Here is a 111,213-nt window from a genome sequence, read left to right on the forward strand (position 1 = left end):
CCAGCTATCCCACCTGGGGAATTACGTGAGCGACGGGGTGGGGAATTACGTGAGCGTCAGACCGCTACAGGTGGGGAATTCCGTGAGCGCCGACACGACCAGCTCCACGGCGAAGATCTTCAGGTGGCCGTCATCGTGCTAGTCGATGAGCTTGATGTCGCGACAGCTGCCCGGGCCATTCGGGCCGGTGCACGCTCGGTGCTCCCGCGGAAGGCCACCGCTACCACACTGTGCCGCACCGTCGAGGCGACGCTCGACGGGCAGACCGTGTTGCCGTCGGCCGCCGCAGTCGCGTTGGCCACAGGCGGGGTGATCGACACGGACGATCCAGCGACGCCATCCGCCCAACAACTCGGCTGGCTGCGGCGCTTGGCCGACGGCACCACCGTGGCGCAGCTATCGGGTGATGCCGGCTATTCAGAGCGGGCGATGTACCGGATGTTGCAGGTGATGTACGAGCAGATGGGCGTCGCCGGGCGGCTACAAGCGATCATGCAGGCTCAGGCTCGTGGCTGGCTCCGCTGATTGCGTCGAGCACCGGTTCAAGACGGCCGGGCTGGTCACCGCACCCGTCAAGGCGGCCGACTAGGATCGAGAACATTCGCTCCGTGCCGAGAGCAGCCGGACGGGTCTGCTTCCTCGCGGCCCGGAAGGCTGCGATCGCCGCTTCCAAAGCAGCATCGCTGGTGAGGGCACGCCAGCAGTGCGCGTAGCCGAGATACTGCAGGGCGCCAACATCCCGAGTGTCGTGGCCTCGGCGCTCTGATTCGGCCTCCAGATCGTCGAAGTAGCGGTGGGCATCGTCGTCGCGGTGGTCCAGCGCGGCGACCAGAGCTCGCAAAGCCGGAACGATCAGCGACCGTCCCTTTACTCGGATTCGAAAGGCCGCCTCAATGGCCGCCTGCGCCTTAGCCAGGTCCTCGCGCCACAGGTGGGCCATGCCGCAAACGGTGTGTAGCTGGCACTGGATGAGCAGACTTCGCTGGCGCCGGGCCCGGGCCAGCGAGTCCTCTGCCAACAGGAGAGCCTCGTCAGGCCGGCCCTGGTCGAGTAGGAGATCGGCTCGGGCATCTGCGCACGCTGTGCGCAGAGTGCTGTCGGGCAAGTCACTTGCCTCACTCTCCGCTTCTTCGATGCGCTCCTCCGCCCTTTGGAGCTCCCCGATCTCGGCGTACCACCGGGCGAGCTTGAGAGCGATGCTGACCGTTTGTTCGGAGCCGGACCGCCGCGCCAGGCCGAGGGCCTCTTCCGCTCGGGCAAGCGCCTCACGATAGTCGCCCCAGCGGCGGTGACAGTCGCCGAGCCCTTCGGCAGCAGCACATTGATCGTCGAGATTGTCTCCTAGCTCCGCCTCACTGGCAGCACGGGTAAACAGTTCCGTCGCTGCCTCGGTCTCGCCCTCATCCCGCAGCAGTCCTGCCATGTTCAGACGAATCCGCAGCCGACTACCAGCATCATCTAAAGTGTCCGCGATCGCCAAGGCCTCGGTGAACACCTCCAGCGCGTCTCTGAATCGGCCACGTGTCTGATACAAGTTCCCGAGGGCATTTAGGTTGGCCATCTTGGGCTTCAGTTCCACGAGATGCTTCCGGATATGCTCGCGACGACCGAGCAGCAGCACTTCGCTGTCCCACCGGCGCAGCAGCTCGTCCACGTCCTGCATCACAGAGTGCGCGGCCTCGTGCCGGCCAGCTCTGCGCAGGACGTCGATCAGAGCGAAGTGCACATAAAGATCGTCGATGCCGTGGACGTCCTCGGATACCTTGCATCGGTATCCCAGCTGTCTCGCGGCGTCCGCCAGCATTCTCTGCCAGCTCTGTTCGTCCACCGGCGGCTCGTCGAGCACTCGGTACGGGTCCGCAGGCGGCAGGCTGTACCGGCCGTCGTGCACGTCGATCACCCGCTGTGCCGCCAGCTTCTTCAGCAACTCCACGACACGGCGTGGGGGCAGATCGTTGACGACCGCGGCGACAGCGTCGGCGTCCACGGGTGTTCCGAACGCGACGAGTGCTGCAAGGAGACGCATTAACCGAGGGTGAAGCTGATCCTTGAAAGTGTCCGCCAGAAAGCGTGGAACCTCGTCCGGCTTACGTTCGGCCAGTTCCTCGACGAGGGTCTCAGCTCCGTACTCGCTGCCGGTCGAATGGACGATGACCTGTGCTAACCAGGCGTACCAAGGGTTCCCTCCGAGTCGGTCGCAGAGAGTGTCGATCTGCTCCGGAGCCAGGGCAGCGAGACCGAGCAGGCGGGGCGGGTCGAGTCGGCTGAGTAAACGGCCGAAGTGAGCCTGATTCAGGCCGCGCGCTTGTACTTTCTGCGCCGACCGCGGCCAGGTGTAGTCGTGCGCCGAGCGCGGTAGATTCCGGGCGACAAGGACCAGCCTGACCCGGTGGCCGGCCTCTGTCGCGATGAACTCAATGGCCTGATCGAGTTCGGCGTCGACGACCGTGCGAGTCCGGTCGTCGAGCAGGGCGTCGGCTTGGTCGATGACGATCACAGCAGGCTCGTTGAGCGCATCGGTCGCTGCGGCGAGCCGGACGTGCACGGACTCTTCAAAGACCGGACCCTGGCCATCCTCATCGCCCTCGAGGATCTTCACAATCTCCATGGCGTCCGGTCGCTGCAGCGTGGTGGCGCGACGTTCAACTACCCGCATCCCAAGGACCCGCAGCTCGGCAGAGACTGCGCGGGCGATCGCGGATTTGCCGACGCCGGCCGGGCCATTGAGGAGCGTCACCGGAGAGCCTCGGTGTGAGATCGCCACTCGCAGCTCAGCTCTTGTCATCTCCTGATTTACGATCGGCCGGGCGGTCAAATCGCCCCCAGCTCCCGAGGCGGCGAACTTCTCCGCAGTCAAGCGCACGGGATCGCTCTCCGGCTGGCGCCCCGGCATTTGCTGCCGCGCCAGCAGACAGGCGAGCCGTAGGCACCACCAGCGTCCCGCCTGGCCTGCCGAGCGGTAGGTGCTGTGCCGGACGGCCTCGGCCATGACGGACACGCGGAACTGTTTGTGCCACGTCCCCAGCCAACTATCGAAGGGAGCGTCTCCGATGTTCCTGAGGATGTCGACGACCGCTGCAAGATCGCTCGGTAGATTCGAAAGACCAGGGTTGGGTTCCACCAGGTACCGCAGTAGCGCGTTCCTCCGGGCCTGGCTGAGAGTCCCCACCTGATGCGCGAGGATGGAGACAAGGAGCGTGGCGGGATCCCGAGTCAGCGGCGCTGTGGGTTCGAAGGCGGACAGATCGATCAACCGGTAGCGGTCAGGGCGGACAACTTCCTCGGTTACCGGCACAAGTATGTTCTCGAAGTGCAGATCGCCGTGCGTGTGCCCGACTAGCCATGGTTCGGGCGAGCTCGCACAAAGCGCAGGGTCGTCCAGGCAGGCCAAGGGGTTCGGCAGAGCACCGTCTTCGTCTGTCATGATCCAAGCGATGTCGGCCGGGATAGCCCAATCATTTGCTCCGCCGCGAAGTTCGATTTCCAGGAGGCTGGGGACCGTCATCTCGCGCAGAATGAACTTGGAACCGGTCCAGTCCTCGAGCAAGCCGCGGCGGACCTCGCGACAAACCGCACCAAATTGGTCAGCATGCAGCTTGGATAGCATGTGCATACCGGTGAAGTCGTCTCCGGCGATGTGCTGACCCATGACTACGCTGCCATCAGGGCAGCCGACCGGATCAAAGGCGATGTCGACGAGATGCTCGTCGACAAATGCCCTCTGCTCGTAGTGCTTTAGCGCCGCAGAGTGTCGCGCGCTCTCCAGAGGACCAGGGCCCGGCGGGCAAATCTTTGCGATGCAGCGCACCGGCTGGGTGTTGTCCGCACTCGCGTACCCCACCACGACCGCGACGAGTTTCGCATCACTGTAACCCGAAGCCTTCCAGCCGCTGTGATCGACGTCGATGGACTTGTTGCGGCGGGCGAACTCCGCACGGACGGCCGCGGCCGTCGCCGAACCCAGCGCTTCGGCGAGCCGGTCCACCTTCGACATGGCAGCGCCTCCTCTGCTTCGCGCAGCAACCTGCGGCAGCTGTCATGCATCTGCCACCATCTGGATACTGGCAGTTGTCATCAAAGGGGGACTGTCGGAAAGCGGACACTCAGGGCGGTCCGAGGCGCTCCTCTAGCACCCGCTTCCGATATTCGAAGGCGCGTTTGTCCCTGTCGTGATAGCGGCGGAAGAACCATGCGGGAGTACGCGACTGCTGCCGGCGCAAGATGAAGAGAACGTCCTGTATCTGCCGTGCCAAAGCCACCCACTCTGGGCCAGGTGTCAGCCGGGGCCCATGTTGGTCGGCTGTCAGGCCGATCACTAACTCCCGTACGCGCGTGCGTTCTCGGGTGTTCGCTAGCTGCGTCCGGTAAGTGTCGAGGCACAGCAGTAGCAAACCTAAGGAGGGCACGAGCCAGGCGCTGATCAGCGCCGGCACGCGCACGCCGGTGGCAAACCCGATGACCAATCCGGCCAGCACCCAGATCCCGGCCACCGAGGCCAAGAGTTGGCCGTATCGCTGGCGCACTCGCGAGCCCCAAGCGAGGTTTTGTTCGAGGCAGAACAGCACGTCGTAGGGCGCTGGCACGACGGCGACGATGTAGTAGTCGCGCACCCATTCCTCGCGGTCCCGGTACCGGCTGCTGAGATCGCTAACCAGTTCCTCCGGGACTGGTGGGCCGACAAGGACCCGATTCCACGGTTGACCGAACAGGGAGGTGTCGAGCATCTCCTGCAGTGTCGCGCTGGTGCGCTGATAGCGAGCCGCCCACGGCGCCAGGGCGATCGCGTATATCGCTGTCCAGAGAGCCCCAACGAGGCTGACGGCGGGGATGGCCTTCGGTTCCAAGCGGGCGAGCAGGCCAAGAGCCGCCACTAAGAGGGAGACCGTCAAGGCGGTGGTGTGAACCCACTGCGCCCGCTTGTGCGTGACCGCGATGGCACGTTGCAGATCGAGGGAGCGGTCAGTGTTTTGCCGCGTTGCGAGCCCTGCCATCGTGTCCTTCACCCTTCATGCAATGACGCCTAGCGGGTACCACGCTATGTCCGCATCGATGGACGGCGAGCCTAGCGAGTGGCCAGGGGCCCGCAGCCATCCCTCGTGGTGCTACTTGAGGCGTTGCGTAACTCGATGACATGGCCACGGATGAGCCGCGGCGGGCTCAGACCGCTGCAATCACCGCGCGTGCTGGTCTTCCGCGAGATCGAAGGGGACAGTAAGCTCGTGGTACCGAACTCAGGGTCGACGAATGCGGTCTCTCCAGCAAGGGACACCCTCATCCCCGGAGGGGACCCCATATACAGGGGGACACCCCAAGATCGGTCAGGTACAGCTGATTCCTTGGTCAGGCTCCACTGAAGATGCCCCCGCCCGGATTCGGGTGGGGGCATCTCGCTGTCGGACGCCGGCGTCCTTACAGGGGCATCGGGTCCATATCGCAGTTCGCCCGCACCCAGTTCTCCGCGTCGACCGTTGCCGGGTGTTGCTCGCGGAGGGTCCGGTGGTAGCGGGTGCGCGTGTCTTGCCACACCGCCTGGGCCTCGTCCTCGCGGTGGAGCGCCTGCAGGTCGATGGCGAGGTTGAGCGCGGCGGCCAGTGTGGAGGGATGGTCCTCGGCCAATACGCGGCGGTAGCGCTCGAGGTTTGCCACGTCGAGGTCGTACGCCTCCTGGTATTCGCCGGAGGCGTACAGGTCGCTGGCCAGGTTGGTGGTGCAGCCCAGCGACAGAATGTGGGAGTCGCCGAGCCGGTCCTGCAGCCGGCGTACGGTCGCGATGTTGAGTGCCCGGGAGTCGTCCAGGTTTCCGCGCAGTCGCAGGATGATGGCGAGGTTGCCGCCCGCCGCGAGCGCGTGCGGATGCTCCTTGCCCAGGGTTTGCCGGAAGCGCCGGAAGTTGTCTTCGGCGATCTGTTCGGCCTCGTCGAGAAGGCCGGCCTGGCGCAGGTCGAGCGACAGGTTGAGGGCCGCCGCGAGGGTGCTCGGATTGTCCACGCCGAGCGCCACCTCGTACCGGTGGAGAGCGTCGCGGGAGAGCGCCAGCGCGCCCTGGTGGTCGCCGGCTTTGCGGCGGGTCACCGACAGGCTGCGGTTGGTCTCGAGCGTCTGCGGGTCGCGATCGCCGAGTTGCTCCACGAACGTGTGCGCGAGCAGTTCGAATTCGTCTCGGGAATCGTGATAGTCGCCCAGCTGCCGCCGGTCGATCAGAACGCCCCGCATGGCGACGAGGCTTTCGACATGGACCGGACTGAAGACCCGCACTTTGCCGTGGTAGATCTTGATGTCGAGGTCGCGCGCCGACTCGAACAAACCCGCCAGACGCAGGCTTACCGCGAGGTTGTGGCCGGCGTTCAAGGTGATCGGGTCGTCTTCGCCGAATGCGGACCGGCATCCGTCGTAGACCTCGCGGGACTTTTCGACCGCCTCCCGGAATCGGCCCTGCACCCGCAGGTCGGCCGCGACCGCCTGGACTGATTCGAAGGTCGCCTCGTGTTCTTCGCCGAACTGCGTCCGATGGATGGCGAGCAATTCGTCGTTGAGCGCGGCGGCTTCCTCGTAGCGGCCCAGTGCGAACAGCACGTATCCGAGCCACCGGCCGATCTCGAGCCGCTGTACCGGCTGTTGTTCGCCGGCCTGCGGTACCCACGCGTCGTACGCCGACCGCGAGATGAACAGGCTTTCCCGGAGGTCGCCCCACCGGGCGTGGTATTTGGCCTCGTTGATGACGAGGCGGCGGACGTATCGGTCGTCGCTGTCGGTGATCGCGCCGGAGGCCCGCAGGTGGGGATGAAGCTCGGCGTACCGGCGCCACGACGCGCGGACCTCGGGCTGGTTGGGGTCGTTCGCGGCGAGAAGGCGGTGGGCCCGGCTCCGCATCGTCTGCCGTTCCGCCTCGGTCATGCGCTGAACGAGTACGGCCTGGACCAGCCGGTGCAGCTGAATGTTGTTGTCGACGTGGTCGATGCGGGCGAGTGCGTAGCGGCTGATCTCGCGAATGGCGCGGCCGAAGATGATCGGGTCGCCCAGCGCCGAATCGGGTTCGTCCTCGATCTGGGCCGCGTTGGGCACCGACAGCAGGTTACGGGCGATCGGTTCCGGGGCTAGGAAGGCACACAACTGCAGAAGTCGCAGCGCCGCGGGCCGGCTACGGGCGAGATGGTCGAGGGAGACGTTCCACGCGGCGGCGACCGGAATCTGATAGAAGGGCTCCGGCGGCGGTCCCGCCATCAGTTCGGCGGTCTTGCTCGCGAACAGCTCGAGATATTCCTTGGCCTGCATGCCCGTCTCGTAGAGCCAGGCCGCGGCCTGTTCGATGGCGAGCGGTAGGTCCCCGAGAACCTCGGCGAGTTTGTCGGCGTCCTCGTCGGTCAGCGCCGGCCGTTCCCCGGTCTGCCGGACGGTGCGCAGTCGCAGCAGCGAGATGCTTTCCTCCCGCCGGAAGATATCGACCTCGATCGGCCGGGCGACCTTCGACCATTGCGGGTTTCGGGAGGTGACCAGGATGCGGCCGGGCCCACCGTTGGGAAAGAACTCGGTCACCTCCTCCGGGCTGTCCGCGTTGTCGAAGATCAAAAGCCATTTCGCGTACGGTTCCCCGCGTCGCAGGGCGTCCCGGACGGAGGGCACCGCCGCCGCTTCCGCCTGTACCGGCAACCCGAGGCGCTGTGCGAGCTCCACCATCCCGGAGACGATCTGCGAGGTCTGTTCGGCCGAGATCCACCAGATCACTTCGTACTCGAACTGGTGTTGATAAACGAACTCGATGACGACCTGGGTCTTGCCGACGCCGCCCATGCCGTGCAGCGCCTCCGGAAGAACGGCCGTAGTTCCGCGCGCGAGCCGTTTCTGGAGCTGTTCGAGCACATCGCGACGGCCGGTGAAGTTCGGGTTGCGCGGAGGCATCCGTCCCAGGATCACCGGCACCCGCGCGGTGGTCGCGGGGCGTATCGGGCCGATGCCGGCAGCGGGCCCGGGAAACGGCGAGAGGGTCTCCTGACTCGGTTGCACGGCGACCTCCGGGACCTGCGACAGGACGGGCGACGTTCCGCGGGGGCGCGCGAGTTGATTCTCGATCTCGACGGCGAGCGAGAAGTAGGGTCCGGTCAGGGCGCGCAGCACGACGGCCTCGATCTCGGCGAGCCGGCGCTGGCCGGAGGGGATCGAGGGGATCTCGGCCAGGGCGGGCGAGCGGATCGCGACGGCCATCAAGCGGATCATCGGGATCCGCTCGCCGAGATACTGGTCGAGAAGCCGGACGACCTGTTTCGTCGTCTGCTGTTCGGACGCGGCGAGCAGCGCGGTGCGGGCGCCACGGACGAACGCGTGAGTGATCAACCCGGCCTCGTCCACTTCGGGATCGGGCGCGACCGGGCGAACGAGGCCGGCCACGACGATCTCGGCCAGATGCTCCGGGCGTGACCGTGGCATCAGCCGGGCCTGCAGCATCCGCATGATCGGGATGTTGAGCGGGGCTGCCGCGAGCCGGCGGGCCAGTTCGACGGCCAGCGGGGAAGCCTCGGCCTGGAACAGGGTCACGAGTTGGCTCGGATCGGCGAATGACGGTCCGGCCGGTGGCATCGGTGTCACCGGCACCTCGTCCTCGGGACCGCCGACGAAGAGGCAGGGGAACTCGACCGGTTCCGGTTGGGGCACCGCGGCGATCAACTGGGCCAGCTCGTAGAGCCAGGGCCCGTCCAGCTCGATCACCGGCACGGTCAGGGAGGAAGCCGGTTCGCCGGGTTCGATCGCGGGTTCGTCGGGCGGCCGTTGCAGGACGGCGTTGGCAAGGACCTCGCCGAGTGGCTCCAACCGGGTTCGCTGTCCCGCGATGCCGGCGCGGCGCCAGATCTGCTGGGGCAACATGTGCACGACGACGACCAGGTGCGTCTGCCCCCACGTGCGCAGGGCCTCGGCGAGGTATCCGCGGCGCCATCCGGGAGCGGCGCCGTCGGTGCAGAGCAGGATCAGCCGCGCTCGGCTCTCGTCGATCAGGCTCTGGGCGGGCCGTTCCGGTTCCGGGTCGATCGGACCGGCGAGCCGGGCCGGCTCGGATGCCCCGACCGGGACGCGCAGACGCCAGCGACGGACCCGGCGGAAGGCTTCCAGCTGGGCGGCTCCGTCGGCGAACGCGTCGATGGTCTCCGTCCAGAGCTGCATGGAGTAGTGGTCGTCGACCACGACCTCCAGGTCGAGCCCGGCCCGGGCCGATTCAGGACCGTCGAGCAGGTTCAGCCCGTCCGCGACGGGGTTTTCCGCGGGATGGCTGACGACTACCGGCCATCGGGCGTCGCCGCCGGGCAGGTGGACCGTGTGATGTTCGATCAGGAGGGCGTCGTCCAGCGACAGGCGGGACACCGGGCGTTCCTGACCGGCGGGTGGTGACGACTCGGCCACTTTTTACTACCTATCGCTCGTGGTCGACCCGAACTCCCCTGGAAGGCGGGACGGATCGTCCCAGAGAAGGACGAGCCCTTGACCGACTCCTCTGTCATCCTCATTCATCGATGTCGTGATTCTCAACTTTGATGCACGATCCGGGAGATCAGCCATCCCACCGCCGACAATCAGGCTTTCGATGAGTTCGTAGAACGGTGATGCCGGCGCTTCGGTGCGATGCCAGATGACGATCGGGACACCGGTGTGGATGGCGATCCGAATTTCCCGGGCGGCTCCGTCGGAACTGCCCGGGGGCGGTTCGCTGAGGATCATCGTCACGATCCTCTCGTCCCGGCTGATCTCCTCCAGCAGCGAGTGCAAAGGACCCCCGCTCGGAAGCCACTGGGCGCTCTCCGGCGACTCGTGCAGGGTGTTCCACCGTTGATGCCACACGCGGCGACGACGGAGGTCACGGATCCGGTCCAGGCTGCGGACGACGACCGGGTAGTCCTTGTAGAGCTGAATGGGGCCGTCGTCCGGATCCATTTCCTTACTCCACTGCTCGACCGGAAGATTGAGCAGGTCGAGAGGAAGCAGGAACTCAATTCGCAGTTTGCCGTACCCGGACGGCCACTGTGCCTCCGCCGACGCGACGATCTCCTGAACCGCCATCTCCAGACCGGCTTTCGGGGCGATGCGGTCGCGGCCGCGTTTGAACTGCTGATCGGATGCCCATTGCGTCCACGAGATCACGGAGAAGAATCCCGGCCGGTCGAAGTCGATGGCGATCAACAGGGTCGGATCCCATCGCCGGCCGACCGTGGTGCGGGTCAATCCGGAACAGGCCCGCTGGAACGCGCCGGCGATGTCCCATTTCTGGACCAGGCGGGCGAGGATGCCTTGCAGCGCAACCGCTTTGCTGCCGGGAAGCAGGTCCGCGACCAGCCAGAGGAAGAGCATGCACGGGGGAACCCGGTCGGTGCCGCCGTTGAGCCCGACGAGATGGGCGAACACCCGCCACGGATCGACGCAGTAGGAGGGCGGCGGGCGGAACTCGTACGGAACGGTCCGCCGATAGAGATCGTGCAGATTGGCCAGGCGCAACGATTCCAATTCGGTACGCAGCAGCCGCCAGTCGGCGTCGCTGAGGATCATCGCCGCGTTCCACTCGTCGCGGAGCTGTTGCAGATCGAGCAGTTGGTGTGGGCGGAGATAGCCCTCGGACACGGCGATGAGAGTTTCCAGGCAGTCCGCGCCCGCGCACTCCTGGACGATGAACATCAGGTGGGTGCGCTCGTGATCGATCGGCTCCACCACCAGATCGCCGGAAGAGCGGGCCGAGACTCCCTCGACCAGGCTGGTCCGGTCCTCGATCGTGCTGAAACTGCCACTTTGGTGGAGCACGGAGGCGATTCCGGCTTGAATGTCCGAGCGGACCACATGTGGCGCCCAGGGCTCGGGCCCGAGCGGAGAGGATGACCCCGTCACCGTCGGGTACTCAGGAATGCCCGCACCGGTCTCTCCCTTCCTGTGCCGAAAGCCGGTCGACGGGACCGTGGGCGGGAACGGCGGATCCGTCAACCGGCGATCGGGAAGCTACCCGGAGACTACTGATAGTACGGTCGCGACCGCGACCTGTACTACCCGAACCAGTAGGCGAGGGACAGCGCCGCCACCGTCTCGCCGAGCGCGGCCAATCGGAGTGCGACGGCGCGGACCAGCTCAGGACGGCTGAGGAGGGTCGTCGGCGTCTCGCCGAGAGCGGCCATCGACAATCCGAGACCTACCCATCCACGCGGGTCTCCCGGATGCGCCGACAGGTGCCGATCGTAAAGATCCAGAGCGGTCTTGTGATCGCCGTCGACGAAGTGCACATCGCCCTCGATGACGCCCGGCACTTGATCGGCGCCCGTCGCCGGTTCCGCTTGTAGAGCGCGGAAGCTCTGCGGCTCTCGCAGGCGGACGCGGGCGAGAACGGCACGGCTGTCGAGCCGGCCGACGCCGCGGTCGACCACCGGCACCGGATCCGGGGTCGCCGAGATCGTGGGCCTGGGCGCGCGGGCCAGCCAGGCGGCTGTCATTGTCTCGACGGTCGCGGAGGCGGCAGGCAGGTGATGGCATCGCCACTGAGAGTAGTGGTCGTCGGCCGCGGCTTCGGCGAGCGACCGGATCTCCGGATCGACGAACTCGTCCATCCACTGCCGAACCGGCTGGGACAGGTTCGCGACGAGCCGGCGCCCGAGCGGAGTCAGCGCGGGGTGGTCGGCGAGGGTGGAGAGAACCCGGTGGAGTTGAAGCCGCCACAGGGCGAACTCGTACCTGGCTACGGGATTTCCGCGGCCGCGGAAGAACGCGACGAGCCCGGTGAACGCATAGGTGCCTTGGATCAATCCGGGTAGGGGTCGTGGGTCGTCCCGCCACGGAGCGTAAAGGCGGGGACCGGGATCCTCGGTTACGAAGTGTGCTAAGTGGAGCAGCGCTCCCAGGCGTACGTGCTGGGTCTCGTGGATGAACGTGGCGGCGAGCTGTTCGGCGTCGTCCGGAAGCGACGCCACCACTGCGGCGAAGGCCTCGTCGCATGAGGCGCTCAGCGGCCGGTAGCGCTTGCCGGCGGGCATCGGCACGAGGACCTTCAGGGCGGCCGCCACCGACTCGGCCCGCTCCTGATCCTGCTTGACGAGGATCTCCCACGCCTCGGCGACGTCGGCACGCCAGCGGGCCACGTCCTCAGTGGACAGCGGCCCGGGTGCGGAGTAGCCGCGGAGGTCGCGGTAGGGATTGAAGTCGTCGAGGACGAATTCCAGGCGCGCGCCGGCCGTCTCGGCCACGCACACCGTCGCGGCTCGCCAGCCCGGGCCGGCCGGTGCGATGGTCACTTGCCGGTCCTCGGCGCTCACGGTCGTCCGGCCGGCGCGAGTCTCCACACGGGCCGTCACCGAGTCGAGCCCGGCGAAATCGGCGTAGCCCGTGCCCGGTAAGACGGCCAGTCCGTGCCGGACCGGAATGTCGATCGCGAAGTCGATGCCGGCCCAGATCGCGGCAGCGGCGGCGATCGCGTGCAGATAGCCGAGATCGAGCCAGAGCGGGGCGGGATCGCTGACCACCCCTCGCAGACGGCGGAACAGATGGGCGGCCCAGATTCCGGTCAGCGGGTACATCAGGGCGCTGTCAGCCGCCTGCGGGTCGGCGCGTTCCACCTCGGCCAGCAGTTGCCGGGCACGGTCGGCCGGGGGAAGCGGGCCGGCATCGACGTCCCGGTCGAGCAGCTCGCGCAACAGTCCGTAGAGGACGACGAAACGTGCGCTGCGCTCCGACACGGCCAGGCGATCGACCGCCGCGGCGGTCCCGCCGCCGCTGGTCAGCTCGGCGAAGTCACTCGCCGACACGTGGTGAAAACGGCTGGTGGTCCGCCCCGGCACGGCGGCGACCTGACGTTCGAGGGTCACTGCGCCGATTCTCGTTGCATCTGCACGTGCACGGCAAGGCAACACGGCTCACCATAGGGTGAAACCGGTTACGGAGATGGTCAATCCAGCCGTTGTGGGTTATATCCGCTGATCGTCTGGCTCGGCTCGTCGATGCGGCGCAGGAACTCGGCCAGTTGGCGCTCGAAGGTGCCGGGATCCTCCTCGACGAGGTGAGCGAAGCTCACCCCGCTCAGGTCGGGTAACCCGCTTTCGACTTCCTGCTGCTGGGGCATCCCGGTGTCCACCTTCGAGATCGGCCGTGTGCGGCCTGGCGATGCCGCGATAGTAGCTGACCCTCGACTAGTACCTGTCCGTGGCTCGCCCAGGGCAAGAACGCTCCAATCGGCACCGAACGTAACGTCCCTGTCGAAACTGAGCGTGACGTTACGGCGATCACCTACCGTCAGGTGGATCGTAACGCCGCCTCCTCGGGGCGGAGACGGTTTCACCTATTCCGGCGGCATCTCCAAACGGCCGATCAGCGAACGGATAGCGGACTCCTCGGCCGGCGACGGGCCCAGATGGGAAACAACAGCCATCAGGGCGGGAAGTCCGCCGGCGCGAATGAGGAGTGCCGTGACAAGGTCGTGCAGGTAGCCGGCGCGGTCGGTCTCCGGCCGCACGTCAAGATCGCCGCCGACACGTTCCCGGATCAGGTCGGTGAAGTGCCGCCGGGCCCCGGGCGTCGAGGTCGCCGGCAGCATCGCCAGTTCCGCTTCCAGCTCGACAGCAGCCCCCATCCCGTTACCAACCATCGGTGCGCCTCCTCGCCGGCCCGGTGGGCATGGCCAGAGAGGAAGATAAGACCTGAACGCACCTGGAGCCGGTTGGCCGTCAAGAGGACAGTGCGCGCGGGCCGCTATCGCGTCAGGAACGCTGTCTCGCCCGGGCGGCGGTCGACGAGTCGCCGGTCGGTGCGGCACAGGTCACGTACCGAGCCGGCGAGGCGGGCGGCCAGGTCGGCGAGTGCGGTGGCGTACGTTTCGGGTTCCGTCTCCACCCGGCGCAGATAGATCGCGCAGGCGCCGTAGACGTCCTCCAGGAACGGGGTGGCGTGGCTTCCGACGGCCAGGTCGGCGAGCACCCGCTCGATGTATTGACGCGTTGCCAGGATCGACTCCGTCGAGCGGCGCAGATCCTCTTGCTGAGCGGTGTTCAGCGGTCCGCGCTGGTCGACGGGTTGATGGGTGAGCGCGCGGCTGCGGGCGAGACGATCGATAACGCTTTGTACGAGCCGATGCTCGGTGCGGCGGGTGGATGCGCGGGTGAGGCCCCACGAGGAGAGGAGGGCGAGGCCGGCGCCGGCGAACGTCCCGACCAGATTGGAGGACACGTCTGACCAGAACGACACAGAGTCAGTCTAGAGTCACGGAGTGACGAACCGCCATGTGGCCGATCAGCGCAGCGTCTTCCTGGTGGCTGGGCGGGACGACGCCACCATCGCCGCCGTGGTTACCTTCATCCGGGCTCTGGGTCTGCGCATCGTCGAGTGGGAGCAGGCCGTGGCCCACACCGGTGAGCCCAATCCGTACATTGGTGATGTGGTGCGGGCCGGCATGGAGATGGCGGCCGCGACACTGGTGCTGTTCACCCCCGATGACCTCGTGCGCCTGCGCGACGACCTGCTGCGCGACCACGACGGGCCCGCCGAGCGGAACGTGGCCGGACAGGCACGGCCCAATGTGCTCTATGAGGCCGGCTTCGCGGACTGCCTCGGACGTGACCGCACCATCCTGGTCGAGGTCGGTCCGGTCAAGGCGTTCACCGACGTCTCGGGCCGACATGTCGTGCGGTTCGACGGCAGTCCCATGCATCGCAAGGCCCTCGTGTCGCGCATGGAGTCGGCCGGTCTGAAGCCCGACATCTCCGGCACCGACTGGCTCCATGTCGGCGATGTCGCGGGCGCGGTCGCCGCGGCCGGGGTGGCGCTCATCCGTTCCCGGCAGCCGGAATGAGTCATCGCTTCGACGGACGCCGTCCGGGTCCGTCGAAGCTAGAGTGACGAAGATGGAGTCGGCCGAGGTGGACGAAGAGGCGGTGGCCGACGCCCTCGAGATCCTTGACGAGATCCAGGTCTGGCGACTTGCCCCGAGACGCTGGGACCAGGTGTCGGAGCTCCTTGACCAGATGGCCTCGACGATCGACCGGCGCGACGCCACCGCCGTGCTGTCGGCGGTCGCCGACCTGCAGCGCAACGGCCCGACTCGAGTTCAGCGCATCGGCGTCGGCGCCATCGCCGGGATTCCCGAGTCGATCACGGATCGCTGCAACGCGCTCACCCGAGCGCTCGTTCGCCTGCTGCGTACCGACGAGCCGGAGGCCGGCCGTGCCCGGAAGCGCCCTTCCTGAGCAGGAGTTCGTCGCCCATATCTTCGCTCCTCTGGCCGGACCGCGGGCCGACGACGCCTATGCCGAGATCGGGCGGCTCTGGGCCCGGTGCCGCGATCAACTCGATCTGAGCGAGCCGATCCTGACCGGGGTTCCGGCCGTACTGCCGCCGGCGCGACCGCGGGACGGGCGCGACGGCCCGGTCGCCGGCCTGCAGGACCGGGCGGTCAGCTACCAGCTGATAGCCCGCTGCGAGGGCGACATGCTCAACGTGTCGCTGGTCTTCGCCAGTCCACCCGCCCCGCCGATCCGCCGCGTCCGCATCGGGTCGGCCAGCCCGCCCGGGTGGGCCGAGTTCGCCCGATGGTGGTCGCAGCTCACCGTCGGGGGCCTCGGCGCGGTCCTCGGCAGCGGGCTCGTCTTTCAGGCGAAACGGCCGCCGTCGAGCACCGATTGGAACGCCTGGGGTGCCGAGGCCTGGGCCGCGATTCCGCCCTCGGAGGACGACGCCGCCGAGTGGTGGCGACGCCCGAGCGAAGTGACCCCGGGCGTGGTGGTCTGGGATGTGACCTCCGGAAGGGACAGCGCCCATCGCCGGCTCGTCATTCTCGCCGAACCGGAGCGTGACGCGGCGATGAGCGCGCTCACCTGGAGTTCGGGCGGGAGCGCGCTGCCGCCGCTGGGCCGCTATCTGATGCATGCCGCGAGGCTGCGCTACGAGTCCCGCGTGCGGGGCGATGGTGGCCAACTACTAGCCCTGCGCCGCCGGGTGGAGCTCACAGCCAACCGGATAGAGCCCGGTGACAGCGCGGCACCGCTGGCCTCCGACGAGGCATTGCTGGTCGGCACGCTCGACGAGCTGACGTCGATGCGGCGCACTGTCGAGGCGGGCGCGCGTTACATGCGGGCCGTGCTTCCCGAGCTCCTGCCCGCCGACGACTCCCTGCAGAAGTGGCTCCGGAAGAAGCTGGCCGACGACGTCGAGGTGCTGGAGGCCGCCCGGGTACGCGCGGCCGGGCTGCGCAAGCTGGCGGGTGGGGGAGCCCCCGGCCAACGGGCCTCCACATTGCTCGATCCGCCCGCGGTCGCGGCCACTCCGATCAGCCCGCTGCTGACCGATCTCGTCGAGACGCGATTGGGATTCGGTGTCGACGTGATCGGCTACAGCAAGCGCCCGGCGCCCCTCAAGAGCGAGGTGCAGCAGCGGGTGGCCGGACTGATCGGACAGGTGCTCGACGATGTGGGGCTCCGTCTCGACGAAACCGACCGGCAGGACGCCGGTGACGGTCTCATGGTCGTCATGCCGGCGAAGGTCGAGCTGCACCGGGCGTTGCCGCGGCTGCTTTTCGGCTGGCGCAACCGTCTTGCCGTTGACAACCAGGCACATCGCGATCGGCTTCGCCTCCGGGTGTCCGCTTCGGTCGGTCCGTTCGCCCGGTCGGCGTTGGGTTTCTCCGGTGACACGATCATCGAGATCGGCCGGATGCTGGACAGCCCACCACTGCGTCGCACGATGGTCGACCGGCCTGAGCTGGACGTGGCGGCCCTGGTTTCCGAACGGCTCTACCAGGACGTGGTCGGTGAGGGCTGGCCGGAACTCGCCCCGGAACAGTTCGAACACCTCGAGGTCGAGGTCAAGGATTTCCGCCGGCGGGCCTGGCTGTGGACGGGCGACGACCGGGACGGGCTGTCGGCCGGGCTCGTCCGTGAACTGCGGGCGGCGGCCACGAAGGTCATCGGCTGGCAACTGGCCGAGCTGCGCTGGCGCCTCGTGGAGCGCACGCTCCAGGTTGCGCTCGACGCGATGGAGGCGTCGGACGAAGACGCCCTCGGGTCGGCGGTCGGCGAGCTCGAGCTGCTGGGCCCGGTGCGGCAGGGCCGGGTCGGCGGCGGCCCCACCCTGCCGTGCCCGGCACCCATTCAGATCCAGGCGCGCCGGCTCGTCGAAACTCTGGACGTCGAGAACCGGTGAGCGGCATGAGGGTGTTCGACCCCGAGATGGTGGTACATGTCTTCGCACCGCTCTCCGGCCCCCGCGCGGACGAGGCCTACGCGGAGGCGCGACGAATCTGGCTGCAATGCCGCCTGCTGCTCGGCATGGAGCATCCCATTCCGCAGTGGCCGCAGCACCTTCCGGCTTCGCTCGCCGATCTGCCCGGCGGCGCCGAGGTCGTGTTGGCGGCGCAAGAGCGCACCGGTGCCGACTTCCAGGCCATCGCGCGACGGTTGGACGACGTGCTCAACCTGTCGGTGATTCTCTCGTCGCGTGACACCTCCCGGCCCGACTGGTCGGAGCTGGTCAGCCAGTGGTCTACGGTCGCGGCGCCCTGGCCTACGGAACTGCTCCGGGGCGCCCACCTCTACCAGGCCAAGATCGAGGGTGGTACCCCGCAGGATCTCGACGCGACGCTTGCCCAGGCGCTTGCCGGCGGTCTTCCGGTCGCTCTGCCGGAGCGCTGGTGGACCGGCGGCGATCCGATCGGCGCCGACGTGGTGGCCTACTCGGCGGTGGAGTCGGGCAACCCGCGGTCGACGGTGGTATTGGCCGCGGCCGAGCGGGCCGCCGAACTCAACGCCTGGACCTGGTCGGACGGCCAGGCCAACCTGCCGCCCGCGGCACGCCGCCTGCTGCATCCGTCGCCCGCGCCGGCGCACCGCCGTCCATCCGTGAACCCTGCTCCGGCTCCCGTCACCGACCTGGCCCGGAGGGTCCTCGTGTGCACTTCGGACACCCAGGTACGCGACCGGATGCACGCCTTCCTGCGGCTGATCGATCTCAAACCGGTCGAACGCAACGAGTGCGTCGAGGCCACCCGCAAGACGATGCCGACGACCCGCGAAGTCATGATCGCCGGGCAGCAGTTGGCGCAGGCCACGATCGTGGTGGCGACACCGGAAGAGGTGTCCGAATCGGGAACGCTCCGGCCGAGTCAGGATCTCGTCTTCGAGGCGGGCATCGCCATCGCGCTGTCCGAACGGCAGGTGATCCTGGTGATAGCGGGGGACCCGATGTTGCCGGTGGGCATGCGCGACGGCGGCATCGTGCTGGACGACGAACCGGTGACGAAGGCTTCCATCGTCTGGCATCTGAAGCTTGCCGGATGCGAACCCGACACGGACGGCACGACCTGGCTGGCGCCCGGTCCGTTTCTCGGGCTCGAGGCGTACACCCGCGGCCGGCCCGGCTCCGGAGCCGGGTGAGGTCAGCCGGCCGGGGTGTCCTCGTCGTCGGAGGAGCGCGAAGGCGCGGGGAACCGTGCTTCGAAGGAGTGGATGACCGCCCGGCCGGTTTCGGTGTCGGCGCCGACCGCCTGCTCGACCGCCGGCGACGCCGCCCACATCCACTACCCGGCCGGCGGCCAGGGCCTCAACACCGGCGTCCAGGACGTGGTCAACCTGGGCTGGAAACTCGAGGACGGCGACGGCCTTCTTGACTCGTACGAGGGTGAGCGCCGCCCGGTCGCCTCCCGCGTCCTCGACAACACCCGGGCCCAGACCGCTCTGACCCGGGTCGATCCGCAGACCGCGGCGCTTCGCGGGGTGTTCGAGTCGTTGATCGCGCTGCCCGATGCCAACCGGTCGCTGGCCGAGATGGTGAGCGCGCTCGACGTCCGCTATCCGCTTGGCGAGGGCGCCGGCCACCGCGCCCCTGATCGCGGCCGCCCGTTGCTCCTGCTGTGTGGACAACCCCGCCACCAAATGTGCTCGTAACAGCCACCGACGGCCCGAGCATGCTGATTCGCCCGGACGGCCACGTCGCCGGCGCGTGCGGAAGCCCTCAATCGCTGGTGCCGCCCCAGCTTTAACGAGTAAGTTTCCAGCGTGACGATCGCCGACCTCGACCGCCCACGTCTCGAGCGGGCCAAGATCGCGGTCGGCATCACGTTCGGCACCAACGGGCTCGCGTTCGCCGGCTGGTTCGCCCGCGCCCCCGCCGTCCGGCACGATCTGCACCTCTCGGCGGCCGGTTTCGGCCTGCTCCTGCTCTGCATCTCGGTGGCCGGCATCGCCGCGATCCCGCTGGCCGGCCCGCTCGTGCAGCGCGTCGGCCCGGCCCGCGCGGTGCTGCTGGCCAGCTTCTCGATGGCGACCGGCCTGGCCCTGCTGGCCACCGGCACGCTGCTCGGCTCGATCCCGGTCGCCGGCGCCGGCCTGGTCCTGGCCGGCATGGGCAACAGCACGTGGGACGTCAGCATGAACGTCGAGGGCGCCGACGTCGAACGCCGCCTCGGCCGCACGCTGATGCCCCGGTTCCACGCCGGCTTCAGCCTCGGCACGGTGCTCGGCGCCGCGGTCAGCGCGGCGGCCGCGGCCGCCGGCATCGCGGTCTCGGTGCAGCTCTATCTCACCGCGGCCCTCACGGTCGCGGTCATCATCTGGGCCGTACGCGGGTTCATCCCGCACCGGCCCCTCCCGTCGGGCGAGTCGCACCCGATGAGCGTCCGGCAGGCGTGGCTCGAGCCGCGCACGATCCTCATCGGGCTGATCCTGCTCGGCTTCGGCTTCGCCGAGGGCACCGCCAACGACTGGCTGGCGATCAGCCTGGTCGACGGCTACCACGCCACCGAAACCGTCGGCGCGATCGGCTACGGCGCCTTCGTCGTCGCGATGACCCTGGCCCGCATGTTCGGCGGCCACGCCATCGAACGCTGGGGCCGCGTGGCGGTCCTCCGCGCCACCGCGGTCTCCGGCGTGATCGGCCTCCTGCTGGTCTTCAGCGGCGCCGCGATCCCGCTCGCCCTGCTGGGCGGCCTCCTCTGGGGCATGGGCTGCTCCCTGGGCTTTCCGATCGGCATGAGCTCGGCCGCCGACGACCCGGTCCGCTCCGCGATCCGCGTCTCGGTCGCCGGCTCGATCGGCTACGCCTCGTTCCTGGCCGGCCCACCCCTGATCGGGGTCCTGGCCCAGCACTTCGGCGTCCTCGAGGCCATCCTGTGCGCGCTCGCCGCCCTCCTCATCGGCACCCTGGCCTCAGGCGCCGCCAGGCCGCTCCCCACACTCGCCGACTGACAGCCGGTCCCGGCCCAGCTCAGCCCGGCCCAGCTCAGCCCGGCCCAGCTCAGCCCGGCCCAGCTCAGCCCGGCCCAGCTCAGCCCAGCTCAGCCCGGCCCAGCCCGGCCCAGCCCGGCCCAGCCCGGCCCAGCCCGGCCCAGCCCGGCCCGCCACCCTGCCCTACGCTCACCCCACCCCAGAACTGGGTGGGGCCGAGTAGACCACCGCCCTACGACATTTCCGACGATCGTCCACAGGCGCCGCCGCATTGACCGGCCGCCCCCACCGGTGGATCGATGCGTGCCATGCTGTCGGCCATGGCCTACGACCGGTCCGCGGTGATCACCGTCCACCTGGCCGCCCCGCCCGAGCAGGTCTATGCCGCCCTGACCGACGCCGAGGCGCTCCAAGCGTGGTATTGGCCGGCCTCCATGGCACCCAGGGCGTTCTCCGACCCGGTGGTCGGTGGCCGGTTCGGCGTCGAGGCCACCGGCGCCGGCTTCGCGGGCCACTACACCGAGCTCGACCCGCCCCGCCTCATCGTCCAGTCGTGGCGCTGGCAGGGCGACCACCGCGACAGCCGGGTCACCCTCGACCTGGCCGAGGCCGACGGCGGCACCGACCTGACCGTCGTCCACGACCTGGTCGACGCCGCGACCGCCGACCTCTACCGGCAGGGCTGGGCGAGCTGCCTCGACCGGCTCATCGCGTACGTCTGAATGCGCAAGCCGGCACCGCCGGCCTCACCTTCCGGAATTGATCAGGAAGTCGCTGATCAGATCGGCCAGCAGTGCCGGCTGCTCGATGACCATGGCGTGCGAGGCGTCGGCCAGCGAGAGGTAGCGCAGGTGCCCGACCGCCGCCGCCTGCTCGACCAGGAACCGCCGGTGAGCCGCGTAGAGCTCGGCGAACGGCTCCTGCTCGGGCAGGTCGCGGGTCGGCAGCACGACGAGTTCGGGGCAGGTCGTCGCGGCGTAGACCGGGCTCAGGTCGAGCTCGTTCATCAGCTCGCGTATCTGCGCCGTGGCCTCGGCCGACGGGCGGGTCGAGGTCTCGCCGTTCTCGTGCACCAGGTTGCGGCGGAAGCCCTCCAGCCACACCTTCTCGTTGGCGCCCATGTCGCGGGCCGCCATCTGCTGCACCTCGACCAGGTCGGCCAGCCGGTCGGCCGGGATCGGCTGCCCCATGCCGGTCTGCATCTGGTCGAAGATCTTCTTGAGCCGGGCCAGTTCGGCCGCCGCCGTCCGCGGTTCCATCCCCGGCAGGTGTTCGACCCGGGTCGGCGGCGGGTTACCGTCGAGGCTCACCACGCCCGGGGTCTCCGGGTGGCGCTGGCCCCAGAGCGCGGCCAGCATGCCGCCGAGCGAATGCCCGACCACGGCCGGGCGGTCCAGCTCCATCTGTACGGTGACCGCGGCCAGGTCGCCGAGCGCGGCGTCCCAGGTCCACGGGCCGTCGCCGGACCGGCCGTGGCCGCGCAGATCGACGGTGATCACCCGGTGTTTCGGCCGGAGCGCACGGGCCAGCGTGGTCATGTGCGCGAGGTTGCCCCCTGCGCCGTGCAGCAACAGCAGCGGCGGCTCGTCGCCACCGAAATCACGGACCGCGAGCGGTAGCTCGCCCGCGTCGATCAGCCGATCGTTGATCACGTCTGCTCCTGAGGGTCCGGGCGGGACCGCAGGCGGTCCCGGATGGCGGACGACGGCACACCGCCGTCCGGATGTCGCGGCAGGCGGCCCCGCCGCACCAGATCGTGTACGCCCTGCCGCGTGATGCCGAGCATCGCCCCGGCCGTCGCGTATGACACCGACTCGGTCCACGGATGCCCGGCCCGGTGCGCGACGACCTGGCCGAGGGGAGTGGCCCACCAGTCGGCCGGCGGGTCGAACCCGCGGTCGCCGGGGTAGAGCGTGGCGATGAGCCGGGCCGCCAGCATGAGCGCGGCGGTGTCGGTGCCCGATCGCATCGTGTCGGCCCAGCGGCGCGCCCGCAGCCGCACCAGTTGACGCACCGCGTCGACCGCGTCGTCGCCCTCGAGCAGCACCTCGAGCGGATCGAGCAGTCGCACGTCGAGCAGCCGGGCGATCTGCTCGACCAGGGCGTCGTTCACGCCGCCATCCTCTCCGCACTTGACACGTGGCGTCAAGTTGGTGGTGACGGTCACGCAGCGTACGCCTTTGGTGCCGGACGTGGACCTTTCGCGCTACCCGCCGCACAAAGTACGGTGTGCCCCGAATATTGTCGGGAGGATCGACCGTGCGTTTCCGTTCCGTTGTGGTGAGCAGGGTCGCCGCGGCCGGCGTCGTTACGCTGCTCGCCCTCACGGGCTGCAACAACAAGCGCGACGCCGACGCCCGGCCGGAAGCCCTGCCCCCGGTCAAGCTGGTCGAGCAGCCGGCCGCCTCGGCCGGTGGCGCCTGCATCCTCTGGGACTACGCGTTCATCCGCGACAAAATCGGCGTCACCTTCAACGTGGCCGCCGCCGACCAGGTCGACGACACCTCGACCTGCGTGGTGCAGACCGTCGACGGCGCCTACCCCGACCTGATGCTCTCGGTGGTCGAGAGCACGACGGCCGACGCCAAACTGTTCCTGTCCGACTTGAAGCCCGACAAGGCGGCCACCCTCAAAGGCCTCGGCAAGGCCGGCTTCCGCCTCAACTCGCCCGCCTCCGGCAGCCACGGCCCGGCGGTCGAGATCAGTTGGCTGAGCGAGGCCAACCAGCTTCAGACCCTGAAGTTCACCTTCGCCAAGTCCGCCCCCACCGCCGACGTAACCGCCATGAACACCAAGCTCCTAAACCTGGCCAAAGCCATGGACACGACCGACTAGGGTTCGTCGGCTCGCGCAGCGGAGCCGGTCCCGTGGCTGCGAAACGTTCACGGCCTGCCGAGCGTCCCGCGCGGCAACCCCCGAGCTGTTCACCTTGGCAGAGGCCGTGGTCACGACGGACTAACGGCGATTGCCGCCGGTCTGATCGCTGGGGCGCCGGTGCCGTGGCAGCGAAGCGTTCACGGGCTGCCCAGCGTCCCGCCGCGGCAACCCCCGAGCTGTTTCACCTTGGCAGAGGCGATGAACACGACGCACTTAACGGCCAGCACACCGGCGATTGCCGCCGGTGCTATCGCAGCTGATTTTCTGACGCCCGCGGGGTTTGCGGGCGGCAGAAAATCATCTCCGATGACACCGGGTCTAAGGCAATCGCCCGCGGAGCGAAGCGAAGCCAGCTAGTTCAGTGGGCCGCCACGAAGACGCGCGACGCGACCTCGCGGGGGAGCCGGATCTTGTCGCCGGAGCGGTCTATGGTCACGCCGTCGCGTTCCTGCGCCACCGTCACCGTCGTGCCCGGGTCGATGCCGGCGGCGTGCAACTGGCGCAGCACGTCGGCGTTGGTCTGCACGCTCTCGCAGATGCGCCGCACCACGACGCTGCCGGTGAGGCCCGGGAACGCCAGGTTGCGTTCGCCGGTCGCCCCGTTGAGGTGGTCGTCGGCCGATTCGTCGAGGACGTCGAGCCCGGGAATCGGGTTGCCGTACGGCGAGCGGGTCGGCTTGTTGAGGAGCTCGTAGACCTTCTTTTCCACCTGGTCGCTCATCACGTGCTCCCAGCGGCAGGCCTCTTCGTGGGCCTCCTCGTAGGGCATGCCGATGACGTTGACCAGCAGAAGTTCGGCCAGCCGGTGTTTGCGCATCACGGCGACCGCGGTGACCCGGCCCTCGCCGGTGAGCACGAGGTGCCGGTCGCCCTCGACGCTGAGCAGCCCGTCGCGTTCCATCCGGGCGACCGTCTGGCTGACTGTGGGACCGCTCTGGTGCAGCCGCTCGGCGATGCGCGCGCGCAGCGGCGGGACGCCTTCCTCTTCGAGCTCGAGGATGGTCCTCAAATACATTTCGGTAGTGTCGACAAGGTCGTTCAAGATGCGGCCCTCCCAGCAGCGATATTACCTCGTTACCGGGGGTTGACATCCGCCCCGACAGGTGGTGTTAAGACCCTACCCGACTCGCGGGTCAGACCCTTACCGGCCGTGATGGGTGAAGGCCGCCCATGCCGCCGGTTCGGCGAGTCGTTCCGGCCGGAGCGGATAGATCGACCGGACGGCCGCGAGCACGGGCCGGTCCGGGGCGATCATCCACGCCTGGGCCGCGCGCAGGGCGTCCCGGTCCGCGAGTCCTCCGGCCGTGCGGAAGTGGTGGAACACCACCATCAGGCAGCCGGTCAGCTCGTCGTTGACCGGCCAGCGGGAACCGGTCACGCTGACCGCGCCGGCCGCGAGGAAGGCGGTCGCGATCGTCAGCGATTCGTCGTAGTCGGAGGTGGTCAGGTCGCTGTCGCACGCGGCGAGCACGACCAGGCCGCCGGGGGTGTCGGCGGCCCGGTGGCGGGCGTCGGCCAGGATCCGGGCGACCGGCAGTTCGGCCGGGCCGGCCAGCCGGAGGTGGGAGCGGTCGGGCGTGTCCCCGGTCGTCGCGTGGCAGGCCAGGTGCAGCACGGCGGGTGAGGCGGCCAGTGCGGCCAGCACCTCGGCCGGGGTGCTCGCGTCCGCGGCGGCGGAGTAGGTCTCGTGCAGGATTCCGACCTCTGCCGGGGCGAAGGTGAGACCCGGCCCGGTGACCAGAAACACCGGGCCGTCGCCGGCTCGGGGCCGGTCGAGCACCATGCGGAGGTGCCGGGCCGAGACGGCGTAGGAAAAGGTGAACTCGGTGATCGCGTACCGCTCGCCGGACCGGGCGGCGTGCCACGGGACGCGGCCGAGGCCGCCGATCGGCACCAACACCACCCGCCCCGGCCCGCCGAGCACCTCCCGGACTGGTTCGATCAGCGCCGACCAGGCCCACTCGCAGACCGCATCCACCCGGTCACCCGGCCGACGAGGACCCGGGCCGATCTCCCGCCCACCGAGAGCATCGCCGCGAGAGCCGGGGCCGCCAAGAAAGCGAGGAGAGCCGGGGCCGCCAAGAAAGCGAGGAGAGCCGGGGCCGCCAAGAAAGCCAGGAGAGCCGGGCCCGCCGAGAGGATCGCCGAGGAAAGCGCCCAGATCAGGAGCGTCCAGCCGCAGCCGCTCGACCTCCCTCACCACCACCTCTCCCTCGGCAGTCACCACGAGCAGGCGTCCGGGCAGCAGATAGACCAGCGCGTCGGCCGCCGCGTCCCGGACGACCGCCGCCACTTCGGAAGGCTCAGGCGCCGCGGAAAGCCGCCGCCCCGCCAGCGCGGCCAGCACCCGTGGCCGCAGGTCGGACGGCGGGGCCACCAACCCCGCCACGATCTGCGCGGGGTCATACACCGGCGGCTCGCCGGGTCCGGCTTCCCATTCCGCGGCCAGATCGGCCTCTCCGATGTCGCGCAGAAGCCCCGGTACGGTCGCGCCGATCATCGCGGCATGGAGGGTGATCCCGCGTCCGAGTTCGATCGCGGCCAGCGCCTCCCGATGTAGTCCCGCCTCGATCGCCCACTCGACGACCGGCCCGAGCAGTTCTCCGGCCCGCCGCGAGGCCTTCAGCGCGTGCCGGGTCCCGCTCTGCAGCAGTACGTCGTCCCCGAGCGCCCGCAGCGCCCCCAGTCCACTGTGGACCGCCTCGGCCGTCCGGCCGCCGGCCCGATAGGCGAGCGCGAGCCGCGAGTGCAGGTGGACGGCGAGCGGATGGCCGGGGCGCAGCGGTTCGTCCCGCAGCCGCTCGTACCGTTCGACCGTGTCCGGCGCCGACCGGGCCTGCGCGGCCGTCGCGGCCAGCAGCCTCAGCGCGAGCCGGTCGCCCGGCGGGGCGTCGGCCGCGATCTCGTCGAGCCGCCGCGGGTCGCCCGGGCGTCCGTCGACCAGGTCGGCGATCTCGGCGGCGGCCCGCAGCACCGGCCGCCCCGACTGTTCGACCAGCAGGTCGGCGTCGGCCCGGCGCAGCCGTTCGGCGCCCCGGCGCAGGTCACCCTGGGCCAGATAGGCGAGCCCGAGCATGGCGTCCAGGCGGGACCGCCACGGGTACCGGTCGTCCAGCGCCCCCAGCGCGTCCTCCAGCTCGAGGACCACCGCGTCCAGCTCGGCGCGATCCGGCCGGCGAATCGCGAGCACGGTCCGCGACATCACCCCGGCCATCCGGATCACGACCCGCTCATCCGCGGAAGCCGCGGAAGCCGCGGAAGTCACGGAAGTCGCGGAAGTTAAGGAAGCCGCGGAAGCCAAGGAAGCCGAGGAAGCCGCGGCCAGGAAAGCGCCCGACGCCTCGGTATCGAGCAACACCCCCTGTCCGAGATGCCGGTCGTGCAGCAGCACCCCGAGCATCGCCATCGCGGTCGGCCTCAACTCGTCATCGTCCGGCAGCGTCGCCAGCGCCGCGCGCAGATCCTCGGCCGCCGCCCGCAGATCGTCCGGATCGTCGGCCAGCCGCCCGCGCAGGACCAGCGTGAGCGCCCGCAGGAACCGGTCGCGCCCGCTGCCACTCTCCGCGACCAACCGGTCGGCCAGCTCGGCGACGCGGGTCACGCTTTCCGCGTTTCCCGTGTACGCCGTAGCAGTCACCAGCAGACCGGCCAACTTGCGTACGGTCTGATCCCGCAACGGATCGTCGTCGCGTACCCGGTCGAGGGTTTCCGCGAGAGCGGCCGGCAGGCCGGCGAGCGTGTCCGGCAGTTCCGCGACGTGCCCGCGCCGCGCGACCACCGCCCCGGCCTCGGCCAGCAGCACCGGCCGGAGCCGGTGTCCGGCCGGCAGTTGGCGCAGCACCGCGTCGAAGGCGGGCAGCAGCCGTTCCGGCCCGGCGTCCGCGAGTTCGGCGGTGAGCAGTTCGATCAGCGCCTGCCGTCCTGGCCCGAGCGCCGCCATCGCCGGGCCGAGCCGGGCGAGGGAGCCCAGCAGGCGCAGCGGATCGGTGTCGCCGGAGAGCAGGTCCAGCGCCACGATCATCGCTTCGGCGAGGGTGCGCACCTCGGCTCCCGGCGGTTCGTGGGCGCTCACCCACTCCAGGTGGGCCCGCACCGGGGCGCTGTCGGCCGGCGTGCCGGACAGGAGGGCGGTCGTGATCGCGGCCGCCTTGCTGCCGTCCGGGTCGGCGCCCGGCGTGATCGGCATGGCGCGGAAGAACAGCAGCATGCCCCGGGCCACGTGGGTGACCGTGGCGTCGTCGTGCGGCACGGTCAGTGCCTCGTCGAGGAGGTCGATCGCCTCGTCCCGCGCCTCGTCGCCGGCCCCGTCCCGGAAGTACCGGGTGGCCAACCGCCGGCCGAGGGCGCTGGCCTGGCGGGCCGCGGCCGGGCCGCCGGCCGGGGCAGTGGCATAGCGGGTCCGCAGCTCCTCGTCGGCAATGTCCATAGTGGGGTCAGTCAACCCGGGGCCGGACCGGACTCCATCGGCCGAACGGGCGGCCCCTTCGGGCGGAACCATCGACCGTGGACCGTCGTGCACGACAGTCCGATGCAGTCCGGCTAACGCGTCGTCACTCTGACCCCATGTCGTCCTCCCACTACAGCCCGTCCGCACGGCACAGCACCCGAGCCGCCGGTTTCGTCCTTGTCGCCCTGGTGGTCGCGCTGATCGCCGGGCTGGTCCTCTATCTGCGCTACGCCGGTAACCGGAACTCCGCCGTCGCGCTGCTCGCCGGGAGCGCCCTGGTCGCGTTCATTCTGGTGATCGCCGCCATCCGGATCTCGGTCACGCACCGGCGCAGCCGTCGCCTGGAACTCGAGAACAACGTCCCGCCGCCCCGCCTGCACCGGCTCATGGAGTTGCGGCAGTGGCTGATCCTGACCCTGGGTGTCGCGTTCTTCGCCCTGGCCACCGGGGCGTTCACCGCGCTGCGGGTGGTCTCCGACGACGCGGCGGTGGCCGCGCCGCCGTCTCCGGTCGTGACGGAACCGCCGGCCGCCACGGAACCGACGGTCGCGCCGGTGGCCGCCCTGCCCAGTGCGGACCCGGCGCCGACCGACGACGCGGCCTCGCCCTCGGACCCGGAGACCTCCACTGATTCGGACGTCACCGATACCCCGTCCGATACGCCGGCGACCAAGTATCTGGACACCGAGGATCCGCTGGACGGCGGATACAACGCCAACGCTGTCACCTTCTCGGCCCAGCGCTACCCGCGCGGCGTCTCCTTCTACTGCTACTCCGACACGCAGAGCCGCCTGCAGTGGGACGTCGCCGGCTACGCGCATTTCACCGCGGTCGCCGGGATCGACGACGAGACCGAGGGCGCGTTCGGCGCGGTCGCCGACCTGACCTTCTACGACCAGGACGGCCACCAGTTGCTGCCGAAGCCGGTCGAGGTGTCGGTCGGGCATCCGAAGAAGGTCTCGCTCGCCCTGAACGGCGTGGTGAGCCTCCGGATGACCTGCTCCGGCCGGATCGCGAAGACCAACGAGGAGCACGACACCCACACCTCGTTCGGCGACCCCGTCGTCACGCAGTAACCGCCCATCGATCAAGGAGCTCAGCCATGGTCCGCAATGCCGCAGTCACCCGTCGGCCCCGCTACGTTCTCGGCACTTTCTGGCTCATTCTCGGGCTGCTCGCGCTGATCGGCTCGATCAGTGGCGGAAATGTCGTCGGCATTCTCGTTTCCCTCGCCCTGCTCGCCTATTCCGTCTACCTCTACCGGGGCGGCCGCTTCGGTTTCGTCATCTGGTGAGAAGCCGGGAGATCCGATGACCATTTCGTACGCTTCACCGCTCGTCGTCCTCAACGACGCCGATCGCCGCGACCCGTGGCTCGCCCCGACGTTCCCGCCCGGCCTGGAGGAACCCCGCCTGGAGGACGGCGAGCGGGTGGTGCACCGGGTCCGTGAGGGCCACGTGACACTGCAGCTGCGCGGCACCGGCGACCACGAGTGGACCGACATGTGGAGCCCGCCCCGGCGCGCCTCCGTGGTGGTGACCGATCGCCGGCTCGTGCTCGGCTGCCGGGAGTTCGACCGGGGCTCGAGCTGGACCGGCTTCGGCGCCGCGGCGTTCGTGGTCGCGGCCGGGGCGACCGCGATCAGCCGGGCCCGGGCCCGCCGGGCGACCGCCGGGCATTGCCTGGCCCTGCAGTGGCGGCATGAGTGGCCGACCGCGGTGGCTTATCTGGCCGGCGAACCGGGCTGGCTGAGCGGGTTGCCGGCCGAGCGGATCGTCGTGATCGCCGAGCAGCCGGGGGCCCGCTGGCGTCTGATCTTCGGGCACCGGGACGACCGGGACACCCGGGGCGGCGCCGAGCGGGTGCTGTCGGCGATCGTCGGCGCCCGGCTCGGCGAGGCCGGTTCGCTCGAGCCGGCGGAACGGGCGGCGCTGCGCCGTCTGGCGAGCGACCCGCGGCTGCGGGGGCCGGCCGGCGAGTCGACGGCGGTGCTCGTCCCGGGCGGGCACGCGATCGGCTGGCGGCCGGCCGGCGGGACGCTCACGCCCGTGGCCCCGCCGCCCGCCGGTAGCCGGGCTGCCTGCGCCGACGAGTCGTGCGAGGCCTACGACCTGCCGACGCCGCTTGCGGTCTGTGACATGTGCGGGCACTCCACGGTGTTCACCACCGCATAGTCAGGCAATAGGTGGTGTTCTCCGGCTCGTTCGAGAAGGTGACCTCCGGGCAGCGCCCGTCCTTGCCCTTCTGCACCTGGGTGACCTGATAGACCGGGTCACCCAGCGAGGGCGAATCGCCGCAGGTGGCCTTCTTCATGTCCGATCCGGACAGCCCGGCGTAGCCGACCGTCACGCAGTCGCCGACCGAGAATTCGGGGCCGGTGAGGCGGTGCAGCGAGTCCGGGTTGCGGATCACGAACGAGATCAGCCAGATCGCCAGCACGCCCACGATCGCCGCGCCGACCCGGAAGGCCATCGGACGGCTCTGCCAGGATGTACTGCTCCGGGCCGGCGCCGTGTGACCGAGGCCCAGCCCGAGCCCGGGCCCGGGCCCGGGCGCCGGCGCCGGCCCCGGCGTGACCGTCCGGGCGGCGACCGCGCCCGGCATCCGGGCGAGCGACGTGCCGCACTGCGGGCAGTCCGCCCGGCCCTCGTCCTGGCGCAGTCCGCTCACCATGCAATTCTCGTCGACGCAGGTCAATTCGCCCGGTCCGGCGACGCGCTCGATCATTTGTCTACCCCATTTCTCGGCCCCGGTGAATGGGGGTAATCCCCGGCTTCACCCTGGCAGTCGAAAATGCGGAAAACAGCGGCCGAACGGGCTTGCGATTCCGGAATGGCCGACCGTTCGGCGGGGCTCCCGGTGACCCATATCGCGCGACGCCGGCCGGGCACGTGGCAGCATGGCGGTCATGGTGCAGCCGACGACCGCGGTGGTCTGGGACCGGGCCCTGCTCGACTACGACATGGGCGACCACCCGATGGATCCCGTGCGCATCGAGCTGACCATGGCGCTCGCCCGCGACCTGGGCCTTCTCGACCGTCCGGGGGTGCGGACGATCGTGCCCGAGATCGCCACGGAGGCCGACCTGCTCCGGGTGCACCGCGCCGACTACCTCGACGCCGTCCGGCTCGCGCCGAGCGACCCGTTCTTCTCCGGCTGGGGCCTCAACACCCCCGACAACCCGGTCTTCGAGGGCATGCACGAGGCGTCGGCGCGGGTGTGCGGCGCCACCATCGCCGCCGCCGACGCCGTCTGGCAGGGGCGGGCCACCCGCGCGGTCAACGTGGCCGGCGGGCTGCACCACGCGATGGCCGCCCGGGCGGCCGGCTTCTGCGTCTACAACGACCCCGCGGTCGCCATCGCGCGGCTGCTCGACCAGGGCGCCCAGCGGGTGGCCTACGTGGACGTCGACGTGCATCACGGCGACGGCGTGCAGGCCGCCTTCTATCACGATCCGCGGGTGCTCACGGTCAGCCTGCACGAGACGCCGCTGGCCCTGTTCCCCAACGTGTCCGGCTTCGCCGACGAGGTCGGCGGTCCGGGGGCGGAGGGCACGGCGGTCAACGTCCCGCTCCCGCCCGGCACGACCGACGCCGGCTGGCTCAAGGCGTTCCACGCGGTCGTCCCGTCGGTGCTGCGGGCGTTCCGCCCCGAGATTCTGATCAGTCAGTGCGGCGCCGACGGTCACCGCCTCGACCCGCTGGCCGACCTGCGGCTCTCGGTCGACGGGCAGCGCGCGGCCTACCTGGCCATGCGCGACCTGGCCGGCGAGCTGTGCGAGGGCCGCTGGGTGGCCACCGGCGGCGGGGGCTACGCGGTGGTCGAGGTCGTGCCCCGGGCCTGGACCCACCTGCTGGCCGCGATCACCGGCGACCCGCTCGACCCGGCCACCGAGACTCCCGCGGCGTGGCGCCGGCTCGCCGCCGACCTGCGTCCGCGGGCCGACGTCCCCACAACGATGACCGACGGTGTCGATCCGGTGGTCAAACAATGGGAGCCGAGCGACGACCCGGTCGACCGCGCGATCCTCGCCACCCGCCGGGCCGTGTTCCCACTGCATGGCCTCGACCCACACGACCCACGGGACTGAAGATGGAGCGAAACGCCGACGTCCTGCTCTCCGACGGCACCGCGGCGCACCTGCGGCAGATCCGCCCGGACGACGCCGCGGCCATCGTGGAGTTCCACTCCCGGATGAGCGACCGCACCCGCTACCTGCGCTACTTCTCGCCCTACCCGCGCATCCCCGAACGCGACCTCGAACGGTTCGTCAACGTCGACCACCGCGACCGGGAGGCGTTCGTCGTGGTCAGCGGCCCGCGCATCATGGCTGTCGGACGCTACGAGCGGCTCGGCCCCGACTCACCCGAGGCCGAGGTCGCCTTCGTGGTCGAGGACGCGCACCAGGGCCGGGGCATCGGCTCGGTCCTGCTCGAATACCTGGCCGAGGCCGCCCGCGACCACGGCATCACCCGGTTCGTCGCCGAGGTCCTCCCGGAGAACGGCGGCATGCTCCGGGTCTTCAGCGACTTCGGCTATCAGATCCAGCGCAGATACGCGGACGGCGTGGTCCACCTGAGCTTCCCGATCGCCCCGACCGAGAGGTCCCGCGAGGTGCAGGAGTCCCGGGAGCAGCGCACCGAGGCGCGGTCGATCGCCCGGCTGCTCGCCCCGCGCGGCGTCGCGGTCTACGGCGCGAGCGCCAGCGGCCAGGGCATCGGCGCGGCGATGCTCGGCCACCTCCGCGACGGCGGCTACGAGGGGGCGATCGTGCCCGTGCACCGCCGCGCGTCGAGGGTCGGCGGCCTCCCGGCGTACACGTCGGCGGCGCTCGGCGGTGTCGCGATCGACCTGGCGATCATCGCCGTGCCGCCGGACGGCGTCGGCGGCGCCGTCCGCGACGCGGCGCAGAGCGGGGCCGGGGGCATCGTGGTGGTCTCGGCCGGTTTCGCCGAGACCGGCGCCGAGGGCGCCGCCGATCAGCGGACGCTGATCGAGGCCGCGCACCGCGCGGGGTTGCGCCTGATCGGCCCCAACAGCATGGGGGTGGCCAATGCCGATTCCGGCGTACGCCTCAACGCCACCCTCGCCCCCCGCCTGCCCGCCGCCGGTCGCGTGGGCTTCTTCAGCCAGAGCGGCGCGCTCGGTGTCGCGCTCCTGGCCGAGGCCGACCGGCGCGGGCTGGGCCTGTCGAGTTTCGTCTCGGCCGGCAACCGGGCCGACGTCTCCGGCAACGATCTTCTGCAGTACTGGCAGGACGACCCGGGCACCGACGTGGTTCTGCTCTACCTGGAAACGTTCGGCAATCCGCGCAAGTTCGCCCGGCTGGCCCGCCGCATGAGCCGGGTCAAGCCGGTGGTCGCGGTCGCCTCGGCGACCCGGCCCCGTGGCCTCGCCGGCGACCTGCCCGGCCCGGACGCCAACGCGGTGACCGCGCTGTTCGCCCGGTCCGGTGTCATCCGGGTCGACACCGTCCGCGAGATGTTCGACGCCGGCCTGCTGCTCGCCCACCAACCGCTTCCGGCCGGCCGGCGGGTCGCCGTGGTCGGCAACTCGTCGGCCTTGTCGCAGTTGGCGGTGGCCGCGAGCCGGGCGGCCGGGCTGACCGTGGCCGAGGGCTACCCGCACGACATCAGCCCGCAGGCGGGCGCCCGCGACTTCGCCGGTGCGCTGGCCGACGCCGCGGTCGACCCGCGGGCCGACGCCCTGGTGGTCGTGTTCGCCCCGCCGCTGCCCGGCCAGCTGCCGGACGAGGACGCCGACTTCGCGGCCGCCCTGGCCGGCGTGGCACTGGCCGGCGAGAAGCCGACGGTCGCCACCTTCCTGCTCGGCAACCTGCCGCCGGGTGTCCCGTCCTATCCGTCGGTCGAGGAGGCGGTCCGGGCGCTCGGCCGGGTGTCGACCTATGCCGAGTGGCTGCGCCGTCCACCCGGGACGCTGCCCGCTCTGCCCGATGTGGACCCGTCGGCGGCCGATCTGGACGGGCCGCCGTCGGAGCTGCTCGCCGCGTACGGCATCGACGTCGTCCCGTCGACCCTGGCCACCACCGTCGAGTCGGCGATCGCGGCCGCCGGGACGCTGGGTTATCCGGTCGCGTTGAAGGCGGCCGGCGGGGCTCTGCGGCACCGCATCGACCTCGGCGCGGTCCGCCTGGCCCTGGCCGACGAGGACGATCTGCGGGCCGCCTACCGCGAGTTGTCGACCGCCTTCGGCCCCGACGTGCTGGTGCAGACGATGGTCCCGCCCGGGGTGGCCTGCACCGTCGAGGTGATGGAGGACCCGGCCTTCGGGCCGATCGTCGGGTTCGGTCTCGGCGGCGTCGCCTCGGAGCTGCTCGGCGATCTGGCGTGGCGGGCCGCCCCGCTGACCGATCGGGCGGCCGAGGCCCTGGTCGACGAGCCCCGCGCGGCCCCGCTGCTGCACGGCTACCGCGGTTCGGCCCCGGTGGATCGCGCCGCCCTGACCGACCTGCTCCTGCGCGTCGGCCGTCTCGCCGACGACCATCCGCGCCTGCGGTCGCTCTCGCTCAACCCGGTTCTGGCGCGCCCCGGCGGCATCTCGGTGCTGCACGCCGCGACCGAGATCGGCGAGACCAGGCCCCGCCCCGACTCCGGCCCTCGCCGCCTAGGCAAAACCGCCATTGCTGAGCAATAGCTGCCCGTTGACCCATCCGCCCTGCGGCGAGCAGAGGAAGCCGACCAGGTCGGCGGTGTCCTGCGGCGTGCCCAGCCGCTGGCGCGGGGTCCGGGCGAGCAGGGACTCCCGCACCGGGTCGCTCATCCAGCCGGTGTCGATCGGCCCGGGATTGATCACGTTGGCGGTGACGCCGAGATCGGCGAGCTCGTGCGCGGCGGCCAGCGTGATCCGGTCGAGCGCGCCCTTGCTCGCCCCGTAAGGCAGGTTGCCCACGGTGTGATCGCTGGTCAGGGCGATGACGCGGCCACTGCCCGGCTCGCCCCGGAACCGCCGCCCGAACTCGCGGATCAGCAGCCAGCTCGCCCGCGCGTTGACCGCGAAGTGCCGGTCGAAGCTCTCCACGGTCGTGTCCATCAGCCCGGAGTCGACCGACTCGCAGTGGCACATCACGAGCGCGGTCACCGGCCCGAGCCGGCCTTCGGCGGCATCGAAAACCGTGGTGGGTCCGGCGACATCGGCCAGGTCGGCCTCGACGGCGGCGACCGAGGCACCGTACGCGGTGAGCTCGCCCGTGATCCCCTCGGCCGCTCCGGCCTCGACGCCCCAGCTCATCCGCGCGTCATAGCCGCTGAAGTAGCTGAACGCGACGTCCCACCCGGACCGCGCCAGCTCCCGGGCGATTCCCGCCCCGATCCCGACCGTCCGGCCGACTCCGGTGACAAGGGCGACGGGCCGGGCCGAGTTCATGCCGCCGATCCTCCGGCCCGCTCCACAGTCGACGCAATCGCATTTTCGAGCGGCGGCCTCAGTCGAGCTCGGCCCGACCGATCACCGCGCCGACCGGCACCGGGCCGTGCTGGGCGGAGTCGTTGCCGCTCCCGCGGTTGTCCTTCATCAGGGAGACCTCCCCGGCCGGCACCTTCACCGGATCGAACGCGGCCGACCGGCCACTTTTCGCGAGGTACGGCTCGCCGGTCCTCTGCCCGTTCCGCGATCGTCGGCTCCATGGCCGCATCGGGTGCCAACGCCGGCTGAAGTTTGCTGTCCCACGGGGAGCGGCCCGGCGTACGGAAAGCGGCGCGAGAAAAGCGACCGCCCCGGCCACCGCAGGGCGGCCGGGGCGGAAGGGAAGCGGGAGCGTCAGCCGGCGTAGGCCTCGAGCCGGGAGCAGCGCTGCGGGTCGCGCAGCTTGGACATCGTCACCTTCTCGATCTGGCGGATGCGCTCGCGGCTGAGACCGAACTCGCGACCCACCTCGTCGAGGGTGCGCTGGCGGCCGTCGTCGAGGCCGAAGCGCAGGCGGATGACCGCCGACTCGCGCTCGGACAGCGTCGACAGCACGATCTCGACCTCGCTGCGCAGTTCGCCGTGGGAGACCCCGCCGCCGGGCTGGTTGGGGTCGACCGCGGCCACGAAGTCGCCGAGCGCGCTCTCGCCGTCTTCACCGACCGCCTGGTCGAGGCTGACCGGCTCGCGGTCGTAGGAGATGAGCTCGATGACCTGGAACTCGGGGACGCCCAGCGCGTGTGCGATCTCGGTGATGCTGGGTTCGCGTCCGAGCGAGGTGGCCAGGTCGCGGCGGCTGCGGACCATGCGGTTGACCTGCTCGACCATGTGCACCGGGATGCGGATGGTGCGGGCCTGGTCGGCCATGGCGCGGGTGATGGCCTGGCGGATCCACCAGGTGGCGTAGGTGGAGAACTTGTAGCCCTTGGTGTAGTCGAATTTTTCGACCGCGCGGATGAGGCCGAGGTTGCCCTCTTGGATGAGGTCGAGGAAGGCCATGCCGCGGCCGGTGTAACGCTTCGCGATGCTCACGACCAGCCGGAGGTTGGCCTCGAGCAGGTGGTTCTTGGCGGCGCGGCCCTCGGCGACGATGATGTGCAGGAGCGGGGCCAGATCGTCACCGGCCTCGCGCAGCTTCTCTTCCGCGTAGAGGCCGGCCTCGATGCGCTTGGAGAGCTGGACCTCCTCGACGGCGGTCAGCAGGCGGGTGCGACCGATGCCGTTGAGGTAGGCCCGGACCAGATCGGCGGAGACGCCGCGCTCGTCCGTCGCATCGAGATCGGTCAGGAGCTCGACACCGTCTGCGATGCTGTCCTCGGTGGGGTTGCTCGCCGTCATGGACTCCGCGGTCATGGATTCCGCCGTCATGGACTCAGTCGCCTTCATCTGCAGGACCACCTTTCAGTCCCCTCCCCGCTGATAAACCGTCTCGTGCGCCCAGCCCTCGTCGTGCCGGTGATCGATAGCTTGGCCCTGAGCGCGTTAAGCCGAAGTGAGGCAAGCGTCCAGGTGGCATGAATCAGGGAGAACCCTGACGTCGCCAAGCCGACATGTGCCCGGTTTGTCGAGAAGTGGGTGCCGTAATGTCTTCCACACGTCGCGGCGGAGGGATCGGTTCGTGGTTTTCCGGAAAATCCTGCGAGCCTTCGGCGTCGGCGGTCCGAGCGTCGAGACCGAGCTGACCGATCCGCACTGCCGGCCGGGTGGCGTGCTCGAGGGAACGGTGCAGGTCACCGGCGGTGACCACCCGGTCGACGTGGAATACCTCGCGATCGGACTGATCACCCGCGTCGAGGTCGAGAGCGGCGACAGTGAATACGAGAGCGGGCAGGAGTTCCACCGCCAGCGTCTGACCGGTTCGTTCCGGTTGGTCCCGGGTCGTCGCCACGAGGTGCCGTTCCGTTTCGAGGTGCCCTGGGAGACCCCGATCACAGAGGTCTACGGGCAGCGCCTCAACGGCATGTCGATGGGGCTCACGACCGAGCTCGAGGTCGCCCGCGCGGTCGACAAGTCCGATCTCGACGCGGTGATGGTGCACCCGCTCCCGGCCCAGGAACGCATCCTCGAGGCGCTGCTGCGGCTGGGCTTCCGGTTCAGCCGGGCCGACGTCGAGCGCGGCCGGGTCTACGGGGTCGAGCAGCGGCTGCCGTTCTATCAGGAGATCGAGTTCTATCCGCCGGCCGCCTACGCGAGCACGCTCAACGAGCTCGAGTTGACCTTCGTGCCGACGCCCGAGCGCCTGCAGGTGGTGCTCGAGGTCGAGCGCCGCAGCCGTCACCGGCCGGAGGGTTTCGGGCGGTTCGACGTCGACTACGCCACGATCGACCAGGTCGACTGGCCGGCCGAGCTCGACGGCTGGCTGCGCCGGGCCCGCTAAAGCTCGAGCAGGATCGTCTGCGGGCCGACGTTCACACTCTCGACGAGCATGTGGGCCCGGAAACGGCCGGTCTCCACGTGCGCGCCGCGGGCGCGCAGGCTTTCGACGTACGCGGTGACCAACGGTTCCGCCACCTCGGCCGGCGCGGCCGCGCTCCAGCTGGGCCGGCGCCCCTTGCGCGCGTCGCCGTAGAGCGTGAACTGGCTGACCACCAGCAGCGGCGCGCCGAGGTCGGAGGCCGATGTCTCCCCGTCGAGGATGCGCAGCTCGAACGTCTTGCGCGCGAGTTCGGCCGCCTTGGCCGGGGTGTCGTCGTGGGTGACCCCGAGCAGCACCAGCAGCCCGTCCGAGATCTTGCCGATCACCTCGTCGTCGACCGTGACGCTCGCCCGGCCGACGGTCTGCACGAGTGCGCGCATCAGCGCTCTCCCCTTACCCTCGCCGCTGCCGCGCCCAGCGCGGCGACCTCGTCGGCCGACATGGTCCATTGGCCGCCGCGGATCTCGACCGCGCGGTCGAGCCGGCTCAGCGGGTCACCCGGCGCGGCGGCCAGGAACAGGTCGAGCAACTCACCCGCTTGCTCGCCCATGTCGTGCACGATGGAGCCGATCGCGACCTGGGCCAGGATCAGCGCGCACAGAGCGGTGTCGAGGTCGGCCGGCCCGTCGCCGGCGTTCCGCCAGTCGATGACGACCGGGCCCCGGGAGGTGAGCAGCACGTTCTCCGGGTGGAAGTCGTAGTGCCCGATCGTCTCGGGGCCCGACTGCCCGGGGATCTCGTGCAGCCGGCGCAGCAGGTCGGCCAGCATGCTCGCGGCCTCGGGGATCGGGAACGTCCCGGCGACCAGCGCCTGCGCCATCGTCGGCCCGTCGAGCCGCTCCATCACGATCTCGGGGCCCTCGGCCGAATGGATCGCGGGCACCGGAAATCCGTGGTCGCGCACGTAGGCCATGACGCCGGCCTCGCGGGTGGCGTCGCTGCCGTCCCGGTAGCGGCGCAGCACGCGCCCGTCGTCGAGCGCGAAGACGTCGGCTTCCCGGCCGGCGGCGAAGGGCATCATCGCGCCGACGGTAGCGGACGGCCGCGGCGACGACGTCACCACGGCCGTTGCTCTGCTATTCCAGTCTGCTACTGCAGGGCCCCGTCCGGCCCGGTGTCCATGGCGCCCGTGGTGGCGTCGCCGGTCGTCGTGTTGGCCACGCCCGGGCCCGTACGCGGGTGGGAGCGGAAGCTGTTCGGCCCGGCGTGCCCACCGGTGGTGGTCAGCGTGCCGTCCTCGCCGTGGGGGCCGCCGTCCAGCAGCTGCTCGGTGTCGGTGCCCGCCTCGAGCGTGCTCGACAGGCCCGGCGCGTCGTCGCCCTTCTCCGGCCGATAGGTCTCGGGCTCGTCGAGGACGCCCGGCCCGTAGTCGCTGCCGAAGATCTCTCGCTCGATGCTCTCCTCGGAGTCGCTCATCTTCTCCTTCTTCCCTCAACCGTCGATACAGAACGTTAGTCCGCACGTGGTGTCGAACACGTGTCACCCGGCTCGAAAGTAGTTAGCATGGCTAATGAAACACTCGGAGGGAGCGCGGTAATGGCCGGCGGCGGACGGATCCCCTACAAGTGGTCGGTGCTCACCAACACCACCATGGGCATGCTGATGGCGACGGTCAACGCCTCCATCCTGATCATCTCTCTACCGGCGATCTTCGACGGGCTCAAGCTCGACCCGCTCGCCCCCGGCAACGTCAGCTACCTGCTCTGGATGCTGATGGGCTACATGCTGGTCACCGCGGTGCTGGTGGTGACCCTGGGCCGGCTCGGCGACATGTTCGGCCGGGTGAAGATCTACAACTCCGGGTTCGCGGTCTTCACGGTGGCGTCGATCGCGCTCGCCCTGGTCCCGTTCGGCGGTTCCGCGGGCGCGATCTGGCTCATCGCGTTCCGGGTGGCGCAGGGCGTCGGCGGCGCGATGATCATGGCGAACTCGACCGCGATCATCACCGACGCGTTCCCGGCCCGGCAGCGCGGCACCGCGCTCGGCGTCAACCAGGTCGCCGGGCTGGCCGGCAGCTTCATCGGGCTGGTGCTCGGCGGGGTGCTGTCGGCCTGGAACTGGCGGGCCATCTTCTGGGTCAGCGTGATCGTCGGCGCGATCGGCACGTTCTGGGCGTACAAGAACCTCCAGGAGACCGCCTCCCGGCGGCCCGGGGTGAAGGTCGACTGGTGGGGCAACCTGACCCTGGCGGTCGGGCTCACCGCCCTTCTCGCGGCCATCACGTACGGGATCCAGCCGTACGGCGGTCACACCGAAGGCTGGACCAACCCGATGGTCCTGACCGGGCTGATCGGCGGGGCCGTCCTGCTCGGGCTGTTCGGGTTCATCGAGACCCGGGTCGAGCAGCCGATGTTCCGCCTCAGCCTGTTCAAGATCCAGGCGGTCTGGGCCGGCAACGTGGCCGCCCTGCTCAACGCGATCGCCCGCGGCGGCCTCCAGTTCATGCTGATCATCTGGCTGCAGGGCATCTGGCTCCCGCTGCACGGCTACTCGTTCGAGTCGACCCCGCTCTGGGCCGGCATCTACCTGCTGCCGCTCACCGTCGGCTTCGTGGTCGCCGGCCCGGTCTCCGGCTTCCTCTCCGACCGGTACGGCGCCAAGCTCTTCGCCACCGGCGGCCTCGTGATCATGGCTTTCTCGTTCGTCGGGCTGCTGCTGATCCCGATCAACTTCGACTATCCGGTCTTCGCCGCGCTGCTGTTCGTCAACGGCGTCGGCTCGGGCCTGTTCTCGGCCCCGAACACGACCGCGGTGATGAACGCGGTGCCGGCCGACCAGCGGGGCGTCGCCTCGGGCATCCGGGCCACGTTCCAGAACGGCGGCATGGTGCTGTCGATCGGCGTCTTCTTCTCACTGCTGGTGGCCGGCCTGTCGTCGTCGCTGCCCGGGGCACTGCACAGCGGGCTGACCGCCCAGGGCGTACCGGATCAAGCGGTCGCGGCAGTCGCCGCGGTGCCCCCGGTCAGCCTGATGTTCGCCGCCTTCCTGGGCAGCAACCCGATCGCTTCGCTGCTCAACGCGGCCGGCGTGCACCTGCCGGCGGCCACCGTCCACACGCTGACCGGCAAAACCTTCCTGCCCCAGCTGCTCACCGATCCGTTCCACAGCGGCCTGACCGTGGTCTTCACGCTGGCCGCCGTCCTCGCCGTGGTCGGCGCCGTGGTCTCGCTGTTCCGCGGCGGCATCTACATCCACGACGAGGCCGCCCAGCAAGAGAAGGAGGACGTCGAATACGAGGCGGCATGATGGTCACGTGCGGACCGCGATCATCTTCGACTTCGACGGCACGATCCTCGACACCGAGACACCGGAGTTCGCCGCCTGGCAGGAGGTGTACGCCTCCTACGGAGCTTCGCTCGACCAGGCGGTCTATTCCCAGGTCATCGGCACCACCGACGCCACCTGGAGCCCGTTGGCGCACCTCGGGTCGGTCCTCGGCCGCCCGCTCGACCCGGAGGCCGTGGCCGCCGCCCAGCGCGACCACTTCGAGCGCCTGATCGCCGCCGAGAGCCCGCGACCAGGCGTGATCGACTGGCTGGACGAGGCCCGCGACCTCAGCCTCCGCATCGGCCTGGCCTCCAGTTCCTCGGCCGCCTGGGTCTCCCGCTTCCTGACCCAGCTCGGCCTGACCGACCGCTTCGCCGCCGTGGCCACCCGCGAGCGGGTTGCCCGCAGCAAACCCGACCCGGCCCTCTACGAGCTCGCCCTGCACGATCTGGGTGTGCCCGCGGCGGACGCGCTGGCGGTCGAGGACTCCCCGAACGGCATCGCCGCGGCCAAGGGGGCCGGCCTCTACTGCGTAGCCGTCCCCAACCCGATGACCGCCGCCTTCCCCCTCGACGCCGACCTCCAGCTGCCCTCCCTGCGCGACCGCCGACTGAGCGACGTGCTCAGCGCCGCCTGAGCGACGTGCTGAGGGCCGGATGGATGACGACGCGGCGTCAGCGCTGACCGGCCCCGCCGACCCGCGCGGCGACCTGGTCGAAGGCGCGGACGACCGTTGTCACGTCCGCCGGTGAGAGGTCGCCGAACAGTTCGTGCGCCAGCGCGTTGGCCTCGGACTCCATTCGCGCGGCCGCGGCCTCACCCTTCTTGGTGAGACGTACCAGTACCGCCCGGCGGTCGGTCGCGTGGCTGGTGCGGGTGACGAACCCGTCCTGCTCCAGCGCATCGACCAGTTTCGTTATGTTGCGTGGCGTGACGTGGAGCAGGTCAGCGATCTGCCGCTGGGTCAGGGGGTCGTGTCGCGCCATCTCCCACAGGGCGTTGGCGCGTGCCCGGGTCAGGCCGCGCGCCTGCAGCCCCTTGGCCATGTCGTCCGCCATGAGGATCGACACCGCCAGGAGGCCGTTGAGCGCGTCCCGTGAAGAAGGTGTACCAGGATCATCGTGTACCATGTTCAGCAAATCCTAGTGTTCCGGTAGCGGAGGGGACAGCCGTGGAGACGGTAGCTTTCGAGAAGAACATCGACCTGCTGCGCCGCGCCGTCCAGACGCTGCAGAGCGGCGATCTCGACGCGTGCGTGGAACTGCTCACCGCGGACTTCATCGCCAACCTTCCCGGGCTGCCCGGCCCCCTCCACGGGAGGGAGATCTGGAAGTCGGGTGCGCAGGCCATGCGTGAGGGCTTCCCCGACCTTCGTATCGACGTCGAAGACATCTTCGGTGCCGGCGACAAGGTGGCCGTGCGCCTCCTCTTCCAGGGCACCCACGACGGACCGTTCCAGGGCGTCCCGCCGACCCATCGCCGGGTCGCCTTCACCAGCATCGAGATCTATCGCCTGGTGGGCGACCGCATCGCCGAGGAATGGGTCTCGCCCGACCTGATGGGGCTCATGGGTCAGATCTCGGGACCGGCTTCGCCGTGACCGCCGCCGGCGCCCAGCGGCCGACCTGGTCTGATGGTGCTGGTCCTGGGTACCTTCCGGGTGCCCGAGGCGGCAGTATGACCGCATGACGTTCTCTCTGCCCATTGACGCCGAGGCCAACGCGCTGCTCGACCGCGACCCGCTGGCGGTGGTGATCGGGCTGACCCTCGACCAGCAAATCACGATGGAGAAGGCGTTCACGTCGCCGTGGGTGCTGGTGCAGCGGCTCGGGCACGCGCCGACCGCGGCCGAGCTGGCCGACTTCGACTCCGAGGCGCTGATCGCGATTTTCGCCCAGCCGCCCGCCCTGCACCGTTTCCCCAAGGCGATGGCCACCCGGGTCCAGGAGGTCTGCCGGGTTCTCGTCGACCGGTACGACGGCGACGCCGCGGCCCTCTGGCGGGACGCGCCGGACGGGGCCGAGCTGTTCACGCGCATCCACGCCCTGCCCGGCTTCGGGAAGCAGAAGGCGCAGATCCTCGTGGCCCTGCTCGGCAAGCAGTACGGTGTGCAGCCGCCCGGCTGGCGGGAGGCGGCCGGGGGCTACGGCGAGGTCGACGCGTACCGGTCGGTGGCCGACATCGTCGACGAGGAATCGCTGGCCAAGGTCCGGGCGTACAAGAAGCAGGCGAAGGCCGAGGCGCGGGCCGCTGGGCAGTAGCTGAACGGCGGTGCAAGGATGGGGGGATCGATCGGAGACCCATCGTGAAGAAGCAGCCGGAGCGGCCCGCCCTCATCACCGACGCCGCCCGCAGCCAAGACGAACAGTTCCGCAGCCGGCAGATCCGCTACGTGACGATGATGGGCATGCGCGCGCTCTGCCTGATCATCGGCGCGGTCCTGATCAGCGTCCGCCCTCCGCTGCTCCCGGTCTGGCTGGTCCTCTGCGCCGCCGGCATGGTCTTCCTGCCCTGGGCGGCCGTCCTGATCGCCAACGACCGGCCGCCCCGTTCCAAGGCCGAACGTGCCGCCAGCGCCCGGCCCGAGCGCCCCCAGCCTGCCCTCGCCGAGCACTCGGCCGAGGAGGTCGAGTATTTGACGATCGACTCCGACGTGGTCGACGAGTCCGAGCGCTGGGAGCCCCCGGGCCACCTTCCGAACGAGAACCGGCCTCCAAACGAGAACGGGCTGCCGAACGAGAACGGGCTGCCGAACGACGATCGGCCTCAGACCGGGAAGCTGCGCGAGCGCCGCCAGGCCTGACCCGGGGGACCGGCGTCACCGGCCCCCCAGAGGGTTGATCAGCCCAGTTGCAGGTTGAGCGTCTTGCCGCCCTGGGCCGGGATGGCCACCTTGGTAGCGGTGTCGATGCTGGTCGCGCCGTTGTACCAACCGTCGCCGTCAGGCCCGAATTCGGCCGAGTAGTAGTGCCAGGCGATCTTCGTCGAGCCGCCGATCAACGGCGCCGAGTAGGAACCGCCGGGACCGGCCGCCGAGCTGTCGAAGCTGCCCATCTGGTCGCCGGTCGCGGCGTTGAACATGTTGAGGCGCCAGTTGGCCGTCGGCGCGCTCGGGATGGTGACCGTGCCCTTGAGGGTCGCACCCTTGATCAGACTGATGTCGTACGTGGTCGTGCCGTTCGCGGTGACCGGCACGCCGGTCGCCTGGAAGCGGTTGGCCACGTTGCCCGACCACTGGCGCGGGTCGGTGCCGGCGCTGAACAGCAGCGGCCATGCGTACGGGCCGAGCTTGCCGAGCGTGTAACCGCCGTTCTGGCCGACGCTGGTGTCCCAGTCCGGGCCCGCGTCGCCCCAGGCGCTGAACGCGACGTCACCGTACGTGACCGGCTGACCGTCGGAGCCGGTGACGACGCCGGTGACCGTGCCGGCCGGGTCGAGCAGCGCCGCCGGGGCGGTGACCGTCTTGCCCGGCTTCACCACGATGCGCGCGGCGGCCTGCTGGTCGCCGGTGCCGCCCTGCTTGCCGACCCACTGGTGGCCGTACTTGCCGGGGGCGACCGCGAACAACTCGTACGTGCCGGGCGCGATCGAGTTGTCGGTGACACCCTTGCCGACGGCATTGGTGCAGTCGCCGTAGCCGTCGCCGAGGCCGCCCTGGCCGATCACCTTGAGCACGGCGCAGGTGCCCTTGACCGGCGCGCCGGTCGCGTGGTCGGCCGACGAGAAGGCGACCTTGCCGCCCTGGACGAGCGGGATCGTGACGGTCGTCGTCTGCCGCGCGATGAGGGTGACCGTGTTCCGCGGCGAGAACAGGTAGTAGGTGCTCGAGTCGGGGGTGACCTGAAGCGGGAAGGTGCCGCCGGGCAGGTTGCCGACGGTGATCTGGCTGCCGGTGGTGCAGCCGCCCGCGTCGTTGCCGGTTTCGAGCCAGACACAATAGTTGCTCACCGGGGCGCCGGTGGTGGAGTCGACCGCGTTGATCACCAGTTGGGCAGCCGTCAGCCAGGTGTCGTTCACCTCGGCCTGGCCGCCCGGGGCGACGGTGATCAGTTTCGCGTCGGCCGCAGTGCTCGCGCCGTACGCCCATTGGGTGCGCTGGAAGCCGGGCGAGACGAAGGAGACCCGGTAGTCGCCGGGGAAGACCGGAGAGACGCTCCACTCGCCGTTGTCGTCCGTGGTGGCGGTCTGGTTGACGTAGTCGTTCTCGTCGTCGAGCGTCACGTCGACCTCGTAGCCCGACTGAGGCTTGCCGTCCGGGTCGACCAGCCGGCCGTGCACGCTGCCGAGGGCAAGCTGGGTGTCGTCGACGGTGGTCTGCGCGCCCGCGGTCACCGCGAACGTGCGGGCCGAGCCCTGGTCGGCCTTTCCGGCCACCCACTGCTTGATGTCGTCGGTGGTGGAGAACGACACGGTGTATCCGTCGCGGGCGATCGCCGCGCCGAACGAGTAGTCGCCGTTGTCGTCGGTCGTGGCCCAGCCCTTCTCGTCCACCCCGTGGTGCAGGGTGACCGAGGCTGAAACCAGCGGCGAGCCGTCGGCGGAGGTGAGGCGACCGCCGACCGTGCCGGTCGGCAGCTGCTGGTCGTCGACCTCGACGGTCTGCCCGGACGCGACCGTGATCGTGTCGGCGGTGTCCTCGTCGGCCGCCTGGTGCGCCCACTGCACGGCCGAGTCCCACGCGAAGGAGACGTGGTAGTCGCCCGGGAGCATCTGGGCCCGGAAGGCGCCCGTGGCGTCGGTGACGACGCTGGTCTGCGACGAGAAGTCGGTTGCGACGATGTAGACCGACGCGGACTGCACCGGCGCGCCGGAACTGGTGGTGAAGGTGCCCTGGATGGTGCCCTTGGCGGCGGCCGCGGCCGGTGCGGCGAGCGCGCCGACGGCCAGCAGACCGGCGACGCCGGCCATTCCAAGACGACCGAGTGGGGAACGGATCATGTGACTTCCTCGGGTCGAAACAAGGGCATGAACGACCGGAGGCATCGACGTGAACGTCCCCCGTGCGTCATGCGGCGAGGCGGATCCTATGCCTGTTTCGAAGGCCCGTGGGGGCAGCCCAGGGAGACGCAGGTCGATGTCGTGGCACCACCGACAAAGGACTCAGGGCCGGGCCCCGGTGCGGCCGACGGCCTCGGCGCCGAGGGTGCAGCCGGCCGCGAGCGCGGCCTCCGGCGAGGCACCGGAAGACCATGCCTCGAGCAGGCCGGCGGCGAAGGCGTCACCGGCGCCGGTCGCATCCGACACGCGTACGCGGCGACCAGCCCACGACCACACCGAGCCGTCCCGTGATGCCCACGTGGCGCCGGCCGCGCCCTGTTTCACGACCGCGTTGCGTACGTGTGTGGTCAGCCGGCCCGCTTGGTCGGCCGCCGAGCCCGGGCCGGCCAGCACGTCGGCCTCATCGGCGTTGCAGAGGAGCACGTCGACGTCGCGTACCCAGGCAAGAAAGCGCTCCCCGCCGACCGACCGCAACGGAGCCGCCGAGGCCGCGTCGACGCTGGTCGTCAGGCCGCGTCGCGCGGCGGCCGTCAAGGCCGCCCGGCCGCCCGGCCGGGAGCCCTCGTGCAGCAGCGGATAGCCGGAGAGATGCAGGTGGGAGGCGTCGGCGGAGGAAACGGCGGCGGTCACGTCGGCCGCGTCGAGCAGCAGCGCCGCGCCCCGGTCGGTGATCATCGTGCGTTCGTCGGGGCCGGCCAGCACCACCACGCTCCCGGTCGCCGCGCCGGCGTGGGCCCGCACCGCGCAGCGCACTCCGGCCGCGGCCAGCTCGGCCACCCGCTCCTGACCCGCGGTGTCGTCGCCGACCGCCGCGACCAGCGTCACCGCCGCGCCGGCGTGGGCCAGCCAGGCCGCCGTGTTGGCCGCCTGGCCGCCCCCGCCGACCGTGATCGCCGCGTCGGTGTCCGAGCCCGGCTGGATCGGGCCGTCGTGCGCCACGAGCACGTCAGTGACCAGGTCGCCGACGACGATAACGCTGGCCCGGCGCAGGCTGGTCCGGCTCAGGCTGGTCCGGCTCGGGCTGGGGCGGCTCACGCGGGAGCGGCGAAGCCCAGCGTCACCGGCGCCGCGGAGCCGGCCGTGGCGATCTGGGCCGCGAGCGCCGCGTTGCGCAGGATGATGCGCACGTTGACCTCGAGGCTCTGCCCGTGGGTGCTCTCGTGGAAGTGGGACAGCAGGAACGGGGTGACCGCCTTGCCGGTGATCCTGTTCTGGGCGAGGAGTTCAAGGCCCTCGGCGAGCGTGCGGTCGTGCAGCGCCGGGTCGAGCTGCTGGTCGGCCGGCAGCGGGTTGGCCAGGATCAGCGCGCCCGCGCCCAGGCCCTGGTCGGACCGGGCCCGGATGACGTCGGCGACCTGGGACGGCGAATCCAGCTGCCAGTCGACGTCGAAGCCGCCGTCGGTGACGAAGAAGCCGGGGAACCGCCTCGTGCGGTAGCCGGCGACCGCCACGCCCAGGGTCTCCAGGCGTTCCAGGGTCGCGCCGACGTCGAGGATCGACTTCACGCCGGCGCAGACCACGACGATCGGCGTGCGGGCCAGCGTGGTCAGGTCGGCCGACTCGTCGAAGGTGACATTGGCCTCGCGGTGCACCCCGCCGAGGCCGCCGGTGGCGAAGACGCCGATCTCGGCCGCCGCGGCGACCGAGCTGGTCGCGGCCACGGTGGTCGCGCCGTCGGCGCGCCGGGCGGCGGCCACGGCCAGATCCCGTACGGACAGCTTGGCCACGTCGCCGGCCAGCGCGAGGTGCCGGATCTGTTCGTCGTCGAGGCCGACGATCAGCTCGCCGCCGATCATGCCGATCGTGGCCGGGACCGCGCCGTTGTCCCGCACGGTCTGCTCGATCTCGCGGGCCACCCGCAGGTTGTCCGGGTGCGGCAGTCCGTGCGAGATGATCGTGCTCTCCAGCGCGACCACGGGCCGGCCGTCGCGGCGGGCCCGGGTCACGTGCTCGCCGAATCGAATAGCGAAGTCAGTCACGCCAGCTACGGTACGGCGCCACAAAGTCGAGTTGTCGTTGGACCGACCAGGCGTGAGGTGTCAGACTCGGTGGTTGGAGATTGAATCTGCGCCGCACGGTTCGGGGGCCGGCGGTTGAAGATGACGCCGTAATTCATATGAAGGGCAGATGGCCGTGAGCACGCAGATCCTCGAGCGTCCGGAGACCAAGGACGCCGACACCGGACCCGAGATGTTCCACTACGTGCGCAAGGACAAGATCGCCGAGAGTGCGGTCATGGGCACGTTCGTGATCGCCCTGTGCGGCGAGAAGTTCCCGGTGACCAAGACCCCCAAGCCGGGCGCGCCGGTGTGCCCGCAGTGCAAAGAGATCTACGACTCGTTCCAGAAGTGATCTTCGGATCTTGAGCTGACTCTGTCCGGACACCCCGCGTGACGAGCGGTTACGGCCTGCTCGCGGCCGACCTCGTTGGCGTCGCCGTTTTCGCGGCCTCGGGAGCGTCCGCCGCTATCGCCAAGCGCCTCGACCTGTTCGGCGTCGCCTTCGTCGGCTTCGTCGCGGCGCTCGGCGGCGGAATCGTCCGTGACCTGGTGATCGGCGCGGTGCCCCCGCTCGCCTTCGCCGACTGGCGGTACCCCGTGACCGCGGTCGTGGCGTCGATCGCCGTCTTCTGGCTGCATCCCCAGCTGAGCCGCCTCCGGCGTACGGTCCTGCTGCTCGACGCGGCCGGGCTCGGCCTGTTCACCGCGACCGGCACCCTCAAGGCACTGGCCGCCGGCGTGCCCCCGGTCGGCGCCTGCCTGATCGGCATGCTGACCGCGATCGGCGGCGGCCTGGCCCGCGACCTGCTGACCGGCGAGATCCCGGTCGTGCTGCAGCGCGACATCTATGCCGTCGTCTCGCTCGGCGGCGCGATACTTATCACGGTCTTCCACTCGCTTGGCCTGTCCGGGCCGTTTCCGCTGGTCATCGCCGCCCTGCTCATGACCGGTGTACGCCTGCTCGCGCTCTACCGCCGCTGGTCCGCCCCGGTCGCTGTGCCGTAGGGCAACCCGGCCGCCTTTCCTGGCTATGCTGGTTCGTCGTCCGTGAGCCGAGGGAAGGATCGACGCGACCTTGAGCCCGCGAAAGCCCGATCTGGAGACGTTTCCGCCCCTGCGGGACTGGCAGCGCAAAGCACTGGTCAACTACCTGCGCCGCCGCAGCGACGACTTCATGGCGGTCGCCACCCCGGGCGCCGGCAAGACCACCTTCGCCCTGCGCATCGCGGCCGAACTGCTGGCCGACGGCACGGTCGAGGCGGTCACCGTGGTCTGCCCGACCGAGCACCTCAAGACCCAGTGGGCGCAGGCCGCCGCGCGGGTCGGCATCGAGCTCGACCACACCTTCCGCAACGCCGACGTGCACTCGTCCCGCGACTTCCACGGCGCCGTCCTGACCTACGCGCAGGTCGGCATGGCCCCGGCCGTCCACCGCCGGCGCACGATGACCCGCTCGACGTTCGTGATCCTCGACGAGATCCACCACGCCGGCGACTCGCGCACCTGGGGCGACGGCGTGAAGTCGGCGTTCGAGCCGGCCACCCGGCGGCTGATGCTCACCGGCACGCCGTTCCGGTCGGACGAAAACCCGATCCCGTTCGTGCTCTACGAGCGCGGCGACGACGGCCTCCAGCGTTCGCGGTCCGACTCGTCGTACGGCTACGCCGACGCCCTGCGCGACGGCGTCGTGCGGCCGGTCCTCTTCATGGCCTACTCGGGCGAGACCCGCTGGCGCACCAACGCGGGCGACGAGCTGGCCGCCCGGCTCGGCGAGCCGATGACCAAGGACCTGGTCGCCCAGGCCTGGCGCACCGCGCTCGACCACCGCGGCGACTGGATGCCCCAGGTGCTGCGGGCCGCCGACGCCCGGCTCTCCCGGCTGCGCGAGCACGGCATGACCGACGCCGGGGGCCTGGTCATCGCCAGCGACCAGCAGACGGCCCGGGCGTACGCCAAGTTGCTGCACGAGATCACCGGCGAGCCGGCCGTGATCGTCCTCTCCGACGACGAGGGCGCCTCCGCTCGCATCGGCCAATTCGCCCTGTCCCAGCAGCGCTGGATGGTCGCGGTGCGGATGGTCTCCGAGGGCGTCGACATTCCCCGCCTCGCCGTGGGGGTCTACGCGACCAGCGCGTCCACCCCGCTCTATTTCGCCCAGGCGATCGGCCGTTTCGTGCGGGCCCGGCGCGAGGGTGAGACCGCGACCGTCTTCCTGCCCAGCGTGCCCCACCTGCTGGGGCTGGCCAGCGAGATGGAGGCCCAGCGTGACCACGTGCTGGGTGCTCCCAAGGAGAAGGACGGGCTCGACGACGACCTGATCGAGCGGGCCCAGCGCGAGGAGAACGCCGAGGGCGAGCTCGAGAAGCAGTTCGAGGCGCTCTCCGCGACCGCCGAGCTCGACCAGGTCATCTTCGACGGCACCTCGTTCGGCACCGGCGCCCTCACCGGCACGCCCGAGGAGGAGGAATACCTCGGGATTCCCGGCCTGCTCACCGCCGACCAGGTGGCGGTGGTGCTCAACAAGCGGCAGGCCGAGCAGATGGCGGCCCAGAAGAAGCGCAAGGCGGCCGAGCCCGACATCCCGGCCCCGCGGGCGGAACCGGTGTCGATGAGCGCGGGGGAGCGCCGCAACAGCCTCCGCCGCCAGCTCAACACCCTGGTCGCGGCCCACCACCACCGCACCAACCTGCCGCACGGCAAGATCCACGCCGAGCTGCGGCGCCTCTGCGGCGGCCCGCCGAGCGCCCAGGCGACGATCGAGCAGCTCGAGGAGCGGATCGCCACCATCCAGACCCTCTGACACGGCCTCAGAGGGCTCAGATCCGGAACTGGCGCACCAGCTCCTGCAGCTCGCCGCTCGTACGGCTCAGCTCCGCCGTGGCGGCCTGGGAGTCCCGGATTCCGGTGCCGGTCGCCCCGGCGGCGTCGGACAGCCCGGCCATGTTCTCGGCGATCGTGGCCGCGCCCTGGGCCGCCTCGGAGATGCTCCGGCTGATCTCGCTGGCCGACGCGGTCTGCTCCTCGACCGCCGCGGCGATGGTCTGCTGATAGTTCGAGATCTCGTGGACCACCTGGAGGATCTGCCCGATCGCCTCGACCGCGGCCTCGGTGTCGATCTGGATGGTCTGCACCCGGCGGGTGATGTCCTCGGTCGCGTGGGCGGTCTCCTGGGCCAGGTCCTTGACCTCGCCGGCGACGACCGCGAAGCCCTTGCCGGCCTCCCCGGCGCGGGCCGCCTCGATGGTCGCGTTGAGGGCGAGCAGGTTGGTCTGCCCGGCGATCGAGCTGATCGCCTTGACCACGTTGCTGATCTCGGCCGAGGAGATGCCCAGGCGGGCGACGGTCTCGTTGGTGGCCTTGGCCGCGTTGACCGCCTCGGAGGCGACGGTGGCCGCCTTGGACGAGCTGGTCGCGATCTCGGCGATCGAGGAACGCATCTCGTCGGTGCTGGCCGCGACCGTCTGCACGTTGGCCGAGACGTCACCCGAGGTGGCCGTGACGAGGTCGGTCTGGGCCGAGCTCTCGCCGGCCCGGGACGCGATGTCGGCGTTGATGGCCGCGGTGCGCCCGGCGACCTCGGCCAGGGTCGTGGTGCTCGTCGCGAAGCTCTGTACGACCGCGCGGGTGCGCTCGTTGGCCCGGTCGAGGGCGGCCGCCATCCGGCCCACCTCGTCGTCGTGGGTGGGGCCGACCGAGCCGGTCAGGTCTCCCTCCGCGACACCTTCCAGCACCGTCGAGACGCGGCGCAGCGGGCCGACGATCAGCCGGGTCACCCACCAGCCGAGCAGCAGCGCGATCACGAGTGCGGGACCGGCCACGATGAGGATCAGGTCGCGGCCGTCGGCGAACGTCTTCTGAGCCGCCGCCGTCTCCTTGGCCGCCCGCGCGGTCTCCTGCACCTGCAGGGCGTCGAGTGCGTCCGCGGCGTCGCCGATGAGCGGCTGCGCGACATCGTTCTGCAGCTTGGCGAAGCCGGCCGCGTCGCCCTTCATCGCCAGCGGGATCATCTGCTGGTCGCGCACCTTCAGGTACGCGTCCCAGCTCTTCACGAACTTCGCGAACTCGGGGCTGCCCGCCTCGGCGCTGGTCGCCTGGTACGCCTTCTGGGCCGCGGCCAGCTCGGCGTCGGTCTCGGCCAGCCCGTCCCGCCGGTCCTGGCGGTCCTTGGGGGTCTGGGCCAGCGCGACCCGGTGCACATCGAGCCGCGACTTGAGTTCGGAGTCGTGCAGGTCGGCCAGATGCGTCATCGGGATCATGGATTTGCCGTAGAGCCGCTCGGCGTTGGTGTGCAGGTGGTACATATCAATCACACCGACGGTCGCCACCAGCGCGATCGCCGCGCCCGCGACCCCGACCGCCGTCATGATCTTGGTGCCGACCGATCGATCGGCCAGCACACCTACCAGACCCTTGCCCATGCCAGGCCCCCTCGCGCCGGAAAGTAGCTTCGTTCGCCTCATCGGCCGGATGACCGGTTCGATGAGGCTGTTGCGCGAGGTTCTCCGGGCACTTCAGACGGCGAAAGGGGCGCCCCACACCGTGGGCGCCCCTGGTCAAGCTCGTTCGGGGGTTGCTAGTTGGAGTTAGACATCATGTCCGCGCCGCGCCACGTGAACTCCGGGTCGGCCACGTACTGCACCGTGATCTTCACCAGATCTTCCGCGTACCGGTTGGCGTGGTGTCCGCAGAACACCAGTTCACTGCCACCAGCCAGGGTCAAACGGAGCTTTCCTGCTGCATTGCAGCGGTCGCACCGTTCATCGGCTGCTGGGCCGGCCACACTACCCGCCGGCGGCGTGAGGGTCGGGGTCATCGCCTTCCTCCTCTGTTCGTCACCGATGAACATGTTCCTCGGCTACCTACCACACATCGTGCAACACCCTGCATCGTTGCAGCCTTCCCACAGTGCCCGGACGGGACCGGGGTCACACGTGTTCCGGCTAGTGTGCCGTGATCCAAGGGTGCCACGTCAACGATCACTTCTGCACAACGGTCTGATCACCACCCGTTGATGTACGGGTGGTGACCATTCCGACACGCAAAGTTGACCGTTCGTCCTAGTCCAGGTAGTCGCGGAGGACCTGGGAGCGGGACGGGTGCCGCAGCTTCGACATCGTCTTGGACTCGATCTGCCGGATCCGCTCCCGGGTGACCCCGTAGACCTGGCCGATCTCGTCCAGCGTGCGCGGCTGGCCGTCGGTGAGGCCGAAGCGCAGTCGCACCACGCCCGCCTCCCGCTCGGACAGGGTCTGCAGTACCTGCTGGAGCTGGTCCTGGAGCAGCGAGAACGAGACCGCGTCGACCGCGACCACGGCCTCCGAGTCCTCGATGAAGTCGCCGAGCTGGCTGTCGCCCTCGTCGCCGATCGTCTGGTCGAGCGAGATCGGCTCCCGGGCGTACTGCTGGATCTCCAGCACCTTTTCCGGGGTGATGTCCATTTCCTTGGCCAGTTCCTCCGGGGTGGGCTCGCGGCCCAGGTCCTGGAGCAGCTCACGCTGTATGCGGCCGAGCTTGTTGATGACCTCCACCATGTGCACCGGGATGCGGATGGTGCGGGCCTGGTCGGCCATGGCGCGGGTGATGGCCTGGCGGATCCACCAGGTGGCGTAGGTGGAGAACTTGTAGCCCTTGGTGTAGTCGAATTTTTCGACCGCGCGGATGAGGCCGAGGTTGCCCTCTTGGATGAGGTCGAGGAAGGCCATGCCGCGGCCGGTGTAGCGCTTGGCCAGCGACACCACCAGACGCAGGTTGGCCTCGAGCAGGTGGTTCTTCGCCCGCTCGCCGTCCCGGCCGATCCAGCGGAGGTCGCGCTCGAAGTTGCGTTCGAGCTTCTCCTCGCCCTCCTCGCAGGCGCGCAGCCGCTCGGCGGCGTAGAGCCCGGCCTCGATGCGCTTGGCGAGCTCGACCTCCTGCTCGGCGTTGAGCAGCGGGACCTTGCCGATCTGCTTGAGGTAGGCCCGGACCGAGTCGGCGGAGGCGGTCAGCTCGGCGTCGCGCCGGGCCTGCTTGAGCGCCTCGGACTCCTCGTCGTCCCACTCGAAGTCGCCCTCGGTGGCCGAGCTGGCGGCGTCGGAGGCCGCGGCGGCGACCATCGCGGCCGGCTCCTCGACCACGACGTCCTCGATCTCGGCCGCGAGGGCCTCGGGATCGATCTCCTCGCCGGTGCCGGGGCCCTCTTCGCCGGGCTTGCCGGGAGCGGCCTTGCCGGCGACGGCCTTCTTCGCCGGGGCGGCCTTGGCGGCGGTGGCCTTGCGGGCGGTCGTCTTCTTGGCCGGGGTCGCACCGCCGTCGGCCGCGGCGGGCACCGCCTTGGCCGGAGCGGCCGGCGGAACCTCGGCCTGCTTCTGCGTCGGGGCGGCCTTCTTGGCCGGTGCCGCCTTCGCGGTGGTGGCCTTGGAGGCGGGAGTGGCGGCGCGGGCCGCGGCGACCTTGCGCCGCGTGCTCACCGAACCGTCGACGACGACAGTGATGCCGGCGTCCACGAGCCCCCGGAGGATCTTCTTGGCCTGGGCCGGGTTCACCTGGGCGGACTCGAGCGTGTGCGCGACCTCGGCGGATGTCAGCTGCCCGCCCGCACCCTGAGCATGGGTGATCAGGGCCTCGGTGAGGGAGCGAACGTCGGCACCGTTGTGGTGGGCTTCTGTCACGAATGACCTTCCGGAGGCGATGAGGTTGTGCACGGCCAATGAGCCCAGCGCAGCGCACGGCGAGGAGGCTGGCCGGTGTGGTGTGGGGACCCGCGGGACACGGACGGGCGGAGTACCTGGTGTCCGTGAAGCGTGGGCAGGGGTGAATTGTAGCGCCGTCCAGCGAGATCCTCCCGCCGCAGCACGCCGCGAGGGGCCTCGGACCTCGTGGAAGACGCCTGGCGGGAGAGTCGAGGACGCCTGCCGGAAGAATGGTAACGGTGGAAAGGGCTGACAAGTGAGTGAGATTCGGACGGCATCGACGCCCGGCGACCTGCTGGCGCTCGCGGTGAGGGTGGCCCGGGAGGCGGCGGCGACGGCTCGCCGCATGCGGGCCGAGGCGATCACGGACGTCGAGACCAAGAGCACCGATACCGATGTGGTAACAGCTGCCGACCGGGCCGTCGAGCGGCAGGTCATCGAGGCGCTCCGGGCCGCCCGCCCGGGTGACGGCGTGCTCGGCGAGGAGTACGGCGATTCGGCCTCACCCGAGCCGGAAGCCGGCCCGGAAGGCGGCCCGGAAGGCAGCGCCGTGCGGTGGGTCCTCGACCCGATCGACGGCACGGTCAACTACCTGTACGGGCTCCCGCAGTACGCGGTCTCGCTGGCGGCCGAGATCGACGGCGAGGCGGTCGCCGGCGTGGTGATCAACGCGGCCACCGGCGACGAGTGGACGGCCACCCGGGGCGGCGGGGCGTGGCGCGGCGACCGGCCGCTGCACCCGTCCACGCGGACCCGGCTCGACCAGTCACTGGTCGGCACCGGCTTCGGCTACGACGCCAAGCGACGGGCCCACCAGGGCGCGGTGGTGGCACAATTGATCACCCGTGTGCGTGACATCCGGCGGTTCGGCGCGGCGGCCCTCGACCTGTGCGCGGTGGCCGAGGGAACCCTCGACGCGTATTACGAGAAGGGTCTCAATCCCTGGGACCACGGGGCCGGCGGTCTGATCGCCACCGAGGCCGGGGCGATCGTCTCCGGTCTGCGGGGTGCGGCGCCCGGCGCGGACATGGTCGTGGCCGCTCCACCGGCGATCTTCGGCCCGCTGCACGACCTGCTGGTCGAGCTCGACGCCGACAACGGCCCGTAGAGCCTAGGAGTCGGCGTCCTTCTTCTTCGTGGCCGGCTTGGCGCAGGCGCCCGGCGGCACGGTCGGCTCGCCCACCGCGGCCAGCGACTGGTTGACCTCGGTGCTGGTGGCCAGCTGGCGGAAGTCTTTGCCGATCACGATGTCGATCGTGGCGCCCTTGCGCTTCGCGTCGTACTCCATCTTCGACTGATCGAGGAAGTATGCCCGCAGGAGCTGGGCCTTGCCGACCGCGTCGGGCCCGTACTTGATGTCGGCGATCCCGGAGTACCGGGTCTTGTTCTCGGCCGGCTTCTGGGTGGTGAACCGCCGGTTCTTGAACTCGGTGGTCACGCTGTCGGCCAGGCCCGGGGTCGTGGTGCCGTTGTAGATCTTGACGGTCACCTGGGCCGGGTCGTCGGGCAGTTCGATGTCGACCCGGGGCGCACCGGCCGGGCAACTGTCCCCCACGGGGTCGCCTTGCGTGTCCTTGGTCAGTGCCACGATGACGAGGACGACCGCGGCCACCACGAGCACGCCGACGACGACGAGTGCTCGGACGCGGGCAAAGCTCATGGGGCTGGCTCCAGGGTGGGATGTGACGAACTAGCCGGGCAACACCGGCGGGGACCTGTCGAGAGGTTAGCGTCTGTGCGCCAGGCACGCGGAAACAGGGAATAGTTCCGGCGCGCCGACGATGATCGAGTGGCTTGTGCCCCTACTTTGATGTCGCCTCGGTCACATCGGGAACAATGGGCGGCCTGATCGCGTACAACCCTGCCACAACAGCGGTAAGGTTCCGCGCTCGCCGGGGGCAGCTTGACTGTCAGAAATCGTCCAGCGGAACCGGGAACCGAAACCTCGTCCCTGGCGTTACTAACGCCAAGTGACACATCGATACAGGAGAGTGAAAACCGATGGCCACCGACTACGACGCCCCGCGTCGCGATGAGGTCGACCTCGGCGAGGACAGCCTCGAGGAGCTCAAGGCCCGCCGAGCCGACTCGCAGTCGGGTGCAGTTGACGTCGACGAGGTCGAGGTGGCGGAGAGCTTCGAGCTGCCCGGCGCCGATCTGGCCGACGAGGAACTGACCGTCAAGGTGCTGCCCATGCAGTCCGACGAGTTCCGCTGCGCCCGGTGTTTCCTGGTGCATCACCGCAGCCAACTGGCCGCGGAACGCAACGGGGAACTGATCTGCCGCGAGTGCGCCTGACCGGCGCCTCGCGGCAACGCGTCACCACCCGGCCGTGCCGATGACGGTCGGGCGTCCAGCCGTCCCCGGTGATTCCCGGTGCCGTTGAGGCCCGGTGTTTGACTGGAGGGCGGAACCGGGCATCTACCTGATGACCGGAGAGCGACGACGGGAGGACGACGATGGGCCACCCGGAACAACCGACCCCGAGCGGCACCGCCATGCCGCCGGAGGATTCATCCGCCGGAGATGAGCTCACCGCCGCCGTCCCAGAGCCGCTCGCCCAGCACGAAGCCGAAACCGACCAGGAAACCGAGCCGCTCACCCGGCAGGAAGCCGACGACGAGCTCGGCCGGACCGTCGCCGCGCTGACCGCCGACGACATCGAACCCGCCGGCCGCCGCAAGCTGCTCGTCCGCCTGGTCACCGACGTCCGCCGCCGCGGTCTCGGCCAGGTGTTCCGCCCCAAGGCCGCCCTGCGCTGGATGGCCGACGTGGTGGGTGACGTCGCCCCGCATGTGCCGGTGCGCGACCGCGAGACCCTGCTACGGCACTTCCCGGGCCTCGACGACGACGATCTCGCCGAGCGCCTGATCCGCAACGCCGCCCGCACCACCGCCGGGATCGGCGCCGCCGGAGGCGGCGTGGCCTCGGTCGAGTGGGTCGCGACGCCCACCCTGCTCTCCGCGCCGATCCTGCTGGCCGCCGAGACGATCGGGGTGGTCGCGGTCGAGATGAAGCTGATCGGCGAGCTGCACGAGGTCTACGGCCGGCCGGTGACCGGCGGCCCCGGCCAGCGCGCGGCCGCCCTGATCCAGGCCTGGTCGGGCCAGCGTGGGGTCAACCCGCTGGTGCCCGGCGTCGGCGTGGCCACCGTGCTGGGCACGGCCGCCCGCAAGGAACTCCAGGGCATGCTGCTGCGCCGTTTCGGGCGCAATCTGACCACGATGGGCCCGCTGCTCACCGGCGCCGCGGTGGCCGGCTATCTGAACCGCAGAGCGACCCGCAACCTGGGCGGCCACATCCAGGACGATCTCAAGAAGACGCGCCGTCGCGCACTCGGGAGCTGACCTCCAGCAGGACGGTCGCGAGCTCGACCGGCTTTCTGGTGCTGATCAGCCAATAGGGCGTGGGGTCGTCCGGGTCGTCGAGGAGCACCTGCACGGCCGGCCCGATCCACGGGCGCTGGATCACGAACGCGAGCGGGTGCGACCCGATGCCCAAGGCCTCCCGCTTGCCGCCCGCGTCGAGAGCGACCACGTCGGCGATCACCGACACGGGCAGGCGCGCGTCGTCGACGAGCAGCTCATCGTCGGTCACCGTGACGCTGATGCGGCTCACCCAGATCAGCCCGGCCACGGTCAGCGGGATCACCACGGCGAACGGCAGCCAGGTCGGGATGCTCGCGAAGCCCAGGGTGAACTCGATCGCGACGATGGCGTCGACCAGCAGCGCGGGCAGCCAGGACCACCAGGACAGCCGCAGCCGCTCGCGATAACGTGGCGGCGCGGTGATGCGGTCGGCGGGCACGGGTGTCACCCTGGAAGGGTACGGCGCGCCTCCGCGACCGAGCGCGGCAGGATGGCAGGGTAAGGCCCGCCCACCGGCCGCCTGCCCTTCGCCGTACGAGTGAGGACCAGCCCGACATGAGCGAACTCAGCATCCCGCTGCGCCGGCTCGACCCCGACCTGCCGCTGCCGTCCTACGCCCATCCGGGTGACGCCGGCGCCGACCTGGTCGCGGCCGAGGACACCGAGCTGCTCCCGGGGGCCCGCGCGGCGGTCCGCACCGGGGTCGCGCTGGCCATTCCGGACGGTTACGTCGGACTGGTCCATCCGCGGTCCGGTCTGGCGGCCCGGCTCGGTGTGACGGTGCTCAACGCGCCCGGTACGGTCGACGCCGGCTACCGCGGAGAGATCCTCGTCATCCTGGTCAACCACGATCGGGTCAACACGGTCAAGATTTCCCGGGGCGACCGCATCGCCCAGCTCGTCGTCCAGCGGGTCGAGCGCGCGGTCTTCCAGGTGGTCGACGAGCTCGACGACACCGTCCGCGGTGCCGGGGGGCACGGGTCGACCGGCGGGCACCACGCGCTGCCCGCGCAAGCGCAGACGCAGTCTTAGAAACGGAAGGTTGGGCAACGATGTTCTCCCGTAAGCGCGGCGGCCCGAAGCACGTGCGTCCGACCGACGCGCCGCCCTCCGAGGCGCTGAGGCACAGCCTCGCGGCCGACGACGAGGCGCCCGCGCCCGAGCACGGCCCCTACGACCAGCGGCACGCCCCCGAGGGTGTGCAGCGGCTCGACCTGGGCAGCCTGCTGATCCCGGCGATCGACGGCGTCGAGGTGCGGGTGCAGGCCAACCCGGAGGGTGTGGTCGAGCAGATCGTGCTGGTCGACGGCGAGAGCGCACTGCAGCTGGGCGTCTTCGCGGCGCCGAAGTCCGAGGGCATCTGGAACGAGGTGCGCGACGAGATCGCCGAGGCGATGGTCGCCGACGGGGTCGCCGCGCAGGAGGTCCAGGGGCCGTACGGGATCGAGCTGACCGCCCGCGTCACCACCCCCGAGGGCCCGGCCGACCTGCGTTTCGTCGGCGTGGACGGGCCGCGCTGGATGGTCCGGGCGCTGTTCCAGGGCCGGGCCGCGGCCGACCGGTCGAGCGAGGGCGCGCTGGGCCAGGTGATGAGCGGTCTGGTGGTCGTGCGGGACGAGGAGGCCCGCCCGGTGCGTGAGGCGCTGCCGCTGCGGCTGCCCAAGGACATGACCGAGCAGGCCCAGGAGGCTCAGGGGCAGCAGCAGCCCGCGCCGCCGGATGAATCGACGGCGTTCAACGGACGGAACCTGAACTAAGCTCGCGTGACAGAGGTCACCTGGGGTCTCTCCGGCGTACCGTGGTTGGACGGCATCCGCGCACACTTGCCGTCCACCGTCGGGGCGTTGATGAGAAGGGTTACGTGAGGTCATGACGACCGAGGAACGCACCGGACTGCGCAAATTCTTCGACCGGCTGACCGCGACCGACTCCGAGCTCGACGCGCAGGACCTGCAGCGCGAGAGCGCCAAGTGCGGCGCCGTGCCGGCCACCGCCTGCTCCCGCGGCCAGGTCGTTTCGGTGTCGGGGCGACTGCGCACCGTGGCGTACACTCCTCGGACGAACCTGCCCACCCTGGAGGCCGACCTCTGGGACGGCAGTGACGTGGTCACGCTGATCTTCCTGGGCCGCCGGTCGATCGCCGGCATCGAACCCGGGCGTCAGCTCACCGCGAAGGGCCGCATCGCGATCCGCGACGACCGCAAGGTGATCTACAACCCGTACTACGAGCTGGAGGCGCCCCGGTGACACCCGGCAGCGAGCCGCGCCACGTCGCGCACGAAACGGTCGAGGAACGGCTTGCCGGGGAGGTCGAGGAGCTCGAGGAGCGCGCGGCCGAGGTGATCGTCGAAGAGATGGATCTCCAGGCCGGGAAGGGGCCGCTCGAACGGGCCCAGCTCGAGAAGAACGCCGAGGACGACGAGGACGAACTGCCCTCGATGAGTGAGCAGATCGCCGAGCAGCTCGGTGGCGTCCGCGGCCTCGTCGAGTCGAGCGTGCCGGTCCTCGCGTTCGTCCTGTTCAACGTCGTGCTCAGCTCGGTGGCCCACCTCGACAAGCGCACCGCGCTGTACTGGGCGATCGCCGGGTCGGTGATCTCGGCGCTCGGCATCGGCGTCTACCGGCTCACCCGCCGTGAGCCGGTCCGGCACGCGGTCAACGGGCTGTTCGGCATCGCGGTCGGGGCGTACTTCGCCTGGCGCACCGGCAAGGCGGAAAACTTCTATCTGCCCGGCATCCTGATCACGTTCGCGCAGGCGGCGCTCTTCCTGATCTCCGCGGTGATCCGCAAGCCTCTGATCGGCTACGCCTGGGGCGTGATGGCGAACAAGGGCCACCAGGACTGGTTCGGTGACCGGCGGCTCTTTCGCACCTTCCAGTGGCTGACCATGGTCTGGGTGGTCTCGCTCTGCGTGCGGGCCGGCGTTCAGCTCTATCTGTGGTCGCAGCACGAGGCGAACGCGCTCGGCATCGTCCGCATCCTGATCAGCTGGCCGATCTATGCCGGCACCTTCGCCTATTCGGCGTGGGCCATCCACCGGGTGACCAGCACCGAGCGGGCCCCGGAGGAGCAAGAGCCCGCTCAGGCGTAGGCGTCAGCGCGGCTCGCGGCCCTCGCGGCCGAGCACGACCGCGCGGATCTGGTCCTCGACCTCGGACGTGCAGACGAAGATCAGCTCGTCGCCGGCCTCCAGCGGGTCGTCCGGCGTCGGCACGACCACGCGCTTGCCCCGCAGGATCGCCACCAGCGCCGCGTCGCGGGGCAACGGCACGGTCCGCACCGGCTTACCCTCGTATGGCGCGTGGCGGGGCAGCGTGATCTCGACCAGGTTGGCCTCGCCCTGGCGGAAGGTCATCAGGCGGACCAGGTCGCCGACCGTGACCGCCTCCTCGACCAGGGCCGCCATCAGGCGAGGCTTGCTGACCGAGACGTCGACGCCCCACTGCTCGGTGAAGAGCCACTCGTTCTCGGCCCGGTTGACCCGGGCGACCACCCGCGGCACCGCGAACTCGGTCTTGGCCAGCAGCGAGACGACCAGGTTGGCCTTGTCGTCGCCGGTGGCCGCCACGACCACGTCGCAGCCCGCCACGTCGGCCTCCTCGAGGCTGGTCAGCTCGCAGGCGTCGGCGAGCACCCATTCGGCCTCGGGCACCCGCTCCGGCCGCAGCTGGCGGGGCTGCCGCTCGATCAGCATGACCTGGTGGCCGTTGCCGATCAGCTCCTGCGCGATCGACCGGCCGACGTTGCCGGCCCCCGCGATGGCGATCCGCATGGTCAGTGCCCTTCTTTCTCGGCGCCCGCCGCGACGTCCAGCACATCGGCCACGGTGTCGTCGGTGACCAGCATGAAGACCTGGTCGCCGTCCTGGAACGCGGTCGACGGGGTGCCGAGCATGCCCATGCCGAAGCGCATCAGATAGGCCACCCGGGCGCCGGTGCTCTCCTCCAGCGACTTGATCGTCTTGCCGACCCAGTCGCTGTGCAGCGGCACCTCGACGATCGAGATCACGCTGGTCGGGTCGCGGAAGACCTCGACCGTGCCCTCGGGCACCAGCTGCCGCATCATGCGGTCGGCCGCCCAGCGGATGGTCGCCACGGTCGGGATGCCGAGCCGCTCGTAGACCAAGGCGCGGCGGGCGTCGTAGATGCGGGCGACGACGCGGGACACGCCGTACGTCTCGCGGGCCAGCCGGGCCGAGATGATGTTGGAGTTGTCGCCACTCGAGACGGCCGCGAAGGCGTCCGCACGCTCGATGCCGGCCGCGCGGAGCACGTCCCGGTCGAAGCCGACGCCGGTCACCGTGGTCCCGCTGAACTCGGCCGGGAGCCGGCGGAAGGCGTCGGCGTTCTGGTCGATCACCGCCACCGAATGGCCGCGTCCGTCGAGCTTCTGCGCCAGCGTCGAACCCAGCCGGCCGCAGCCCATGATCACCACGTGCAAGGTTCGCACCCTCTCGAATCCGTGCTCACATGAGGAGGGTCCCACGCCCCCGCGACGGGCGCCGACCGGGGCGGGATACGAGATGTGGCAACCGGCCGTAGTCTTGGCACTCGTGGTAAGTACGACCTCCCTCGCCAAGCGGCTGCTACTGGGCAGACCGTTCCGCTCCGACAAGCTGCAGCACACGCTGCTGCCCAAGCGGATCGCCCTGCCCGTGTTCGCCAGCGACGCTTTGTCGAGCGTGGCGTACGCACCGGACGAGATCCTGCTGACCCTCTCGATAGCCGGCGCCGGCGCCTTCACCATCTCCCCGTGGATCGCCCTGGCGGTCGCGGTCGTGATGTTGACCGTGGTGGCGAGCTACCGGCAGAACGTGCACGCTTATCCGTCCGGCGGCGGCGACTACGAGGTGGCCACGGTCAACCTCGGGCCGCGGGCCGGGCTCGGGGTGGCGAGCGCGCTGCTCGTCGACTACATCCTCACGGTCGCGGTCTCGAGCTCGCAGGGTGTCGCCCTGCTCGGGGCGATGTGGCCGTTCGCCGCCGACCACAAGGTCGAGTTCGCGGTCGGGGCGATCGCCGTCCTCACCGCGCTCAACCTGCGCGGCCTGCGCGAGGCCGGCACCGCCTTCGCCTTCCCGACCTACGCGTTCATCGTCGTGGTCGTGATCATGGTGGTGACCGGCCTGTTCCGCATCTTCGTGCTCGGCGACCACCTGCAGGCGGAGTCGGCCAACCTGGCGTTCACCGCCCAGCGCAGCAACCTGAGCAACTTCGCCTTCGGCTATCTGCTGTTGCGTACCTTCTCCTCGGGCTGTGCCGCGTTGACCGGCGTCGAGGCGATCTCCAACGGCGTGCCCGCGTTCAAGCCGCCGAAGAGCAAGAACGCGGCGACCACGCTGCTGCTGCTCGGCCTCGTCGCGATCACCATGCTGTTCGGCATCGTCGCCCTGGCCCGGCTCACCCACCTGAAGTTCTTCGATCCCGACCAGGATCCGGTGCTCGCCCAGCTGGCCAACGCCGTCTTCGGCCACGGGTCCTGGATGGCCCTGGCCGTGAGCGTCGTCGCGGCGCTGATCCTGTTCCTGGCCGCGAACACGGCGTTCAACGGGTTCCCGGTGCTCGGCTCGATCCTCGCCCAGGACCGCTACCTGCCCCGCCAACTGCACACGCGGGGCGACCGGCTGGCGTTCTCGAACGGCATCATCTTCCTGGCCGTTGCCGCCTGCACGCTGATCATCGCGTTCAACGCCCAGACCAGCCGGCTGATCCAGCTCTACATCGTGGGCGTGTTCGTGTCGTTCACGCTGTCGCAGGGCGGCATGATCCGGCACTGGAACCGGCTGCTGCGCACCCAGCGCGACCCGGCCCGGCGCCGCCAGATGATCCGCTCGCGGGCGATCAACGCGTTCGGCATGGGCCTCACCGGCGCCGTCCTGATCGTCGTGCTGATCACCAAGTTCCTGCTCGGCGCCTGGATCGCGATCGCCGCCATGATCGTGATCTACATCACCATGGTCGGCATCCACAAGCACTACACGAGCGTGTCCCGCGAGCTCGAGCCGACCGAGGAACGGCCGGTCCTGCCCTCCCGCAACCACGCCGTCGTGCTGGTCAGCAAGGTGCACATGCCGACCCTGCGGGCGGTCGCCTACGCCCAGGCGACCCGGCCCGACACGCTCACCGCGATCACGGTCAACGTCGACGACAAGGACACCCGGGCGATCCAGCAGGAGTGGGAACGCCGGCAGATCCCGGTGCCGCTGACCGTCATCGACTCGCCCTACCGCGAGATCACCCGCCCGATCATCGACTTCGTCAAGAGCATGCGCCGGGGCTCGCCGCGCGACGTGGTGACGGTCTTCGTGCCCGAATACGTGGTCGGCCGCTGGTGGGAGAACGTGCTGCACAACCAGAGCGCGCTGCGCATCAAGAGCCGGCTGCTGTTCGAGCCCGGCGTGATGGTCACCAGCGTGCCCTGGCAGCTTCGTTCCAGCCAGGACCGCAACCTCGACCGCCTCGACAACAACCTGCGCCGGGGCCCGGCGCGGGGCCCCCGCAACCGCGGCGGCGACAGCGCGCCTCAGAAGTCGCCGGCCCCGGACGGAGTCTCGTGACCTACCCCTACCCCTACCCGGACGACGACCTGGTCGAGGGCGACCGCGTCGAGCTCACGGTCGGCGCGCCGGCGCACGGCGGGCACTGCGTGGCCCGTCTCGGCGGCGAGCACGGCCGGGTCGTCTTCGTGCGCCACACGCTGCCCGGCGAGCGCATCACGGCCGAGGTCACCGAGGTGCACAAGGGCTACCTGCGGGCCGACGCGGTGGAGATCCACGAGCCGTCACCCGACCGGGTCGAGCCGCCGTGCCCGTTCGCGCATCCGGGTGGTTGCGGCGGCTGCGACCTGCAGCACGTCGCAAGCGACGCGCAATTGCGGTGGAAGAGCCAGGTGGTCAACGAACAGCTCCACCGCCTGGCCGGCCTCACCGACGATTCCGTACGCGTCGAGCCCCTCCCACCCGCAACGTCGCCTCCCGGGCCCGGCGACCCGGGGCCGTCCAGCCCCGGCACCGATTCGCACCCCGGCGGGGACAGCCCGCCCGCTCCAGCCGTGGCGCCGGGCACGGGCCCGGGCGCGCCGGTCGTGGCCGGTTCGGCGGGGGATGACGACCCGGCGCGGCTGCTGGGGTGGCGGAGCCGGGTGCGCTACGCGGTCGACGCGGCCGGGCGGGCGGGGCTTCTGCAGCACCGGTCGCGGCAGGTGGTGGCGATCGACCGCTGCCGGATCGCCCACCCGGCCATCCAGGAGCTCGACCTGCTTGCCCGCGAGTGGCCGGACGCCGACGCCGTCGAGGCTGTCGCCTCCAGCGGGGGCGACGTGGCGGTGCTCGCCCATCCGGCCGGACGTGGTGCGCTGCCCGCCGACGACCCGGTCGACGGTCCCGATCTCGGCAACGGTGCGCCGACTCTGCTGCAAGGGCCACCGGACGTGCGCGAACGTGCGGTCGGCCGGCTGTGGGGCGTACCGGTGGAAAGCTTCTGGCAGGGGCACCCGGCCGCCGCCGAGACGCTGACCGCGACCGTCCTGGAAATGCTCCGGCCGCAGGCCGGGGAGGTGTCGTGGGATCTCTACGGCGGGGCCGGACTCTTCGCGGCCGCGCTGGCGACGCGGACCGGGGCCCGCACCACCCTGGTCGAGTCGTCGCCGGCCGGCGTGAAAGCGGCCCGGGACAACCTGGCCGACCTGCCGGTCGAGGTCGTCGAGGCCCGGGTCGACGTCGCGTTGCGCCGCCGCCGGATCACCGCGCCGGTCGACCTCATCGTGCTCGACCCGCCGCGGGCCGGCGCCGGCGCCGTGGTGGTGAAGGCGATCGCCGCCGCCGGACCGCGGGCCGTGGCCTACGTGGCCTGCGACCCGGCGGCCCTGGCGCGCGACGTGGCGACCTTCCGGTCGCTGGGCTGGGAGATGAGCGAGATCCGGGCGTTCGACTGCTTCCCGATGACCCAGCACATCGAGTGCGTCGCTCTCCTGACCCCTAGGCGGTAGCCCGCTCGGCCGCCGCGACCGCGTTGCGGAACAGCATCGCGATCGTGGTCGGGCCGACCCCGCCGACCCGCGGGGTGATCGCGGAGGCGACCGTCTCGACCGACTCGTCGACGTCGGGCAGCAGGCGGCGGCCCTCGTAGCGCACGCCGGCCCCGACCACGACCGCGCCCGGCTTGACGTGCTCGGGCTGGATGATGCCGGGCACGCCGGCCGCGGCGATGAGGATCTCGGCCCGCCGGGTGTAGCGCGCCCAGTCCTTGACCCCGGTGTGCACGACGGTGACCGCGGCGTTGGCGGTCGGGCGCTTCTGGGTCAGCAGCATGGCCAGCGGCCGTCCCAGGGTGGCGCCCCGGCCGAGGATGACGACCTCGCGACCGGCGACCGGGATCTCGTAGTGGGCGAGCAGCGCCTCGATGCCGGCCGGGGTGTTGGGCAGCGGGCCGGGCAGGCCCAGCGCGAGGCGGCCCATGTTGAGCGGGTGCATGCCGTCGACGTCCTTGTCGGGGTCGAGGGTCATCAGCGCCGCGTCGTATTCCAGGTGGGCCGGGATCGGGTATTGGATCAGGACGCTGTGCACGTTCTTGTCGGCGTTGAAGTCGGCGATCACGGCGAGCAGGTCGTCCTGCTTAGCGTCGGCGGCCAGGTGCACGTGGGGCGAGTCGAAGCCGAGGGCGGCGGCCTGGCGCTGCTTGACCCGGATGTAGCCGGCGCTCGCGTCGTCGTCGCCGACCAGGATCGTGGCCAGGCTCGGGGTGACGCCGCGCTCGCGCAGCCGGGCCACCCGCTCGGAGACGTCGGCCAGCACCGCCTCGGCGACCGGGGCACCGGGCATCATGAGGGCAGAAGACATGCGCTCCTCCAACTGTCGGGAGCCCAGGCGGTCGACTCCCGATGACAGGCTCCCCGATGGTTGGGACCATCCTCGTGCCGCCAGTCGCGCGTGCCGCCAGGATATCCGGCTACCGATCGTGACCCACATCACGTGCATCGTCCGGGGAGCGCGATGTGCAGGTTGTGTGTAGGACCTCGCATCCGCCCTTCGTGCCGGATGCGCGCGCGCACCACGCCGATAGACTTTCCGCTCATGAGTGAATCTCCGTCTGCCTCGTCCGGCGTCCTGGCGAGCATCACTTCGCCCGGTGATCTCAAGCGCCTCACCCACGAGCAGCTGATTCTGCTGGCGGCCGAGATTCGTGACTTCCTGGTCGCCAAGGTCTCGCGCACCGGTGGCCACCTCGGGCCCAACCTCGGCGTGGTCGAGCTGACGCTGGCCATGCACCGGGTCTTCGACTCGCCCCGCGACCGGGTGCTGTTCGACACCGGCCACCAGGCGTACGTGCACAAGATCGTGACCGGCCGGCAGGAGGCCTTCGACCTGCTGCGCCAGCACGGCGGGCTCTCCGGCTACCCGAGCCGGGCCGAGAGCGAGCACGACCTGATCGAGAACTCGCACGCCTCGACCGCTCTGTCGTACGCCGACGGCCTGTCCAAGGCGTTCGCGTTGCGCGGCGAGGACCGGCACGTCGTGGCCCTGGTCGGTGACGGCGCGCTCACCGGCGGCATGTGCTGGGAGGCGCTCAACAACATCGCCGCGGCGAAGAACCGGCTGGTCATCGTCGTCAACGACAACGGCCGGTCGTACGCGCCGACCATCGGCGGACTGGCCGACCACCTCTCCACGCTGCGCCTCAACCCGGGCTACGAGCGGGTGCTCGACCTGGTCAAGGACGCCCTCGGCTCGACCCCGGTGGTCGGCAAGCCGGTCTACGAGGTGCTGCACGCGGTCAAGCGGGGCATCAAGGACGCGGTCAGCCCGCAGCCCATGTTCGAGGACCTCGGCCTCAAATACATCGGCCCGGTCGACGGTCACGACGTCGCCGCGATGGAGTCGGCGCTGCGCCGGGCCAAGGGCTTCAACGCCCCGGTCATCGTGCACGCGGTCACCCGCAAGGGGTACGGCTACCGCCCGGCCGAGCAGGACGAGGCCGACTGCCTGCACGGCCCGGGCGCGTTCGACCCGCAGACCGGCGTGCTGACGGCCAAGCCGTCGGTGAAGTGGACCAACGTGTTCGCCGACGAGTTGGTGCGGATCGCCGACGAGCGGCCGGACATCGTCGGCATCACCGCCGCGATGGGCGAGCCGACCGGCATCGCCGCACTCGCCAGGAAGTACCCCGGGCGGGCGTACGACGTGGGCATCGCCGAGCAACATGCCGTAACGAGTGCGGCCGGCCTGGCGATGGGCGGGCTGCACCCGGTCGTCGCGGTCTACGCGACCTTCCTCAACCGCGCGTTCGACCAGGTCCTGCTCGACGTCGCGATGCACGAGCTGCCGGTCACGTTCGTGCTCGACCGGGCCGGCATCACCGGCCCCGACGGCCCGAGTCACTACGGCATCTGGGACATGAGCGTCTTCGGGGTGGTGCCCGGGCTGTGCATCGCCGCCCCGCGTGACGCGGCCACGCTGCGCGAGGAGCTGCGCGAGGCGGTCGCGGTCGAGGACGGCCCGACGATCGTGCGGTTCCCGACCGGCTCGGTCGCGCCCGACATGCCGGCCGTACGCCGGGTGGGCGTGGTCGACGTGCTGCACGAGCATTCCCGCCCGGACGTCCTGCTGATCGCGATCGGCTCGTTCGCCGGACTCGGCCTCGAGGTCGCCGACCGGCTGGCCGGCCAGGGCTACGGCGTGACCGTGGTCGACCCGCGCTGGGTGCGCCCGGTGCCGGTCGAGCTGGCCGGGCTGGCCGCCCAGCACCGCCTGGTCGTCACCGTGGAAGACGGGGTGCGCACGGGCGGGGTCGGCGAGGCGGTCGCGGCCGGCCTGCGCGACGCCCACGTCGACGTGCCGCTGCGGGCGATCGGTGTGCCGGCCGGCTTCCACCCGCACGGCACCCGGGCCGAGATCCTGGCCGGTCTCGGGCTGACCGCGCAGGACGTGGCCCGCGACGTCATCGAGTGGGTGTCGGGCCTGGACGCCACCGCGACCGGCGAGACGCAGCACGCGATCTGAGCTCTGCCATGTGAAAATTCGGCGAGGCCGTCCTAAAGGCTCCCTAAAGGGGCGCGCGGCGGGCGGCTTCGTTATCGTCTCGTTACCTTTAGGGCATGGACGTCGACGTCGCCAGCGCCCCGATCTTCATCGATCTCGGTTACGAACGCGGTGAACCGCCGACGTACGGATCGCCCGGATACTCGACGATGCCCCGGTGGGTCCCGGTCTCGATGCTCGCGGTCCTCGTGCTGCTCTTCGCCGGAGCGTCGGCCGGACCGGTCAAATCGCCGCTGTCCACCGTCTTCCAGCTCTCGGTCGGCCCGTCCGACGGCTACGCGCTGACCGAGAGAGGCAGCCTGCTCGCCCAGAGCTACGGCCAGCTCAGCTCCTACGACCTGCGCACCGGCCGGCTGAGCTGGGTGGCCGGCGAGTCGACGCCCTCCTACCGGCTGCGCACGGTCGGCAACCTGGTGCTGATGCGGCCGCTGGCGATCGGCGGCGGCGACCCCGGCACCACCGCGGTCTCGATCAACACCGGGGCCAACCGCTGGGCCCGCACCGGCAACGTGGTGACCGTGCCCGGCTCGACGACCCTGCTCGGCGTCAGCGGCCTCCGCAGCGTCACCACCGGCAACGTGCGGCGGGTGACCGGAACCGTCGACGCGATCGACCCGTACACCGGGGCCACCCTGTGGACGGTCGTGGTGCCCGGAACGGCCGTGCTGGTCGGGGTGCCGGGGCCGGGCGACGAGGGCGGCCGGATGCTGCTGATCCGCGACGACCAGACGGCCACGCTGCAAGACCTGAGCGACGGCTCGGTGCTGGCCGCCGGCAAGTTGCCGCAGGCCGACTACGGCACCGACAACCCGGTGGTGGCCGGCGGCGAGATCCTGCTGCGGCATCCGGGAGCGGTCAGCGCGGAGCTCTCGGCGTACGACCCGGCGACCCTCAAGCAGATCTGGACCATCCCGGTCGCGGGCACCTTCGCGGCCGAGTCCTGCGGAGACATCGCGTGCCTGATCAGCGCCCACGGGTTGATCGGCATCGACCCGGCGACCGGTGACCGGCTGTGGTCGCGGCCCGGCTGGTCGACCATCGAGCAGGAGGGGCGGGTGTTCGTCGCGTACGCCGGCGGGCAGAGCGCCGACAACCCGGTCGGTGTGGTCGACCCGGACACCGGCGCGATCCAGGTGCGGCTCAACGGGTGGCGGCCGGTGCCGGGAAGCGGCGGCGAGGACGCGCTGCTGGTGACACGGACCGGGGCCGCCGGAGCCCGTACCATGGTCGCCGTCGCCCGACCGGGTGACATGCAACCGCGCCTGCTGGCCCCGCTGCCGGCCGGCACCGGGGACTGTCAGGCGGCTCCCGGCCGGCTCGTCTGCCGCTCCATGTACGGGCAGCTGGTGATCTGGGCGTACGGAAAGGTTTGACCCTTGGCGCTGATCGAGCTGGACCTGACCGCCCAGCCCGGCCCCGTGCCCCCCTCGATCCCGCCCGCCCGGCGCTACCGGACTTCCGGCCTGGTCCTCGCCGTCGCCCTGGTCTTCGTGCTCGGCGGCGCCGGCGGGCCGGACACGCTGGGCTGGCGGTTTCTCGGCACCATCGCGTCGCCGCCGATCCCCGAGTCGCCGTTCCAGCTCGACGGCGACCGCGTCTACACCGCCGGCGGGCTCGGCGACCACCGCACGGTCAGCGCCTGGAGCCTGGCCAAGCCACCGGCCAAGCTGTGGAGCGTCGCGGTGCCGGCCCGCGAGATCGGCCCCGATCAGGTGGCCTACGGCGACGTGCGGGCCGCGACGGTCGGCGACGTCGTGCTGATCACCGACGGGCCGGAGACGACCGCGGTGGACGCCCGCACCGGCGCGGCCCGGTGGCACACCGCCATCGGCGTGCACCCGCTCACCGGCGGCCGGGTCGGCCTCGTGCAGGACCCGAAGTTCCGCGCCGGCACCGAGTACAACCAGGCCGGCGGCGCCCCCGGCGACCTCTACTTCAGTGCCACCGGCGTGCCGCACGACCAGCCGCCGGTCACGACCGAGTTCCGCGGCGTCGACCTGCGAACCGGCGCGACGGCGTGGACGGCCTCGGCGCCCGGCTCGGTGGTGTACTTCGACCATCCGTCCGGTGTGGTGGTGCTGGCGTCCGACCGGCTCACCCTGCTCTCGTCCACGACCGGCGCCGTCCGGCGCGCGATCGCCCTGCCCACGCTGGCCGGTCAGCAACCCCAGTCGGGACGCCTGATCGGCGACCTCGTGCTCGTCTCGTACGGTTCGGAGCACGGCGACGCCCGCAGCCTCGTCGCGTACTCGGTGCGCACATTTCAGCAGCTCTGGCGGGTGCCGCAGGCCAAGGAACTGGTCGACCCGGGCGTGTGCGCGGGCCTGGTCTGCGCCGACGCCGCGTCCGGAGTGTCGGTGCTCGACCCGGCGACCGGGCACACGCTCTGGCACGCCCCCGGCCTCGACCTGGTGCGAGTCGGCGCCGACGTGCTCGAGCAGGACACGGGCACCAGCGACGCGGTGCGGGTGGTCGACCCGGCCAACGGCGACGACGAGCTGTGGCTGAAGGGCTGGTCCAGCGACATCACGGCGGCCGACGGCAGCCCGCTGCTGCTGCGCCGCACCGACGACACCCGGGTCAGCATGTTCGCCCTGGTCGAGGACGATCCGGTCGCCCTGCGGCCGCTCGGGGCGACCCACGGCGTCGTCAGCGACTGCGCGACCGATTCGTCGTTTGTCGTCTGTCGTGGCACCGGAGTCCTTCAGGTTTTCTCCTACCGCGGGTGACAATTGGGTCTTCCGCACAGGTGGGAGTGCGGCGTGGCCAACACGATGATCGACCTCGGCGAGGCTTCCGCCGTTCCGGCGACCGAAGCCGGGCCGCCGGTGCCGTGGCGGGCCCTGCTCGGCACGCTCTCCGTCCTCCTGCTCGCCCTGACCGCCGGCAGCGCGGTGAGCACGCCCTTCCCGGCGGCCACGGTCATCCCGGCCCGCCTGGCCGACAGCACCTTCATCGACGGCGACCGCCTTTTCCTGGTCACCCGGGGCCTGATCAAGACCTACTCGCTGCCCGATGGGCACCTTCTCAGCCGTACGACCGTGGCCGTGACCGGCTCGGTCTCCAACGTCCTCGAGGCGGGCGACACCCTGGTCGTCTCCTACCAGATCGACCAGGACGGCGACCAGGGCACGGTGGCCGTGGTCGCCGGCACCGACCGGGTGCTCTGGCGGCGGCTCGACGGGCTCGCCGGCGCCTCCGGGCGGGCCGGGGTCGCGCTGCTCAGCACCGGCTACGGCGCCCGCAACCAGGCCGTCTGGCAGGCGGTCGACCTGCACACCGGCGCGCTGCGCTGGTCGACCACCCAGCCGGCCGACGGCTACACCATGGTCACCGGGCCGATCGACGAATATCCGCAGTGGTTCGTCACCGTCCAGGCCGACGGGCGGATCGAGACCCGCGACGCGCTGACCGGCCGGATCACCGCGACCCGGCACGGGCCGCCGATCGACCCGCACGCCAACTCGATCGTCTGGCCGGTCGGTGACCTCGCGATCATCGGCGGCCCGTCCGGCGGGGTGACCGCCTACCGGCTGCCCGGGCTCACGCCGGTCTGGAACACCCGGGTCGACCTGAGCCAGACCTGGATGCAGACCGACTGCGGGCTGGTGCTGTGCGCCTTCCGCCCGCAGCAGGGCATCGTGGTGCTCGACCCGGCCGACGGGCGGCTGCTCTGGGAGTCGAGGCGCTGGGCGTACGCCGAACCGGCCGGTCCCTACCTGGTCGCCGCGATGCTCAACCGGGATGGCGACGCCCCGGCCTACTGGGTGCTGGAACCGCGTACGGGCCGGGTGCTCGGGACCTTCGGCGGCTGGGACGTGGTCGCCTCCGACAGCGTGCAGCCGACGCTGTACGGCATTCACCTCGTACCCGGGCAGAACACCATCTTCTACGGCGCGCTCGATCCGGTGCGGCGCAGCGCGACGATCCTCGGCCGCGCCGAGGCGGTCAACGGCAACTGCCAGACCAGCGCCGACGCCCTCGTCTGCCGCCGCGCCGACGCCTCGGTCGGCATCTGGCAGCTTCGGTAGCCTTCCTCTTACGGCCTCTTCACACCTCGCCGACGAGGCTGTTCCGGTTGGTGGTCAAGAGGGGCCGGTCGGTAGTCAACGGAGGTCAGCGGTGCGCGTGCTGGTGGTGGAAGACGAGCGGAACCTCTGCGACGCGATCGCACGCGGTCTGCGGCGCAAGGGCATGGCGGTCGACGTGGCCTACGACGGACTGCAAGGCCACGAGATGGCGTACGTGACCAGGTACGACGTGGTGGTTCTCGACCGCGACCTGCCCGGCATGCACGGCGACGAGATCTGCGCCGCCCTGGTCGCCTCGGGCGCGCTCACCCGCGTGCTGATGCTCACCGCGAGCGGCACGGTGGCCGACCGGGTCGAGGGCCTCCAGCTCGGCGCCGACGACTACCTGGCCAAGCCATTCGCCTTCGAGGAGCTGGTCGCCCGGGTGCAGGCCCTCGGCCGGCGGGCCACCCCGGCCGCCCCGCCCGTGCTGACCGTCGGCAACCTGATCCTCGACCAGACCCGCCGCGTCGTCACCCGCGGGGGAGTGCCGGTCGACCTCACCAACAAGGAGTTCGGCGTTCTCGAGGAGCTGCTCAAGGCCCGCGGCGGCGTGGTGTCCAGCGAAGAACTGCTCGAACGGGTGTGGGACGCCAACACCGACCCGTTCACCACCACGGTGCGGGTCACCGTGATGACGCTGCGCAAAAAGGTCGGCGACCCGCCGCTGATCGAAACCGTGGTCGGGGCCGGCTATCGCGTCCCCGAACCGGTGGTCCTCTCATGACCGTCTACCTAGGACAAAGCCGGCGACGGTTCGAGCTCAGCCTCCGCCCCACCCTGCGGCTGCGGCTTACCCTGCTCAACGGCATCCTGCTCGTCGGGGCCGGCGCCATCCTGGTGCTGCTGGCCTGGCTGCTGGTCGGCGACGCGATGCACCCGGTCGACGCCCTCCGGCACGGCTCCACGGTCACCCTGGCCGACGGTTCCACCCGCGACGCGCTGTCCTGGCAGACCGGACTCGTCCACCGGGCGTCCCGCGAGGTGCTGGTCAAGGGCCTGGTCGCGCTGCTGGCGATCGGCATCATCGGCATCGCGGGGGCGTACGCGGTGGCCGGGCGGGCGCTCCGCCCGCTGCACCGGGTCACCCAGACCGCCCAGCGCCTCGGCGAGGAGACCCTCGACCAGCGCATCCGCTACTCGGGCGCCGACGACGAGGTGGCCGAACTGGCCCGCACGTTCGACGCGATGCTCGACCGGCTGGGCGGCGCGTTCGAGTCGCAGAAACGCTTCGTCGCCAACGCCTCCCACGAGCTGCGCACCCCGCTCGCCGTCATGCGCACCGAGATCGACGTGACCCTCAGCGACGACGAGGCCGACGTCGCCGAATACCGCCGCATGGCCCAGGTCGTGCGCAACGCCTCGGAACGGGCGAACGGCCTCGTCGACGCCCTGCTGGTGCTGGCCCGCTCGGAGGCCCAGTCCGGCCGCCGCCTGGTCCGCAAGGTCCCGGCCGACCTGGCAACGAGCGTCTACAACGCCCTCTCCGCGGTCAAGGCGGAGGCCGAGCGCCTCAAGCTCGACGTCACCACCGACCTCCAGCCGGCCCACGTGGTCGGCGACCCCAGCCTTCTCGACCGCCTGGCCGGCAACCTGATCGAAAACGCGATCCGCTACAACCACCTGCTCGGCAAGCTCTGGCTCCGCACCGAGTCGGTCGACGGCCAGGCCCGCCTGATCGTCGGCAACACCGGCTACGAGGTCGAACCGGCCGACGTGCCGGGCCTGTTCGAGCCGTTCCGCCGCGGCGGGTGGGAACGCACCGGCTCGCGCGGCTCGGGCCTGGGCCTGTCGATCGTCCGCGCGGTCTGCGACGCCCACGGCGGCACTGTTTCGGCGGTGGCCCAGGAGGGCGGCGGCCTGGAGGTCACGGTCGCCCTGCCGACCGCCGACACGACCCCGGTCGTGGCCGCCACGGCCAGCGTCCCCCGAGCCAAAAACCTGGGCATCGCGTGACCGCCCGCGTCAGTACCCTTCACCCATGAACGAATCGCTCCCGCGGCCGATCATCGCCGTCGCCAGTGGCAAGGGCGGCGTCGGAAAGTCGAGCGTCGCGGTCGCGCTCGGCCGTGCGCTGGCCGGGGCGGGCCGTCAGGTCGGGCTGGTCGACGCCGACATCGCCGGCCCCGACGTGCCGCGCATGCTCGGCCTGCGCCGCGACGTGCCCGCCAAGTCGATCACCCTGGCGCGGTGGCCGGGCGTCGGCCGGGGCGCTTCCGGCTCTTCCGGCTTTTCCAGGGCTTCCGGCGCCTCCAGGGCTTCCGGCGCCTCCGGGGCTTCCGGCGCCTCCGGGGCTTCCGGCGCCTCCGGGGCTTCCGGCGCTTCCGGGGCTTCCGGCGCTTCCGGCGCTTCCGGACTGGAGGCCATGGAGGTGGACGGCCTCAAGGTCGCGTCCGTCGGCTTCCTCATGGCCGGCAGCCAAGGGCTCGCGCTCGGATCCGACCTGGCCGACCTCATGCTCGGCCGACTGATCAAGGAAACCGACTGGGGCGACGTCGAGGTCCTCGTCGTCGACCTGCCGCCGGGCATCAGCTTCACCCAGCAGGGCGTGCTCTCCGGCGCCGGCAGGGTCGCGACGATCCTCGTGGTGACCCCGGCCGAGGTCTCCCACCAGGACACGAGCCGGGCCCTCAGCACGCTCCGCGAGGTGCGGACGCCGGTGCTGGGCGGGGTGGAGAACATGGCCTATTTCGAGTGCCCCTGCTGCGGCGAGAAGACCGACCTGCACGCGCCGGCTCCCGACGACCGCACCATCTGGGCCGACGGCGTCCCCCTGCTCGCCCGGCTCCCGTTCCGCCCCCGGGCGGCGATCGAGGCCGCCGACCTCGCCCCGGTTCTCGACGCGGTGGCGGCCCACATCGCCGCCTGACCCGGCCGGCGCCTCAGGCTCCCAGGTGACGGTGCAGGAACGCGGCGGTCGCGTCGGCCGCCCGTCCGACGTAGGGCTCCACGTCGTAGAGATCGATGTGCCGTTCGGCATCCAACCAGCGGATCTCCTTCGGCCCGGGCGCGGCGGTGTATACCGCCTCGGCCAGTTCCGGCGCACAGTAGGCGTCGGCCCGGCCATGCACGACCAACAGCGGCGTGGCCGAGAGCAGCGGGGCCGAGCCGAGTGCGTCGAAGGTCATGAGCGTATGCAGCGAGCCATAGGTGAGCCGGTTCTCCCAGTGCGCGGCGGCCGACCGCTCCGTGCCGTAGTAGGCGAACGGCTCGTCACCGCCCATCGCCGCGGGCGCGCCGCCGGCCGCGACCGCCGGAAGCTCCTCGTCGTAGCGCTCGAGGAATGAACCGAGCGCGCGCCGATAGCCATCGGGATCGCCGGCGCTGAAGCGGGCCGGGCTGTTGTACCCGCCCGCGATGCCGACGACCGCGCCGATCCTCGGGTCGGTGGCGGCCGCGCGGATCGCATAGCCGCCGCCCAGACAGATTCCGACCACGGCCACCCGGGCGGAATCCACGGCGGCGAGCAGACTCACCGCCGCCCGCAAGTCGGCGAGCTTGCCCTGGCTGTCCTCGTGGGCGCGCCGGCCGCCGCTCTCCCCGAAACCGCGATGGTCGAAGGCGAGCGTGGTCAGGCCGCGTTCGTGCAGGCGGGCCGCGTACCCGCCGACGACCTGCTCCTTGACCCCCGTCAACGGTCCGGTCAGGACGACCGCGGGCGCCCCTCGGCCGGCCACGGCGAGCTCACCGACCAGCGTTATGCCGTCGGCGGTGAAGGTGACTCGCTCTGCGTTGGACATGCCGGCCGGTTCCCCTCGACGTCTATCGTTGGCCCGACGCTAGGCCGGGCCGCGCTCGCCGAACAGAAGGCACTTCGGGGTGCCCTTGGTCCGCACTGTCTTCGGGAGGGCTCATGTCGCTGGTGATTCCGGACGTCCTCGAGGAGAGCTGCACGACGCGGCAGGCACTCGAACGGCTCGCTTCGAAGTGGCGGGTTCTCCTCATCTATGCGCTGCTCGCCGGCCCGCAACGGCACGCCGAGCTGCGGCGCCGGGTCGCGGGCATCACCCAGAAGGTCCTGACCGAGACCCTGCGCGACATGGAACGCGACGGGCTGGTGCAGCGCCGGGTCCTGAAGGAGACGCCGCCCCAGCACGTCGAATACTCACTGACCGCTCTCGGCAAGACGCTGCAGGAACCGCTGGCCGCCATCTGCGCCTGGGCAGCGGAGAACACTACGACCTGATCGCCCGCCGAGTCGGGCGTCGGTGGTCTGTGCGGCGGGGGAACAGGGCTCGGCGCTCGGCGCCCGGCGGCTCAGGCGGCGAGTTCGGTGTCGGTGGTCTGGGCGGCCTCGCGGCGGACCGAGCGCCAGCGGGACGGGCTGATGCCCAGTTCGGCGGCGAGTTCGGCCTCGGTGATCGCGGGGCGCTCGGCCTTGATGCGGGCGGCCAGCGCGACCGTCTCGGCCGGGGTCCGCCGGGAGCGGCCGGCCGGGGCATTCTTGGCCGGGGAGTCGGCGCGGCGTTGCGCCGGGACCGACCCTGTGTTGGTGCCGCCGCGGCCGTTGGCGGATGCACGGCCGTTGATGGCCGCGCCGCCGTTGGTAGCTCCACGGCCGTCGCCGGGTGCGCTTCCGTTGGCGCCGACGCGGCCGTTGGTGGGTGCGCCTCCGCTGGCGCTACTGCGGCTGTCGCCGGGTGCGCCTGCGTTGGCGGATGTGCGGCCGTTGGCCGGTGCGCCTGCGTTGGCGGATGTGCGGCCGTTGGCGGATGCTCCGAGGCTGCGGCCCAGGGACTGGGCGTTTCCGCCGCCGCGAGTGACTGTCGGGTTGAAGCCGGTCGTCGAGCGCGGCAGCGCCGTGGCCGCCTCGGCCAGAGCCGCGGCCGTGCTGCGCCGCAGCGGCGACGGCATCTCCACCGCCGACGAGCCGCCCTCAGACACGCGCGCCGACCCCGATCGGGCCGATCCCGCGCGGGCGGTCACGACCGGGTTGGCCCCGGTGCGGGCCGCGGCGGCCCGGATCAGGCCCGGGTCAGGCGACGGGGTGGAGGCCGGTTCCTCGGGGAAGGCGTCAACCATGATGTGCGAAACCTCGTCGCCGGGCTGGCCCAAGTGGGCGTCGGCGGCGCCCCTCGACGCGGCGGTAAGAGACGCGGCTGCAGGCGACTGGGGCGCCACGGCCGCGGCCGCCAGCTGCGAGGCCGGCGCCGCGGCGACTGGGGCTGCGGCGGCCGGGGCTGTGGCCGCTGGCGCTGCGGCGGCTGGCGCCACGGCGGCTGGGGCTGTCGCGGGCTGTTCCAGGGACGCGATGCGGCCACCGAGCTCGACCAGGCAGATGCTGGCGACGACGATCAGGCCGTCGACCGACAGGGGGAGGAGGTAGGGCGACGCCCCGGTCTCGCCGTAGCGGGCGGCCACGCCGGCCATGTGCCAGTACGAGACCCAGGCGGCGATGCTCGCGATGATGGCCGTGGCGATCAGGCGGGACGCGGCCAGGAAGCGGCGGCCGACCGGCACGCGGGAGATCAGCTCGACGGTGAGCAGCAGCGCGACCGGCGGCCACGCCGCGATCGCCTGGCTGATCGGGTTGTCCAGGGCGTGCAGGATGTTGGCCAGGACGGACGCGGCTACGCCCAGCAAGAGCGTGGCTCGTACCGCCCAGCGGATGCGACGCAGTTGCGGGAGTAGCACGGGGGACGCTCCTCGGCCGTCGGAATCTTTGGGCGGGCCCCATCCTGACGGCTGGACATGACAGAACCGCCCCCGGCCCGGAACCGTGACCGGTCCGTGCCGGGAGCGATGCGACCTTGTGACCGGGTCGCCCGGTGTGTCGGCTTGACCGCGCGTCGGCGCAGGTCACAGCCTCAGCGTGTCAGGACTTCTTCTCGACCTGGGCCCGCACGGTCGGGAACTCGGCCTTGGCCTTGCTCGCCGACTTGAAGTACCACACGATCAGGCCGAGGCTGTTGTCGTCGGCCCAGCTGCAGATCGCCGTGTCGATCGAGCTGGTGGTGGTGCTGCCGCACTTGGCCGAGCCGCCGAACGAGCCGGTCGACGCGTTCGTGATGTTGCTGATCTTGAGGCCGCTGATGCCGGCGCCGTAGAACAGCTGGTCGATCGCGTCGCTCGGGTTGTCGATCGGGGCCTGCGTCGCCGCGAGTGCCACGATGTTGCGCTTCGCGGTCGAGCCGTAGAGCGCGCCGACCGTCTTCGTCGAGTCGGGCACCAGGGCCAGGCTGCTCTTGAGCTGGCTGGCCGCGCTCGAGAACTGCGAGTCGGTCAGCTTGGGCCGGCCGCCGAGCGTCTTCGGCTCGACGATCGTGATCGACGCCGCGTTCTTGGTCGGCGGGGCCGACGGCTCGTCGGTCGGGTCGGTCGGGTCGGTCGGTCCGACCGGGGCGGTCGTGCCCGACGTGGTGACCGTGTCTTTGTCCTTGTTGGCGTTCTTGCCGACCAGCACGACCGCAATGATGCCGCCGACGCAGAGCACCAGCACGACCGCGACCGAAAGCAGCACGATCGGCAGCGTGCGGTTTTTCTTCGGCGGGGCCGGCGGCGGGAAACCGGGCGCCGCGTAGCCCGGCTGCTGGCCGTAGTCAGGCTGGCCGTACTGCGGCTGCTGACCGTAGTCGGGCTGGCCGTATTGCGGCTGCTGACCGTAGTCGGGCGCGCCGTAAGGCTGGGTCGGCGGATAACCCGGCGGCACCGAGGTCGGCACGTCAGGGTTGGGCTGGCCGGGATATGGCTGGCCCGGATATGGCTGGCCCGGATATGGCTGGCCGGAGGGCTGGCCCGGATATGGCTGGCCGGAGGAGGGTTGGCCCGGATAGGGCTGCTGGCCCTGATATGGCGGCTGCCCCGGGTAGGGCTGGCCGGAAGACGGCTGCTCGCCGTAGGGCGGGCCGGGGTATGGCGGCTGCGACATCAAGGCTCCAGTGATCGGGTACCAGGCGAAAGCCTATCGGCCGGTAGCTATCGACGAGGTCCCCCTAACGGCCGCCCCGTCCCGACAAATCATCGCGCACTACGACAACGCCCCGCGCCAACCGGCGCGGGGCGTCGAAGATCCGACTTTGATGAGGGAGAAATCACGCCGGGAGGTCGGCCACACCCTTGGCGAGGAACCGCTTCCCGGTCACCCGCTCGGAGGTTCCGCTACGGTCGAGGTACGGCGTGACTCCGCCGAGGTGGAACGGCCAGCCCGCGCCGAGAATCATGCACAGGTCGATGTCCTGGGCCTCGGCGACCACGCCTTCGTCGAGCATGAGACGGATCTCTTCGGCCAGCGCGTCGAGGGCGTTACGGCGTACGTCATCGGCGGTGAGCGCGGCGGAGCCGCCGTCGATGAGCTTGACCACCTCGGGGTTGATCTCGTCGTCGACCATGAGCGGAAGCCCGGCGTCGACGATCTTCTTCAGGTTGGGGCTGTCGCCGAACCGGTCCGAGAAGGCGCGGTGCAGCGTCTCGCCGACGTGGTAGGCGACGGCCGGCCCGACCAGCTGGAGCAGCGCGATCGGCCGCATCGGCAGGCCGAGCGGGTCGAGCGCCACGTCGACGACGTCGAGCGGGGTGCCGGCGTCGATCGCGTGGAAGACCTCGCTGGTGAACCGGGTGAGCAGGCGGTTGACCACGAACGCCGGGGCGTCCTTGACCAGCACCGACGACTTCTTCAGCTGCTTGCCGACCTCGAACGCGGTGGCCAGCGTGGCGTCGTCGGTCTGCTCGCCGCGGATGATCTCCAGCAGCGGGAGGACGGCGACCGGGTTGAAGAAGTGGAATCCCACCACTCGCGAAGGGTGCTCCAGGTCGGCCGCCATCTCGGTGATCGACAGCGAGCTGGTGTTGGTGGCCAGGATCGCCTCGGGCGAGACGATCTTCTCTATCTCGGCCCAGATCTGCTTTTTGAGGTCGAGGTTCTCGAACACGGCCTCGATCACGAAGTCGGCGTCGGCGAACCCGGACTTGTCGACCGAGCCGCTGATCAGGCCGCGCAACTTGGCCGCGGTGCCCTCGCTGATCCGGTTGCGCGAGGCGAGCTTGTCGATCTGGCCGATCACGTACGCGACGCCCTTGTCGACCCGCTCCTGGTCGAGGTCGGTCAGGATGACCGGCACCTCGAGCCGCCGCACGAACAGGGCCGCGAGCTGCGACGCCATCAGCCCGGCGCCGATGATGCCGACCTTGGTGACCTTGCGGGCGAGGCTCTTGTCGGGGACGCCGACCGGGCGCTTGGCCCGGCGCTGGACGAGGTCGAACGCGTACAGGCTGGCCCGCGACTCCTCGCCCATGAGCAGGTCGGCGAGGGCCTCGGTCTCCTGCTCGAAGTGCAGGCCGTCCTTGGCCGCGGCGAGCAGTTCGACCGCTTTGTTGGCCGACGGCACCGCGCCGTGCAGCCGCTCGTCGAGCTGCTGCTTGGCGAAGAACAGCACGCCGTCCCACATGTCCTTGTCGACCTCGGGCCGCGTGACCGTCGTCTCGCCGCGCACCACGCCCGCGGCCCACTCCAGCGAGCGCTCGAGGAAGTCGGCCGGCTCGAACAGCACGTCCGCCACGCCGAGCTCGAGCGCGTCGGAAGGGCGCAGCACCTTCTGGGTGAGCGGGTTCTGCAGGATGACCTGGGCCGCGCCGGGCGCACCGATCAGATTGGGGAGCAGCTGGCTGCCGCCCCAGCCGGGGATCAGGCCGATCGCGACCTCGGGCAGGCCGAGCGCGGCCGCCCCGCTGGAGACCGTCCGGTAGTGACAGTGCAGGGCGACCTCGAGGCCACCGCCGAGCGCCGCGCCGTTGACGAAGGCAAATGTCGGAATTTCGCTGTCGCGGAAGCGGGCAAAAACGGTGTGGCCGAGTTCGCCCAGCTCCAGGGCCTGCTCGCGGGTCGTCAAATAGGGAATGCCGGTGATGTCGGCACCGACGCAGAAGATGAACGGCTTGCCGGTGATGGCGATGAACGCCGGATTTCCGGCGGCGGCCACGTCGAAGGCCTCGTCGAGCGAGCGCAGCCCGGCCGGCCCGAAGCTGTTCGGCTTCTTGTAGTCGAAACCGTTGTCCAGCGTGATGATCGCGGCCTTGGAGGAGAGGCCGGGCACCTGGACGAATCGGACAAAAGCCTTGGTGACTACCTCGGTGGGGTGCTCGATCACTTCGACTCCCAGTTCGGGTTCTCCCAGATGACGGTCCCGCCCATGCCGATGCCGATGCACATGGCGGTGAGGCCGTAGCGGACCTCGGGGTGCTCGGCGAACTCCCGCGCCAGCTGGGTCATCAGCCGTACGCCGGAGGAGGCGAGCGGGTGCCCGATCGCGATCGCGCCGCCCCACGGGTTGACCCGCGGGTCGTCCTCGGCGATGCCGTAGTGGTCGAGGAACGCCAGCACCTGCACGGCGAACGCCTCGTTCAGCTCGAACAGGCCGATGTCGTCGATCGTGAGACCGGACTTCTTGAGCGCCTTCTCGGTCGACGGGATCGGGCCGTAGCCCATGATCTCCGGCTCGACGCCGACGAAGCCGTAGCTGACCATGCGCATGGCGACCGGCAGGCCGAGTTCCCGCGCCGTCGCCTCGTCGGCGAGCAGAGCCGCGGTGGCGCCGTCGTTGAGGCCGGCCGAGTTGCCCGCGGTCACCCGGCCGTGCGGGCGGAACGGCGTCTTCAGCGTGGCCAGCTTCTCCATCGAGGTCTCGCGCGGCGCCTCGTCGGCGGTCGCGAGACCCCAGCCTTCCTCGGCGCTGCGGATCGCCACCGGCACCAGGTCGGGCTGCAGCTTGCCGTCGGCGTACGCCTTGGCGGTCTTCAGCTGCGAGTTCAACCCGTAGCGGTCGACCCGTTCCTTGGTGATTTCGGGCAGGCGGTCGTGCAGGTTCTCCGCCGTCGACCCCATGACCAGCGCCGACGGGTCGACCAGCTTCTCGGCCAGGATCCGCGGGTTGGGGTCGACGCCCTCACCCATCGGATGCCGGCCCATGTGTTCGACGCCGCCGGCGATGGCGATGTCCATGGCCCCCATGGCGATGCCGCCGGCCACCGACGTCACCGCGGTCATCGCGCCGGCGCACATCCGGTCGATCGCATAGCCGGGAACGGTCTTGGGCAGCCCCGACAGCAGGGCCGCGGTGCGCCCGATGGTCAGTCCCTGGTCGCCGATCTGGGTGGTGGCCGCGATCGCGACGTCGTCCACCCGCTCCGGCGGAAGCTGCGGGTTACGGCGCAACAGCTCCCGGATGCAACGAATCACCAGATCATCGGCGCGGGTCTCGGCATACATGCCGCCCGCTTTGCCGAACGGTGTGCGGACGCCGTCAACGAAGACGACCTCACGTACTTCACGGGGCACAGCAAGCCTCCTTGCGGGCGAGCCCGACGGTGTGAGGGGAATGCTACTCGTCAGTAACTAGTGGGTGCCAGGCCCACCCGGAAACGTCACAAAGGCCAGGCCCCGACCTCATACCACCACGACCGCGGTCACCCGTTGGCCGTTAGGCCAAGCCCGAGCCGGGGACTCAAAAAGAAAGGCCCGGGGCACAAGCCCCGGACCTCGAACTCTCAACTCTGCGGATCGGGAAGAACCCGGGCCAGCCCGTCGGCGATCAACCCGACCTGCCAATTTCGAGCCCCGAACCCGCGCAACGTGTCACCCACGGTCTGGGCCGAGACCTCCTCCGGCGGCGACCAGGCCAGCCGCCGGATGAAATCGGGACTGATCAGATTTTCCGGCGGCAGCGTATGCGCCTCCGCGGTCGCCACGACCACCCCGCGGCAACGAGCCAGCCGGGCCGCCGCCACCGGATCCCGTTCGGCCCACCGATGCGGCGGCGGAGGCCCGTCGACCGGCTGATTCACCGGCAGCGCGTCATCGGGCAGCGCCCGCGCCTCATCCAGCGCGTCCAGCCACACCCGAGCCAGCCGGCGCACCGACCTCCCGCCGAAACCGGGGATGGCCAGCAGCGTCCGCTCGTCCTTCGGATCCGACTCGGCGGCCGCCACGATCGCCGAGTCGGGCAGCACCCGCCCGGGAGCGGAATCGCGCCGCGACGCCACACCGTCCCGCGCGTACCACAGAGATCGGACCCGCGACTGGGCCCGGGCGCCCCGCACCCGGTGGATGCCCGAGGTGCGGCGCCAGGGGTCGGGGCGCACGCGCGGAGGACGATCGGACCCCGCGACCAGGGCCGCGAACTCCTCGGCCGCCCAGGCGGCCTTCCCCTGCCGTTCCAACTCGCCGGCCAGCAGGTCACGCAGATCGGTCAGCAGTTCGACGTCGAGGGCCGCATAGGTCAGCCACGAGTCGGGAAGGGGACGCGTCGACCAGTCGGCCGCCGAATGGTGCTTCTCCAGCGAGAAGCCCAGCAGCTGCTCGGTCAGCGCGGCCAGGCCCACCCGCTCGAAGCCGGCCAGCCGGGCGGCCAGCTCGGTGTCGAACAGGCGACGCGGCTTCATGCCGATCTCGGCCAGGCAGGCGAGATCCTGGCTGGCCGCGTGCAGCACCCACTCCGTGTCGGCCAGGGCGGCGTCGAGGGTGCGCAGGTCATCGAGGGGCAAGGGGTCGATCAACACGGTCCCCGCGCCGGCCCGGCGCAACTGGACCAGATAGGCGCGCTGGGTATAGCGGTAGCCGGACGCTCGCTCGGCGTCCACGGCCACCGGTCCGCTGCCCGCGGCCATCTTGGCGACGACTTCGGCCAGCTCGGTCGCGGTCTCGACCGGGCGTGGAGTTCCCTCGCGGGGCGCGGTCAGCGGGACCGCGGTGGGGGCGGCAACGGCCTCGGGACCGCCAGACGTCGGGTCGGGCGGCACTGCGTGCGGTCCGTTCTCTACAGACTCCGGCGCGTCCCGACGGCTCAGGGGTGCTTCGTCGGTCACTCCGTAACCGTACGGGGGTACCGCCCCCACCGCGCGCAGCAGGCTCCCGGCGCGTCGGTTCTCGATCGACTCGGGACTTCCGGACGACCCGCGTTCAACCGAATGACACTGGCGTCCGTACTACCTCTCGCCAGCGCCGAGACCGGGAGGCCGTGCCGGATGACCACGACGTACGACCCGTTCGTTCCCGCTGGTGCGTCCGGGGAAGGCGGTTACGGCGGGCGGCGGCGCGCCGAGGAGCAGACCTGGACCGAGGACGAGCGCTGGGCTTCCGAAGATCAGCGCTGGAGTCAGCCGCCGGCCCAGGCCGGCGTTCCCACCGGTCACTGGACGGAAGACCCGCGGTGGTCGGGCGATGCGCGCCCGGCGCCGGCCCGTGCCGCGTACGCATCGACGTCCGGCTACCCCGTGGTCAGTGGCCTGCCGCCGGCCGTGGCGGCGAACCCGGCCGTCGCCGAGCGGCCGGGCCGGGGCTCGTGGGTACGCCCCGCGGTCGCCGGACTGGTCGCGGTGCTCGTTCTGGTGGCGGCCTGGCAGGCGTACCGGATCGAAGGAATGACCCGCGACAACCAGTCGCTGACCTCCGGGCTGAGTGCCGAGCGCGGCCGTACCGACCAGCTGGAGAAGCAGCTGGCCGGGGTCTTCGATCCCGAGGCGGTCTCGTCGAAGGTGCTGCCGAGCGTCTTCCGGGTGCGGGCCGGCGACTTCACCGGCACCGCGTTCTCGGTCGGTGACAAGGCGGCCGGCGGCAAGGCGAACCTGCTGACCAACTACCACGTGGTCGCCGAGATCTACTCCGACGGCGCCCGGAAGGTGACGCTGGAGCGCGGCAGCACGGTGATCGACGCGACGATCGTGAAGGTCGACAAGGGCAAGGATCTCGCGCTGCTCCAGGCCGGCCAGGGCATCAACCCGCTCGGCACGTCGGAGGGCCAGGTCAAGCCGGGCCAGCAGGTGGTCGTGGTCGGCGCGCCGCTCGGTCTGGACGACACGGTGACCAGCGGAGTGATCAGCGCCTACCGGCCGGACGACCCGGACGGCACGACGATCCAGTTCGACGCCGCGATCAATCCGGGCAACTCGGGTGGTCCGCTGGTCAACGCCGACCACGAGGTGGTCGGGGTGGCGACGGCGAAGGCGAAGGACGCCGAGGGCATCGGGCTGGCCATCCCGATCAAGACGGCCTGCGACACGTTTTCGGTCTGCTAGGTCGTTCTTCTAGTTTGCGGACGCCCGCTGGCGGTCGGCCAGATCGGTCACGCCCGGCGGAGGCAGGCCCGCGGTCGAGGCGAGCATCGCGCACCAGCCCAGCAGGTGCGTCTCGAGGCCGTCGGCGGTCGGCGTCCAGGACGCGCGCACCTCGAGGTCGGCCGTCGGTGCCGGCCCGGCCAGCTCACCGAACCGGGTCGAGGTGGTCTGGGTGATCGTGCCGCCGATCGCGGTGTAGGCCGCGGCTTGCTGATCGAGCGCGTCGGTGAGCCACGTCCAGGCCACCGCCGGCAGCAGCGGGTCGCCCGCCATGTCCGCCTCGAGCTCGGCCGTGACCAGCGTGACCAGCCGCAGGTTGCCGTGCCAGGCCTCGTGCCCGGCCGGGTCGTGCAGCAGGATCAACCGGCCGCCGGCCACCTCGTCGCCGCTGCGCAGCACGGTCGCGCTGAGCGCGAACGCCCACGGCGCCAGCTTCTGCGGGGCGGCGATCTCTTCGAGCAGGATCTCGGGGCGGGGTGCGGCCGCCCGCAGCCCGGCGACGGCGCGGGTGAACGCCTCGGGGACAGCGGAGGGGGACGCCATGAACGAAGCGTATGCCGCCAGACCCCAAGGTTCGTCGATCGCCGCGCGGAGTTGGAGCTGTGTTTTCTGGTTGCGCTCCGCAGCCGGCGATCGCCGGGTTTGCTCGTTGTGCCGCGCGTGAGGCCGGCGGCGGTTGCGACCGTGCGGGAGTGGCACGATGGCGCGGTGACTTTGGTGGAGGAATCTGCGTTTGTTAGGGCTTGCCGGGGGCTGGACGTGCCGCACACCCCGGTCTGGTTCATGCGGCAGGCCGGGCGGTCGCTGCCGGAGTACCGCAAGATCCGGGAGGGGATCGGCATGCTGGAGTCGTGCCGCCGGCCCGACCTGGTCACCGAGATCACCCTGCAGCCGGTACGCCGGCACCAGGTCGACGCCGCGGTTCTGTACAGCGACATCGTCGTACCTCTGGCCGCGGCCGGCATCGACCTCGACATCGTGCCCGGCACCGGCCCGGTGGTCGCCGAGCCGGTCCGCGCCGAGGCCGACCTGGCCCGCCTGCGGCCGATCACCGTCGAGGACGTGAGCTACGTCGACGCCGCGGTGCGGATGCTGGTCGGCGAGCTCGGCGCGACTCCGCTGATCGGTTTCGCGGGCGCCCCGTTCACCCTGGCCAGCTATCTGATCGAGGGCGGCCCGTCGCGCACGTACCTGAAGACCAAGGCGATGATGTACGGCGCGCCCGAGCTGTGGCACGCCCTGCTCGACCGGCTGGCCGACATCACCCTGGCGTTCCTGAAAATCCAGGTCGCGGCCGGGGTCAGCGCGGTCCAGCTGTTCGATTCGTGGGCCGGTGCGCTGTCGGAGGCCGACTACCGGCACTACGTGATGCCGCACTCGGCCAAGGTGCTCGGCGGCATGGCGGACGCCGGCGTCCCCCGCATCCACTTCGGGGTCGGCACCGGGGTGCTGCTCGGCGCGATGGGCGAGGCCGGGGCCGACGTGGTCGGTGTCGACTGGCGGACGCCGCTCGACGAGGCCGCGAAGAAGGTCGGCGTCGTTCAGGGCAACCTCGACCCGGCGGTCCTGTTCGCGGACTGGGCGGTCGTCGCCCGGGAGGCCCGCCGCGTGCTCGACCAGGGCCGCGCGGCGCCCGGCCACGTCTTCAACCTGGGTCACGGTGTGCTGCCCGAGACCGACCCCGAGGTCCTGACCCGGCTGGTCGCGCTGGTCCACGAGGAGTCCGCCCGCTGATCCGGGGGTCACAACCGTGCCACCCCGGTGGCCGGAAGGCGAACTCACCTGCAAGGGTTGAGAACGTGCGCAAGCGAGTCGCGATCATCGGTGGAGGCGTCGCAGGTCTGGCCGCCGCGGTGCGGCTGCGTGATCTGACACCGCCCAGCACCGAGCTGATCGTCTATGAGCAGTCCGGCGCCCTGGGGGGCAAGCTCCGCACGGGCCGGCTGGGCGGGGTGACGGCCGAGCGGGGCGCCGAGTCGTTCCTGATGTCGGCGCCCGACGGCAGCGAGTCGGCCGCCCTCGCGCTGGTGCGCCGGCTCGATCTCGAGGACGAGCTGCGGCATCCCGCGGCGATCCCGGCGGCGCTCGCGATCGGCGGCGACCTCGCGCGCATTCCGGGCGGGACCCTCATCGGCGTACCGGGGAATTTGGCCCAGGTGAGCAGCGTCGCCGAGCCGGCGACCGACCGTGACCGCGACGAAGGCCGTCCGCTGCTCGCCGCAGGCGAAGATGTCGCGGTCGGTGAGCTGGTCCGGGGGCGCTACGGCGACCAGGTCGTGGATCGCCTGGTCGACCCGCTCCTCGGCGGGGTCTATGCCGGCCGGGCCGACCAGCTGTCGCTCGCGGTGACCATTCCCCAGCTCGCCCGCACGGCCCGGGTCGAACACACTCTGCAAGCGGCGGTGCAGACCGCCCAGGCCGAGGCGGCGGCCCGGCGCGCTCCCGGCCGGCCGGTCTTCGGTGCCCTCGACGGCGGCATGAGTCGCCTGGTCGCCGCCGCCGCGGCGGCGAGCGGTGCGCGCATCTCTCTCGGCCTTCCCGTACGCGAGGTGGGCCGCACCCGGGACGGCTGGCGTCTCGTTCTGGGGGCCGCCCCGGCTCCCCAGATCGACGAGGTCGACGCGGTGGTGCTCGCGGTGCCGTCCCGGGCGGCGGCCAAGCTGCTGACCGGGGTCGCCCCCGAGGCGGCCGAGGCGGTCGGCGTGCTCGACTACGCGAGTGTGGCCCTGGTCGGCATGGCGTTCCCGGCCGGCACCGAGCTGCCCGAGCTGTCGGGTTTCCTGGTGCCGCCGAGCGAGGACACCCTGGTCAAGGCGGCCACCTTCGTCACCCGCAAGTGGTCGCACCTGGCCGGCCCCGGCGATCGGGTGCTGGTGCGGGCGTCGCTGGGCCGGGCCGGCGAGGCCGGGCGGCTGCAGTTCGACGACGCGGTGCTGCTCGAGCGGGCGCACCGCGAGCTGAGCGAGCTGACCGGTCGGCCGCTGCCGGCGCCGGAGGAGACGTTCCTGCAGCGCTGGGGCGGTGGCCTGCCGCAATACACGCCGGGCCACCTCGACCGGGTCGCGCGGGTGCGCGGGGCGCTGCCGGCCGGGCTGGCGATGGCCGGCGCGTCGCTCGACGGGGTCGGCATCCCGGCCTGCGTCGCCAGCGGGGAGCGGGCGGCGGAAGACGTACACAAAGTCCTTGAGGAGGCGGCATGAGCGAGGCGCAGAGCAACGCGGCGCGCATCAACGAGTTGAACGCGACGATCCGCTACACGATGTGGTCGGTCTTCCGGGCGTCGACGCCGCTGCCGTCGCTGCGCGACGGGCTCGCGGGTGAGGTCGACTCGCTCTTCGAGCAGCTGTCCGGCAAGGATGTGACCGTCCGCGGGACGTACGACGTGTCGGGTCTGCGGGCCGACGCGGACGTGATGATCTGGTGGCACTCCGGTTCGTCGGACGCGCTCCAGGAGGCGTACGGCCTGTTCCGCCGGACCGGCCTCGGCCGGCACCTGTCCCCGGTCTGGTCGCAGATGGCCCTGCACCGGCCGGCCGAGTTCAACAAGAGCCACCTGCCGGCGTTCCTGGGCGGCGAACCGGCCCGGGCCTACATCTGCGTCTACCCGTTCGTCCGGTCCTACGAGTGGTACCTGCTGCCCGACGAGGAGCGGCGCGGCATGCTGGCCGAGCACGGCAGGATGGCCCGCGGCTATCCCGACGTGCGGGCCAACACGGTGGCCTCGTTCGCGCTCGGCGACTACGAGTGGATGCTCGCCTTCGAGGGCGACGAGCTGCACCGCATCGTCGACCTGATGCGCGACCTGCGGGCTTCGACGGCCCGCCGGCACGTGCGCGAGGAGGTGCCGTTCTACACCGGCCGCCGCCGCTCGGTCAGTGAGCTGGTCGACGCACTTCCCTGAGCTGATCATTGGACCTGATCATCGGGACGTGGAGGATGCCGTCCTCCAGGAACTCGGGGCCGGAGGGCTCGTAGCCGTAGCGGGCGTAGAACGCGGTCAGGTGGGCCTGGGCGTCGAGCACGCTCGGACGGTTGCCGATGACCTCCAGCGCCTCGGCGAGGAGGCGGCCGGCCAGCCCGGCGCCCCGGGCCGTCTTGGCGGTCACCACCCGGCCCACCCGCTCGTGGCCGTCCTCGCGCAGGATGCGGAGATAGGCCCGCACGTCGCCGTCGCGTTCGAACCAGACGTGGCGGGTGCCCGGTTCGGTGTCGCGGCCGTCGATGTCGGCGTACGCGCATTCCTGCTCGACCACGAAGACCTCGCCGCGCAGCCTCAGGATCGCGTAGAGGGTGGTGGTGTCGAGGTCGCGGAAGGACGCGGTTCGCAGTTCGTCATGGGGTTGCGGGTGCACTCGCTCAGGGTATTCGGCCGCCCGTCACCCGTACCGGGTCCGGTGCGTTGTTGGGATGGAGGACTGATGATCAAGCGGAGCAGGCTCTTCGGCAACAAGACCCGAGTGACCTTCTGTCTGCCGGCCGAGGAGCCCGCCGGCACGGTCAGCGTGGTCGGCACGTTCAACGGCTGGGAGCCCGGCCGGCACGAGATGGTGCCCCGCCGCGACGGCACCCGGACGGTCAGCGTGACCCTGTCGCCGGGCCACTACTCGTTCCGATACCTGGCCACCGACGGCATCTGGCTCGACGACGACCAGGCCGGGAGCGAACTGCGCGTCTGACCCGGTGGCCCGTCTGACCCGGTGGCCCGTCTGACCCGGTGGCCCGTCTGGCCCGGCGGGTGGTCACCGTCGCCGCGCGTCTCCGTTTGTCTCACGCGGACTCACGAAAAACACGAATAAGTCCTCATTTTCGGCTTAATGTGAGGGCATGACCATGTACGAAGGCTCCTCCGACCTGCACAAGCGGGTCGAGCGGTACGAGGCCGCGCTCGACGAGATGCGGGCCGCCCAGCAGGAGATCAAGAACATCCTGCACGACCAGGTCCTGTACGACCGCTGGCAGCAGCTCGGAGCCGACCTCGGCTTCGTGGTCGCGGCGACCGCGGCGGCCGCCCACCAGCAGTCGCCGGACATGAACGGCCACTCGGTGCCCGCGTTGTCGGACACTTGGGCGGGTTGAGACACTCTGCCGCCGTCACCCCTCTGCCACCTGGGGTGGCGGCGGCGGAGCCGCTACCGTTGCGGCCATGTCCGTCGACACCCAGTACGAAGACCTGCTGCGCAAAGTCCTGACCAGCGGCATCGCCAAGAGCGACCGCACCGGCACCGGCACCGTGAGCCTGTTCGGCGAGCGCCTGCGCTACGACCTGTCCGAGGGCTTCCCGCTGATCACCACCAAGCGGGTGCACTTCAAGTCGATCGCGGTCGAGCTGCTCTGGTTCCTGCGGGGCGACAGCAACGTCGGCTGGATGCGCGACCAGGGCGTGACCATCTGGGACGAGTGGGCCGACGAGGCGGGCGAGCTCGGACCGGTCTACGGCGTGCAGTGGCGCTCCTGGCCGGCGCCGGACGGCGGCCACGTCGACCAGATCGGCGGCGTGCTCGAGACGCTCCGCAAGGACCCCGACTCGCGCCGCATGATCGTCTCGGCCTGGAACGTCGCCGACCTGCCGTCGATGGCGCTGGCGCCGTGCCACGCGATGTTCCAGTTCTACGTCGCCGACGGCAAGCTCAGCTGCCAGCTCTATCAGCGCAGCGCCGACCTCTTCCTCGGCGTGCCGTTCAACGTGGCCAGCTACGCGCTGCTCACGCAGATGATGGCGGCCCAGGTCGGGCTGGCCCCGGGCGACTTCATCTGGGTCGGCGGCGACTGCCACATCTACAACAACCACGTCGACCAGGTGAAGGAGCAGCTCGGGCGTCCGGCGTACGAGTTCCCGCGCCTGGAGATCGCCGACCGCCCGTCGCTGTTCGACTACCGCTACGAGGACTTCACCGTGGTGGGCTACCAGCACCACCCGGCGCTGAAGGCCCCGGTGGCGGTATGACCGCCTGCACCGAGCGGCACTCAGCCGCACCGAACGACGGCCTCGCAGGCGAGGGCCAGAAGGGCATGCCAGGGTGCTCAGTATGACCGCCTGCACCGAGCGGCACTCAGCCGCACCGAACGACGGCCTCGCAGGCGAGGGCCAGACTTGCATGCCCGGGTGCTCAGGGTGACCGTGCACATGATCTGGGCCGAGGCGCACGACCGGGTGATCGGAGCCGGCGGCACGATCCCGTGGCGCCTCCCGGAAGACCAGGCCAACTTCCGCGACCGCACGATGGGCGGCACGGTCGTGATGGGCCGCGCGACGTGGGACTCGCTGCCGCCCCGCTTCCGGCCGCTCGAGGGCCGGCGCAACGTGGTGCTGACCCGTGACCGCCGGTGGTCGGCCGACGGCGCGATCGTCGTGCACGATGCCGACGAGGTCGATCTCGCCGACGGCGAGATCTGGATCGGCGGCGGCGCCGCCGTTTACGAAGCCTTTCTCCCGAAAGCCGAGCACATTTTGCGTACGCGAGTCGACCTGGAAGTTAATGGCGGGGTACGTGCTCCTGAACTAACTTCAGAATGGGTGCTGACCAGCGACTCCGGGTGGCAGACTTCCCGAAGCGGGACTCGGTTCGTTATCGAAGAATTCACCCGTTCGAGCCTGCGAGGGCCGAAATGACCGGTTAGTTTGCTCGGCCGATGCCGTAAATCCTCACCCGGTCAGGATGAGGAAATAGGCGCGGTCCGACGCCGGAGGAAAAGAACTCACATGCCGCAGAGCTTCGCATCAGTGACCCTCTCGGTCGTCACTCCGATGTACAACGAGCGCGAAGCGGTCGACCACTTCGTGGGTCGCCTCCGCCCGGTGCTCGACGGCCTGGATGTGACGTACGAGGTCGTCGCGGTCGACGACGGGAGCCGCGACGCGACCGTGGCCCGGCTGGTCGAGCTGCGGCGGGACTGGCCCGAGCTCCGCGTGGTGGCGCTGCGGCGCAACGTGGGCCACCAGACCGCGCTGCAGGCCGGGCTGCGCAGCGCCCACGGCGACTACGTGGTGAGCATCGACGCCGACCTGCAGGACCCGCCCGAGGTGATCGGCGACATGCTGAGCACCGCCCGGGAGCAGAAGGTGGACGTCGTCTACGGCGTGCGCGGCGACCGCAGCACCGACACGGCGTTCAAGCGCAACACCGCCGGCATGTACTACTGGTTCATGCGCCGCCTGGTCGGTCCCTGGGTCAGCGACAACGCGGGCGACTTCCGGCTGATGAGCCGGGCCGTGGTCGACGTGCTCAACGAGCTTCCGGAGCAGCGCCCGGTCTATCGCCTGGTCGTGCCGTCGCTCGGCTTCTCGAGCGCCGAGGTGGCCTACACGCGGGCCGAGCGGGTGGCCGGCGAGACGAAGTATCCGCTGAGCAAGATGATCCGGCTGACGCTGGACAGCATCACCAGTTTCTCGGCCGCTCCGCTGCGTATCGCGACGTGGCTCGGCCTGTTCAGCTTCCTGCTCTGCCTGGCGCTGATCATCACCGGCGTGGCCGCCTGGGGCTTCGGCGCGGTCGTGCCCGGCTGGACCTCGCTCTACATCGCCGTGCTGCTGCTCGGCGGCGTCCAGTTGATCTGCCTCGGTCTGCTGGGCGAGTACATCGGCCGGATCTATGCCGCGACCCAGAACCGGCCGCAGTTCCTGGTCGCGATGGACACCCAGGACGAGCAGGCGCGTCAGATCGTCGACTCGGTGGAGTCGGTGGAACTGGCGGGTCGCCGGTAACGACCCGCCAGGCGGGACTTCCGTCCCGCTCGGGGCCCGGTCGGCTCAGGCCTTCGGGTCGAGCCGGATGGACAGGCTGTTCACGCAGTGCCGGGTGTTCTTGGCGGTCATGTGCTCACCGCGGAAGACGTGACCCAGGTGCGAGTCGCAGTTGGCGCAGCGGATCTCGGTGCGGATCATGCCGAGGCTGCTGTCCTCGATCTCGCGGATCGCGCCGGGGATCGCGTCGTCGAACGACGGCCACCCGCAGTGCGAGTCGAACTTGTCGTTACTCGGGTAGAGGGCGGCACCGCACGCGCGGCAGTTGTACATGCCCTCGGCCTTGGTGTCGACGTACTCCCCGGACCAGGCGGGCTCGGTGCCGGCCTGGCGGAGCACCCGGAACTCGGCCGGGGAAAGGCGGACCCGCCACTCGTCCTCGGTGGTGGGCAGGGTGGTCTCGTTTGCCATACCACGACCGTACGTCGATGAGCGCTGACGGACGACGAGTGCGGCGAACGACACAGCCGGGTCCGTTGGGACCCTTATGGAAGACGCATCGCCCGCCACATTCCGTCCCACCTGGCAGCAGGCGCTCGCCCGCGGCCTCTACCTCGGCGCCCTGATCGCGCTGGTCGGCCTCACCTCGCTGGCCCTGGCCACGGCGGCCGCGGTGACCTGGACCGGGGTGACGGCGCCACCGTCGTGGGTGTGGGCGGTGCTGGCGGCCGGGCCGCCCCTGGTCGGCGCGATGCTCGGGCCACCGGTCGGGCGGCGTACCGGCACCGAGATCTGTGCCGGGGGCATCCGCATCCACTCGATCTTCGCCGACGGGATCGCGCCCTGGAACCGGGTCGTCGACGTACGGGCCGAGCGGCGCGGCGCGCGGACCGTCGTCTCGGTCTATCTGGACTCGGGGGCGAGCCTGCAACTTCAGGCCCCCTACAGCGGCGAGTTGTTCGCGGCGGATCCCCATTTCGAGAGCAAAATGTTCGCTTTGTCCCATCTGTGGCGTAGTCACCGTTTCGGTGGTCTTCCGGGATGATGACCCGCCGAGCGGTCTTAACGGGTAAATCGGGCAATCCACGCTAAGCTCGCCTCTCGGACCAGGAACCGACGCAACAGAACGGATACTCCTCATGAGCCTCACTCGCCGGATGATCGCCGCCGGACTGCCGGCGGCCGGCGTGACCGTCCTCGCCGCGCTGGCCTTCTCCGGGGCACCGGCCATGGCCTCCCCGACCGACGTGGCGGGCCTCCGCCCGGTCGCCATGGCCACGCCGTGCTCCGGCGGCTACCGGGGCGGCTGTGCCCAGGGCTACGGCAACGAGACGCCGGCCGGCACGCTGCCGACCACGACCGCCCCGGCGCCGGCCCACACCGGGACGCCGACCACGACCTCGCCCGCCACCACACACACCCGTGGGCACGGCGGCTACGGCGGCGTCTCGCCGGCCACCACGCCGCCCACCACGACGCCGACCGGCCACGCCAACACGGTGCCGCCGGGCGGGGTCAGCCCGAGCACGGCCACCCCGGCGCCGGCCGTCACCAAGCCCGGCGGCGGAGTCAGCGCGGGCAGCGCCCTGCCCGTCACCGGAGCGCCGACCGGTGCCCTCGCCTCGATCGGCGGCCTCATGCTCGCCGCGGGCGCGGCCTCGGTCTGGTACACGCGGCGGCGGCGCAACGCCTGATCGCGTACGCCCTGAAAGGCCGCCTGGATCCCTCCAGGCGGCCTTCTTTGTGGCTAGGGTTCGCATCATGCCGAAAGCCGCAGCCGAGGAAATCGAGATCGCCGGGCACACGGTCCGGCTGACCAGCCCCGACAAGATGGTCTTCCCGGGCCCGGGCTACACCAAGCGCGACGTCTTCGACTACTACCGGTCGGTCGGCGACGGCATCATGCGCGCGCTGGGCCGCCGCCCGACCACCCTGCAGCGCTTCCCGGACGGCATCGAAGGCGAGATGTTCTTCCAGAAGCGCATCCCCACCCGCGGCGTCCCCGACTGGATCCAGACGGCGACGATCAAGTTCCCGAGCATGCGTACGGCCCAGGAGCTCTGCCCGGCCGACCTCGCCCACGTCGCCTGGGCGGCCCAGATGGGCACGATCGTCTTCCACCCGTGGCCGGTCCGCGGCGACGCCCCCGACAACCCCGACGAACTGCGCATCGACCTCGACCCGCAGCCCGGCACCCACTTCAGCGACGTGATCAGCACCGCCCAGGTGGTGCGCGAGGTGCTGTCCGACCTGGGCTGGGCCGGCTTTCCGAAGACCTCCGGCGGCCGGGGCGCCCACGTCTACATCCGCATCGCTCCGCAGTGGTCGTTCGTCGAGGTGCGGCGGGCGGCGATCGCGCTGGCCCGCGCGGTCGAACGGCGCCGGCCCGACCACATCACCACCGCGTGGTGGAAGGAGGAGCGCGGCGAGAAGGTGTTCCTCGACTACAACCAGACCGCCCGCGACCGCACGATCGCCTGCGCCTATTCACTGCGGGCCAACGGCCGCGCCACGGCGTCGGCCCCGGTCACCTGGGACGAACTGCCCGACGTCGAGCCGGACGACTTCGACCTGCGCACGATGCCGGCCCGCTTCGCCAAGATCGGCGACCCCCACGCGGCGATCGACGACGTGGCCCACGACATCACCCCGCTGCTGGAATGGTCGGAGCGCGACGAGAAGGCGGGGCTGGGCGACATGCCCTATCCGCCCGACCACCCGAAGATGCCGGGCGAGCCGCCCCGCGTGCAGCCGAGCAAGATGAACAAGGCCAACTGGGACAACGGCGAAGCCTGAGTTTCCCGGTCCCGTCGCGGCCCAGGCTGGGCGGCGTGTGCCCGGGGAACCACGGCACGACCGTCCACGGCCACGGGTGCCCGGGTCAGTCGGTGAGGACGGGGGCGAGGCGGGCGGCCAGGGTCTGGTCGACGAGCGTGAGTTCCGCGAGCAGTGAGCTTGTGGCCGCGCTGAGAGCGCGGGTCAGTTCGGCTTGGTTGAGCGCGTGGACCAGCGTGGCGGTCAGCGGTGTCGTCACGTCGGCCGGGAGCAGGTGGGCGCCCTTGGCGTAGGCGGTCGGGTGGCCCAGGCGCAGGCAGGCCAGGGCGAGGATCTCGCCGCGCAGGGCGCTGATCCACTGTTCGGCCTGCCACCAGCGGTGGCGACGGATGCACACGCGCGCGTGCAGGGCGTGATGCCAGGCCCGGCCGGTCAGTTCCCGGCGGCTCGGCGACGGGGCGTCCGCCCGGGGTGCGGGATGCCCGAAGACGGTCCGCCAACTTGGGCCGTTCGGGCCGAACTCGGCCGCGGGCCCGAACGCGAGGTCGACTTCGAGCCCGCTGGGCAGGAGGAACACGCGGTAGACCGCCGAGCTGGCCGGCAGGTCCCAGTGGTGGATCGCGGCGAAGTCGTGGTGGAGCAGATCGGTCCAGCGGCGCATCGTGGCCTCGAGCGGGCCGTCGACGCCGAACACCAAGTCGATGTCCGACCAGCGATCGCCGCCGTCGACCGCCTGCGAACCGGTGACGGCGGCGCCGATTATGGCGGAGTCGGCCTCGGCCAAGGCCAGGAGCCGGTCGCGGATGGAGTCGCGCTCCTCGATGGTGAACACTGCGCCAACCTAGTGGCTTGCCGTGTGGATTCGCGGGAGCCCGGTTTGGGGCGCAACCATTTACGCAGGTCGCCCGGGTGGGGTGAGCGGTCTGGGCGCGCCAGCGCCCTGCTCGCCCCGGCCGGGCCCTCGGCGTGAGCGGCGGTCCGCACCACCCGCCCCGCTACGACATCCGGTTCTTGATCTTTGTGGGCGGGGCTTCCGAAAAGGCGAAGTAGCGGCAGACTGGGCGGATGGAATTGCCGCTGAATCCGCCGGTCAAGCCGATGCTCGCGAAGCCGGTCGCCGAGATCCCGGCCGGGCAGGTCTATGAGCCCAAGTGGGACGGGTTCCGGTCGATCATCTTCCGGGACGGTGACGAGGTCGAGATCGGCAGCCGGAACGAGAAGCCGATGACGCGCTATTTTCCCGAGGTCGTCGAGGCGATCAAGGCCAACTTCCCGGATCGGGCCGTCATCGACGGCGAGGTGATCGTGGCCGACACCGGGCGGAACACGCTCGACTTCGAAGCCCTGCAGCAGCGCATCCACCCGGCGGCGAGCCGGGTCAAGCTGCTCAGTGAGCAGACGCCGGCCGGGTTCGTGGCGTTCGACCTGCTGGCGCTGGGTGACGAGGATCTGACCGAGCGGCCGTTCGCGGAGCGGCGGGCGCGGCTGGTCGACGTTTTGAAAGGCGCACAACCGCCGATCTATGTCACGCCGGCGACCGAGGATCTCGACACGGCGAGAAGGTGGTTCGCCGAGTTCGAGGGGGCCGGGCTCGACGGGCTGATCGCCAAGGGGAAGGACCTCACCTATCAGCCCGACAAGCGGGTGATGGCGAAGATCAAGCACAAGCGGACGGCCGACTGCGTGGTCGCCGGCTACCGGCTGCACAAGTCGGGTGACGACCGGATCGGGTCGCTGCTGCTGGGGCTCTATGACGAGCGCGACGTGCTGGCCTCGGTCGGAGTGATCGGCTCGTTCTCGATGGCGGTGCGCCAGGAGCTGTTCCAGGAGATGCAGCCGCTGGTGACCTCCTTCGAGGGGCACCCGTGGAACTGGGCGGCCCACGAGGGCGGCGAGCGCACCCCGCGCAAGAACGAGATGAGCCGGTGGAACAACGGCAAGGATCTCTCGTTCATCCCGCTGCGGCCGGAGCGGGTGGTCGAGGTGCGCTACGACTACATGGAGGGCGTCCGGTTCCGGCACACCGCCCAGTTCGAGCGGTGGCGGCCCGACCGTGATCCGCACTCCTGCACCTACGACCAGCTCGAACGTCCGGTGCAGTTCAATCTGGCCGAGGTTCTGACCAGCCGCTGAGGAAGGCACTCAGGCGGACCGGCTAGCCTCGTGCCGAGTCAATGTCGTCGAAAGGCTCCGCCCGTGCCGCGTCTCGCCCGACTGGTCGTCGCCCTCCCCGTCGCGATGGTGGTCGCGCTGGCCGGTTGCACTGTTCCGTCGTTCGCCCCGTCCGGCGGCGGAGCCGTCTCCGGGCAAAGCCCGCAGTCGTCAACCAAATGGACGCCGTGTCCGGACATTCCCCGAGATCTCGTCGGCCAAGGCGCCTCGGGCATGGAATACGACTGCACGTCGGTGCCGGTCCCCGAAGACTGGAACAACCCGGGCGCCGGGCAGAAGTTCAACATCGCGATGATCCGGGTGCGGTCGAAGAAGCAGCACGACCGGCTCGGGTCGCTGCTGATCAACCCGGGTGGCCCGGGCGGCTCCGGCATCGACACCGCGATCTACCTGTCGTTCGGCCAGACCCTGGGCGGCCTGCCGACCGAGGTCACCGACCGGTTCGACATCATCGGCTTCGACCCGCGCGGCGTCGGCCGGTCCGACCCGATCAAGTGCATCAGCGACAGCGACCAGGACGCCAGCTTCTCGGCCGTGCCCGATCCGGTCAGCCAGGCCGACTTCGACTCCTATGTGGCGCTCAACAAGAAGATCGCCACCGAGTGCGGCCAGAAATACGGCTCCGAGCTGCCGTTCTTCTCGACCGAGCAGGCGGCCAAGGACATGGACTCGCTGCGGGCCGCGGTCGGCGACCCCAAGCTGAGCTACCTCGGCTTCTCGTACGGCACGCTGCTCGGCGCGACCTACGCCCAGCTGTTCCCGACCAAGATCCGGGCGATGGTGCTGGACGGCGCGATCGACCCCAAGCAGAGCTATGTCACGAGCTCCGAGGTGCAGGCCAAGGGCTTCGAGCGGGCGTTCTCCAACTTCGCCGCGTGGTGCAGGAAGACGCCGGCCGACTGCCCGATCGCCCCCGACGCCCACAAGGCGGTCACCGACGCGCTCGCCAAGGCCGCGAAAAACCCGGTGCCGGGCGCCGACGGTCGCAAGGCCACCCCGGGCTGGATCTTCGTCGCGGTGATCTCGTCGCTCTACAGCGAAAACGAATGGCGGACCCTGGCCAACGCGGTCGCCAACCTGCAGCAGGGCGACGCCAAAGGCATCTTCACGCTGGCCGATCAATACGCCGAGCGCGACCCCAACGGCCACTACAGCAACCTGTTCGACGCCAACCTGGCGGTCAACTGCGCCGACACCGACGCCGCGCCGTCGGTCGACGAGGTGCGCAAACTGCAGGGCGAGTGGCGCCAGAAATACCCGCTGTTCGGCGGCTCGCTCGCGGTCGGCATGCTCCCGTGCACGTTCTGGCCCGGCAAGCGCGACCCCTACCCGGCCGGTGCGGCCACGGGCGCCCCGCCGATCGTCGTGGTCGGCACGACCGGCGACCCGGCGACCCCCTACGAAAACACCGCCGACCTGGCCGGCATGCTCGGCGTCGGCCACGTGCTGACCTGGGAGGGCGAGGGCCACACGGCCTACCCCAACACCACCTGCATCGTCTCGGCGGTCGACAGATACCTGCTCAACCTGACGGTCCCGCAGGAGGGCCTCCGGTGCCCACCGAAGTGACCTTCCGGACGGCCGTCATCGCCGACCTCCCCGCGATCATGGCGCTGCTGGCGGACGACGACATCGCCCGGGCCCGCGGCGGCTACGACGGCGAGCTGCCGTCCGAAGCCTTCGCCGAGATCGACGCCGACCCCCGCAACGAGCTGGTCGTCGCCATCTCCGGCCGCATGATCGTCGGCACCTGCCAGCTGACCTTCATCCCCGGCCTCAGCCGGGGCGGCGCCGAACGCATGACGATCGAGGCGGTCCGGGTGCGGTCCGACCTCCGGGGCGCCGGCATCGGCCGGCGCATGATGGCGTACGCGCTGGGCCGCGCCCGAGCCCGCGGTTGCGCCGTCGCCCAGCTCACGACCGACAAGCGCCGAGCCGAGGCGCATCGCTTCTACGAGTCGCTCGGCTTCGTCGCCAGCCACGAGGGCATGAAGCTCGCCCTCTAGAGAGTCGATCAGATCCAGTCGGGCAGCGAGGCGTCGCGGTAGCGGGCCCCGAAACCGCCGTCGGGCAGGATCTCGTGGATGGCGGCAAGATCCTTGTCGGTGAGCTCGAGGTCGGCCGCGGCGGCGTCCTCCTCGACCCGGCGGACGCTGCGCGTGCCCGGGATCGGCACGACGTGGTCGCCCCGGGTGAGCAGCCAGGCGAGGGCGACCGTCGCGTCCTTGGCGGCGGCGAGCTCTCCGAGCCGGCGGACGGCGTCGAGGTTCTTCTCGTAGTTGCCGGGCTGCCAGCGCGGGTCGGTGCGGCGCATGTCGCTCTCGTCGAACGACTCGGCCGGGCGCGCGGCGCCGGTGATGAAGCCACGGCCGAGCGGCGAATAGGCGCCGGCGTCGATGAACTCCTTGACCGTGCCCGCCACATCCTCGATCGGCACGGTCGGGTCGACCCGGTGCTGATAGAGCACGTCGATCGTGTCGATGCCCAGGTAGCGCAGGCTGTTGTCGACGACCTCGCGGATGTGGCCGGGCCGGCTGTCGAAACCGTACGACCGGGTGAAGCCGAACTTGGTGGCGATCACGATGTCGTCGCGGAAGTCCCTTCACCGCCCGGCCCACGACCTTCTCGTTCTCGCCCCAGCCGTACAGCTCGGCGGTGTCGAAGAAGGATCCTGATGTTCGTCAACCAGATCGCGATGTCGTGGGCCGGCCAGTTCGACCTCGCCCGGCCGCCGACCGCGACTCCTTCCTGGCCGCCCGCCGCGCGGCCGCCGTCGCGGCGGTCGAGCGACTTTTCCCCGCGGAGGACGCTAGGGTTTCGCCGTGAGTGTCGACGTCGAGGTCGTGCGGTCGGTCGATGACGAGCTGGTGCGGGCGTTCGGACGCCTGCTGCCCCAGTTGTCGCGGTCGGCGAAGCCGGTCGACTCGTCGGTGCTGGAAAAGCTGGTGAGCTGGCCCGGCAACCATCTTCTGGTCGCCCGCGTGAACGGCGAGATCCTCGGCACGCTGACACTGGTGACCTTTCCGATTCCGACCGGCCTGCGCGCGTGGATCGAGGACGTCGTCGTCGACGAGGCCGCGCGCGGGCACGGCGTCGGAGCGGTGCTGACCCGGGAGGCGGTGCGGCTCGCCCGGGAGGCCGGGGCGCGTACGGTCGACCTGACCTCCCGCCCGTCCCGCGAGGCGGCCAACCGGCTCTACGAGCGACTGGGCTTCCGGACGCGCGACTCGAAGGTCTACCGGTTCGTGGCCGACATGAACTGACCGGCCGGGAGTCGGCTCTCAGTGGACGAGCAGGGCTACCAGTCGGTCCAGCTCGGCGCTCGGTTCGGCGGCCAGGCCCATGTGCACCGGGCCGGCGCGGAGCACGGTGCTGCGGGGCGCGACCAGCCAGCGGAAGCGTTCGCCCGGGCGCATGTCGGCCGCCGCGCCCGCACCCCGGCACGTGGCCTCCCACGACGAGAGGGCGGTGCGCAGGGCGGCGGCGTCGGCGTTCGGGTCGAGGGCGTGCAGCCGGTCCTCGTGCAGATGGGTGCGGGCGGCCAGGAAGTCGCGGGCCTGCGAATAGAGCATGACGCCGACGTTGATCAGCTCGCCGCGCTCGATGCGGGGGACGGCCTGGATCACCGCGTACTCGTAGGGGATCCTCACGGCAGCCACGCCTCCGGCTCGGCCGCGCGGGCGGTCAGATGGGCGAGGTAGGCGTCGCGGTCGCCGTCGTCGAGCCATTCGGCCGGGACGAGGTCGATGACCTCGGCCAGCAGGGCGGGGGTCAGCTGGGCGGCGAGCTGCGGGCCCTCGGTGGGCAGAGCTTTCGCGTACGGGCGGAGCACGTGATCGTCCCACTTGTAGGCCCGGTGCACGACGCCGGCGGCCCGGGCCCAGTTGTGGTGGAAATACAGGGTCGCGCCGTGGTCGATCATCCACAGCCGGTCGTGCCACATCAGGAGGTTGGGGTTGCGCCAGCTGCGGTCGACGTTTTCCACGAACGCGTCGAAGGCGATGACGCGGGACGCCAGCGCGGCGTCGACCGGGTGCGCGACCGGGTCGTAGCCGAGCGCACCGGGCAGGAAGTCCATGCCCAGGTTGGAGCCCGCACTGGCCTTGATGAGCTCCTGGACTTCCTCGTCGGGCTCGGCGCGGGCGACGATCGGGTCGAGGTGGATCTCGGTGAGGTCGGGGACCGGCAGCCCGAGCCGCCGGCCCAACTCGCCCGAGATCACCTCGGCGACCAGGGCTTTGGGGCCCTGGCCGGCCCCACGGAACTTCACCACGTACGTCCCCTCGTCGTCGGCCTCGACGACGCCGGGCAACGAGCCGCCCTCGCGAAGGGGTGTGACGTAGCGGATGGCGGTGACCTGACGCAGCACGCCGATCACCCTACTGTGCGGCCCGCGGCCTACTCCCCGGCGTTGGGGGTGGTGTCGGGGCCCTGGCGGCGGAGCTCGTCGACCTTGGTCATCGCGGACCGGAGGTCGGCCAGCCAGTCCTCGGTGTGCTCGCCGACCAGGCGGACGCACCACGCGAGCGCCTCGGAGCGGGAGCGGGCCACGCCGGCGTCGACCAGCGTGTCGAGGACCTGCCGTTCGGGCTGCCGCAGCCGGGTCATCACCGGCGCGGCGAGGTGGGTGAACAGTTCGCTGGTGTCGCCGCAGCGCAGGCCCCAGGCGACCTTGCGCTGGTAGCGGTGCTCGATCTGGCGGGCGACCCGGATCCGGTCGTCCCGGGTGTCCTCCCGGAACTGGTTGATCCGTCCGGCCTGGGCGGCGGCCCGGTCGGCCTCGGTGGCGTCGTCGCCGAGCGAAGGCTCGGGCAGCCGGCCCCAGATGATGATCTCGTCGCGGTCGATCACGACCTCGGGCCGCTCGCTGAACCAGCCGTCGGGGACGGCCCCGGTGACCCAGGCGGGCGCGTCGTCGGCGGGTGGCGGCTCGTTGCGGGCGCCGGGCGGAGTGGGACGGTAGCGCATCATGACCTCCCAGAGGATTACTTGATTACATGATTACGCCGTTGCGACGACTTCGGCCAGGGTTGTTCGCCGCAAGAAGAAAAGCCACGCCAAGCCAACCGTGGGCAGAGAGCGGCCCCGCACCCGGAAAGGATGCGGGGCCCGGTTCAGTTACGGACGCGGTTGTCCAATGGCTGGGGCTGGGCGGCCCACCACTCCTCCGGCACCAGGTCGTGCATCTCGTCGGCCAGGGCCTTGAGGGGCCCGGCGGTGGCGTGGCCGTGATGGGCGTCGGCGAGGCCGCGCGCCCGGACGGACCACTCGGCCAACTGTTCGCAGGTGATCGCTACCTGATAGTCCATCTTTCGAGGCTAGGACCGGTCTCGCGCCCAGGTTGCCGCTTTCATGTTCGGACCGGCCGGTAGTGGGAGTGAACAGCGGCCTGGCCGGTGTAGTTCGCTCCGGCGCGGTCGTCGGCCCCGAGGTAGGCGTAGGGCAGGTCGAGGTCGCGCGGCCCGGTGCAGCTGATCCGGTGGCGGCGGGCGTCATAGGTCAAGCCGGCGGCGCGGAGCAGCGCGGTCAGGCGGCGTCCGGCCGGGCGGCCGTCCGGGAGCCGGACGCTCGTGAGATCGAGGTCGGCGACGAACATCCCGGCCGGTGTCAGCCAGCGCAGCACCCGCGCGAGCACGCCCAGCTTGTCGCCGACGTAGTGCAGCCCGTGCACGCACGTGACCAGGTCGAAGGAATGGGCCGGCGTCCACGTCTCGACGGGCTCCGCGATCAGGGTCGGCCCCGGACCGGTCGCGAACGCGTCGACCAGGTCGACTCCGACCAGTCGGGCGCCCGGGCGGCGAGCGGCGGCCTCGATCAAGGCGGACCCGCTGCCGCAACACAGGTCGAGCCACCCGCTGCCGATCCGGTCGAGCGGGTCGAAGCCGAGCTCCCGCGCATAGCTGCTGAGCCGGCGCTCCCGGTTCATCGCGTTGTTGGCGACCACCGAGGATTCGTGCAGGGCCGGGTCGTCGAGCAGCACAATCCCGATCTTATCCGGACGCGGAACGTCCGGAACCGCTCCTAGCATGACGCCATGGCTATCGCTCAATACCCCGCTTTCGTCATGGACTGCCCCGACGCGGCCGCGCTGGCGAACTTTTACGGCACGATGCTCGACTGGAAGATCGAAACCTCCGACGGCTGGGCCGACATCCGGGCCGAGAACGGCAACTGCATCTCATTCCAGCAGGTCGGCGACTTCCGGGCGCCGGAGTGGCCGGGCCAGGAGCATCCCCAGCAGATGCACCTCGACGTGAACGTCGCCGACCTCGACGCCGGCGAGAAAGCGGTGCTCGAGCTCGGCGCGACGAAACACCCGCACCAGCCGGGCACGACCTTCCGCGTCTTTCTCGACCCGGCCGGCCACCCGTTCTGCCTTTGCCTCAACTAGGACAGGCCCCAAAACCCGGTCAACTCGCCCTTTGGGCTCGGCCGCTCCGGGCGTACGCGGAAAGCCCAAGCCCACCGCTCAGTCCACACCGGACCGCTCAGCCGAGCGGAAAGATGTGGCCCAGCGCGGCGACGATATCGAGCAGCACCTCGACCAGCATGTTCCCCGAATGCCAAGAGTCGTGATGCGCCACGCGAAAGATTGCCGTATGGCGATCTATCGATGGCCTGGCATACGTTCCGGGCATGCGTCGCTCTCTCGTGGTCGTCTTCGCGGTTGTGCTCGTCGTGGCGGTCGGGCCCGCGCCGGCCCGGGCCGGGTTGCCCACGCTGGCGGTCGGTGCGACGACATCGGTGTCCGACACCGTGGGCAGTGGGAACACCTGTGCCGGCTTCCTCGACGAACGGACCCATCTCGGCGACCTGGGCATCCGCCGGGTTTTCGCCTCGGCCGGGCAGTTGCCGCCCGCCGACGCTCTCACCTGCCAGAGCACGTACGGCGCGACGCTCTGGTATTCATTCAAGACCACGTGCACGCCGGCCGCGGTGGCCGCCGGCGGGTGTGACACCGAGATCCAGAACATCGCGGCGGCGATGCCGGCCGGCAGCTACCTGACCTACAACCACGAGCCCGAGAACGACATGACCGGCGTGCAGTTCGTGGCGGCGTTCGAGCACGTCTATGCCGTGGCCAAGACGGCCAACCCGGCGGTCGACGTGGTGCCGATCTACATGTCCTACCAGTGGCGGTCCGGCTCGACCCACGTCACCAACAACGGCACCGGCGGTGACAACGAGGTGCGGGACTGGCTCGTGCCGGCCGCGTACGCCGACGCCTACGGACTCGACCTGTACTGGCAGGCCAGCACCCGGGGCAGCGAACCCGACGACCCGGTCAGCGTCGGCAGTGACCCGCGGATGATCCGGTGGTACAACGCGGTCAGCGGCCTCGGCAAGCCGCTGACGCTGCCGGAATGGGGCATCGACGACGATCAGGGCACCCGGGCCTCTCGGGGCCCGGCGATCCGCGCTTCCCGTACGTGGCTGACCGGCCACAACTTCCACATCGTCTGCTACTGGCAGCTCGACAACTGGTACCTGGACGCGGCCACCGACCCGGACGGCGTCGCCGCCTATCAGGAGCTGGTCGCCGCGGCCGCCCCGTGACCATGCCGCGCCGACCGGTGTGAAGCCGATTTCAAAGCACGAAAGCGTCCGTCCACAGCTGGCGCGACCGGCCCGACAGGGCCTCCATCAACGCGACCGCCTGGTTGTCGGTCAGGCCGGCCACGAAGTCGATCACCGCGCGGCCGCGGGCCCGGGTGATGCGCTCGGGCGTGTCGTCGGCGAGTTCGGCCTCGGCCAGCTCGACCAGATCGGCCAGCCGGCGGGGGATGCGCTCCTCCTCGTCGGGGTCGGTCAGCCACTCCAGCAGCGCCTCGACCAGCGACGCCAGCAGGCGGCCCTGGCCGCGCTGGTGCAGGGCCAGGTCGGGGCGGGCGAGGACGAACTTGTTCTGGATGAACTTGAGGACCTGCACCTCGTGCCACTGGGCGGTGGCCAGCTGGACGTGGCCGGAGCGGATCGCGGGCTGGCCGGTGACCTCGATCGACTCGACGAGCCGCTGGGTCCAGGTGGCGGAGAAGGCGGCGACCCGGGCCTCCGATTCGAGCGAGCCGTCGAACGGGCGGGCCAGCAGGCCGTCGACCAGCTCGGCGCGGACGAGTTCGACCGCCGCCGCGAAGGCCTCGTCGTTGACCATCCAGGCGTCCTTGCGGTGGAGCTGGCGGCGCAGCGATTCGATGGCGCCGCCGGCTCGGCCGAGGTCGGTGTCGGGGCCCCAGCGCTGCCAGGCCATCAGCTCGGCGGCGACCGATCCCTGCTGGAGGACGCCGACCCGGTGCACGTCCTCGAGGTCGTGGATGGCGTAGGCGATGTCGTCGGCCGTGTCCATGATCGAGGCTTCGACGGTCTGCTGCCAGTCGGCGACCCGGCCGGTGAACGGTGCCCGGGCCGCGATCATGTCGTCGACCTCGGTCGAGTAGGCGCCGAACTTCATCGAGCCGCCGTCCGGGTCGTCGGGCGGGGCGGCGGCGCCTCGCGGGGTCGGATCCATGAAGCGGGGGTGCGGCTCGGGGTAGCCGCGGCGGGTCCACGGGTATTTGAGGATCGCCGCCCGGACCGCGTTGGTCAGGTTGAGCCCGATCGTGGCCTGTCCGCGGATCTCGGTGCTGGTGACGATGCGGTATGACTGGGCGTTGCCCTCGAATCCGTCGCGCAGCTTCAGTCGCTGGCGCGCCAGATGATCGAGAACGCGCTCGCCCAGGTGCCCGAAGGGCGGGTGCCCGAGGTCGTGGGCGAGAGCCGCGGCTTCAACCACGTCGGGGTCGCAGCCGCCCAGCTTCTCCGACAAGTCGGATAAATTCACCACGCGCTCGGCGATCGCCCGAGCCACCTGCGCGACCTTCAGCGAATGGGTCATCCGGTTGTGCACGAGAAGGCCGGCGCCACCCGGGCTGATCACCTGGGTGACGCCGGCCAGTCGAGCGAAGAACGGGGAACTGACGATCCGGTCGCGGTCGACGCGAAAGGGGCTGCCGGCCAGATCGCCCGGCGCGATCAGCGAAGAGCCGAAGAGCCGTTGAGCACGCGGATCGTCCATCCCCCAGACGTTACCGGGACTGCAGCGCGTCCAAAGCGACGGCCATGGCCACGACGAGGCGCCGATCCAACTGGGGGTCGTGGATCGTCACCACGTAGCGGTCCCGGAGGCCCCACTTCTTGACCACCGAGAACGCCGGGCGGTCCCCGATCACGAACTCGAAGTGGTAGGGCAGCCACGACAGCCAGTCGACGAACCGGCGCAGCAGCGCGACCACCAGGCTGCGCTCCTGCCCGGTCATCTCGCCGTAGCCGGGCTGCTCCAGCTGCCACGTCGAGCGCAGCAGGGACGCACCGAAACTCTTCCGGAACAGCCCGACCGGCGTGCCGGCCGCGTCGAAGACGTCATAGGTCGCGCCGAGGTCGAGCACCTGGCGGGCCTTGAAGCCGAGAACCGGAGTCTGCTTGGTGTCGTCGGTGTAGAGGGTGACCTGTTCCTTGAACGCCAGCCGCTTCTGCTGGGCGAAAGCGAGCATGCCCGCCTCGCTGCCGTCGGGGCTGACCGCGTGCACTTCATATTGGTTGACCATCAGGCGAACTCGCTGGCGCATGATGAGTTGCTGCTGGGTCTGCAGTGTCTGGACCGTCACGGCCCGCAGTGTGGCACAACCACGCGAATCTGTGGAGATCCTCAGCACCTCGGTGGCAAGAGATGGCCGAGCCCTGAACAATGGCGGAATGGCGAAGCGAGGACGTAAGGGATCTTTGATCGCGCTGGCCCTCGGCGCGGCGGCGGTGTGGGTCGGCAAGGACATCCCCCGCCAGATGGGCGCCAAGGCGAAAGGTGAGCGTCTGGCGAGGATGCAGGCGTCCCCGCAATACTCAGCCGGCAAGTTCCGCAACACGGTTCCCGCGAGCGAGATCCCGGCCGCCTCGATACCCGGCATGGCGGTGGCCGCGATGACCGGCCGCGACGCCCGCCACCCGCACCAGCCGATCCCGGTCGTCACCCCGCCCGCCGGCACCGACGCCGAGGGTCTGCACGTCACCTGGTTCGGCCACTCGTCGGCCCTGGTCGAGATCGAGGGCAAGCGGGTGCTGCTCGACCCGGTGTGGAGCGAACGCTGCTCCCCCTCCCGCCTCGGCGGACCCAAGCGCCTGCACGAGCCCCCGGTGCCCCTGCGCGAACTCCCGCCCCTCGACGCGGTCCTGATCTCCCACGACCACTACGACCACCTCGACATGGAGACCATCCAAAACCTGGTCGACCTGCAGGCGGCCCCGTTCCTGGTCCCGCTGGGCGTCGGCGCCCACCTCGAGCGCTGGGGCGTCCCGGCCACCCGCATCGTCGAGCTCGACTGGGACGAGACCCACCACGTCGCGGGCCTCGGCTTCATCGCCACCCCGGCCCGCCACTTCTCCGGCCGCGGCTTCACCCGCGACGAGACCCTCTGGACCAGCTGGGTGATCAACGGCCCGACCCGCAAGGTCTTCTACTCCGGCGACACCGGCTATTTCCCCGGCTTCGCCGAGATCGGCGAACGCCACGGCCCGTTCGACGTCACCCTCGTGCAGGTCGGCGCCTACGGCGACGCGTGGCCCGACATCCACATGCTCCCGGAAGACGGCGTCGCCACCCACGTCGACGTCCGCGGCGGCCTGATGATCCCGGTCCACTGGGCCACCTTCAACCTGGCCCTGCACGACTGGTCCGAACCGGCCGACCGCACCTGGCGCGAAGCCAAAGCCCGCGACGTGCGCCTGGCCATCCCGCGACCGGGCGAGCGCGTCGACGTCGACAACCCGCCGGCGGTCGACGGCTGGTGGCAACAGATCGCTTAAAAATCAGGATGTCGCATCGGGGTGGTGGGTGACGGACCGTCGCTCACGCCGAGGGCCCGGCCGGGGCGAGCAGGGCGCTGGCGCGCCCAGAACGCTCACCCCGACCGGGCGACCTGAGTGAGTGGTCGCGCTCCGAACCCGGTCGCCGCACCGGGCAACGACGACGGCCCCTGGGCGTCCCAGCCGGTTCATCGGAACACTCGCGGCGAGACCCTTGAGCATCTGCGTCGCGGCCTGCTCGTCCGGCGCGACGCCCCCGGAGGCCGGGCCGCCCCGGCGATGCCGGCGTCGGCGAGCAGGAGACCGAGCCCGGCACCCCGCTCCCGGACGGCGGCCGCGACCCGGCTGACGTCCTCCAGGTCGGCGACATCGGCCGCGATTCTGGCGGCTGCTCCGGTCCTGGCCGCCGTTCCGGTCCTGGCGGCCGCTCCGATCTCGGCCATTGCCCGATTTGGGCTACCGCGGCGTCGAGGGCGTCGCGCCGTCGCCCGGTGACGAAGACGGCGCTCTCTCGGTGGCCAGGCGACGGGCGGCGACCCGCCGGCTGCCTCTCCGTCCAGGGCGGCGTGTCGTGCGGCAGCGACGGCGGACGCGCGGCCCAGCTCCTCGCCTCCTGCCGGCCGGGTGGCGAGCAGGCGCTGGCCGACCGCCTGGCCCGGGACGGTCCACGAGGGCGACCTGCCCGCCGGCACCGACACTGCGGCGCCGGCCCGTTACGTCATGACGCTCAGCGAGGGCAGCGCGGTGCACGCGGCGGCCGGTGCCGACCGGGCGAGGCTGCACGCCGCGGTCGGCTTCGCACCGCGGGCCGGCCCTACCGCTGAGACTCGAAGTGCTCCTTCTGCGCCGGGTAGTAGTCGTTGAAATCGGGCAGCGGCTGCTCGTCGCGGGCGGCGACCAGGCAGTCCAGGTAGTACTCCCAGCCGGGCCCGACCTCGCCGACCGCGTCGGTGGTGCTCAAGTGCTGGGTGAACCGCAGCTCGGTCACCCCGCTGGTCTCGGCCAGCTCCACCTCCAGCAGCCAGCGGTCGTTCTCGTCGCCGGCCGAGATGGCCAGCCGGCGGGGCGGCTCGCAGGCGTCGATCGTCATGTCCATCCAGGGCTGCCCCTCCTCATGGACCATCTGGACCTTGATCGGACGGCCGGGTGCCGCGTCGCCCTGCCACGGGCCGAACCAGCGGGCCGTGCGTTCGGGCTCGGTGAGGCCGGCCCAGACGTCGTCGATCGGGGCGCGGAACGTGCGGGTCAGCACCAGGTCGTTGCCGAACAGCCGGCCGGTCGGGGTGGGGCTCATGCGGTCTCCTTACGGGTTTGATCGCGGTGAAGGTGTTCGCGGCGGGTGCGGTAGACCTCGGTCTCGAGCGCGTCGAAGTGGTGCTGCCAGCCGGACGGGCGGGTCAGCTGCCCGAGCCAGTCGGTCAGCTCGTCGAGCGGCGCGGTGACCAGCGTGTAGACCCGGCGGCGCCCGTCGGCCTCGTCGCGCACGAGGCCGGCTTCGCGCAGCACGCGCAGGTGGCGGCTGATCGCGGGCCGGCTGATCTCGAACCGCCCGGCGATCTGCCCGGCCGTCAACGGTTCGTCGCGCAACATCAGCAGGATCTCCCGCCGCACCGGGTCGGCGATCGCCCCCGCCACCTCGTCCACGCCCGGAAGCGTAACCACTAGGTTACGCTTTCGGCAACGCCTCAGCCGTTTGCCAAGGCGGCTTGTCCCTTCCGGGGGCAATGAGGGGCATGACCCGAATCGGCACCCGTCGGTGAGCCGGGCACCGTCCATGAGGGCCAGTGACCGGGCCGAAATGATCAACTAGCCTTCCGGGGACTCCGTCCGCGATGAACCAGGAGGACGGCATTGGCCGGCCCGATTTCCGCCGAATCGAATGATCCGCAGATCCCCGGTGCCTATGGCGCGGTGCCGCCACTCCCGCCGCCCGACCAATTCTCGGCCCAGCCGCATTCGCCGCAGCCCCAATACCCCGGTCCGCCC

Annotated in this window: 112 protein-coding genes (1 of these 112 only partly in view); 60 read left to right on the forward strand and 52 right to left on the reverse strand. The window is 70.7% G+C overall.

The features are described 5' to 3' along the window. Positions 1–123: 123 nt before the first annotated feature. Positions 124–525, forward strand: a complete 402-nt coding sequence (locus AB0M88_RS10845; protein WP_364098750.1) for a hypothetical protein — start codon at positions 124–126, stop codon at positions 523–525. Here the strand turns inward: AB0M88_RS10845 and AB0M88_RS10850 are convergent. The 8 genes from AB0M88_RS10850 to AB0M88_RS10885 form a co-directional block, all read right to left on the reverse strand. Beyond that, positions 491–3,994: a tetratricopeptide repeat protein gene (locus tag AB0M88_RS10850; protein ID WP_364098753.1), complete on the reverse strand. Its 3,504-nt coding sequence runs from the start codon at positions 3,992–3,994 to the stop codon at positions 491–493. The genes AB0M88_RS10845 and AB0M88_RS10850 overlap by 35 nt on opposite strands. 109 nt (positions 3,995–4,103) lie before the next feature. Then, positions 4,104–5,003, reverse strand: coding sequence for an S-4TM family putative pore-forming effector (locus AB0M88_RS10855; protein WP_364098756.1), 900 nt, complete (start codon positions 5,001–5,003; stop codon positions 4,104–4,106). Positions 5,004–5,409: 406 nt separating this feature from the next. Further along, complete coding sequence (fxsT, locus tag AB0M88_RS10860) at positions 5,410–9,348, reverse strand: FxSxx-COOH system tetratricopeptide repeat protein (RefSeq protein WP_364098759.1); 3,939 nt, start codon at positions 9,346–9,348, stop codon at positions 5,410–5,412. A gap of 45 nt (positions 9,349–9,393) precedes the next feature. After that, positions 9,394–10,809, reverse strand: a complete 1,416-nt coding sequence (locus tag AB0M88_RS10865) for a hypothetical protein (RefSeq protein WP_364098762.1) — start codon at positions 10,807–10,809, stop codon at positions 9,394–9,396. A 200-nt stretch (positions 10,810–11,009) separates the two neighbouring features. Continuing rightward, a complete protein-coding gene (locus tag AB0M88_RS10870) occupies positions 11,010–12,815 on the reverse strand; it encodes an HEXXH motif domain-containing protein (protein ID WP_364098765.1) in 1,806 nt (601 codons plus the stop codon). Between the two features lie 80 nt (positions 12,816–12,895). Next, complete coding sequence (locus AB0M88_RS10875) at positions 12,896–13,069, reverse strand: hypothetical protein (RefSeq protein ID WP_364098768.1); 174 nt, start codon at positions 13,067–13,069, stop codon at positions 12,896–12,898. A 216-nt stretch (positions 13,070–13,285) separates the two neighbouring features. Then, a complete protein-coding gene (locus AB0M88_RS10880; RefSeq protein WP_364098771.1) occupies positions 13,286–13,591 on the reverse strand; it encodes a hypothetical protein in 306 nt (101 codons plus the stop codon). A gap of 104 nt (positions 13,592–13,695) precedes the next feature. After that, positions 13,696–14,187 carry a hypothetical protein gene (locus AB0M88_RS10885; protein ID WP_364098774.1) on the reverse strand — a complete coding sequence of 164 codons (492 nt, stop codon included), beginning with the start codon at positions 14,185–14,187 and terminating at the stop codon, positions 13,696–13,698. A 22-nt stretch (positions 14,188–14,209) separates the two neighbouring features. Between AB0M88_RS10885 and AB0M88_RS10890 the strand changes: the two genes are divergently transcribed. The 7 genes from AB0M88_RS10890 (at position 14,210) to AB0M88_RS10920 (ending at position 20,875) form a co-directional block, all read left to right on the forward strand. After that, positions 14,210–14,791 (forward strand): TIR domain-containing protein, encoded by a 582-nt coding sequence (locus tag AB0M88_RS10890; protein ID WP_364098777.1) that lies wholly within the window; start codon positions 14,210–14,212, stop codon positions 14,789–14,791. A gap of 52 nt (positions 14,792–14,843) precedes the next feature. Beyond that, entirely contained in the window at positions 14,844–15,185 is a 342-nt protein-coding gene (locus AB0M88_RS10895) for a CATRA system-associated protein (RefSeq protein ID WP_364098781.1), read from the forward strand. After that, positions 15,163–17,136 (forward strand): CATRA conflict system CASPASE/TPR repeat-associated protein, encoded by a 1,974-nt coding sequence (locus AB0M88_RS10900; protein ID WP_364098784.1) that lies wholly within the window; start codon positions 15,163–15,165, stop codon positions 17,134–17,136. The genes AB0M88_RS10895 and AB0M88_RS10900 overlap by 23 nt, the downstream gene beginning before the upstream one ends. A gap of 5 nt (positions 17,137–17,141) precedes the next feature. Continuing rightward, entirely contained in the window at positions 17,142–18,365 is a 1,224-nt protein-coding gene (locus AB0M88_RS10905; protein ID WP_364098787.1) for a CATRA conflict system CASPASE/TPR repeat-associated protein, read from the forward strand. 72 nt (positions 18,366–18,437) lie between these two features. Further along, entirely contained in the window at positions 18,438–18,875 is a 438-nt protein-coding gene (locus AB0M88_RS10910; protein ID WP_364098790.1) for an FAD-dependent monooxygenase, read from the forward strand. Positions 18,876–18,986: 111 nt separating this feature from the next. Then, entirely contained in the window at positions 18,987–20,174 is a 1,188-nt protein-coding gene (locus AB0M88_RS10915; RefSeq protein WP_364098793.1) for an MFS transporter, read from the forward strand. Positions 20,175–20,452: 278 nt separating this feature from the next. Next, positions 20,453–20,875 (forward strand): SRPBCC family protein, encoded by a 423-nt coding sequence (locus AB0M88_RS10920; RefSeq protein WP_364098794.1) that lies wholly within the window; start codon positions 20,453–20,455, stop codon positions 20,873–20,875. A gap of 24 nt (positions 20,876–20,899) precedes the next feature. Here the strand turns inward: AB0M88_RS10920 and AB0M88_RS10925 are convergent, their stop codons facing one another. Together AB0M88_RS10925 and AB0M88_RS10930 are read right to left on the reverse strand one after the other, a co-directional pair. Further along, on the reverse strand, positions 20,900–21,805 hold the full coding sequence (locus AB0M88_RS10925; protein ID WP_364098797.1) for an alpha/beta hydrolase: 906 nt from the start codon (positions 21,803–21,805) through the stop codon (positions 20,900–20,902). Beyond that, positions 21,802–22,266 (reverse strand): hypothetical protein, encoded by a 465-nt coding sequence (locus AB0M88_RS10930; protein ID WP_364098800.1) that lies wholly within the window; start codon positions 22,264–22,266, stop codon positions 21,802–21,804. The genes AB0M88_RS10925 and AB0M88_RS10930 overlap by 4 nt, the downstream gene beginning before the upstream one ends. A 146-nt stretch (positions 22,267–22,412) precedes the next feature. Here AB0M88_RS10930 and AB0M88_RS10935 point away from each other — a divergent pair, with 146 nt between their 5' ends. Then, positions 22,413–22,988, forward strand: coding sequence for a hypothetical protein (locus tag AB0M88_RS10935; protein WP_364098803.1), 576 nt, complete (start codon positions 22,413–22,415; stop codon positions 22,986–22,988). A 400-nt stretch (positions 22,989–23,388) separates the two neighbouring features. On the opposite strand, the gene AB0M88_RS10940 is transcribed toward AB0M88_RS10935, so the two are convergent. Further along, positions 23,389–24,075 carry a metal-dependent transcriptional regulator gene (locus tag AB0M88_RS10940; protein ID WP_364099065.1) on the reverse strand — a complete coding sequence of 229 codons (687 nt, stop codon included), beginning with the start codon at positions 24,073–24,075 and terminating at the stop codon, positions 23,389–23,391. Between the two features lie 96 nt (positions 24,076–24,171). After that, complete coding sequence (locus AB0M88_RS10945; RefSeq protein ID WP_364098805.1) at positions 24,172–27,456, reverse strand: CHAT domain-containing protein; 3,285 nt, start codon at positions 27,454–27,456, stop codon at positions 24,172–24,174. 137 nt (positions 27,457–27,593) lie between these two features. On the opposite strand from AB0M88_RS10945, the gene AB0M88_RS10950 reads away from it, so the two are divergent. From AB0M88_RS10950 to AB0M88_RS10960, 3 genes are read left to right on the forward strand one after another with little or no spacing between them, the layout of a single operon-like run. Further along, positions 27,594–28,553, forward strand: a complete 960-nt coding sequence (locus AB0M88_RS10950) for an NPCBM/NEW2 domain-containing protein (RefSeq protein ID WP_364098808.1) — start codon at positions 27,594–27,596, stop codon at positions 28,551–28,553. Positions 28,554–28,579: 26 nt separating this feature from the next. Beyond that, entirely contained in the window at positions 28,580–28,771 is a 192-nt protein-coding gene (locus tag AB0M88_RS10955) for a hypothetical protein (protein ID WP_364098811.1), read from the forward strand. A 16-nt stretch (positions 28,772–28,787) separates the two neighbouring features. Continuing rightward, on the forward strand, positions 28,788–29,651 hold the full coding sequence (locus AB0M88_RS10960; protein ID WP_364098814.1) for a hypothetical protein: 864 nt from the start codon (positions 28,788–28,790) through the stop codon (positions 29,649–29,651). Here the strand turns inward: AB0M88_RS10960 and AB0M88_RS10965 are convergent. Further along, complete coding sequence (locus tag AB0M88_RS10965) at positions 29,638–30,204, reverse strand: hypothetical protein (RefSeq protein WP_364098817.1); 567 nt, start codon at positions 30,202–30,204, stop codon at positions 29,638–29,640. The two genes, AB0M88_RS10960 and AB0M88_RS10965, sit on opposite strands and share 14 nt — an antisense overlap. A gap of 184 nt (positions 30,205–30,388) precedes the next feature. Between AB0M88_RS10965 and AB0M88_RS10970 the strand changes: the two genes are divergently transcribed. Then, positions 30,389–31,567 (forward strand): acetoin utilization protein AcuC, encoded by a 1,179-nt coding sequence (locus AB0M88_RS10970; protein WP_364099068.1) that lies wholly within the window; start codon positions 30,389–30,391, stop codon positions 31,565–31,567. Positions 31,568–31,569: 2 nt separating this feature from the next. After that, positions 31,570–34,131: a GNAT family N-acetyltransferase gene (locus AB0M88_RS10975; protein ID WP_364098820.1), complete on the forward strand. Its 2,562-nt coding sequence runs from the start codon at positions 31,570–31,572 to the stop codon at positions 34,129–34,131. Here AB0M88_RS10975 and AB0M88_RS10980 read toward each other — a convergent pair. The 3 genes from AB0M88_RS10980 to sigB all read right to left on the reverse strand — a co-directional run bounded on the left by AB0M88_RS10980 (position 34,102) and on the right by sigB (position 36,237). Then, the gene (locus AB0M88_RS10980; protein ID WP_364098823.1) at positions 34,102–34,860 is read right to left on the reverse strand and encodes an SDR family oxidoreductase; all 759 of its coding nucleotides are present in this window, start codon (positions 34,858–34,860) and stop codon (positions 34,102–34,104) included. The genes AB0M88_RS10975 and AB0M88_RS10980 overlap by 30 nt on opposite strands. 58 nt (positions 34,861–34,918) lie before the next feature. Further along, complete coding sequence (locus AB0M88_RS10985) at positions 34,919–35,128, reverse strand: S26 family signal peptidase (protein WP_364098825.1); 210 nt, start codon at positions 35,126–35,128, stop codon at positions 34,919–34,921. 125 nt (positions 35,129–35,253) lie between these two features. Beyond that, entirely contained in the window at positions 35,254–36,237 is a 984-nt protein-coding gene (sigB, locus tag AB0M88_RS10990) for an RNA polymerase sigma factor SigB (protein WP_364099071.1), read from the reverse strand. A 280-nt stretch (positions 36,238–36,517) separates the two neighbouring features. Here sigB and AB0M88_RS10995 point away from each other — a divergent pair, with 280 nt between their 5' ends. Next, positions 36,518–37,276, forward strand: a complete 759-nt coding sequence (locus AB0M88_RS10995) for a sporulation protein (RefSeq protein ID WP_364098828.1) — start codon at positions 36,518–36,520, stop codon at positions 37,274–37,276. On the opposite strand, the gene dtd is transcribed toward AB0M88_RS10995, so the two are convergent. From dtd to AB0M88_RS11010, 3 genes are all read right to left on the reverse strand, one after another. Continuing rightward, positions 37,273–37,695, reverse strand: a complete 423-nt coding sequence (gene dtd, locus AB0M88_RS11000; protein ID WP_364098831.1) for a D-aminoacyl-tRNA deacylase — start codon at positions 37,693–37,695, stop codon at positions 37,273–37,275. The two genes, AB0M88_RS10995 and dtd, sit on opposite strands and share 4 nt — an antisense overlap. Further along, a complete protein-coding gene (locus AB0M88_RS11005; protein WP_364098833.1) occupies positions 37,695–38,336 on the reverse strand; it encodes a phosphotransferase in 642 nt (213 codons plus the stop codon). Before AB0M88_RS11005 ends, dtd begins: the two co-directional genes overlap by 1 nt. Positions 38,337–38,404: 68 nt before the next feature. Then, a complete protein-coding gene (locus AB0M88_RS11010) occupies positions 38,405–38,731 on the reverse strand; it encodes a hypothetical protein (protein WP_364098836.1) in 327 nt (108 codons plus the stop codon). A 120-nt stretch (positions 38,732–38,851) separates the two neighbouring features. On the opposite strand from AB0M88_RS11010, the gene AB0M88_RS11015 reads away from it, so the two are divergent. Both AB0M88_RS11015 and AB0M88_RS11020 read left to right on the forward strand, forming a co-directional pair. Beyond that, positions 38,852–40,561 carry an MFS transporter gene (locus tag AB0M88_RS11015; RefSeq protein WP_364098839.1) on the forward strand — a complete coding sequence of 570 codons (1,710 nt, stop codon included), beginning with the start codon at positions 38,852–38,854 and terminating at the stop codon, positions 40,559–40,561. Positions 40,562–40,568: 7 nt separating this feature from the next. Continuing rightward, positions 40,569–41,219 carry an HAD-IA family hydrolase gene (locus AB0M88_RS11020; RefSeq protein WP_364098842.1) on the forward strand — a complete coding sequence of 217 codons (651 nt, stop codon included), beginning with the start codon at positions 40,569–40,571 and terminating at the stop codon, positions 41,217–41,219. A 37-nt stretch (positions 41,220–41,256) separates the two neighbouring features. On the opposite strand, the gene AB0M88_RS11025 is transcribed toward AB0M88_RS11020, so the two are convergent. After that, on the reverse strand, positions 41,257–41,652 hold the full coding sequence (locus AB0M88_RS11025) for a MarR family transcriptional regulator (RefSeq protein WP_364098845.1): 396 nt from the start codon (positions 41,650–41,652) through the stop codon (positions 41,257–41,259). Positions 41,653–41,753: 101 nt separating this feature from the next. On the opposite strand from AB0M88_RS11025, the gene AB0M88_RS11030 reads away from it, so the two are divergent. From AB0M88_RS11030 to AB0M88_RS11040, 3 genes are all read left to right on the forward strand, one after another. Next, positions 41,754–42,182, forward strand: a complete 429-nt coding sequence (locus AB0M88_RS11030) for an ester cyclase (RefSeq protein ID WP_364098848.1) — start codon at positions 41,754–41,756, stop codon at positions 42,180–42,182. Positions 42,183–42,267: 85 nt separating this feature from the next. Beyond that, on the forward strand, positions 42,268–42,843 hold the full coding sequence (locus AB0M88_RS11035; RefSeq protein ID WP_364098851.1) for an HhH-GPD-type base excision DNA repair protein: 576 nt from the start codon (positions 42,268–42,270) through the stop codon (positions 42,841–42,843). 44 nt (positions 42,844–42,887) lie between these two features. Beyond that, complete coding sequence (locus AB0M88_RS11040; protein WP_364098854.1) at positions 42,888–43,385, forward strand: DUF3099 domain-containing protein; 498 nt, start codon at positions 42,888–42,890, stop codon at positions 43,383–43,385. Between the two features lie 38 nt (positions 43,386–43,423). Here the strand turns inward: AB0M88_RS11040 and AB0M88_RS11045 are convergent, their stop codons facing one another. The 3 genes from AB0M88_RS11045 to AB0M88_RS11055 form a co-directional block, all read right to left on the reverse strand. Then, positions 43,424–45,520, reverse strand: coding sequence for a carboxypeptidase-like regulatory domain-containing protein (locus tag AB0M88_RS11045; protein WP_364098857.1), 2,097 nt, complete (start codon positions 45,518–45,520; stop codon positions 43,424–43,426). A gap of 162 nt (positions 45,521–45,682) precedes the next feature. Then, positions 45,683–46,615: a carbohydrate kinase family protein gene (locus AB0M88_RS11050; RefSeq protein WP_364098860.1), complete on the reverse strand. Its 933-nt coding sequence runs from the start codon at positions 46,613–46,615 to the stop codon at positions 45,683–45,685. Then, complete coding sequence (locus AB0M88_RS11055) at positions 46,612–47,559, reverse strand: pseudouridine-5'-phosphate glycosidase (protein ID WP_364098863.1); 948 nt, start codon at positions 47,557–47,559, stop codon at positions 46,612–46,614. The genes AB0M88_RS11050 and AB0M88_RS11055 overlap by 4 nt, the downstream gene beginning before the upstream one ends. Positions 47,560–47,707: 148 nt before the next feature. Between AB0M88_RS11055 and AB0M88_RS11060 the strand changes: the two genes are divergently transcribed. The 3 genes from AB0M88_RS11060 to AB0M88_RS11070 all read left to right on the forward strand — a co-directional run bounded on the left by AB0M88_RS11060 (position 47,708) and on the right by AB0M88_RS11070 (position 50,380). Continuing rightward, positions 47,708–47,932: a DUF3039 domain-containing protein gene (locus AB0M88_RS11060; RefSeq protein WP_364098866.1), complete on the forward strand. Its 225-nt coding sequence runs from the start codon at positions 47,708–47,710 to the stop codon at positions 47,930–47,932. Between the two features lie 38 nt (positions 47,933–47,970). Next, a complete protein-coding gene (locus AB0M88_RS11065) occupies positions 47,971–48,585 on the forward strand; it encodes a TRIC cation channel family protein (RefSeq protein WP_364098868.1) in 615 nt (204 codons plus the stop codon). Between the two features lie 70 nt (positions 48,586–48,655). Next, positions 48,656–50,380, forward strand: a complete 1,725-nt coding sequence (locus AB0M88_RS11070; protein ID WP_364098871.1) for a DEAD/DEAH box helicase family protein — start codon at positions 48,656–48,658, stop codon at positions 50,378–50,380. A 16-nt stretch (positions 50,381–50,396) separates the two neighbouring features. Here AB0M88_RS11070 and AB0M88_RS11075 read toward each other — a convergent pair whose 3' ends face one another. From AB0M88_RS11075 to AB0M88_RS11085, 3 genes are all read right to left on the reverse strand, one after another. Further along, the gene (locus AB0M88_RS11075; protein WP_364098874.1) at positions 50,397–51,998 is read right to left on the reverse strand and encodes a methyl-accepting chemotaxis protein; all 1,602 of its coding nucleotides are present in this window, start codon (positions 51,996–51,998) and stop codon (positions 50,397–50,399) included. A 155-nt stretch (positions 51,999–52,153) separates the two neighbouring features. After that, positions 52,154–52,393, reverse strand: a complete 240-nt coding sequence (locus AB0M88_RS11080) for a hypothetical protein (RefSeq protein WP_364098877.1) — start codon at positions 52,391–52,393, stop codon at positions 52,154–52,156. 244 nt (positions 52,394–52,637) lie between these two features. After that, positions 52,638–54,227, reverse strand: a complete 1,590-nt coding sequence (locus AB0M88_RS11085) for an RNA polymerase sigma factor (protein ID WP_364098880.1) — start codon at positions 54,225–54,227, stop codon at positions 52,638–52,640. Positions 54,228–54,504: 277 nt separating this feature from the next. On the opposite strand from AB0M88_RS11085, the gene AB0M88_RS11090 reads away from it, so the two are divergent. Next, positions 54,505–55,356, forward strand: coding sequence for an inositol monophosphatase family protein (locus tag AB0M88_RS11090; protein WP_364098883.1), 852 nt, complete (start codon positions 54,505–54,507; stop codon positions 55,354–55,356). Between the two features lie 3 nt (positions 55,357–55,359). Here AB0M88_RS11090 and AB0M88_RS11095 read toward each other — a convergent pair whose 3' ends face one another. Then, on the reverse strand, positions 55,360–55,908 hold the full coding sequence (locus AB0M88_RS11095) for a LytR C-terminal domain-containing protein (RefSeq protein ID WP_364098886.1): 549 nt from the start codon (positions 55,906–55,908) through the stop codon (positions 55,360–55,362). A 341-nt stretch (positions 55,909–56,249) separates the two neighbouring features. On the opposite strand from AB0M88_RS11095, the gene AB0M88_RS11100 reads away from it, so the two are divergent. Beyond that, a complete protein-coding gene (locus AB0M88_RS11100) occupies positions 56,250–56,546 on the forward strand; it encodes a DUF4193 domain-containing protein (RefSeq protein WP_127506680.1) in 297 nt (98 codons plus the stop codon). Between the two features lie 161 nt (positions 56,547–56,707). Next, on the forward strand, positions 56,708–57,595 hold the full coding sequence (locus AB0M88_RS11105; protein WP_364098889.1) for a hypothetical protein: 888 nt from the start codon (positions 56,708–56,710) through the stop codon (positions 57,593–57,595). Here the strand turns inward: AB0M88_RS11105 and AB0M88_RS11110 are convergent. Beyond that, the gene (locus AB0M88_RS11110) at positions 57,561–58,064 is read right to left on the reverse strand and encodes a DUF3093 domain-containing protein (RefSeq protein WP_364098892.1); all 504 of its coding nucleotides are present in this window, start codon (positions 58,062–58,064) and stop codon (positions 57,561–57,563) included. The genes AB0M88_RS11105 and AB0M88_RS11110 overlap by 35 nt on opposite strands. Before the next feature lie 107 nt (positions 58,065–58,171). On the opposite strand from AB0M88_RS11110, the gene dut reads away from it, so the two are divergent. The 4 genes from dut (at position 58,172) to AB0M88_RS11130 (ending at position 60,708) form a co-directional block, all read left to right on the forward strand. Then, on the forward strand, positions 58,172–58,648 hold the full coding sequence (gene dut, locus AB0M88_RS11115; RefSeq protein WP_364098895.1) for a dUTP diphosphatase: 477 nt from the start codon (positions 58,172–58,174) through the stop codon (positions 58,646–58,648). 20 nt (positions 58,649–58,668) lie between these two features. Then, complete coding sequence (locus AB0M88_RS11120) at positions 58,669–59,373, forward strand: DUF3710 domain-containing protein (protein WP_364098898.1); 705 nt, start codon at positions 58,669–58,671, stop codon at positions 59,371–59,373. Positions 59,374–59,485: 112 nt separating this feature from the next. Then, positions 59,486–59,863: an OB-fold nucleic acid binding domain-containing protein gene (locus AB0M88_RS11125; RefSeq protein ID WP_364098901.1), complete on the forward strand. Its 378-nt coding sequence runs from the start codon at positions 59,486–59,488 to the stop codon at positions 59,861–59,863. Next, on the forward strand, positions 59,860–60,708 hold the full coding sequence (locus tag AB0M88_RS11130; RefSeq protein WP_364098904.1) for a DUF3159 domain-containing protein: 849 nt from the start codon (positions 59,860–59,862) through the stop codon (positions 60,706–60,708). Before AB0M88_RS11125 ends, AB0M88_RS11130 begins: the two co-directional genes overlap by 4 nt. 3 nt (positions 60,709–60,711) lie before the next feature. On the opposite strand, the gene AB0M88_RS11135 is transcribed toward AB0M88_RS11130, so the two are convergent. Next, a complete protein-coding gene (locus tag AB0M88_RS11135; RefSeq protein ID WP_364099074.1) occupies positions 60,712–61,395 on the reverse strand; it encodes a TrkA family potassium uptake protein in 684 nt (227 codons plus the stop codon). Continuing rightward, on the reverse strand, positions 61,392–62,057 hold the full coding sequence (locus AB0M88_RS11140) for a TrkA family potassium uptake protein (RefSeq protein WP_364099077.1): 666 nt from the start codon (positions 62,055–62,057) through the stop codon (positions 61,392–61,394). The genes AB0M88_RS11135 and AB0M88_RS11140 overlap by 4 nt, the downstream gene beginning before the upstream one ends. A gap of 82 nt (positions 62,058–62,139) precedes the next feature. On the opposite strand from AB0M88_RS11140, the gene AB0M88_RS11145 reads away from it, so the two are divergent. Together AB0M88_RS11145 and AB0M88_RS11150 are read left to right on the forward strand one after the other, a co-directional pair. Next, complete coding sequence (locus AB0M88_RS11145) at positions 62,140–64,173, forward strand: APC family permease (RefSeq protein WP_364098907.1); 2,034 nt, start codon at positions 62,140–62,142, stop codon at positions 64,171–64,173. Beyond that, entirely contained in the window at positions 64,170–65,603 is a 1,434-nt protein-coding gene (locus tag AB0M88_RS11150) for a TRAM domain-containing protein (RefSeq protein WP_364098910.1), read from the forward strand. Before AB0M88_RS11145 ends, AB0M88_RS11150 begins: the two co-directional genes overlap by 4 nt. Here the strand turns inward: AB0M88_RS11150 and AB0M88_RS11155 are convergent. After that, the gene (locus tag AB0M88_RS11155) at positions 65,593–66,453 is read right to left on the reverse strand and encodes a tetrahydrofolate dehydrogenase/cyclohydrolase catalytic domain-containing protein (RefSeq protein WP_364098913.1); all 861 of its coding nucleotides are present in this window, start codon (positions 66,451–66,453) and stop codon (positions 65,593–65,595) included. The two genes, AB0M88_RS11150 and AB0M88_RS11155, sit on opposite strands and share 11 nt — an antisense overlap. Positions 66,454–66,687: 234 nt before the next feature. Between AB0M88_RS11155 and dxs the strand changes: the two genes are divergently transcribed. From dxs to AB0M88_RS11190, 7 genes are all read left to right on the forward strand, one after another. Then, entirely contained in the window at positions 66,688–68,613 is a 1,926-nt protein-coding gene (gene dxs / locus AB0M88_RS11160) for a 1-deoxy-D-xylulose-5-phosphate synthase (protein ID WP_364098916.1), read from the forward strand. Positions 68,614–68,708: 95 nt separating this feature from the next. Beyond that, the gene (locus AB0M88_RS11165; protein ID WP_364098919.1) at positions 68,709–70,025 is read left to right on the forward strand and encodes a PQQ-binding-like beta-propeller repeat protein; all 1,317 of its coding nucleotides are present in this window, start codon (positions 68,709–68,711) and stop codon (positions 70,023–70,025) included. A gap of 3 nt (positions 70,026–70,028) precedes the next feature. After that, complete coding sequence (locus AB0M88_RS11170; protein WP_364098922.1) at positions 70,029–71,381, forward strand: PQQ-binding-like beta-propeller repeat protein; 1,353 nt, start codon at positions 70,029–70,031, stop codon at positions 71,379–71,381. 33 nt (positions 71,382–71,414) lie between these two features. After that, entirely contained in the window at positions 71,415–72,683 is a 1,269-nt protein-coding gene (locus tag AB0M88_RS11175) for a hypothetical protein (RefSeq protein WP_364098925.1), read from the forward strand. A 91-nt stretch (positions 72,684–72,774) separates the two neighbouring features. After that, positions 72,775–73,449: a response regulator transcription factor gene (locus tag AB0M88_RS11180; protein WP_364098928.1), complete on the forward strand. Its 675-nt coding sequence runs from the start codon at positions 72,775–72,777 to the stop codon at positions 73,447–73,449. After that, positions 73,446–74,678: a HAMP domain-containing sensor histidine kinase gene (locus AB0M88_RS11185; RefSeq protein WP_364098931.1), complete on the forward strand. Its 1,233-nt coding sequence runs from the start codon at positions 73,446–73,448 to the stop codon at positions 74,676–74,678. Before AB0M88_RS11180 ends, AB0M88_RS11185 begins: the two co-directional genes overlap by 4 nt. Before the next feature lie 25 nt (positions 74,679–74,703). Further along, entirely contained in the window at positions 74,704–75,591 is an 888-nt protein-coding gene (locus tag AB0M88_RS11190) for a P-loop NTPase (protein WP_364098934.1), read from the forward strand. A gap of 13 nt (positions 75,592–75,604) precedes the next feature. Here the strand turns inward: AB0M88_RS11190 and AB0M88_RS11195 are convergent, their stop codons facing one another. Then, entirely contained in the window at positions 75,605–76,462 is an 858-nt protein-coding gene (locus AB0M88_RS11195; protein WP_364098938.1) for an alpha/beta hydrolase, read from the reverse strand. A gap of 113 nt (positions 76,463–76,575) precedes the next feature. Here AB0M88_RS11195 and AB0M88_RS11200 point away from each other — a divergent pair, with 113 nt between their 5' ends. After that, positions 76,576–76,908, forward strand: a complete 333-nt coding sequence (locus AB0M88_RS11200) for a helix-turn-helix domain-containing protein (RefSeq protein WP_364098941.1) — start codon at positions 76,576–76,578, stop codon at positions 76,906–76,908. 71 nt (positions 76,909–76,979) lie between these two features. Here AB0M88_RS11200 and AB0M88_RS11205 read toward each other — a convergent pair whose 3' ends face one another. The 5 genes from AB0M88_RS11205 to AB0M88_RS11225 form a co-directional block, all read right to left on the reverse strand. Beyond that, positions 76,980–78,356: a DUF2637 domain-containing protein gene (locus tag AB0M88_RS11205; protein ID WP_364098944.1), complete on the reverse strand. Its 1,377-nt coding sequence runs from the start codon at positions 78,354–78,356 to the stop codon at positions 76,980–76,982. A 181-nt stretch (positions 78,357–78,537) separates the two neighbouring features. Continuing rightward, positions 78,538–79,590 (reverse strand): hypothetical protein, encoded by a 1,053-nt coding sequence (locus AB0M88_RS11210; protein WP_364098947.1) that lies wholly within the window; start codon positions 79,588–79,590, stop codon positions 78,538–78,540. Between the two features lie 163 nt (positions 79,591–79,753). After that, positions 79,754–81,805 (reverse strand): 3-hydroxyacyl-CoA dehydrogenase NAD-binding domain-containing protein, encoded by a 2,052-nt coding sequence (locus AB0M88_RS11215; protein ID WP_364098950.1) that lies wholly within the window; start codon positions 81,803–81,805, stop codon positions 79,754–79,756. Next, positions 81,802–82,992, reverse strand: a complete 1,191-nt coding sequence (locus AB0M88_RS11220; RefSeq protein WP_364098953.1) for a thiolase family protein — start codon at positions 82,990–82,992, stop codon at positions 81,802–81,804. Before AB0M88_RS11220 ends, AB0M88_RS11215 begins: the two co-directional genes overlap by 4 nt. A gap of 209 nt (positions 82,993–83,201) precedes the next feature. After that, on the reverse strand, positions 83,202–84,452 hold the full coding sequence (locus tag AB0M88_RS11225) for an HRDC domain-containing protein (protein ID WP_364099080.1): 1,251 nt from the start codon (positions 84,450–84,452) through the stop codon (positions 83,202–83,204). A 225-nt stretch (positions 84,453–84,677) separates the two neighbouring features. On the opposite strand from AB0M88_RS11225, the gene AB0M88_RS11230 reads away from it, so the two are divergent. Further along, entirely contained in the window at positions 84,678–85,727 is a 1,050-nt protein-coding gene (locus tag AB0M88_RS11230; protein WP_364098956.1) for a trypsin-like peptidase domain-containing protein, read from the forward strand. Between the two features lie 9 nt (positions 85,728–85,736). On the opposite strand, the gene AB0M88_RS11235 is transcribed toward AB0M88_RS11230, so the two are convergent. Beyond that, positions 85,737–86,309, reverse strand: coding sequence for a DUF3000 domain-containing protein (locus AB0M88_RS11235; RefSeq protein WP_364098959.1), 573 nt, complete (start codon positions 86,307–86,309; stop codon positions 85,737–85,739). 141 nt (positions 86,310–86,450) lie between these two features. On the opposite strand from AB0M88_RS11235, the gene hemE reads away from it, so the two are divergent. The 3 genes from hemE (at position 86,451) to hemQ (ending at position 89,667) form a co-directional block, all read left to right on the forward strand. Then, a complete protein-coding gene (gene hemE / locus AB0M88_RS11240) occupies positions 86,451–87,500 on the forward strand; it encodes a uroporphyrinogen decarboxylase (RefSeq protein ID WP_364098962.1) in 1,050 nt (349 codons plus the stop codon). A 65-nt stretch (positions 87,501–87,565) separates the two neighbouring features. Further along, positions 87,566–88,966 (forward strand): protoporphyrinogen oxidase, encoded by a 1,401-nt coding sequence (hemG, locus tag AB0M88_RS11245; protein WP_364098965.1) that lies wholly within the window; start codon positions 87,566–87,568, stop codon positions 88,964–88,966. After that, positions 88,963–89,667, forward strand: a complete 705-nt coding sequence (gene hemQ / locus AB0M88_RS11250) for a hydrogen peroxide-dependent heme synthase (RefSeq protein ID WP_364098968.1) — start codon at positions 88,963–88,965, stop codon at positions 89,665–89,667. The genes hemG and hemQ overlap by 4 nt, the downstream gene beginning before the upstream one ends. Here the strand turns inward: hemQ and AB0M88_RS11255 are convergent. Beyond that, entirely contained in the window at positions 89,639–90,118 is a 480-nt protein-coding gene (locus AB0M88_RS11255; RefSeq protein WP_364098971.1) for a GNAT family N-acetyltransferase, read from the reverse strand. The two genes, hemQ and AB0M88_RS11255, sit on opposite strands and share 29 nt — an antisense overlap. A 66-nt stretch (positions 90,119–90,184) precedes the next feature. Here AB0M88_RS11255 and AB0M88_RS11260 point away from each other — a divergent pair, with 66 nt between their 5' ends. From AB0M88_RS11260 to AB0M88_RS11280, 5 genes are all read left to right on the forward strand, one after another. Next, positions 90,185–90,442 carry an isoamylase early set domain-containing protein gene (locus tag AB0M88_RS11260; RefSeq protein WP_364098974.1) on the forward strand — a complete coding sequence of 86 codons (258 nt, stop codon included), beginning with the start codon at positions 90,185–90,187 and terminating at the stop codon, positions 90,440–90,442. Between the two features lie 148 nt (positions 90,443–90,590). Further along, positions 90,591–90,842 (forward strand): hypothetical protein, encoded by a 252-nt coding sequence (locus AB0M88_RS11265; protein WP_364098977.1) that lies wholly within the window; start codon positions 90,591–90,593, stop codon positions 90,840–90,842. 67 nt (positions 90,843–90,909) lie between these two features. Next, positions 90,910–91,710 carry a thymidylate synthase gene (locus AB0M88_RS11270; RefSeq protein ID WP_364098980.1) on the forward strand — a complete coding sequence of 267 codons (801 nt, stop codon included), beginning with the start codon at positions 90,910–90,912 and terminating at the stop codon, positions 91,708–91,710. Between the two features lie 159 nt (positions 91,711–91,869). Next, complete coding sequence (locus AB0M88_RS11275; RefSeq protein ID WP_364098983.1) at positions 91,870–92,376, forward strand: dihydrofolate reductase; 507 nt, start codon at positions 91,870–91,872, stop codon at positions 92,374–92,376. 90 nt (positions 92,377–92,466) lie between these two features. Next, entirely contained in the window at positions 92,467–93,468 is a 1,002-nt protein-coding gene (locus AB0M88_RS11280; RefSeq protein WP_364098986.1) for a glycosyltransferase family 2 protein, read from the forward strand. 45 nt (positions 93,469–93,513) lie between these two features. On the opposite strand, the gene msrB is transcribed toward AB0M88_RS11280, so the two are convergent. Continuing rightward, positions 93,514–93,918 carry a peptide-methionine (R)-S-oxide reductase MsrB gene (gene msrB / locus AB0M88_RS11285; protein ID WP_364098989.1) on the reverse strand — a complete coding sequence of 135 codons (405 nt, stop codon included), beginning with the start codon at positions 93,916–93,918 and terminating at the stop codon, positions 93,514–93,516. Between the two features lie 76 nt (positions 93,919–93,994). Here msrB and AB0M88_RS11290 point away from each other — a divergent pair, with 76 nt between their 5' ends. The 3 genes from AB0M88_RS11290 to ligD all read left to right on the forward strand — a co-directional run bounded on the left by AB0M88_RS11290 (position 93,995) and on the right by ligD (position 96,243). After that, entirely contained in the window at positions 93,995–94,492 is a 498-nt protein-coding gene (locus tag AB0M88_RS11290; RefSeq protein ID WP_364098992.1) for a hypothetical protein, read from the forward strand. Positions 94,493–94,586: 94 nt separating this feature from the next. Next, a complete protein-coding gene (locus AB0M88_RS11295; protein ID WP_364098995.1) occupies positions 94,587–95,141 on the forward strand; it encodes an LPXTG cell wall anchor domain-containing protein in 555 nt (184 codons plus the stop codon). A gap of 67 nt (positions 95,142–95,208) precedes the next feature. Next, positions 95,209–96,243 (forward strand): non-homologous end-joining DNA ligase, encoded by a 1,035-nt coding sequence (gene ligD, locus AB0M88_RS11300; protein WP_364098998.1) that lies wholly within the window; start codon positions 95,209–95,211, stop codon positions 96,241–96,243. An 85-nt stretch (positions 96,244–96,328) separates the two neighbouring features. Here the strand turns inward: ligD and AB0M88_RS11305 are convergent, their stop codons facing one another. Continuing rightward, the gene (locus tag AB0M88_RS11305; protein ID WP_364099001.1) at positions 96,329–97,054 is read right to left on the reverse strand and encodes a hypothetical protein; all 726 of its coding nucleotides are present in this window, start codon (positions 97,052–97,054) and stop codon (positions 96,329–96,331) included. Positions 97,055–97,287: 233 nt separating this feature from the next. Between AB0M88_RS11305 and AB0M88_RS11310 the strand changes: the two genes are divergently transcribed. The 3 genes from AB0M88_RS11310 to AB0M88_RS11320 all read left to right on the forward strand — a co-directional run bounded on the left by AB0M88_RS11310 (position 97,288) and on the right by AB0M88_RS11320 (position 100,400). Continuing rightward, positions 97,288–98,355 (forward strand): ATP-dependent DNA ligase, encoded by a 1,068-nt coding sequence (locus tag AB0M88_RS11310; RefSeq protein ID WP_364099004.1) that lies wholly within the window; start codon positions 97,288–97,290, stop codon positions 98,353–98,355. Between the two features lie 105 nt (positions 98,356–98,460). Beyond that, positions 98,461–99,963, forward strand: coding sequence for an alpha/beta hydrolase (locus AB0M88_RS11315; protein WP_364099083.1), 1,503 nt, complete (start codon positions 98,461–98,463; stop codon positions 99,961–99,963). Positions 99,964–100,001: 38 nt separating this feature from the next. Further along, entirely contained in the window at positions 100,002–100,400 is a 399-nt protein-coding gene (locus AB0M88_RS11320; RefSeq protein ID WP_364099086.1) for a GNAT family N-acetyltransferase, read from the forward strand. An 8-nt stretch (positions 100,401–100,408) separates the two neighbouring features. Here AB0M88_RS11320 and AB0M88_RS11325 read toward each other — a convergent pair whose 3' ends face one another. Then, positions 100,409–100,975, reverse strand: a complete 567-nt coding sequence (locus AB0M88_RS11325; protein WP_364099007.1) for an aldo/keto reductase — start codon at positions 100,973–100,975, stop codon at positions 100,409–100,411. A 241-nt stretch (positions 100,976–101,216) separates the two neighbouring features. On the opposite strand from AB0M88_RS11325, the gene AB0M88_RS11330 reads away from it, so the two are divergent. Then, complete coding sequence (locus AB0M88_RS11330; protein ID WP_364099010.1) at positions 101,217–101,657, forward strand: GNAT family N-acetyltransferase; 441 nt, start codon at positions 101,217–101,219, stop codon at positions 101,655–101,657. Positions 101,658–101,675: 18 nt separating this feature from the next. On the opposite strand, the gene AB0M88_RS11335 is transcribed toward AB0M88_RS11330, so the two are convergent. From AB0M88_RS11335 to AB0M88_RS11355, 5 genes are all read right to left on the reverse strand, one after another. Further along, on the reverse strand, positions 101,676–102,044 hold the full coding sequence (locus AB0M88_RS11335; protein ID WP_364099013.1) for a DUF3037 domain-containing protein: 369 nt from the start codon (positions 102,042–102,044) through the stop codon (positions 101,676–101,678). After that, positions 102,041–102,763, reverse strand: a complete 723-nt coding sequence (locus AB0M88_RS11340; RefSeq protein WP_364099016.1) for a HipA family kinase — start codon at positions 102,761–102,763, stop codon at positions 102,041–102,043. The genes AB0M88_RS11335 and AB0M88_RS11340 overlap by 4 nt, the downstream gene beginning before the upstream one ends. Before the next feature lie 29 nt (positions 102,764–102,792). Further along, on the reverse strand, positions 102,793–103,365 hold the full coding sequence (locus tag AB0M88_RS11345; RefSeq protein ID WP_364099019.1) for a hypothetical protein: 573 nt from the start codon (positions 103,363–103,365) through the stop codon (positions 102,793–102,795). Between the two features lie 143 nt (positions 103,366–103,508). After that, positions 103,509–103,703: a hypothetical protein gene (locus AB0M88_RS11350; RefSeq protein ID WP_364099022.1), complete on the reverse strand. Its 195-nt coding sequence runs from the start codon at positions 103,701–103,703 to the stop codon at positions 103,509–103,511. A 41-nt stretch (positions 103,704–103,744) separates the two neighbouring features. After that, positions 103,745–104,374, reverse strand: a complete 630-nt coding sequence (locus tag AB0M88_RS11355) for a class I SAM-dependent methyltransferase (protein WP_364099025.1) — start codon at positions 104,372–104,374, stop codon at positions 103,745–103,747. 54 nt (positions 104,375–104,428) lie between these two features. Between AB0M88_RS11355 and AB0M88_RS11360 the strand changes: the two genes are divergently transcribed. Beyond that, the gene (locus AB0M88_RS11360) at positions 104,429–104,785 is read left to right on the forward strand and encodes a VOC family protein (RefSeq protein ID WP_364099028.1); all 357 of its coding nucleotides are present in this window, start codon (positions 104,429–104,431) and stop codon (positions 104,783–104,785) included. 97 nt (positions 104,786–104,882) lie between these two features. Here the strand turns inward: AB0M88_RS11360 and AB0M88_RS11365 are convergent, their stop codons facing one another. Next, complete coding sequence (locus AB0M88_RS11365; RefSeq protein WP_364099031.1) at positions 104,883–105,032, reverse strand: hypothetical protein; 150 nt, start codon at positions 105,030–105,032, stop codon at positions 104,883–104,885. On the opposite strand from AB0M88_RS11365, the gene AB0M88_RS11370 reads away from it, so the two are divergent. Continuing rightward, a complete protein-coding gene (locus tag AB0M88_RS11370) occupies positions 105,031–105,951 on the forward strand; it encodes a hypothetical protein (RefSeq protein WP_364099034.1) in 921 nt (306 codons plus the stop codon). The genes AB0M88_RS11365 and AB0M88_RS11370 overlap by 2 nt on opposite strands. A gap of 31 nt (positions 105,952–105,982) precedes the next feature. Here AB0M88_RS11370 and dgt read toward each other — a convergent pair whose 3' ends face one another. Further along, positions 105,983–107,446, reverse strand: a complete 1,464-nt coding sequence (gene dgt, locus AB0M88_RS11375) for a dGTP triphosphohydrolase (protein ID WP_364099037.1) — start codon at positions 107,444–107,446, stop codon at positions 105,983–105,985. Between the two features lie 10 nt (positions 107,447–107,456). Further along, positions 107,457–107,996 (reverse strand): hypothetical protein, encoded by a 540-nt coding sequence (locus AB0M88_RS11380; RefSeq protein WP_364099089.1) that lies wholly within the window; start codon positions 107,994–107,996, stop codon positions 107,457–107,459. 214 nt (positions 107,997–108,210) lie between these two features. Between AB0M88_RS11380 and AB0M88_RS11385 the strand changes: the two genes are divergently transcribed. Continuing rightward, entirely contained in the window at positions 108,211–109,227 is a 1,017-nt protein-coding gene (locus AB0M88_RS11385) for an MBL fold metallo-hydrolase (RefSeq protein ID WP_364099092.1), read from the forward strand. An 814-nt stretch (positions 109,228–110,041) separates the two neighbouring features. Here AB0M88_RS11385 and AB0M88_RS11390 read toward each other — a convergent pair. Further along, the gene (locus AB0M88_RS11390) at positions 110,042–110,521 is read right to left on the reverse strand and encodes an SRPBCC family protein (RefSeq protein ID WP_364099041.1); all 480 of its coding nucleotides are present in this window, start codon (positions 110,519–110,521) and stop codon (positions 110,042–110,044) included. Beyond that, complete coding sequence (locus tag AB0M88_RS11395) at positions 110,518–110,871, reverse strand: metalloregulator ArsR/SmtB family transcription factor (protein ID WP_364099044.1); 354 nt, start codon at positions 110,869–110,871, stop codon at positions 110,518–110,520. The genes AB0M88_RS11390 and AB0M88_RS11395 overlap by 4 nt, the downstream gene beginning before the upstream one ends. A gap of 267 nt (positions 110,872–111,138) precedes the next feature. Here AB0M88_RS11395 and AB0M88_RS11400 point away from each other — a divergent pair, with 267 nt between their 5' ends. After that, a protein-coding gene (locus AB0M88_RS11400) for a hypothetical protein (RefSeq protein WP_364099047.1) crosses the window boundary here: on the forward strand, positions 111,139–111,213 show its 5' portion. 462 nt of this gene lie beyond the right edge of the window; only the first 75 of its 537 coding nucleotides appear in the window; it begins with the start codon at positions 111,139–111,141; its stop codon lies off the right edge, out of view.

Origin of the sequence: Actinoplanes sp. NPDC051411 (assembly GCF_040682075.1) — a bacterium.
Taxonomy (GTDB): domain Bacteria; phylum Actinomycetota; class Actinomycetes; order Mycobacteriales; family Micromonosporaceae; genus Actinoplanes.

Excerpts from the sequence above, each read along its gene's own strand:
- AB0M88_RS11260 (WP_364098974.1), top strand. The coding sequence starts at position 90,185 with ATGATCAAGCGGAGCAGGCTCTTCGGCAACAAGACCCGAGTGACCTTC.
- AB0M88_RS11045 (WP_364098857.1), bottom strand. The coding sequence starts at position 45,520 with ATGATCCGTTCCCCACTCGGTCGTCTTGGAATGGCCGGCGTCGCCGGT.
- AB0M88_RS10980 (WP_364098823.1), bottom strand. The coding sequence starts at position 34,860 with ATGAACTCGGCCCGGCCCGTCGCCCTTGTCACCGGAGTCGGCCGGACG.
- AB0M88_RS11310 (WP_364099004.1), top strand. The coding sequence starts at position 97,288 with ATGGAATTGCCGCTGAATCCGCCGGTCAAGCCGATGCTCGCGAAGCCG.
- AB0M88_RS11190 (WP_364098934.1), top strand. The coding sequence starts at position 74,704 with ATGAACGAATCGCTCCCGCGGCCGATCATCGCCGTCGCCAGTGGCAAG.
- AB0M88_RS11210 (WP_364098947.1), bottom strand. The coding sequence starts at position 79,590 with ATGTCGCAGCCGCCATACCCCGGCCCGCCCTACGGCGAGCAGCCGTCT.
- AB0M88_RS11060 (WP_364098866.1), top strand. The coding sequence starts at position 47,708 with ATGGCCGTGAGCACGCAGATCCTCGAGCGTCCGGAGACCAAGGACGCC.
- AB0M88_RS11315 (WP_364099083.1), top strand. The coding sequence starts at position 98,461 with ATGGTGGTCGCGCTGGCCGGTTGCACTGTTCCGTCGTTCGCCCCGTCC.
- AB0M88_RS10945 (WP_364098805.1), bottom strand. The coding sequence starts at position 27,456 with ATGGACATTGCCGACGAGGAGCTGCGGACCCGCTATGCCACTGCCCCG.
- AB0M88_RS11385 (WP_364099092.1), top strand. The coding sequence starts at position 108,211 with ATGGGCGCCAAGGCGAAAGGTGAGCGTCTGGCGAGGATGCAGGCGTCC.
- AB0M88_RS11080 (WP_364098877.1), bottom strand. The coding sequence starts at position 52,393 with ATGACCCCGACCCTCACGCCGCCGGCGGGTAGTGTGGCCGGCCCAGCA.
- AB0M88_RS11360 (WP_364099028.1), top strand. The coding sequence starts at position 104,429 with ATGGCTATCGCTCAATACCCCGCTTTCGTCATGGACTGCCCCGACGCG.
- AB0M88_RS11230 (WP_364098956.1), top strand. The coding sequence starts at position 84,678 with ATGACCACGACGTACGACCCGTTCGTTCCCGCTGGTGCGTCCGGGGAA.
- dtd (WP_364098831.1), bottom strand. The coding sequence starts at position 37,695 with ATGCGCGCACTCGTGCAGACCGTCGGCCGGGCGAGCGTCACGGTCGAC.
- AB0M88_RS11380 (WP_364099089.1), bottom strand. The coding sequence starts at position 107,996 with ATGCGCCAGCGAGTTCGCCTGATGGTCAACCAATATGAAGTGCACGCG.
- AB0M88_RS11345 (WP_364099019.1), bottom strand. The coding sequence starts at position 103,365 with ATGATGCGCTACCGTCCCACTCCGCCCGGCGCCCGCAACGAGCCGCCA.
- AB0M88_RS11370 (WP_364099034.1), top strand. The coding sequence starts at position 105,031 with ATGCGTCGCTCTCTCGTGGTCGTCTTCGCGGTTGTGCTCGTCGTGGCG.
- dgt (WP_364099037.1), bottom strand. The coding sequence starts at position 107,446 with ATGGACGATCCGCGTGCTCAACGGCTCTTCGGCTCTTCGCTGATCGCG.
- sigB (WP_364099071.1), bottom strand. The coding sequence starts at position 36,237 with ATGACGGCGAGCAACCCCACCGAGGACAGCATCGCAGACGGTGTCGAG.
- AB0M88_RS11005 (WP_364098833.1), bottom strand. The coding sequence starts at position 38,336 with ATGATGCCCTTCGCCGCCGGCCGGGAAGCCGACGTCTTCGCGCTCGAC.
- AB0M88_RS10975 (WP_364098820.1), top strand. The coding sequence starts at position 31,570 with ATGGAGCGAAACGCCGACGTCCTGCTCTCCGACGGCACCGCGGCGCAC.
- AB0M88_RS11320 (WP_364099086.1), top strand. The coding sequence starts at position 100,002 with ATGGCGCTGCTGGCGGACGACGACATCGCCCGGGCCCGCGGCGGCTAC.
- dut (WP_364098895.1), top strand. The coding sequence starts at position 58,172 with ATGAGCGAACTCAGCATCCCGCTGCGCCGGCTCGACCCCGACCTGCCG.
- AB0M88_RS10920 (WP_364098794.1), top strand. The coding sequence starts at position 20,453 with ATGCGTGCCATGCTGTCGGCCATGGCCTACGACCGGTCCGCGGTGATC.
- AB0M88_RS11290 (WP_364098992.1), top strand. The coding sequence starts at position 93,995 with ATGGAAGACGCATCGCCCGCCACATTCCGTCCCACCTGGCAGCAGGCG.
- AB0M88_RS11010 (WP_364098836.1), bottom strand. The coding sequence starts at position 38,731 with ATGAGCGACTCCGAGGAGAGCATCGAGCGAGAGATCTTCGGCAGCGAC.
- ligD (WP_364098998.1), top strand. The coding sequence starts at position 95,209 with ATGCCGAAAGCCGCAGCCGAGGAAATCGAGATCGCCGGGCACACGGTC.
- AB0M88_RS10985 (WP_364098825.1), bottom strand. The coding sequence starts at position 35,128 with ATGCGGCCATGGAGCCGACGATCGCGGAACGGGCAGAGGACCGGCGAG.
- AB0M88_RS10965 (WP_364098817.1), bottom strand. The coding sequence starts at position 30,204 with ATGATCGAGCGCGTCGCCGGACCGGGCGAATTGACCTGCGTCGACGAG.
- AB0M88_RS11125 (WP_364098901.1), top strand. The coding sequence starts at position 59,486 with ATGACGACCGAGGAACGCACCGGACTGCGCAAATTCTTCGACCGGCTG.
- AB0M88_RS10905 (WP_364098787.1), top strand. The coding sequence starts at position 17,142 with ATGAGGGTGTTCGACCCCGAGATGGTGGTACATGTCTTCGCACCGCTC.
- AB0M88_RS11145 (WP_364098907.1), top strand. The coding sequence starts at position 62,140 with ATGTGGCAACCGGCCGTAGTCTTGGCACTCGTGGTAAGTACGACCTCC.
- AB0M88_RS11280 (WP_364098986.1), top strand. The coding sequence starts at position 92,467 with ATGCCGCAGAGCTTCGCATCAGTGACCCTCTCGGTCGTCACTCCGATG.
- AB0M88_RS11265 (WP_364098977.1), top strand. The coding sequence starts at position 90,591 with ATGACCATGTACGAAGGCTCCTCCGACCTGCACAAGCGGGTCGAGCGG.
- AB0M88_RS11165 (WP_364098919.1), top strand. The coding sequence starts at position 68,709 with ATGGACGTCGACGTCGCCAGCGCCCCGATCTTCATCGATCTCGGTTAC.
- AB0M88_RS11035 (WP_364098851.1), top strand. The coding sequence starts at position 42,268 with ATGACGTTCTCTCTGCCCATTGACGCCGAGGCCAACGCGCTGCTCGAC.
- AB0M88_RS11095 (WP_364098886.1), bottom strand. The coding sequence starts at position 55,908 with ATGAGCTTTGCCCGCGTCCGAGCACTCGTCGTCGTCGGCGTGCTCGTG.
- AB0M88_RS11365 (WP_364099031.1), bottom strand. The coding sequence starts at position 105,032 with ATGCCCGGAACGTATGCCAGGCCATCGATAGATCGCCATACGGCAATC.
- AB0M88_RS11390 (WP_364099041.1), bottom strand. The coding sequence starts at position 110,521 with ATGAGCCCCACCCCGACCGGCCGGCTGTTCGGCAACGACCTGGTGCTG.
- AB0M88_RS10895 (WP_364098781.1), top strand. The coding sequence starts at position 14,844 with ATGGAGTCGGCCGAGGTGGACGAAGAGGCGGTGGCCGACGCCCTCGAG.
- AB0M88_RS10960 (WP_364098814.1), top strand. The coding sequence starts at position 28,788 with ATGACCATTTCGTACGCTTCACCGCTCGTCGTCCTCAACGACGCCGAT.
- AB0M88_RS11195 (WP_364098938.1), bottom strand. The coding sequence starts at position 76,462 with ATGTCCAACGCAGAGCGAGTCACCTTCACCGCCGACGGCATAACGCTG.
- AB0M88_RS11185 (WP_364098931.1), top strand. The coding sequence starts at position 73,446 with ATGACCGTCTACCTAGGACAAAGCCGGCGACGGTTCGAGCTCAGCCTC.
- AB0M88_RS11270 (WP_364098980.1), top strand. The coding sequence starts at position 90,910 with ATGTCCGTCGACACCCAGTACGAAGACCTGCTGCGCAAAGTCCTGACC.
- AB0M88_RS10880 (WP_364098771.1), bottom strand. The coding sequence starts at position 13,591 with ATGGTTGGTAACGGGATGGGGGCTGCTGTCGAGCTGGAAGCGGAACTG.
- AB0M88_RS11295 (WP_364098995.1), top strand. The coding sequence starts at position 94,587 with ATGAGCCTCACTCGCCGGATGATCGCCGCCGGACTGCCGGCGGCCGGC.
- dxs (WP_364098916.1), top strand. The coding sequence starts at position 66,688 with ATGAGTGAATCTCCGTCTGCCTCGTCCGGCGTCCTGGCGAGCATCACT.
- AB0M88_RS11100 (WP_127506680.1), top strand. The coding sequence starts at position 56,250 with ATGGCCACCGACTACGACGCCCCGCGTCGCGATGAGGTCGACCTCGGC.
- AB0M88_RS11075 (WP_364098874.1), bottom strand. The coding sequence starts at position 51,998 with ATGGGCAAGGGTCTGGTAGGTGTGCTGGCCGATCGATCGGTCGGCACC.
- AB0M88_RS10950 (WP_364098808.1), top strand. The coding sequence starts at position 27,594 with ATGTCGTCCTCCCACTACAGCCCGTCCGCACGGCACAGCACCCGAGCC.
- AB0M88_RS10910 (WP_364098790.1), top strand. The coding sequence starts at position 18,438 with ATGACCGCCCGGCCGGTTTCGGTGTCGGCGCCGACCGCCTGCTCGACC.
- hemQ (WP_364098968.1), top strand. The coding sequence starts at position 88,963 with ATGAGCGAGGCGCAGAGCAACGCGGCGCGCATCAACGAGTTGAACGCG.
- AB0M88_RS11105 (WP_364098889.1), top strand. The coding sequence starts at position 56,708 with ATGGGCCACCCGGAACAACCGACCCCGAGCGGCACCGCCATGCCGCCG.
- AB0M88_RS11120 (WP_364098898.1), top strand. The coding sequence starts at position 58,669 with ATGTTCTCCCGTAAGCGCGGCGGCCCGAAGCACGTGCGTCCGACCGAC.
- AB0M88_RS11350 (WP_364099022.1), bottom strand. The coding sequence starts at position 103,703 with ATGGACTATCAGGTAGCGATCACCTGCGAACAGTTGGCCGAGTGGTCC.
- AB0M88_RS11015 (WP_364098839.1), top strand. The coding sequence starts at position 38,852 with ATGGCCGGCGGCGGACGGATCCCCTACAAGTGGTCGGTGCTCACCAAC.
- AB0M88_RS11235 (WP_364098959.1), bottom strand. The coding sequence starts at position 86,309 with ATGGCGTCCCCCTCCGCTGTCCCCGAGGCGTTCACCCGCGCCGTCGCC.
- AB0M88_RS11200 (WP_364098941.1), top strand. The coding sequence starts at position 76,576 with ATGTCGCTGGTGATTCCGGACGTCCTCGAGGAGAGCTGCACGACGCGG.
- AB0M88_RS11155 (WP_364098913.1), bottom strand. The coding sequence starts at position 66,453 with ATGTCTTCTGCCCTCATGATGCCCGGTGCCCCGGTCGCCGAGGCGGTG.
- AB0M88_RS10850 (WP_364098753.1), bottom strand. The coding sequence starts at position 3,994 with ATGTCGAAGGTGGACCGGCTCGCCGAAGCGCTGGGTTCGGCGACGGCC.
- AB0M88_RS10875 (WP_364098768.1), bottom strand. The coding sequence starts at position 13,069 with ATGCCCCAGCAGCAGGAAGTCGAAAGCGGGTTACCCGACCTGAGCGGG.
- AB0M88_RS10955 (WP_364098811.1), top strand. The coding sequence starts at position 28,580 with ATGGTCCGCAATGCCGCAGTCACCCGTCGGCCCCGCTACGTTCTCGGC.
- msrB (WP_364098989.1), bottom strand. The coding sequence starts at position 93,918 with ATGGCAAACGAGACCACCCTGCCCACCACCGAGGACGAGTGGCGGGTC.